At 36.4% G+C, this 115,343-nt stretch carries 107 protein-coding genes and 1 tRNA gene (2 of these 108 running past the window's edge); 48 read left to right on the top strand and 60 right to left on the bottom strand.

The window, feature by feature from the left end; all coding sequences use genetic code 11:
- Nucleotides 1-207, bottom strand: partial view of a class I SAM-dependent methyltransferase gene (locus FW781_RS03530; protein ID WP_149386144.1) — the 5' end (the start) only. The gene continues 423 nt to the left of window position 1, outside the view; the window shows 207 of its 630 coding nt (coding positions 1-207); it begins with the start codon at nt 205-207; its stop codon lies off the left edge, out of view.
- Nucleotides 208-411: 204 nt separating this feature from the next.
- Between FW781_RS03530 and FW781_RS03525 the strand changes: the two genes are divergently transcribed.
- The gene (locus FW781_RS03525; protein ID WP_149387353.1) at nt 412-1,767 is read left to right on the top strand and encodes a deoxyguanosinetriphosphate triphosphohydrolase; all 1,356 of its coding nucleotides are present in this window, start codon (nt 412-414) and stop codon (nt 1,765-1,767) included.
- A gap of 7 nt (nt 1,768-1,774) precedes the next feature.
- On the opposite strand, the gene FW781_RS03520 is transcribed toward FW781_RS03525, so the two are convergent.
- The 6 genes from FW781_RS03520 to FW781_RS03495 form a co-directional block, all read right to left on the bottom strand.
- Nucleotides 1,775-2,848 (bottom strand): NAD(P)H-dependent flavin oxidoreductase, encoded by a 1,074-nt coding sequence (locus FW781_RS03520; RefSeq protein ID WP_149386143.1) that lies wholly within the window; start codon nt 2,846-2,848, stop codon nt 1,775-1,777.
- Nucleotides 2,849-2,884: 36 nt separating this feature from the next.
- A complete protein-coding gene (locus tag FW781_RS03515; protein WP_149386142.1) occupies nt 2,885-3,337 on the bottom strand; it encodes a nuclear transport factor 2 family protein in 453 nt (150 codons plus the stop codon).
- Nucleotides 3,334-4,068 carry an SDR family NAD(P)-dependent oxidoreductase gene (locus FW781_RS03510; RefSeq protein WP_149386141.1) on the bottom strand — a complete coding sequence of 245 codons (735 nt, stop codon included), beginning with the start codon at nt 4,066-4,068 and terminating at the stop codon, nt 3,334-3,336. Before FW781_RS03510 ends, FW781_RS03515 begins: the two co-directional genes overlap by 4 nt.
- Nucleotides 4,069-4,075: 7 nt before the next feature.
- A complete protein-coding gene (locus FW781_RS03505) occupies nt 4,076-4,294 on the bottom strand; it encodes a tautomerase family protein (RefSeq protein WP_149386140.1) in 219 nt (72 codons plus the stop codon).
- Nucleotides 4,295-4,322: 28 nt separating this feature from the next.
- Complete coding sequence (locus tag FW781_RS03500; protein ID WP_149386139.1) at nt 4,323-4,856, bottom strand: YceI family protein; 534 nt, start codon at nt 4,854-4,856, stop codon at nt 4,323-4,325.
- 106 nt (nt 4,857-4,962) lie between these two features.
- Nucleotides 4,963-5,535, bottom strand: a complete 573-nt coding sequence (locus tag FW781_RS03495) for a Crp/Fnr family transcriptional regulator (protein ID WP_228720127.1) — start codon at nt 5,533-5,535, stop codon at nt 4,963-4,965.
- Nucleotides 5,536-5,729: 194 nt separating this feature from the next.
- Between FW781_RS03495 and FW781_RS03490 the strand changes: the two genes are divergently transcribed.
- Nucleotides 5,730-6,668 (top strand): SPFH domain-containing protein, encoded by a 939-nt coding sequence (locus FW781_RS03490; protein WP_149386137.1) that lies wholly within the window; start codon nt 5,730-5,732, stop codon nt 6,666-6,668.
- A 141-nt stretch (nt 6,669-6,809) separates the two neighbouring features.
- Here FW781_RS03490 and FW781_RS03485 read toward each other — a convergent pair whose 3' ends face one another.
- Nucleotides 6,810-7,157 carry a DUF4377 domain-containing protein gene (locus FW781_RS03485; protein ID WP_149386136.1) on the bottom strand — a complete coding sequence of 116 codons (348 nt, stop codon included), beginning with the start codon at nt 7,155-7,157 and terminating at the stop codon, nt 6,810-6,812.
- Between the two features lie 148 nt (nt 7,158-7,305).
- Between FW781_RS03485 and FW781_RS03480 the strand changes: the two genes are divergently transcribed.
- The 3 genes from FW781_RS03480 (at nt 7,306) to FW781_RS03470 (ending at nt 10,384) form a co-directional block, all read left to right on the top strand.
- Nucleotides 7,306-9,327, top strand: coding sequence for a hypothetical protein (locus FW781_RS03480; RefSeq protein WP_149386135.1), 2,022 nt, complete (start codon nt 7,306-7,308; stop codon nt 9,325-9,327).
- A gap of 113 nt (nt 9,328-9,440) precedes the next feature.
- On the top strand, nt 9,441-9,896 hold the full coding sequence (locus tag FW781_RS03475; RefSeq protein WP_149386134.1) for a lipocalin-like domain-containing protein: 456 nt from the start codon (nt 9,441-9,443) through the stop codon (nt 9,894-9,896).
- A 23-nt stretch (nt 9,897-9,919) separates the two neighbouring features.
- Nucleotides 9,920-10,384: a hypothetical protein gene (locus FW781_RS03470; RefSeq protein WP_149386133.1), complete on the top strand. Its 465-nt coding sequence runs from the start codon at nt 9,920-9,922 to the stop codon at nt 10,382-10,384.
- 222 nt (nt 10,385-10,606) lie between these two features.
- Here the strand turns inward: FW781_RS03470 and FW781_RS03465 are convergent, their stop codons facing one another.
- The 3 genes from FW781_RS03465 to FW781_RS03455 form a co-directional block, all read right to left on the bottom strand.
- The gene (locus FW781_RS03465; RefSeq protein WP_149386132.1) at nt 10,607-10,942 is read right to left on the bottom strand and encodes a DUF962 domain-containing protein; all 336 of its coding nucleotides are present in this window, start codon (nt 10,940-10,942) and stop codon (nt 10,607-10,609) included.
- Nucleotides 10,943-11,096: 154 nt separating this feature from the next.
- On the bottom strand, nt 11,097-12,779 hold the full coding sequence (locus FW781_RS03460) for an APC family permease (protein WP_149386131.1): 1,683 nt from the start codon (nt 12,777-12,779) through the stop codon (nt 11,097-11,099).
- A gap of 104 nt (nt 12,780-12,883) precedes the next feature.
- The gene (locus tag FW781_RS03455; RefSeq protein ID WP_149386130.1) at nt 12,884-15,124 is read right to left on the bottom strand and encodes a CocE/NonD family hydrolase; all 2,241 of its coding nucleotides are present in this window, start codon (nt 15,122-15,124) and stop codon (nt 12,884-12,886) included.
- A 257-nt stretch (nt 15,125-15,381) separates the two neighbouring features.
- On the opposite strand from FW781_RS03455, the gene FW781_RS03450 reads away from it, so the two are divergent.
- From FW781_RS03450 to FW781_RS03440, 3 genes are read left to right on the top strand one after another with little or no spacing between them, the layout of a single operon-like run.
- Entirely contained in the window at nt 15,382-18,345 is a 2,964-nt protein-coding gene (locus tag FW781_RS03450; protein ID WP_149386129.1) for a tetratricopeptide repeat protein, read from the top strand.
- A 3-nt stretch (nt 18,346-18,348) separates the two neighbouring features.
- Nucleotides 18,349-18,840, top strand: coding sequence for a hypothetical protein (locus FW781_RS03445; protein ID WP_149386128.1), 492 nt, complete (start codon nt 18,349-18,351; stop codon nt 18,838-18,840).
- Nucleotides 18,841-18,874: 34 nt separating this feature from the next.
- Nucleotides 18,875-20,635, top strand: coding sequence for a TonB-dependent receptor (locus FW781_RS03440; protein WP_149386127.1), 1,761 nt, complete (start codon nt 18,875-18,877; stop codon nt 20,633-20,635).
- Between the two features lie 57 nt (nt 20,636-20,692).
- On the opposite strand, the gene FW781_RS03435 is transcribed toward FW781_RS03440, so the two are convergent.
- On the bottom strand, nt 20,693-21,787 hold the full coding sequence (locus tag FW781_RS03435) for an alpha/beta hydrolase (RefSeq protein WP_149386126.1): 1,095 nt from the start codon (nt 21,785-21,787) through the stop codon (nt 20,693-20,695).
- 275 nt (nt 21,788-22,062) lie between these two features.
- On the opposite strand from FW781_RS03435, the gene FW781_RS03430 reads away from it, so the two are divergent.
- Nucleotides 22,063-22,134: transfer RNA gene (locus FW781_RS03430), tRNA-Arg, on the top strand.
- A 244-nt stretch (nt 22,135-22,378) separates the two neighbouring features.
- On the opposite strand, the gene FW781_RS22310 is transcribed toward FW781_RS03430, so the two are convergent.
- The 8 genes from FW781_RS22310 to FW781_RS22305 all read right to left on the bottom strand — a co-directional run bounded on the left by FW781_RS22310 (nt 22,379) and on the right by FW781_RS22305 (nt 30,058).
- Entirely contained in the window at nt 22,379-22,540 is a 162-nt protein-coding gene (locus tag FW781_RS22310) for a hypothetical protein (RefSeq protein ID WP_156118919.1), read from the bottom strand.
- 127 nt (nt 22,541-22,667) lie between these two features.
- The gene (locus tag FW781_RS03425) at nt 22,668-25,466 is read right to left on the bottom strand and encodes a COG1470 family protein (RefSeq protein WP_149386125.1); all 2,799 of its coding nucleotides are present in this window, start codon (nt 25,464-25,466) and stop codon (nt 22,668-22,670) included.
- Nucleotides 25,467-25,472: 6 nt separating this feature from the next.
- The gene (locus tag FW781_RS03420; protein WP_149386124.1) at nt 25,473-26,498 is read right to left on the bottom strand and encodes a hypothetical protein; all 1,026 of its coding nucleotides are present in this window, start codon (nt 26,496-26,498) and stop codon (nt 25,473-25,475) included.
- On the bottom strand, nt 26,491-27,294 hold the full coding sequence (locus FW781_RS03415; protein ID WP_149386123.1) for a fimbrial biogenesis chaperone: 804 nt from the start codon (nt 27,292-27,294) through the stop codon (nt 26,491-26,493). Before FW781_RS03415 ends, FW781_RS03420 begins: the two co-directional genes overlap by 8 nt.
- An 84-nt stretch (nt 27,295-27,378) precedes the next feature.
- Nucleotides 27,379-27,903 carry a hypothetical protein gene (locus FW781_RS03410; protein WP_149386122.1) on the bottom strand — a complete coding sequence of 175 codons (525 nt, stop codon included), beginning with the start codon at nt 27,901-27,903 and terminating at the stop codon, nt 27,379-27,381.
- Between the two features lie 299 nt (nt 27,904-28,202).
- On the bottom strand, nt 28,203-28,568 hold the full coding sequence (locus FW781_RS03405; RefSeq protein WP_149386121.1) for a hypothetical protein: 366 nt from the start codon (nt 28,566-28,568) through the stop codon (nt 28,203-28,205).
- Nucleotides 28,569-28,623: 55 nt separating this feature from the next.
- A complete protein-coding gene (locus FW781_RS03400) occupies nt 28,624-29,469 on the bottom strand; it encodes a helix-turn-helix domain-containing protein (RefSeq protein ID WP_149386120.1) in 846 nt (281 codons plus the stop codon).
- Nucleotides 29,470-29,881: 412 nt separating this feature from the next.
- Nucleotides 29,882-30,058: a bacteriocin-like protein gene (locus FW781_RS22305; protein WP_172625653.1), complete on the bottom strand. Its 177-nt coding sequence runs from the start codon at nt 30,056-30,058 to the stop codon at nt 29,882-29,884.
- A gap of 480 nt (nt 30,059-30,538) precedes the next feature.
- Here FW781_RS22305 and FW781_RS03395 point away from each other — a divergent pair, with 480 nt between their 5' ends.
- The 7 genes from FW781_RS03395 (at nt 30,539) to FW781_RS03365 (ending at nt 37,741) form a co-directional block, all read left to right on the top strand.
- Nucleotides 30,539-31,015 carry a DUF5675 family protein gene (locus FW781_RS03395; RefSeq protein WP_149386119.1) on the top strand — a complete coding sequence of 159 codons (477 nt, stop codon included), beginning with the start codon at nt 30,539-30,541 and terminating at the stop codon, nt 31,013-31,015.
- A 7-nt stretch (nt 31,016-31,022) separates the two neighbouring features.
- The gene (locus FW781_RS03390; RefSeq protein ID WP_149386118.1) at nt 31,023-32,732 is read left to right on the top strand and encodes a hypothetical protein; all 1,710 of its coding nucleotides are present in this window, start codon (nt 31,023-31,025) and stop codon (nt 32,730-32,732) included.
- A gap of 362 nt (nt 32,733-33,094) precedes the next feature.
- Entirely contained in the window at nt 33,095-34,108 is a 1,014-nt protein-coding gene (locus FW781_RS03385; RefSeq protein ID WP_149386117.1) for a terpene synthase family protein, read from the top strand.
- Nucleotides 34,109-34,208: 100 nt separating this feature from the next.
- Nucleotides 34,209-35,225 carry a terpene synthase family protein gene (locus tag FW781_RS03380; protein WP_149386116.1) on the top strand — a complete coding sequence of 339 codons (1,017 nt, stop codon included), beginning with the start codon at nt 34,209-34,211 and terminating at the stop codon, nt 35,223-35,225.
- 38 nt (nt 35,226-35,263) lie between these two features.
- A complete protein-coding gene (locus FW781_RS03375; RefSeq protein WP_139348523.1) occupies nt 35,264-35,497 on the top strand; it encodes a hypothetical protein in 234 nt (77 codons plus the stop codon).
- A 229-nt stretch (nt 35,498-35,726) separates the two neighbouring features.
- A complete protein-coding gene (locus tag FW781_RS03370; RefSeq protein ID WP_149386115.1) occupies nt 35,727-36,731 on the top strand; it encodes a terpene synthase family protein in 1,005 nt (334 codons plus the stop codon).
- A 32-nt stretch (nt 36,732-36,763) separates the two neighbouring features.
- A complete protein-coding gene (locus tag FW781_RS03365) occupies nt 36,764-37,741 on the top strand; it encodes a terpene synthase family protein (protein ID WP_149386114.1) in 978 nt (325 codons plus the stop codon).
- 249 nt (nt 37,742-37,990) lie between these two features.
- On the opposite strand, the gene FW781_RS03360 is transcribed toward FW781_RS03365, so the two are convergent.
- Together FW781_RS03360 and FW781_RS22300 are read right to left on the bottom strand one after the other, a co-directional pair.
- Nucleotides 37,991-38,476, bottom strand: coding sequence for a hypothetical protein (locus FW781_RS03360; RefSeq protein ID WP_149386113.1), 486 nt, complete (start codon nt 38,474-38,476; stop codon nt 37,991-37,993).
- A gap of 283 nt (nt 38,477-38,759) precedes the next feature.
- Nucleotides 38,760-38,921 carry a hypothetical protein gene (locus FW781_RS22300; protein ID WP_172625652.1) on the bottom strand — a complete coding sequence of 54 codons (162 nt, stop codon included), beginning with the start codon at nt 38,919-38,921 and terminating at the stop codon, nt 38,760-38,762.
- A gap of 299 nt (nt 38,922-39,220) precedes the next feature.
- Between FW781_RS22300 and FW781_RS03355 the strand changes: the two genes are divergently transcribed.
- Together FW781_RS03355 and FW781_RS03350 are read left to right on the top strand one after the other, a co-directional pair.
- Nucleotides 39,221-39,460, top strand: a complete 240-nt coding sequence (locus tag FW781_RS03355; RefSeq protein ID WP_149386112.1) for a hypothetical protein — start codon at nt 39,221-39,223, stop codon at nt 39,458-39,460.
- Nucleotides 39,461-39,680: 220 nt separating this feature from the next.
- Nucleotides 39,681-41,480, top strand: coding sequence for a BamA/TamA family outer membrane protein (locus tag FW781_RS03350; RefSeq protein ID WP_149386111.1), 1,800 nt, complete (start codon nt 39,681-39,683; stop codon nt 41,478-41,480).
- Between the two features lie 12 nt (nt 41,481-41,492).
- On the opposite strand, the gene FW781_RS03345 is transcribed toward FW781_RS03350, so the two are convergent.
- Both FW781_RS03345 and FW781_RS03340 read right to left on the bottom strand, forming a co-directional pair.
- Entirely contained in the window at nt 41,493-42,314 is an 822-nt protein-coding gene (locus tag FW781_RS03345) for an anti-sigma factor (RefSeq protein WP_149386110.1), read from the bottom strand.
- A gap of 1 nt (nt 42,315) precedes the next feature.
- Nucleotides 42,316-42,885 carry an RNA polymerase sigma factor gene (locus FW781_RS03340; RefSeq protein ID WP_228408798.1) on the bottom strand — a complete coding sequence of 190 codons (570 nt, stop codon included), beginning with the start codon at nt 42,883-42,885 and terminating at the stop codon, nt 42,316-42,318.
- 254 nt (nt 42,886-43,139) lie between these two features.
- Here FW781_RS03340 and FW781_RS03335 point away from each other — a divergent pair, with 254 nt between their 5' ends.
- From FW781_RS03335 to FW781_RS03325, 3 genes are all read left to right on the top strand, one after another.
- Nucleotides 43,140-43,709 carry a fasciclin domain-containing protein gene (locus tag FW781_RS03335; RefSeq protein ID WP_149386109.1) on the top strand — a complete coding sequence of 190 codons (570 nt, stop codon included), beginning with the start codon at nt 43,140-43,142 and terminating at the stop codon, nt 43,707-43,709.
- Between the two features lie 75 nt (nt 43,710-43,784).
- Nucleotides 43,785-44,495 (top strand): ferritin-like domain-containing protein, encoded by a 711-nt coding sequence (locus tag FW781_RS03330; RefSeq protein ID WP_149386108.1) that lies wholly within the window; start codon nt 43,785-43,787, stop codon nt 44,493-44,495.
- A 24-nt stretch (nt 44,496-44,519) separates the two neighbouring features.
- Nucleotides 44,520-45,335, top strand: a complete 816-nt coding sequence (locus FW781_RS03325) for a ferritin-like domain-containing protein (protein ID WP_149386107.1) — start codon at nt 44,520-44,522, stop codon at nt 45,333-45,335.
- A 450-nt stretch (nt 45,336-45,785) separates the two neighbouring features.
- Here the strand turns inward: FW781_RS03325 and FW781_RS03320 are convergent, their stop codons facing one another.
- From FW781_RS03320 to FW781_RS03295, 6 genes are all read right to left on the bottom strand, one after another.
- Nucleotides 45,786-46,244, bottom strand: coding sequence for an organic hydroperoxide resistance protein (locus tag FW781_RS03320; RefSeq protein WP_149386106.1), 459 nt, complete (start codon nt 46,242-46,244; stop codon nt 45,786-45,788).
- Between the two features lie 43 nt (nt 46,245-46,287).
- Entirely contained in the window at nt 46,288-47,586 is a 1,299-nt protein-coding gene (locus FW781_RS03315) for an epoxide hydrolase family protein (protein ID WP_149386105.1), read from the bottom strand.
- A 270-nt stretch (nt 47,587-47,856) separates the two neighbouring features.
- Nucleotides 47,857-48,663, bottom strand: a complete 807-nt coding sequence (locus FW781_RS03310; RefSeq protein ID WP_149386104.1) for an SDR family NAD(P)-dependent oxidoreductase — start codon at nt 48,661-48,663, stop codon at nt 47,857-47,859.
- A gap of 99 nt (nt 48,664-48,762) precedes the next feature.
- Entirely contained in the window at nt 48,763-49,350 is a 588-nt protein-coding gene (locus tag FW781_RS03305; protein ID WP_149386103.1) for a TetR/AcrR family transcriptional regulator, read from the bottom strand.
- Between the two features lie 314 nt (nt 49,351-49,664).
- The gene (locus FW781_RS03300) at nt 49,665-50,087 is read right to left on the bottom strand and encodes a transposase (protein ID WP_149386102.1); all 423 of its coding nucleotides are present in this window, start codon (nt 50,085-50,087) and stop codon (nt 49,665-49,667) included.
- Between the two features lie 34 nt (nt 50,088-50,121).
- A complete protein-coding gene (locus FW781_RS03295) occupies nt 50,122-50,898 on the bottom strand; it encodes a hypothetical protein (protein ID WP_149386101.1) in 777 nt (258 codons plus the stop codon).
- Between the two features lie 665 nt (nt 50,899-51,563).
- On the opposite strand from FW781_RS03295, the gene FW781_RS03290 reads away from it, so the two are divergent.
- Both FW781_RS03290 and FW781_RS03285 read left to right on the top strand, forming a co-directional pair.
- On the top strand, nt 51,564-52,991 hold the full coding sequence (locus FW781_RS03290) for a hypothetical protein (RefSeq protein ID WP_149386100.1): 1,428 nt from the start codon (nt 51,564-51,566) through the stop codon (nt 52,989-52,991).
- Nucleotides 52,992-53,256: 265 nt separating this feature from the next.
- A complete protein-coding gene (locus FW781_RS03285) occupies nt 53,257-53,586 on the top strand; it encodes a helix-turn-helix domain-containing protein (protein ID WP_149386099.1) in 330 nt (109 codons plus the stop codon).
- A 236-nt stretch (nt 53,587-53,822) separates the two neighbouring features.
- On the opposite strand, the gene FW781_RS03280 is transcribed toward FW781_RS03285, so the two are convergent.
- The 3 genes from FW781_RS03280 to FW781_RS03270 are packed head-to-tail and all read right to left on the bottom strand — an operon-like array spanning nt 53,823 to nt 61,695.
- Complete coding sequence (locus FW781_RS03280) at nt 53,823-54,260, bottom strand: hypothetical protein (protein WP_149386098.1); 438 nt, start codon at nt 54,258-54,260, stop codon at nt 53,823-53,825.
- A gap of 49 nt (nt 54,261-54,309) precedes the next feature.
- Nucleotides 54,310-57,132 (bottom strand): T9SS type B sorting domain-containing protein, encoded by a 2,823-nt coding sequence (locus FW781_RS03275; protein WP_149386097.1) that lies wholly within the window; start codon nt 57,130-57,132, stop codon nt 54,310-54,312.
- A gap of 51 nt (nt 57,133-57,183) precedes the next feature.
- On the bottom strand, nt 57,184-61,695 hold the full coding sequence (locus FW781_RS03270; RefSeq protein ID WP_149386096.1) for a fibronectin type III domain-containing protein: 4,512 nt from the start codon (nt 61,693-61,695) through the stop codon (nt 57,184-57,186).
- 765 nt (nt 61,696-62,460) lie between these two features.
- Between FW781_RS03270 and FW781_RS03265 the strand changes: the two genes are divergently transcribed.
- Entirely contained in the window at nt 62,461-63,216 is a 756-nt protein-coding gene (locus FW781_RS03265; RefSeq protein WP_149386095.1) for a response regulator transcription factor, read from the top strand.
- Nucleotides 63,217-63,381: 165 nt separating this feature from the next.
- On the opposite strand, the gene FW781_RS03260 is transcribed toward FW781_RS03265, so the two are convergent.
- Nucleotides 63,382-63,741 (bottom strand): prevent-host-death protein, encoded by a 360-nt coding sequence (locus tag FW781_RS03260; RefSeq protein WP_149386094.1) that lies wholly within the window; start codon nt 63,739-63,741, stop codon nt 63,382-63,384.
- A gap of 249 nt (nt 63,742-63,990) precedes the next feature.
- Here FW781_RS03260 and gndA point away from each other — a divergent pair, with 249 nt between their 5' ends.
- The 5 genes from gndA to FW781_RS03235 all read left to right on the top strand — a co-directional run bounded on the left by gndA (nt 63,991) and on the right by FW781_RS03235 (nt 70,320).
- On the top strand, nt 63,991-65,409 hold the full coding sequence (gene gndA, locus FW781_RS03255; protein ID WP_149386093.1) for an NADP-dependent phosphogluconate dehydrogenase: 1,419 nt from the start codon (nt 63,991-63,993) through the stop codon (nt 65,407-65,409).
- A gap of 11 nt (nt 65,410-65,420) precedes the next feature.
- Nucleotides 65,421-66,902 carry a glucose-6-phosphate dehydrogenase gene (gene zwf, locus FW781_RS03250; RefSeq protein WP_149386092.1) on the top strand — a complete coding sequence of 494 codons (1,482 nt, stop codon included), beginning with the start codon at nt 65,421-65,423 and terminating at the stop codon, nt 66,900-66,902.
- Nucleotides 66,903-66,931: 29 nt separating this feature from the next.
- Entirely contained in the window at nt 66,932-67,642 is a 711-nt protein-coding gene (pgl, locus tag FW781_RS03245) for a 6-phosphogluconolactonase (protein WP_149386091.1), read from the top strand.
- Nucleotides 67,643-68,307: 665 nt separating this feature from the next.
- A complete protein-coding gene (locus FW781_RS03240; RefSeq protein ID WP_149386090.1) occupies nt 68,308-68,946 on the top strand; it encodes a TetR/AcrR family transcriptional regulator in 639 nt (212 codons plus the stop codon).
- Between the two features lie 735 nt (nt 68,947-69,681).
- Nucleotides 69,682-70,320 carry a TetR/AcrR family transcriptional regulator gene (locus tag FW781_RS03235; RefSeq protein WP_149386089.1) on the top strand — a complete coding sequence of 213 codons (639 nt, stop codon included), beginning with the start codon at nt 69,682-69,684 and terminating at the stop codon, nt 70,318-70,320.
- Between the two features lie 331 nt (nt 70,321-70,651).
- Here the strand turns inward: FW781_RS03235 and FW781_RS03230 are convergent, their stop codons facing one another.
- The 7 genes from FW781_RS03230 to FW781_RS03200 form a co-directional block, all read right to left on the bottom strand.
- The gene (locus tag FW781_RS03230; protein ID WP_149386088.1) at nt 70,652-71,806 is read right to left on the bottom strand and encodes a helix-turn-helix domain-containing protein; all 1,155 of its coding nucleotides are present in this window, start codon (nt 71,804-71,806) and stop codon (nt 70,652-70,654) included.
- Between the two features lie 297 nt (nt 71,807-72,103).
- Nucleotides 72,104-73,633 (bottom strand): peroxidase, FMP-type, encoded by a 1,530-nt coding sequence (locus FW781_RS03225; RefSeq protein ID WP_149386087.1) that lies wholly within the window; start codon nt 73,631-73,633, stop codon nt 72,104-72,106.
- A gap of 18 nt (nt 73,634-73,651) precedes the next feature.
- A complete protein-coding gene (locus FW781_RS03220) occupies nt 73,652-75,103 on the bottom strand; it encodes a ferritin-like domain-containing protein (RefSeq protein ID WP_149386086.1) in 1,452 nt (483 codons plus the stop codon).
- A 4-nt stretch (nt 75,104-75,107) separates the two neighbouring features.
- Nucleotides 75,108-77,186, bottom strand: a complete 2,079-nt coding sequence (locus FW781_RS03215; protein ID WP_149386085.1) for a GMC oxidoreductase — start codon at nt 77,184-77,186, stop codon at nt 75,108-75,110.
- Complete coding sequence (locus FW781_RS03210) at nt 77,183-77,629, bottom strand: hypothetical protein (protein ID WP_149386084.1); 447 nt, start codon at nt 77,627-77,629, stop codon at nt 77,183-77,185. Before FW781_RS03210 ends, FW781_RS03215 begins: the two co-directional genes overlap by 4 nt.
- Before the next feature lie 405 nt (nt 77,630-78,034).
- Complete coding sequence (locus FW781_RS03205; protein WP_149386083.1) at nt 78,035-78,448, bottom strand: RidA family protein; 414 nt, start codon at nt 78,446-78,448, stop codon at nt 78,035-78,037.
- Between the two features lie 149 nt (nt 78,449-78,597).
- Nucleotides 78,598-79,200, bottom strand: coding sequence for an FMN-dependent NADH-azoreductase (locus FW781_RS03200; RefSeq protein ID WP_149386082.1), 603 nt, complete (start codon nt 79,198-79,200; stop codon nt 78,598-78,600).
- A gap of 116 nt (nt 79,201-79,316) precedes the next feature.
- Here FW781_RS03200 and FW781_RS03195 point away from each other — a divergent pair, with 116 nt between their 5' ends.
- Nucleotides 79,317-79,673 (top strand): winged helix-turn-helix transcriptional regulator, encoded by a 357-nt coding sequence (locus tag FW781_RS03195; protein WP_149386081.1) that lies wholly within the window; start codon nt 79,317-79,319, stop codon nt 79,671-79,673.
- A gap of 109 nt (nt 79,674-79,782) precedes the next feature.
- Nucleotides 79,783-80,379 carry a Crp/Fnr family transcriptional regulator gene (locus tag FW781_RS03190; RefSeq protein ID WP_149386080.1) on the top strand — a complete coding sequence of 199 codons (597 nt, stop codon included), beginning with the start codon at nt 79,783-79,785 and terminating at the stop codon, nt 80,377-80,379.
- A gap of 27 nt (nt 80,380-80,406) precedes the next feature.
- On the opposite strand, the gene FW781_RS03185 is transcribed toward FW781_RS03190, so the two are convergent.
- Nucleotides 80,407-81,249: a universal stress protein gene (locus FW781_RS03185; RefSeq protein ID WP_149386079.1), complete on the bottom strand. Its 843-nt coding sequence runs from the start codon at nt 81,247-81,249 to the stop codon at nt 80,407-80,409.
- On the bottom strand, nt 81,246-81,722 hold the full coding sequence (locus FW781_RS03180) for a MarR family winged helix-turn-helix transcriptional regulator (protein WP_149386078.1): 477 nt from the start codon (nt 81,720-81,722) through the stop codon (nt 81,246-81,248). The genes FW781_RS03185 and FW781_RS03180 overlap by 4 nt, the downstream gene beginning before the upstream one ends.
- Before the next feature lie 204 nt (nt 81,723-81,926).
- On the opposite strand from FW781_RS03180, the gene FW781_RS03175 reads away from it, so the two are divergent.
- Nucleotides 81,927-82,280: a DUF488 domain-containing protein gene (locus tag FW781_RS03175; protein ID WP_149386077.1), complete on the top strand. Its 354-nt coding sequence runs from the start codon at nt 81,927-81,929 to the stop codon at nt 82,278-82,280.
- A gap of 18 nt (nt 82,281-82,298) precedes the next feature.
- Here the strand turns inward: FW781_RS03175 and FW781_RS03170 are convergent, their stop codons facing one another.
- The 3 genes from FW781_RS03170 to FW781_RS03160 all read right to left on the bottom strand — a co-directional run bounded on the left by FW781_RS03170 (nt 82,299) and on the right by FW781_RS03160 (nt 85,198).
- The gene (locus tag FW781_RS03170) at nt 82,299-83,504 is read right to left on the bottom strand and encodes an MFS transporter (RefSeq protein WP_149386076.1); all 1,206 of its coding nucleotides are present in this window, start codon (nt 83,502-83,504) and stop codon (nt 82,299-82,301) included.
- Between the two features lie 88 nt (nt 83,505-83,592).
- On the bottom strand, nt 83,593-84,507 hold the full coding sequence (locus tag FW781_RS03165; protein WP_149386075.1) for a helix-turn-helix domain-containing protein: 915 nt from the start codon (nt 84,505-84,507) through the stop codon (nt 83,593-83,595).
- Between the two features lie 169 nt (nt 84,508-84,676).
- On the bottom strand, nt 84,677-85,198 hold the full coding sequence (locus FW781_RS03160; RefSeq protein ID WP_149386074.1) for a hypothetical protein: 522 nt from the start codon (nt 85,196-85,198) through the stop codon (nt 84,677-84,679).
- A 117-nt stretch (nt 85,199-85,315) separates the two neighbouring features.
- Between FW781_RS03160 and FW781_RS03155 the strand changes: the two genes are divergently transcribed.
- From FW781_RS03155 to FW781_RS03145, 3 genes are all read left to right on the top strand, one after another.
- A complete protein-coding gene (locus FW781_RS03155) occupies nt 85,316-86,722 on the top strand; it encodes an aminotransferase-like domain-containing protein (protein ID WP_149386073.1) in 1,407 nt (468 codons plus the stop codon).
- Between the two features lie 311 nt (nt 86,723-87,033).
- Nucleotides 87,034-87,210 (top strand): histone H1, encoded by a 177-nt coding sequence (locus FW781_RS03150; protein WP_047377485.1) that lies wholly within the window; start codon nt 87,034-87,036, stop codon nt 87,208-87,210.
- A 257-nt stretch (nt 87,211-87,467) separates the two neighbouring features.
- A complete protein-coding gene (locus FW781_RS03145) occupies nt 87,468-89,039 on the top strand; it encodes a M28 family peptidase (RefSeq protein ID WP_149386072.1) in 1,572 nt (523 codons plus the stop codon).
- A 57-nt stretch (nt 89,040-89,096) separates the two neighbouring features.
- Here the strand turns inward: FW781_RS03145 and FW781_RS03140 are convergent, their stop codons facing one another.
- The 4 genes from FW781_RS03140 to FW781_RS03125 all read right to left on the bottom strand — a co-directional run bounded on the left by FW781_RS03140 (nt 89,097) and on the right by FW781_RS03125 (nt 93,230).
- On the bottom strand, nt 89,097-89,648 hold the full coding sequence (locus tag FW781_RS03140) for an RDD family protein (RefSeq protein ID WP_149386071.1): 552 nt from the start codon (nt 89,646-89,648) through the stop codon (nt 89,097-89,099).
- Nucleotides 89,648-90,298, bottom strand: a complete 651-nt coding sequence (locus FW781_RS03135) for an HAD family hydrolase (protein ID WP_172625651.1) — start codon at nt 90,296-90,298, stop codon at nt 89,648-89,650. The genes FW781_RS03140 and FW781_RS03135 overlap by 1 nt, the downstream gene beginning before the upstream one ends.
- A 41-nt stretch (nt 90,299-90,339) precedes the next feature.
- Entirely contained in the window at nt 90,340-92,463 is a 2,124-nt protein-coding gene (locus tag FW781_RS03130) for a Tex family protein (protein ID WP_149386069.1), read from the bottom strand.
- A gap of 101 nt (nt 92,464-92,564) precedes the next feature.
- A complete protein-coding gene (locus tag FW781_RS03125) occupies nt 92,565-93,230 on the bottom strand; it encodes an O-methyltransferase (RefSeq protein WP_149386068.1) in 666 nt (221 codons plus the stop codon).
- A 268-nt stretch (nt 93,231-93,498) separates the two neighbouring features.
- Between FW781_RS03125 and FW781_RS03120 the strand changes: the two genes are divergently transcribed.
- Complete coding sequence (locus FW781_RS03120) at nt 93,499-94,176, top strand: YceI family protein (RefSeq protein WP_149386067.1); 678 nt, start codon at nt 93,499-93,501, stop codon at nt 94,174-94,176.
- A 90-nt stretch (nt 94,177-94,266) separates the two neighbouring features.
- On the opposite strand, the gene FW781_RS03115 is transcribed toward FW781_RS03120, so the two are convergent.
- Entirely contained in the window at nt 94,267-94,623 is a 357-nt protein-coding gene (locus FW781_RS03115) for a hypothetical protein (RefSeq protein ID WP_149386066.1), read from the bottom strand.
- A 128-nt stretch (nt 94,624-94,751) separates the two neighbouring features.
- Here FW781_RS03115 and FW781_RS03110 point away from each other — a divergent pair, with 128 nt between their 5' ends.
- The 5 genes from FW781_RS03110 (at nt 94,752) to ychF (ending at nt 101,047) form a co-directional block, all read left to right on the top strand.
- On the top strand, nt 94,752-95,003 hold the full coding sequence (locus tag FW781_RS03110) for a DUF1294 domain-containing protein (protein ID WP_149386065.1): 252 nt from the start codon (nt 94,752-94,754) through the stop codon (nt 95,001-95,003).
- A gap of 399 nt (nt 95,004-95,402) precedes the next feature.
- The gene (gene typA, locus FW781_RS03105; RefSeq protein ID WP_149386064.1) at nt 95,403-97,208 is read left to right on the top strand and encodes a translational GTPase TypA; all 1,806 of its coding nucleotides are present in this window, start codon (nt 95,403-95,405) and stop codon (nt 97,206-97,208) included.
- Between the two features lie 129 nt (nt 97,209-97,337).
- Nucleotides 97,338-98,954 (top strand): glycoside hydrolase family 10 protein, encoded by a 1,617-nt coding sequence (locus FW781_RS03100; RefSeq protein ID WP_149386063.1) that lies wholly within the window; start codon nt 97,338-97,340, stop codon nt 98,952-98,954.
- Between the two features lie 270 nt (nt 98,955-99,224).
- Complete coding sequence (locus FW781_RS03095; RefSeq protein ID WP_047421761.1) at nt 99,225-99,776, top strand: ferritin; 552 nt, start codon at nt 99,225-99,227, stop codon at nt 99,774-99,776.
- Nucleotides 99,777-99,955: 179 nt separating this feature from the next.
- Complete coding sequence (gene ychF, locus FW781_RS03090; RefSeq protein ID WP_149386062.1) at nt 99,956-101,047, top strand: redox-regulated ATPase YchF; 1,092 nt, start codon at nt 99,956-99,958, stop codon at nt 101,045-101,047.
- Between the two features lie 227 nt (nt 101,048-101,274).
- Here ychF and FW781_RS22295 read toward each other — a convergent pair whose 3' ends face one another.
- From FW781_RS22295 to FW781_RS03080, 3 genes are read right to left on the bottom strand one after another with little or no spacing between them, the layout of a single operon-like run.
- Entirely contained in the window at nt 101,275-101,433 is a 159-nt protein-coding gene (locus tag FW781_RS22295) for a hypothetical protein (protein ID WP_172625650.1), read from the bottom strand.
- 24 nt (nt 101,434-101,457) lie between these two features.
- Nucleotides 101,458-101,673 carry a bacteriocin gene (locus tag FW781_RS03085; protein ID WP_149386061.1) on the bottom strand — a complete coding sequence of 72 codons (216 nt, stop codon included), beginning with the start codon at nt 101,671-101,673 and terminating at the stop codon, nt 101,458-101,460.
- Between the two features lie 29 nt (nt 101,674-101,702).
- Complete coding sequence (locus FW781_RS03080; protein ID WP_149386060.1) at nt 101,703-101,894, bottom strand: hypothetical protein; 192 nt, start codon at nt 101,892-101,894, stop codon at nt 101,703-101,705.
- Between the two features lie 232 nt (nt 101,895-102,126).
- Here FW781_RS03080 and FW781_RS03075 point away from each other — a divergent pair, with 232 nt between their 5' ends.
- The 6 genes from FW781_RS03075 (at nt 102,127) to FW781_RS03050 (ending at nt 107,572) form a co-directional block, all read left to right on the top strand.
- Nucleotides 102,127-103,152, top strand: a complete 1,026-nt coding sequence (locus FW781_RS03075) for an SDR family oxidoreductase (RefSeq protein WP_149386059.1) — start codon at nt 102,127-102,129, stop codon at nt 103,150-103,152.
- A 1-nt stretch (nt 103,153) separates the two neighbouring features.
- Nucleotides 103,154-103,807 carry an NAD-dependent epimerase/dehydratase family protein gene (locus FW781_RS03070; protein WP_149386058.1) on the top strand — a complete coding sequence of 218 codons (654 nt, stop codon included), beginning with the start codon at nt 103,154-103,156 and terminating at the stop codon, nt 103,805-103,807.
- Nucleotides 103,804-104,934 carry an MBL fold metallo-hydrolase gene (locus FW781_RS03065; RefSeq protein WP_149386057.1) on the top strand — a complete coding sequence of 377 codons (1,131 nt, stop codon included), beginning with the start codon at nt 103,804-103,806 and terminating at the stop codon, nt 104,932-104,934. Before FW781_RS03070 ends, FW781_RS03065 begins: the two co-directional genes overlap by 4 nt.
- Nucleotides 104,935-104,940: 6 nt before the next feature.
- Entirely contained in the window at nt 104,941-105,720 is a 780-nt protein-coding gene (locus FW781_RS03060) for a helix-turn-helix domain-containing protein (RefSeq protein WP_149386056.1), read from the top strand.
- A gap of 59 nt (nt 105,721-105,779) precedes the next feature.
- Nucleotides 105,780-106,718, top strand: a complete 939-nt coding sequence (locus FW781_RS03055; protein ID WP_149386055.1) for a helix-turn-helix domain-containing protein — start codon at nt 105,780-105,782, stop codon at nt 106,716-106,718.
- A gap of 89 nt (nt 106,719-106,807) precedes the next feature.
- The gene (locus FW781_RS03050) at nt 106,808-107,572 is read left to right on the top strand and encodes an SDR family NAD(P)-dependent oxidoreductase (RefSeq protein WP_149386054.1); all 765 of its coding nucleotides are present in this window, start codon (nt 106,808-106,810) and stop codon (nt 107,570-107,572) included.
- Between the two features lie 83 nt (nt 107,573-107,655).
- Here FW781_RS03050 and FW781_RS22290 read toward each other — a convergent pair whose 3' ends face one another.
- The 6 genes from FW781_RS22290 to FW781_RS03030 form a co-directional block, all read right to left on the bottom strand.
- A complete protein-coding gene (locus FW781_RS22290; RefSeq protein WP_172625649.1) occupies nt 107,656-107,832 on the bottom strand; it encodes a hypothetical protein in 177 nt (58 codons plus the stop codon).
- A 25-nt stretch (nt 107,833-107,857) separates the two neighbouring features.
- A complete protein-coding gene (locus FW781_RS22285; RefSeq protein ID WP_172625648.1) occupies nt 107,858-108,013 on the bottom strand; it encodes a hypothetical protein in 156 nt (51 codons plus the stop codon).
- Nucleotides 108,014-108,290: 277 nt separating this feature from the next.
- Nucleotides 108,291-109,445, bottom strand: a complete 1,155-nt coding sequence (locus FW781_RS03045; RefSeq protein WP_149386053.1) for a methionine aminotransferase — start codon at nt 109,443-109,445, stop codon at nt 108,291-108,293.
- A gap of 218 nt (nt 109,446-109,663) precedes the next feature.
- Nucleotides 109,664-110,884, bottom strand: coding sequence for a T9SS type A sorting domain-containing protein (locus tag FW781_RS03040; protein WP_149386052.1), 1,221 nt, complete (start codon nt 110,882-110,884; stop codon nt 109,664-109,666).
- Between the two features lie 206 nt (nt 110,885-111,090).
- The gene (locus FW781_RS03035; RefSeq protein ID WP_149386051.1) at nt 111,091-111,816 is read right to left on the bottom strand and encodes a LytR/AlgR family response regulator transcription factor; all 726 of its coding nucleotides are present in this window, start codon (nt 111,814-111,816) and stop codon (nt 111,091-111,093) included.
- Nucleotides 111,785-114,643 carry a sensor histidine kinase gene (locus FW781_RS03030; RefSeq protein WP_149386050.1) on the bottom strand — a complete coding sequence of 953 codons (2,859 nt, stop codon included), beginning with the start codon at nt 114,641-114,643 and terminating at the stop codon, nt 111,785-111,787. Before FW781_RS03030 ends, FW781_RS03035 begins: the two co-directional genes overlap by 32 nt.
- Before the next feature lie 218 nt (nt 114,644-114,861).
- Here FW781_RS03030 and FW781_RS03025 point away from each other — a divergent pair, with 218 nt between their 5' ends.
- A protein-coding gene (locus FW781_RS03025) for a DNA topoisomerase IV subunit B (protein WP_149386049.1) crosses the window boundary here: on the top strand, nt 114,862-115,343 show its start. The gene runs 1,405 nt beyond the window's last position; only the first 482 of its 1,887 coding nucleotides appear in the window; its start codon is at nt 114,862-114,864; its stop codon lies off the right edge, out of view.

Genomic DNA, 115,343 nt, shown 5'->3' with positions numbered 1-115,343 from the left:
GGCACTGATGTCGAAAGCTGAAACCTGCCACCCTGTTGTTGCGGCAAAAACAGCATTTCGGCCTTCACCTTCTGCTGGGAAAAGTATTTTGCCTGGTTTTAATAGAATAAGTTGTTCTCTCAGATAATTGTTGGGTGCTGTGCCATACGCAAATTCTTCGCTGCTATATCTTTCGTCCCATCTTTTGAGCCATGTGTTGTCCGTCATTGTAAAAGAATTTTAAAATTTGGATAAAGAAGAACTGTAAGTATTCTTCGGTTGTATTAGTTGCATCAAATGTAGAATATTTCTTCAAGCTTTCCGATCTCTAAAAAACGTTTACTATTATAGATTTTTTGAATGACAGATCTGTTTAATAAAAATCTAAATACTATTCCATACAATTAAAATTTGGAGTAATTTTGAAAAATGATGAATTTAAACCAGATTTTCACCAATCAACGTACAGGAAACAATCCACAGACCAAGGCTTCACGAACTGATTTTCAAAGGGATTTCGACAGAATTATCTTCTCTTCTGCTTTCAGAAGACTGCAGAATAAAACGCAGGTTTTTCCTCTTCCCGGAAGTGTTTTTGTACACAACAGACTGACGCATTCCTTAGAAGTGTCATCTGTAGGAAGAAGTCTAGGAAGTATTATCGGTGAATTCATTGCTGAAGATTTTAAAGGTGAACTTACTGAAGATTCAAAGAATTTTTATCTCTATAATCTGGGGAATGTAATTGCAGCAGCATGCCTATGTCATGATGTTGGAAACCCCGCTTTCGGACATTCCGGAGAAGATGCCATTGCCAGTTATTTTGAAAGAAATGAAAGAGATCTGAAGTCAAAATTCAACGAAAAGGAATGGGCGGATCTGGTGAATTTTGAAGGAAATGCCAATGCGATCAGAGTGCTGGCACAGCAGCAGCAAGGGAAAGATGCAGGAGGTGTTCAGCTTACTTTCTCCACATTGGCAAGTATTGCAAAATATCCTTGTGAAGCTGTAGCGAAGAAAAAAGGAATCATTCACAGGAAGAAATTCGGTTTTTTCCAGAATGAAAAAGATATATTCCTTGAAATTGCCAAAGGAACCCAGCTTATTTCTGAAAGTGAAGAACCTCATATTTTCAAAAGACATCCTTTTGTATGGCTGGTAGAAGCGGCGGATGATATCTGCTATAACATCATTGATATGGAAGATGCCCACAGATTGGGAATTGTTTCTACTGCAGACTGTAAAAATTTATTTTTTGAACTGGTAAAATCTGAAACAAATGATGTGCAGAGAATTGAAACAAAGCTTGGTTCTATCTCCAACGAAAACGAACAGATTTCTTACTTAAGAGCAAAAGTTATCAATGCCCTGATTAATAAGTCGATTGAAATGTACAAATATAATTTTCAGACAATTCTTGAAGGAAATCTGGGCAATGGTTTACTTGATATCTATAAAAAAGAAAATAAAGCACTGCAGGACATTGCAAGTTTCTCCGTAGAAAAAATCTATAATCATAAAGCGGTTGTAGAAATTGAAAATGCAGGGTATAATGTAATGTATGAATTACTGGATCATTTTATCCCTTCCATTCTGAAACCGGAAGATCATAGAAAATCTTATGATGAAAAAGCTTTGAAATTAATTCCAAAGCAATTTATTTACAATGACGGCACCGATTATCAGAAAGTGCTCGGGGTAATTGATTTTGTTTCAGGAATGACTGATAATTATGCTACCGATTTATATAGAAAAATTAAAGGAATAGATATCGGAATGACCGTGTAGATTCTATTTATCGTAATAATTCAGATGCCTCTTCGATTAATGACTGCATTAATGTGGAGGCTTTTTTATGCTTTAAAAGCGGCGCAATCTGTCCTGCCCAGAAAAACACCAGCTCATGCTTTTGCTGTTCCAAAGCCGCTTTTCTCAATGCCCCCATAAAATGAGTCTGTAAAGGAAATGGTAATGTTTTGCCAGTAGCAGCCAATACATCTCGTGAGATTTTGGTGGTAATTCCGCGTCCTAATCTTCCGGTATAAGCCCTGGTAAGAGTAGTGGATCTTGCAGCATCGGAAAATAAAAACGCTTTATGTATCGGTAAAGCTCCGGATTCTTCAGTGGCCAGAAATGCTGTTCCGATCTGTACTGCTTCTGCACCCAGTTGGAAAGCTCCGGCAATTCCACGGCCATTGGCAATACCTCCCGCTGCAACTACAGGAATTTTTACCTTGTCCTTTATCAGTTGAATCAGAGCAAAAGTTCCCGTTGTAGAAAGTTCAGACTGATCCAGAAACGAAGGTCTGTGGCCGCCGCTCTCAAAACCAGAAGCTACAATAACGTCCACCCCGGTTTTTTCCAGAGCAATAGCCTCATCAAGCGTTGTTGCATTTCCCAAAACAACAGTTCCCTGACGGTGAAGATCTTCGATGAGGTGTTCACTAAGCAACCCAAACATAAAGCTGAAAACTTTAGGCTTGATATCAAAAATAACATTCAGCTGATTCTGAAATCTTGATTGGAAAGAGGGCGGAAGTGAAGGAATATCAGTATCTAAAAGATCAAAGTAAGGTTTGAAAGTTTCAATTGCTTTTTGATACTGTTCTTTTGTATGCGCGTTATCAATAATATCAAGGTCGTTTACCCAGAGATTAAGATTGTAGGGTTTATCCGTTTTCGTCTGTATTTCTTTGTGAATGTCATAGATTTCCTGTGGTGTCAAAGTATAAGCCCCGAATCCGCCTAATCCGCCAAGATTGCTCACTGTCGTGGTAAGTTCAACCGTAGAAAGACCTCCACCGAAAGGACCCTGCAGAACAGGATATTCAATACCCAATAATTCTGTAATTCTATTTTTATTCCACATGATTTTGTTGATTTTTAATTAAAATTAAAATTTGAATTAAGGGTGTATATTGGTCAATGTCTTATTAATGATGAGCCATTTTCCGTCTATGTTATTGAAAGTTATGAAATTATAATAATTAAAATCATACATTCTTACATTTAATTTCGCCGTAGCAATCGAATTAATGACATCGATGGAAAGGATCTCAGCTTTAAATTCCTTTCCTGATCTTTCCGGACTGACACGATTTCCGACTCCCTCAATATATTGTGCTGCAGTTTTGAAATACGGAACTCCATCTACATCTCCGAAAAGCAATGCTCCCTTATAGAATGCTTTTGTAAGAAGTTCAGTATTTCCTTCATAAATCCCTTTTAAATAATAATTTTCAATGACGTTTCTTATTTCAGTTTCTGATGTTGGGTTGGTTTTCATATTCTTTACATTTTGTGCATGGCCGCTCAATGGAAAACTGAGCAGCCATGCTATAATTAATGATAGTTTCATGATAAATGATGTCCGGCACCCATTCCCCCGTCAACATTGATGATGGCTCCGGAAATTAATTTGTTTTTAGCAATCGCATGAATCATCTGAGCTACTTCTTCCGGCTCTCCAATACGGTTGATGAGGTGCATTCCGGCATTGTTATCAAGATCAGCACCATGCATCGGAGTTCTGATCAATCCCGGAGCAATGGTATTAACCCTGATATTATCTTTTCCAAACTCTGCAGCCAGCTGCAATGTCAGGGCATGGATCGCTCCTTTGCTTGAAATAGGTGCTGTTGAGGGAGATTGCGCAATGGCATGATATACCAGTGGCGTTCCTACATTGATCACCACCCCGTCTTTTTGTTTGATCATTTGAGGGATTACAGCCTGTGTTGTAAAGAATGTTCCTTTTAAATTCGTTGTTAAAAAACGGTCCAGATACTCTTCGGTAACATCCAGGAAGGGTTTGTTCTCGTAAATTCCGGCATTGTTGACCAGAACATCAATTGATCCGAACCTTTCAAGTGCTGTCTTTACCAAAGCTTCTCCTGTTGCTTTCTCGGATACATTTCCGGCAACCATCGCCAGATTTTCGCCGGCTCCCAGTTCATTGTAAACTTCCTCTAATTTAGATGCTGTTTGTGAATTGATAATTACATGATCACCTCTGTCTAAGAAATAACGGGCTGTTTCCAATCCTATTCCTGAAGAGGCTCCTGTTACGATTACGGTTTGCTTTTTCATTGTATGCTTATTTTTTTTCTGTTGAAAATCCTTGTTCCTTTAATAGTGAAACCTGTTCTCCGGCATATCCCCAGTTATCATCTTCGATTTCGTTGATCACAATATGGGTTAAATGAGGATCTTTATTCAAAACTGAAGTTACAGCTTCACTTATTTTTCTGATTAATTGTTGTTTTGTTTCGCGGTTAAGATCTTCGCGAAGCACATCTACTTTTATAAATGGCATGATGGTAAATTTTTAAGGTTAATTGATGTTAGTAAGCTTCTGCAACAAGATGAATATTGAGATCAAAATTGTTGTAGATCAGTGTATCACCAAGATTGGTAAAAAAATTGGCGGATCTGAATTTTATATTGAATTTCGTTCTGTCGACTACAACTTTAGCATCTAAAGCAGCCGTATTGTCCGTTGTTGAAACCTGCAGGCTTGTGTTGACAGGATGAGTAATACCTTTTATGGTGAGATCTCCGGTTACGTAATACAGATTATGATCACCAGGTTCAGCATGAGTGATTTCAAAAAAAGCTTCAGGAAACTGATCAGAATTAAAGAAATCATCAGAACTCAGATGGCCTGCAAACTGTGCATTGGTTTCAGCATCCTCGATATCAAGGATTTTGATGGTGCGGGTATCAATGACTAATTTTCCATATACCGGTTTTCCATCTTCAAATCTGAAATTTCCCTCTTTTACACCGATTGTTCCGTTGTGGGCTCCGGTTATTTTTCTTCCGATCCAGTCGATCGTACTCTTTTCATTATTGACTTTGAAATTTTTTGTGTCCATTTTTATTGGGTTTAATTAATGACACAAAGTTCAGCCGATAGAAAGAAAAAGTTACGTGATGTACCTCACAAAATAGAAGAGAGGGTAAACGGATGTAAGATATTGGTTATTGATGAAGCCTGCTCAGAGTTTCTCTGGTTACTCCAAGATAAGAAGCGATGAGATGTTTCGGAACCAGATTGTACAATTGGGGGTACATAGCTAAAAGTTCCTCATACCGGAATTTAGCATCATTATTCATGAAAGAAAGCAGACGTTTCTGCGCGGCAACATAGCCTTTGTTGGTTCTCCATCTGAAAAAATGTTCAACCTCATGAATTTCATTGCAGATTTTTTCTCTGTCTTCGTTGGAAATAGACAGGATCGTCGCGTTGGTGATACAGTCTACATTAATAGTAGCCCTTGTTTTACTGTAAAGCGCATCAAAATCGGTCACCCACCAGGTAGGCATAGCAAACTGAAGGATAAACATTTTCATGCTGTCATTAAGATAGAATGCTTTCAGACAGCCTTCGAGAACAAAATATTCATGATTGACGGGGTCACCTTCCGAGATCAGGCTTTGCCCTTTTTTTAAAGTAATCAGATTAAAATGTTCAAAAACATAGTTAAGTTGTTCTTCAGTAAGAGAAGTGAATTTTGAGATGTGATCCTTTAATATTTCTTTAGAATTGATCATGATGTGCAATGAATATTCAAAAGTAAGTTTTTTCAGGATAATTTTAATTTAAAAAATAATCAATAATTATTGTGCCTGATGATTAGGCTAAAATGTATTAAATCTTATATTTATTTTTCATATATTTAAACAAATACCAATAAAAATGTTTAACAAAACATAATTTATTACGACCTATTAAAAAATTAAAAACTATGGGAATATATTTAGCGCCCGTTATTTTCTTTGGGCTTATCATTTTATTCGCTTCATTCTTTGTAGTTAAGCAGGAAACAGCAGCGATTATTGAACGATTTGGAAAATTCCGGGCTGTAAAGCATTCCGGACTTCATCTTAAACTGCCAATCATAGATCAGATTGCTAAAAGACTGAACCTTAGAATTCAGCAGCTGGATGTAATGATTGATACGAAAACATTAGATAACGTTTTTATCAAAATGAAAATTTCTGTCCAGTACCAGGTGATCAGAAGTCAGGTAGGAGATGCATATTATCGTTTGGAAAATCCTGAAAATCAAATTACTTCATTTGTTTTTGATGTCGTAAGAGCTGAGGTTCCGAAATTGAAACTGGATGATGTTTTTGTAAGAAAAGATGATGTGGCGATTGCAGTGAAAGGCGAGCTTCAGGAGGCTATGAACAGTTATGGATATGATATTATTAAAGCTCTGGTTACCGATATTGATCCGGATGAACAGGTAAAACATGCGATGAACAGAATCAACGCGGCGGAAAGAGAAAAAACAGCTGCAGAATATGAATCTGAAGCACAAAGAATCAGGATTGTAGCTGTTGCCAAAGCAGAAGCAGAATCTAAAAAACTGCAGGGGCAGGGGATTGCCGATCAGAGAAGAGAAATTGCAAAAGGACTTGAAGAGTCTGTAAGAATGCTGAATAATGTAGAAATCAATTCACACGAAGCATCAGCACTTATTGTTGTGACACAGCATTATGATACATTGCATTCCATAGGAGCCAGTAACAGAAGCAATCTGGTTCTTCTTCCCAATTCACCTACAGCAGCCAGCAGCATGCTGAATGATCTTGTAGTAGCTATGACTACTGCAAATACAGTAGGAGAGGCCGCTAAAGGGAAATATCCGGATCCTCCTCAAAAAGAGTCTGGATTTTAGAATAAGGAAAAAGGGCTATGAATACTGAAAGGTGAACCATTGGAGAGTTTTCCTTAATTGTCAAAGATAACTTCGGTCTTCATTCTTTCAACTTCTTGCATACAATAAAAAAAGCTTCTGAAATTTTCAGAAGCTTTTTTATTATTTTTTCGTTTTAGAAACCTGTTTTACCAAAGTGTATTTTATGGATGATCCGTCAGCTGGCGGATTGGCAATTTTTTCTGTTTTTACCTTTAAAACATATTCATAACCCGGCTCATAAGTAAATCCTTCGATATTGCTGTAAAAATTGGTCCAGTCTCCGGAAGCGTTTTCTTTTACCTGCAGACATTTCATAGGAGCTACACCTGTACAGTCTGCTGTCTGTGGCCCTACAATGAGGGTTGCTTCATTACCTGCGGATGTGTTGGCTGTGGTTGTACATTGCGTCATTGCGAATAATGCTAATGCAGGCACTGCCCCTTTTAGAATTGTTGCTATACTTTTCATAAACTTGATTTTCCCCATACTTCGCAATTACCATGCCGAACTTGCCTTTCCGGAATTTGTAGTACTTCTGCTATTGCTTTTTATTTTTTTAATCATTTAATTTGAAGTTCTTAAGCACTAACCACAAAACATAATTCTTATAATAAATATGGAAAATCAAATGCAAGTTGAAAATTACAGGATTCAAAAACCTGAAATGTGGGCAGGAAATATCGGGGATGAGGAAATAAAAAACAGAATCAAGGACTCCGAATTTGCCAGAAAACAAATTGATGAAGGCCGTGACTACTGCTACTTTTTAGACAAAAAATATTATACCAGCAATACGGAAAACAGTGAATATGTCTGTATGGCCTATACCCTGAATGAACCGGGAAATCTGGAGCGGGCGTCCGTGTCCGATGTCATTGTGGAGGAAAATGAAGTTTATCAGATTCACAGGATCAGTGTTTTGAGAGACGGGGTACTGATAGATAAAATCCCGGATACGAATATTAAAGTGCTTGACAGTGAAAATCAAAGCAGCGGGGGAGTTTTGAGTAGTAATAAAAAGATCAATATTACGATTAAAGATCTTAGACTGTATGATGTACTGATTTTAGAAGACTCAAGGATTAAAGCATTTACAGAGCGTGATTTCTTAAGAAAGGAATTCTCAAAATATGTATGGGTAAGTCCGGATAATTACTGGGCATATGGCAGTTTTAAATTTACTTTTATCAACGAACGTGAGCAGATGATTGCCTATAAAAAGACATTTTTCAGAGACGAGCAGGGAAATGTTCTGGAACCGGAAACGAATCATCTGAAAAAAGGAGAAAGGTTTGTGATAGAAGAGCAGAATTATATAAACCCTGTAGATTCCGGAAGAGAAATTTTCCCTTATGTGGACTTTGCTACACAAAGCAGCTGGAAAGATCTTTCCAATTATATTGTTCCTCTTTATGATGAGATTTTCAATAGCTCTTCCCTGAAGGATTTTGCTCCGAGCCTGATTGAAAAGCTGGATGCAATTGCTGATCAGGATGAAAAGCTTCAGTTTGCCATAGAATATGTTCAGAATCATATCTACTATATCTTCAATGCTGATGAAATGAATGGGCATAAGCCGCAGGCACCGTCTGTAACTTATGAAAATAAGCAGGGAGACTGTAAAGCGAAATCAGTTTTATTAAAAGTGATCCTTGATTATATTGGCGTGGATGCTTCTGTTGTACTGGTGAATTTCAATACAGATTATTATATCAAATATTACCTTCCGTCACTGTTAAGCTTCAATCATGTTGTTGTAAAAGTGAATTATAAAGGCGGGGAATATTTCATTGATGCTACTGTCCGTGATGAATTCGGACTCATTGAAAACAGAGGATTCATGTATTTTATGCATTATCTGGAAGTGAAAAAAGACCAGGAACTGCAGGTAAGAAAATCTTACAAGTTCCCTTATTTCTGTATTGATGAAAGAGTAGATCTGAATGCTCAGGGCAATACCGGAAAACTTACACTGTCAACTACCTATAAAGGGAACAGAGCCAATGCCATGAGAAGGTATTTTAAAAGCACCAACAAAAGAGAGATCATAGACAGCTGGAACAGCTTCCTTTTCTATGCACTTAATTATTCAGGGGACAGAAATGGTACAGATGTCAGAAATGTATTCAAAGATGCTGCTATTGATGTGGTAAGTGATGATAAAAGACTGAATGAAGTAAAGATTCAATATACCGCTGTTATTGAGAATCCATATTTTGTAGATCCGCAGAACAACCGTTTTCTGATGTATTTTGACCGGAATGTAGTGAAGGCAGGTGCAAGAGATTTTATGCATAAAGATTTGCCTTTCTGGCATAATTTCGACAGTGAGAAATATGAGATCAATCTGCATACCGACCATAAAATTGATACAGAAGAAAAATATACCATTCAGGAAAGTACCATTGCCAACCCGTATTTTGACTATAAAAGCCGTAAAAAAGTAAGTAAGAACGGAGCAAGTGTATTCATTGAATACAATCCTCTGATCAATCTTGAAATTCCGCAAAGTGAGTTTGAAAAGTTCAGGACAGACCATCATACAATTGCAGACAGCAATTTCGGAATTGGAATTGACATCATAGAACCGGGGCTGATGAACAGGCTTAAATTTAGTTTTAAGAAGAAATTTAAATAAAATCTGAATTCAAAGTTTAGAGTTTCAGCGGGCGGCGGAGCCGCCCGCTGAAACTCTTTATTCTAATTATTGTATATTCGTTTGAAATCATATAAAAACGCACAAATTTAACTATGCAGAAGATATTTTCTCTTGCCTTTCTTATGGCAGCTTCTTGTACTAATGCCCAGAAAGTAAAGAAAGAAAACGTTACCGGATTCTGGAAACTTAAGGAAGCCGGGTTTTATGAAAATAAAAAGAAAGTGGCAAAAGAATTTGATAACTGCCGTCTGATGAGGAATTATGCCATCAGGGAAGACGGATATGCTATTTATAATTATGTAGAAGGGAAAACAGGGGACTGCAGCCCATCTGAACCAAGACTTTCTTTTTGGAGAATCGTAGAAAACAGAATTCAGTTTTATGTAGATGAGCAGAATATTCTCGAAGAAGTGGAAGTAACCCTGAATAAAGATAACACAATGACTTTTTCTAGTTACATTCCCAACCCAATTAAAGTAAAAGGAGATGCTCTCGCTGAAAAATTGGTAAACACGGTACATTATGATATCCTTGAGAAACAATACTAACAGTCATTATTAAACATTGATGTATGAATTATGTAACGATACTCTACCTTCTTAATATTATTCTGTATGCCATATATTTCTTTGGGAGAACCGGCGGAGAAACCGATTTTTCAGGTGTCGATTTTTTTGTTTCAGGAATTTTATCTCTTCTTCTGATCTTTGCCGGATATCTGAATGCCAAAAAAGGAATGATCTACAGAACCGTTCTGTGGGTATTTTTTGTGAATGTTTTACTGTTCCTAATATCAGGATTGTTTGATCAGTTTGGAAGCAACTTGAATATTCTTTCAACAAGTAATAGTGACAGTTTTTTCTTTACCCTGGCACTTCTTGTTTATAATGGATATCTTTTCCCTTTAACACTTGCTCTTGAAGGTTCAGGACTGGCATTGATCATTCCTGTTGTATTGTCATTTATTCTGCCCTCATTGGGATATCTGATAGGGAAGAAACTTCATCCAAATAAACAAAATTCCCCCGGATTATAGTCATTGCGAGCTGAAGGCGAAGCAATCTCAATAAAGAAGCAGAATTTGGAATTGTAAGTATAAGTTTTTTGGAACACGCAAAGACGCTAAGATTTCTACAAACATATGTATGTAAGGTGCAAGGATTTTATCTTCGATAAAATTTCAACAGTACTTTTTGTCATTCCGAGCAAAGCAAGGAATCTCAATGATTAAAATTAGGATTTTAATTTTAAATTTTAATTATGGATTCTGTGGTTTGTTATCAGACATTATAAATTTCTGTTTACCGATCAGCAGTTCAAAAAACAGCCTGAAATCTGAAATTAAAGACCATAATGGATATTTAAAAGTAGCCGGTTTATTTCTCTCAATCACAGCATGACTGAACCAGGCAAATCCATATCCGAAAATTGGAATATACCAGAGAAATCTTTCCTTTCCGGAACTGATCACATATCCTATGACGAAAAATACGAGCAGTGTTCCGATAAAATGAAAAATTCGGGTTCCAGTTTTGCTGTGCTCTGTAAGGTAAAACTGATAAAATTCTCTGTAGGTTTTAATTCTTTCAGCCATGGTAGGTTAGTTTATTGATTCTATTGAAGTTATAGCAATAATTCTGCCGATTTTTACAGCGTGTAAAAAACAAAAAAGGCAAAATCGCAAATCAGTCTGTTTAAACGTTCGACCTTTTTGCCATTTTGCCTTTTCGCAGTTTCGCTATTATTTTTTAGCTATTCTTTAATTCTTTTCCAAGTTTACTGTTTTTGTATCCGTAGCAGAAATAAATAACCATACCGATCAGGAACCACATTCCGAACCAGAACCAGTTTTCATGGCTCATTCCCGTAAGCAGATACAGGCATGAGCTTAATCCAACCAGTGGAATCAATGATAAGTTCTTGATAAAAGCTACTATACATAAGATCAGGTTGATGATAATAAAGAAGAAAATAGATGCTCTGAATTCTCCTTCACTAGGATCAGACCAGTTCATCAGGTTGTCAAAAAATTCCGGCTGCCATTTGTAGAAGGCCAGCAAACCGCCAATGAAAACAACAGGAAAAATGATTTTACCATTTACATACGGAAGGTGAAACCTGCCTTTTATTTTCTCTTTAGCAGGAAGCATCAATACCCCTGCACATACCAATACGAATGCGAAAATAGTCCCGATACTCGTAAAATCAAGGATAAATGTCTTATCTGTGAACAGAATAGGAATCCCCACTACAATTCCGGTAACAATAGTTGCATAAGAAGGCGTTTTATATTTTGGATGTACCTTCTGAAATCTCTGAGGCATCAGTCCGTCACGGCTCATCGCATACCATATTCTCGGCTGTCCCATCTGGAAAACCAATAATACAGTGGTAATGGCAACAATCGCTACGAAGGAAACGATAAGCTCCATCCAGGCTACATTGGCATTTGTTTTTTCAAATATGAATGAAAGAGGATCTCCTACGCCATCAAACTTTTTATAATCTACCATCCCCGTTAGTACAAGCGTTAATGCAATATAAATTACAGTACACAGTACGAGGGAGATAATCATTCCTTTTGGTAAAGTTTTCTGTGGATCTTTGGTTTCTTCAGAAAGTACACTTAAGGCATCGAATCCGATATAAGCAAAGAATACTCCGGATACCGCACTCATTACTCCTGCAAAACCATTGGGCATAAAGGAAGGTGTTCCGGTTGTAGGGCTTATAGGTGTCCAGTTTTCAGTGTTGACGTAAGCGCAGCCTACAAGAATTACCAGTATGATCACTGCCAGTTTTAAGATAACCAAAGAGTTATTGAAGTTCTTACTTTCCTTTACTCCTACATAACAAAGCCATGTAATTAAACCATTGATAACCAAGGCGGGAATGTCTACAATAAATTTCAGGCTTCCGATTAATGGGGCTGTTTTCCAGGCATTTAGCAGCTCTTTGTTTTCTGAACCATATTGAACGGCCTTTCTTGCTTCCGTATAGCTGCAGGTCAGATAATCAGGAATATGCATTCCGAGACGTCCTAAGAAACTGGTAAAATAATCTGACCAGGAAAAGGCTACATAAATATTTCCGAAGGAATATTCCATGATCAGCGCCCAGCCGATTATCCAGGCGATAAGCTCTCCAAAACTCGCATAAGCATACGTATAGGCAGAACCTGCGGTAGGAATTCTGCTGGCAAATTCAGCATAGCATAAAGCGGTAAATCCACAGGCAAAACCGCAAATCAAATATAGAAGAATAACACCAGGACCACCTCTGAAAACGGCTTCTCCCAAACTGCTGAAACTCCCAGCTCCTATAATAGCCGCAATACCAAAAAATACAATGTCCCATACACCCAAGACCCTTAAAAGTCCCGTTGAAGTATCTGTATCTGAATAGATTTTTCTTCTAAAAAGTTGACTCATTCAATAACTATATTTGATTTGAAAAAAAGCAAATGTAATGATTTTTTATTTTGATGTTAACAGTTGTTAAGAACATTTAGGTAAAAATGCTCAAACAAAAGATTTTAGTCTTTATAAACAGGTATTTCTACATAACTGTCATTATACCATTTTATCTCCAAAGGTTCGCCAGCGTCTTTTATTGTTTCGTCACTTACATCCTTGCCTGTTCCATAATTGATCTGCCAGTTAGGATTTTTATTCACTCCCACCAATAACAGCAGTTTACTTCCTTTTTCTATTTTTCTACTCATGAAATACGAATTGTTAATGGGAATCTGCTCCACTTTATTGGGTTCAAGAAGCTGTCTTACCTCATTATTCTTTGCATAGCTGGCTCTCACAATATGAGTTGATAATAAAGAGGATTTTCCGTCCGGCTGAATCTGGTACAGATAGGTATCCGTATCAAAGTCTTTTTTATTGATAGAAACATTGAAGAACCCTGAAAGATTTCCGCTGATGATCATATCCTTATCAAGCACTTCACTTTCAAAAGCAATTGAAGTAGTCGTTTTTATACTGTCTTTTTTGCTGACTTTATAGTAAGTGTCCTTCTGATCTCTGTTGTTAAAATCAACAATTTGTTTTGTGAAAGTTTGGGTATCGGGCTTATTAAATACTGATGAGGTATTTTTTTTGTCCTGAAGATAGAATTTAACGGTGGAAGTATGCATTTTATCAAGATCAGCAACATGTTTCCATGTATTGGTATTCATCACCTGAAAATTGATTCTGTCTTTTAAAATTTCCGGTTTTTTTCCTCCTTTAAGAATATAGTCAAACCATGAAAAAGCGAGGTCATCGATACTTATTCTGGCTGCCGGATCAATAGGATTGCCATTCACGTAAGTAAATCCGAAACTTTGTGCTCCACCATGATTGTAGGGGCCTATTACCAGATAATGGTCTGCATTTTTATTGTATTGATGATGTTGTTTAAAATAATACAATGCGCCGATCTGATCATCATCATAATATCCGGTTGTCGTCAGAATTGGAATATTGATTTTAGAAAAATCCTCTTTGTAAGGAACCATTTTCTGCCAGTACTGGTCATATCCCGGATGATCCAGCCATCGTTGGAAGATTTTGCTGGGTTTCCCGCTTATCGTGTCCAAAGACCTAAATGATTTCCCGCTCTTGTACCATTCTGTATTGATTAAGTTCCATTTTGCGAAATTGCTAAAGTCTACTTCATCCGTAAGTTTATTGTTGGTGACATACTGTATCCACTGCAGCATATAGCTCATAAATATATTATTCTGTGCCGGATAGTCTATCCCGATTCCCACTGCAACCTGTGGTACAATCGTCTTTAACGCCGGATGCAGTTTTTTAACAGCTGCCCACTGGCTGAAACCCAAATAGCTTCCGCCAATCATTCCTACCTTTCCGTTGCACCATGGCTGTCTGCTTATCCAGTCTATTACCTCATAGACATCTTCTGATTCATGCTCAAAAGGATCATTTACATTATTACTGTTTCTCTTGCCGCGGGTATTGACAACGGCTCCCACATAATTATAAGTAGCCGCTCTTTTTCCAAAGAATTCATCAAATGGACCTGCGTAAATATTGTTGGTAAGAATAACAGGAAGTGGGGAAGTGTTTTCTTTTTTTCTGACAATGGTAATCGTTAAGGTATTGCCGTTCTTTATCTTAAGATCTCTGGTTTCAATAATGAATTTATCCTTATCCTTTGAAGCCAGCAGCTGCATCACCTGAGGTTTGATGGCTGAATAGGTTTTATAGTTCAGATAACTTTTGCATAGGGCGAGAGCAGTTTTGTAATCAATACTGTCTTTGTTCTTTTGCTTGTCCAGTATTTCCTTCATTTGTTTTCTGGATTCTTTCACATTGCCGTCAACTGCAAGAGGTAATCTGGGAATCAGCTTCTCCGGAAGGCTTTCATATTTTTGATTAAATGCTTTCTGAAGCGCATCAGGAAAAGTGATATTGCTTTCCTTCTGCACCAGTTTAGCCATGCTGTACAATTCAAAGCCCATCAATCTATAGTCTCCCATATGATGATCGGCAAAGAGATTACGGTTTTCGGATAGGCTGGCAATTGAGGTTTTATAATCCTGGGCTACCATCTGTAAACGGAATAGATTGTCCAGAAGGTCGATCTTGTTTTCCGGTTTATTTTTTGCGGATTGAAGTTCGGGAATCACTTGCAGAGCAAGTCCTGGCATCTGTTTTTCTAATATAAGAGAGTCTGTTACAGCTGTCTTTGGAAACTGAAATTTTTGTGCCTGCAGCAGGTTTACAAAAATTAATGCTAAAAGTATCTTAAATTTCATGTGATAGTGTGTTTATGGTATGTTTTTAGCTGCTGTTGAAAAAGTATCAACTTAAAATATGTTTTTGATAACTTATTATTAAAATTGTTTACTTTTTATCAGACGAAAGTAGTAAATTTTATCATTGAATGGTGAGAAAATTTTCATTGTTGTTAATTTGCTATTTAAAGCTAATAAATCTGTTAAAACTTGCTTAAACAATAAGTTTTTAATATTTTCGTTAACTTATTTAGACTAATTTTCTTAGATCAAGAAGAATGAAATCAAAAAAAATACTCTTAGCGGCCGCGGTCATTTATTTCGGAATCTCCGATGCTCAGCAGTCTCAATATTTTACCCAGAAAGAAAATTACAGGTTTAATCTAGCCGAAAATCTTTATCAGACCAAAATATACAATGCTTCTCAATACGAATATGCAAGACAATATTTCTACAATCAGAATTTGTCCCGTTCAAAAAAGGAAGCTGCGCAGTTTTTTGATAATGTGATTGGCGTGATTCTTCAGAAAAATCATGCTGAAGAAGGATTAACTGCTTTCATGAAAGAATATCCGAATTCTGCTTATTTTGCACAGGCTAATCTTCCGCTGGCAGATTACTATTTAGCAAAAAAAGACTTTGACAAAGCTCTGGAGACTTTAAAAAAAGTAAACCAGTATCAGCTTTCAAAAGAAGAAAATACGCAGTATATTCTGAAGCTTGGATATGCAAAATTCATGACGGGTGATTCTAAGGGAGCAACTGATGCATTGGAAGAAGCTTATAAAACAGCAGATCAGTCTCAAAAAGGTGATATCGCTTATATGCTGGGGCATTTATATTACAGCAACAGACAAAACGATAAAGCTTTCCAGTATTTTGATTCTGTAAAGGATCAGGATAAATTCTCAAAGCTGGTACGTCCTTATTATGTACAGATGTATTACAATGATAAGAACTACGACCAGGCCATTACGGAAGGAAATGCCTTGTTGAACGAAAATATTTCAGATTCTTATAAAGCGGAAGTTCATAAGATCATTGGGGAGAGTTACTTCATGAAGAATGATTATACTTCTGCCTATCCTCATTTGAAAGATTATCTGAGTGTACAGCAGAATCCATCTGAAAACGATTTGTATGAGATGGGATTTGTAGCTGCACAGCTGAAAAAATATGATGAAGCGGTTTCTTATTACAACCAGCTTTTGAACAGCAATTCGGCTTTAGCGCAGAATGCTTACTACCAGTTAGGAAATGCTTATCTGGCAGTTGATAAAAAACAGGAAGCGCTTTCTGCATTCCGTTCTTCTTATCAGATGGATTATGATGCGAAAGTGAAGAAACTGGCTCACGAGCAGTATGCTAAGTTAAGTTATGATATCGGGAACCCGTTTGAAAGCCCTTCTGCGGTAATCCAGAGTTATATCAATGAGAATCAGAATGGCGCCAATGCTACAGAAATGAGATCATTATTGGTGAAATCATATCTGTATTCCGGAAACTATAAAGAAACTCTGAACGCGATTGACAGACTGCAGAGTTCTACTCCTGAGATCAACAAAGTAGATCAGGAGGTTTCTTATTTATTGGGAACAGAAGAATTTAACAAAGGAAACTATGATGAAGCTGAGAAATATTTCTTAAGAAGTCTTGGTTTCAACATCAATAAAGAGTTTAACAGCAGAGCTTTATACTGGCTGGCACAGGTCTATTACCAGAAAGGAAACTATCCGTCTGCCATTGCTCGTTACGAAAAGCTTCTTACCGAAAACTTCCCTGAAAAACAGCAGTTGCCATATGATTTAGGATATGCTTATTTTAAATCCAAGAAATTTGATCAGGCTGCTACTTACTTCAAACAATATCTTACCAATCCGAAGCCGGAATTTAAAAACGATGCAGAACTTCGTCTCGCAGATATTCATTATGCGAATAATGACCTGAATGAAGCGATTGCTATTTATGATAAGAATGAAGATGCAACGGATTATACATTGTACCAAAAAGCAATGGCTTTAGGGTTTAAAGGAGATACACAGGCGAAGATTACCAACCTTAAAAATCTTTTATCGAAATATCCGGATTCTGAATATTATGATGATGCTCAATACGAAATAGGAACAGCCTATGCTGCTCAGGATGATTTTACAAACTCCAATGATTATTTCGGAAAAGTGATTAAAGGATCTGCTGATAAAGATCTGATCGCCAATGCTTCAATTTACAGAGCTCAGAACTATATCGACCAAAACCAGAATGATAAAGCGCTTTCTGAACTGAAATCTCTGGGGGAACAGTATAAAAATACAGCATATGCCCAGAAAGTTGTTCAGGCAGCAAAACCCATTTTCACGAAAAACGGAGATGTTTCAGGATATGAAACTTTTGCAAGAAATGTCGGGGTAAATGTAGATGCTGCAGAAATTGATGAGATTAATCTATCAACAGGTAAGCAGTTGTTTGCGAAGAAAGATTATAAAAATGCAATTTCTTACTACGAAAAGTATCTGACACAGAACCCAACAGGGGAAGGATTGTATCAGGCGAAGTATGAATTGGGAGAGAGTTATTACCAAACCAATAATTCAACTAAAGCTTTACTTGTTCTTCAGGAAGTAGCTGGAATTCAGAATGATTACCAGGATGATGCACAAACTCGTTTAGCTCAAATATTTATTGCACAAGGCAATACTGCGGAAGCTAAAAAGTACCTTGAGGGTATTAAGAACTCTTCCAATATCAGCATTAAAAATTATGCAAATGTTGAGTTGATGAAGCTGTATGCAGAAGAAAACAATTTCTCTGAAGCTGAAAAATTAGCCAATGCAGTCATTGCAAATTCTAAAAACTCAGCAGCTGTAATTGAAACCGCAAAAGTGATCAAAGCAAGAAGTCTGATGAACTCAGGAAAAGATAAGGAGGCACAGTCTGCCTACGTTTCTCTTGAAAAATCATCCAACACTTCTGTAGCTGCAGAAGCTTTATATGCAAAAGCATACTATCAGAACAAAGGGAAAGCGTTCAAGTCTTCTAATGAGACGATCTTTAAGCTTGCCAATAACTATGCATCAGAAGAATTCTGGGGAGCAAAAGCGTTGGTATTGATGGCGAAAAATTATATCGGTCTGAAAGATAACTATCAGGCAAGTTATACATGTGATCAGATCATTGCGAACTATAAGGATTTCCCTGAAATTGTTGCAGAAGCAAAAGAAGTTAAGAAACAGATTAAGAAATAATACATGAAGGTTTTAAAAATTGCTATTTATTCTTTCTTAGTTTCGGCTTCACTCTGGAGCTGCATTCCATCGTATAGTGCATATCCTAAAGAGTATAATCAGGCAAAAGCTGATTTCAAGAAGCAAAAAGCTTTTGTAGTCAATAAAGAGCTTAAGAAAGAATTTGAGATTTTAAAACATTCTGATATTTATGAAATCGTAGAAGACAGCAGCCAAGCAGCTAAAATAACCCTGCATCCGATGCTGACCCGTACTCCTCCATGTGGAAACCCTATGATAGGAAGTATGCTTACCGTCGGGTTATTGCCTTCAGGATTTCCTTATGATATTTCTTACAGTTATGATGTAGCTGAGAACAGTACAACGAAAAATTATCAATACAAATTACAAGTTTATCAAAGCCTTTGGCTGTTTAATATATTCAGACTAGGGAGAACTTTTTCAAAACAGTCAGGGAAAGCTTTATTAGGCAAATATATTGCTTCCAATAAGTAAAACCCGTTATATATTTTTTTCAAATAAAGAAAATATGAACAAGAAGATTCAAATATTATCCATATTATTTTTAGGAATTTCGTCCGTGGCGTTTTCCCAGATCAAGGAGGAAAAACTGGTTCTTAACAAAAAGAGAGAGCCGGAAGTGAAGAAGATCGAGAAGAAGAAGACTTCTGTGGAAACCATTAAAAACTATCCGCCGGAAGAGAAATCGCAGACTCCTGTGAAATATACCATCACGGATGTTCCTGCTGTTTCTGATTTTAAAACTTCAACGATTCAGGGGGAAGATGTTGCTCCGAAATTTGACGGAACGGCTCAAAATAATTACTTCCAGTTCGGAATGGGGAATTACGGTAAAATCTTAGTAGATGGAAACATCTCCAAGACCCTCGAAAATAAATTTGAAGTAGGAGCGGATGTTCATGTGCTTTCTACCAATGGTCTTAAAAAAGAGTATGACTGGAAATCCGGGCAGACTTCGGCTAATATTGGGGCTTTCCTGAATTCTTACGGAGAAAAAGGGAAATTCAATATCAATGCTGAATATGGCTTAGACAATTATAATTATTACGGAATCTATGCGATGCAGCCGACTGGTGAGCTTGATCTGAAGCAAAAGGTAAATCAGTTTAAAGTAAACGGATACTATGATTTTTATTCCAATGAAATCTTAAATGATGTAAGGGTGAAGTCATCATTCCTGAAAGATCATTTTGATGCTCAGGAAAACCAGGTTTCCATTCTTGCCAACTTTTCAAAGCATGCCGTAGAATTAGGAAAATCAGGAATCAATCTGAATGCTGATCTTGGAGTAGGATTGGATGCGGTGAAGACTGATTTTGCCATCAGAGATAAAAACTCTTCCAATTTCTTCAATACCAGCCTGACTCCGAAAGTAACGTTCAGAAAAGGTGATTCCTATTTGATGTTAGGTTCATCATTTTCTTTCCTGAATGCTAAGAATTCTAATGATCAGCTGGAGCAGCAAAAAAATAATAAAACCTATTGGTTCCCGCAGGCAGAGTTTCAGTTTGCCGCAGCCAAAGAATTCAAATTCTATGGTGGGGTAGACGGAGGTCTGAAGCTGAATACCTACGGTGATATGCTGCAGACGAATCCATTCATCCTTTCTGACCAGTTTTTAAAGCCTACAGAGACGAAATATCACTTTTACGTAGGATTGAGAGGGGATATTGATGAAACGTTGAAATACGACTTCTCTGCAGGCTATGGAAAGATGAGAGATATTATGTTCTTTAAGGGCAATGGTCTTTTTGATAATACCTCTGTTGAACGTTCTGCCTATAACTTTGCCAATACATTCTCTGCAGTCTATGATGATGGAAATGTAAGCGATATCAAAGGGAGCGTGCAGTATTTCCCATTGGCTAACCTGATTTTAGATGCAGAATTAAGATTTACCAAGTATGATCTTAAGAATTACGACAATATTTATAACGTTCCATTGTTCAATGCAAGCATCGGAGCAAAATATACAATGCTTGATAAGAAGTTATTGTTAGGATTCAAAGGAATCTTTGCAAGTGACAGAACTACAAACTCTTTTGCCATTGAAGGAATAGGGAATCCAGTAATCTACCAGTCTACGGAGAATACAAACGATAAAGTGGGTGGTTATGCTGATTTAAATCTTTCTGCAGAGTATAAAATTCACAAAAACTTCAGTGTTTTTGCACTCGGAAATAACCTTCTGAGCTCAAAATACCAGACGTACAAAGGCTATAAAGTCCTGGGCGCACAGATTTTGGGAGGAGTGAAAATTACGTTCTAAACTTTAAGATATTTCAATAAAACAAAACCTTACATTTCAGGATGTAAGGTTTTTTTATTACTTGTCTTTAGCCGTTGGTAAGACGTCATTTAATAAGGTAATCAGCACTTTTCCGGGTTCTTCCCAAGGAATTAAATGTGCCGAATTTTCAAACCAGATTCCTTTTTTTACAGGGGCTTTTACATTTTGCAACCATGCATTGGTGGGTTCAGAAGGGGTTGTATAATCGTGACGTCCCATGAACATGAAAACCGGGATAGGAAATTTTTTCACGGGTTTGAAATCAACGTTTAAAAACTCCGGTAAAAGTTTTTTCAATGTAAAAAGACTTCCGCCACCAAGGGCATCAAGATCTTTTTCAGAATATTCTGAGAAGAGCAGAGGGGCCTGGAAATAATACCTTGAATTATTCCTGAAAGCCGTTAAACCACCATAATATTGCGGCCATTTCCTTGCAATAATAATTCTCTCCCGTGTAATCGGCAGATTTCCGGGATAGGGTGCAATGGATTTCAATTCTTTTATGGCAGTTTCATTTTTTAAACGGGTTGCTTCTTTTAAAGCAAATTCCACGCTTAAACGCTCATTGTCTTTGGTATTGATAATCTGACCTATTCCAACATAGGAATAGAAGAGGTCAGGTCTTTTTAAGGCAGCATTCATGGAAACAATAGTTCCCCAACTGTGGCCCATCAGTATCACTTTTTTCTTATTGTATTTTTTCTGAATATATTCCGTCAGCTGAATCACATCTTTTACATATTGGTCAATATGTATGGTTTTTCCCAAATTAACGGTATCATTAATAGCATAGGTTTTTCCTGCAGCTCTCTGATCATAATTAACGACTGTGAAATACTCTTCAATAGGTCTTTGAAACATCCACATAACCGGAGCTACCGGAGAGGCAGGCCCTCCGTGAACAAACAGTATAATTGGATTTTCTTTATTCTGTCCTCTTACATATACCTGCTGTTTTATACTTCCTATGGTAACAGGATAGCTTTCCTGAATCCCATTGGGGGAAACAATGGAGTCGAGATCCTTAATGATTTCTTTAGCTTTGGCATACTCATCATTGGATGGGGTATTCTGTGCAAAAAATACAGCTGTCCAGAAAAACAGAAAGGCTGATAATATTTTAATTCTCATAATTTTTGATCTTTGAAATGTGCTTTATATTTATGATATGAGTCTGAAGTTTATTTTGAATGTTACATATTTTGTTTTTTAAACATCTGAACTTTAAATGTTTGCTCTTTTTCTTTATAATATTCCCCATTGATCCGGTTGCAAAAAGATAATCTACCTTATCAATGATTTTGTAATTAAACTTTTGCAGGCTTTATAAATTGTAAAAAAATCAGTATTTTCGCAGTCGAAATCATAGCAGTGGTATGACTCATTACTTATTGTTTTATGAACACGGCTGCATAGTTTAATGGATAGAACTTCGGATTTCGGCTCCGACAGTGAGGGTTCGAATCCTTCTGCGGTCACAAAGCTCCTTTTTTAGGAGCTTTTTTGTTTACACACACAAATATAGATTTTTAGCAAAAATATAGCCCCGATATCCGGAGCTTTTATGATTAGTTAATGGGGGATGAAAAATATGAGAACATATGGATACTAAACCCTCTCTTTTGAGAAGGTTTTTGTAATATCTGATAAATGTTAAATTAAAATATGAAATCCGTACACTGCGGGAAATTAACATGGCTTCCCTAATGATTTGGTCTTATCTTATTCCTCGTTTTTAGGTTTAAAATTTCTTCCTACGCCTTGTCGCAAAAATGTAATTTTTCCCTGTGTTTTCTTTGCTTTTTCAAGGATTTCTAAGGCTTTGGTTCTCTCGTTAACCTTGCCTGCGTGTGTTATATTGTCCTGAAGATCATTTTTTTTCATATATCAATATAGTGATTTTTTTTTATAAAAACAAATAATCAGGGTAGGTTTTTGAATACTTATTTTATTTTTATTATGTTAAGGTCTCTAATCAATACATTTTATAATGAAAAGAATCTTTATTCATCTAATTTCCAAACTTCTTAACATGTATCCTTTTCTCTGAAACCCTGATGACAAATGGTTCAAGGTTGATTATTTTTCCTGCCTGAACTGTAAAGTCCCGGCTTATTTTCTCAGAATAGGTGTTTGCGGGCAGTGAACTTTCCACAAGCTCTATTCTGTAATTTCCAGATCCCAGGAAAGAGCCGATTTCGCCATTGTCATCGGTAACTACATGCTGGATAAACTTATCTTTATCATAGATGCTGAAAATAATTCCTGCCGTTTTAGGTTCAAATTCCAATGCTTTTTTAGGATCAAATTCATAAGTGATTTTTCCCAGCATGGTTCCGTTTTGATGCAGTGGAACTTGAAGAGAATAGCTGCTTTTTTTCACTTCAAACTCCATTTCATTATAATACCATCCTTGCTGGATTACCTGTTTTAGCCTATACGGGCCATACGGAATAGCTTTGTACACAATTTTGCCATCATGATTTGTTTTGAATGAAACATTGTTGATCATAATGATGTAATTTTCAGCACTTTGGTCACCTTCATCATATACACTGTTATTATTGTTATCATAAAATACAAATGCCGCTATTTCGCCCTTTTTGCTGGCAATAAGTCTGTTAGGCTGAAGGTTCAGTGTGACGCCTGCTTCAATCGTAAAAAAATTATTGCTGAAGTTGTTGGAAGAATAATTAAACCAGGAAGAATTCAGGAATACTCCATATTTTTCTTTTGTATATTTCAGGTTTACAAATCCAGAAGGAGACTTGTCATATAAAATATCATCAGTATAGGATAACCCTGAAGTAATAGTAAGTTTTTCTGCTAAGATGTTTTTGTTAACAAAAGCAGATACTGAAAATTTCTTATATGTGATATCCCCGTTGAAATTTCTGGATGAAGCGAATTCCGAGAGGTAATAGCTTCCATGCTGATATATTCCATTTATATTGAACCATTTGTAACTGTAATTACCAGTAATTTTCATCTGATATTCTGCATTGTGGCCATCAGGATACATGACTGAGCCTGCTTCCAGTGCTAGTAGCGAAGAATGTTTCCTGTTATTGCTGATCCATGTTGTATTCTGGATGATTCTAAGTGCTTTCAGCGTTTGCAGTTCCTGATTTCCTGAAGTATCAAAAAAGTTATTGTAGCTGTTTGAGCTTTCCTCCTGATATTGTGTGCCTACAGAAAATCCGAAATTTTTCCTTTTCGCGAAATTGATTCCCATATCTCCTCTTATCGTATTGGATTTAAAATCATAGTTGTAAGAGTAAAATTTTGGTGAAAAATTAGAGATCATCATATTCGCATACAAATAGTGTTTTTCAAAAATGGGTGTTGAAAAATTCTGTTGTATTTGCAGCATTCCTCTTCTGTTTCCGGGATAATAATCACTGCTGTAGAAATAGTTCCCATTCAGATTCATTTTTTTTATATTTCCTGAATACTGCGTTTCCAAAGCTAAAGAAGGCTTGGTAAGATGTGTATTTTCATAATAACTCAGACCGCTGTATACTTTGGAATTCATTTTCCAGTCTTTATGGAAAGAATACTGAATATCAGTACCTAGTACATGATGATTCGCTTTTTCATAAGGGTCATTTTTAAAAATATAGGTTGCTGAGAAATTTTTAGATGCATTTTGAGCCCCCATCATTCCCCTGGCATAAAAACCGTATCCATATTTCAGAAAAGAATTTCTTTCAATAAGACTGAAACTCTGATCTACAAAACCTACTTCTATTTTCTTGTCTTTATCTGAAGAAGTATAAGCATATTCTGCACCTCTTCCAAATAAGGAGACTTCCATCATTTTACTGATATTCCCCAAAGTGAATTCACTTTGTTCTCTGTGATAAGATACATAGGTATTGCTCACAACAGGATCGCTTTGATTGTTCAGGGTATAAATATTACCGCGGATAAACATATAGCCGGAAGGAAGATTAAAGCCGCCTGAACCCATCAGCTGATACATGTCTGTAGTGTTGCCGACACGTCTGTAGCTGGCAGTAATAGTATTTTTGCTGTAATTTGAAAATATATCGAATTCCATATCCTGATAACGCTGGGTAGAAGAAACGTTTTGTACCAATATGGAAGCATTACCAAAGATTTCCTTATCCGGCTCTCTGAAACCGGCAATATTGACTGTAAACTGAGAACTCTTAAGCAGATTTCCGGAAGGCAGAAACCGAAAAACAAATACGGAATCTTTCTGCACATCAATAGTTCCTTTTTTCTCAATAAAAAGGTTCTTCTGGGCAGCCTCAGGAATTTTAAATACAAGGGTAACATTCTGCCTTTTGTTTCCTAAATTGGAAATCCTTGCCCGGACTTCCAGAGAATCCTTATAAGTTCCCATGTAGACAACAGGATTTTCAGCTGTTATCTTCATATTATTATTCTCCGTCACCACATAGGAAAGACTCTTTTTTACAACCTGTTGATTTCTTTCATCAGTAATGGTAAATGTGAGATCCGCTTTACCGGAAACAATAGTGCTGCTTGTCAGTATTTTGATGGGAACAAACAGCTGCTGGCCTGGATTCAGTTCTATCTCAGAATTGTTGTCAGATATTGTTCTGAAACCTCTGGGAGTCTTAACTTCAATGTGGCCTTTAAAATGTTTATTTTCATTATTTTTCAAAACAAGCAGGATCTCTACAATGTTTGGGTTAGCCCGATTGGTCTCATTACGGATCTCCATGTTTATAGCTGCACCAGTCTGAGCCGGAATCCAAATGGAAAACGGGATCAGAATAAAAAGTATTATTTTCCTGAACAGCCTGTTATAAAGCATTATAAATTATTGAGGCGTAATCTCGAATTGAAGAGTTGTTGTGTAATCCTCTGCTTTGGCATTGATAAATCTTTCATCATTGGGTTGGGTAGAATACTTCATGTCATAATAAACATCTGCGTTCTGTGTAGAACCGCCGGCAGCGATAATTTGTGGCACTGTACTCAGCAAAACGGTATATACAGTTCCCATGTTGCCTGAAATAGGAATCAGATTAAACTGTACCGCATCAAGAGGCAGAGAATTACCGGCAGGTGAACTGAACTGAGTCTGAAGGGATTTTAATTTGATCTGATAATTCGTATTGCTTTTAACAATAAGTGCATTGGAATAAGTTACATGAGCCCCGTTTATATAATCCTGCATATTTTTAAATTCCAGGTTACTATTCATTGCCGCCGCTCCAAACTTCATAGACAGCTCCGGAATATCGGTAGGAGTTCCTGAAAGTGTGCCGATCTGAAATTGAAAATTATGATCCATAGTACCGATAATATTGTTGTACTGATCATACGCCGTAAACTGCAATGGCGCTGTAAAAGTAATCCAGGCAGGATATGCCCCCAGATAGGTTCCTCCTGCCAGATTCATGCTGTATTTAATCTGAAGGCTGTAATAACCATTTGGTTGTGCCGGCTGATTAAATAATGCAGCATTTGACTTGGGGATTAAGAATACTTCTTGCCCTTCTTTTAAAATCACATTAAGCGGCATACCAATTTGTGGAATTGAAGGAACCGGGTTAGGGTAGGCCTTTCCTGATGATGATACCGGCTGAAAAGAAATTTTATTCGCAGGTAAAATATAATTCCCATTATTTGACATTACAGGCTGCTTCAATCGTACCGAAACTCTCCAATTAGGAATGTTGATATTCCCATTACCCGCTAAGGTAAGTGTGTACGCATCCGGATTTGTATTTCCGTTATAAGAATTAATCTGCAGATAACTGTTTACCCACGAGCTGTATGAAATTTGTGAAAAGCAGCTTATGGAGATCAATAACAGGATAAGACACAGTTTTTTATTCATGTGTAAAATTCAGCTCTGCCAACTCTAAATTATTGTTATCTCCATAATCAATCATTACTGATGCAGTATATTTCCCTTTTAAAAGGGTTGCAGGAAGAGGTATATTCACTTCTCTTTTATTTCCGGGCATAGTATAGAAAATAATCTGATCAAGTGATATTTTATTGCCGTTTTCTGTATTGACAAGTTCTGTTAGTATTTTTCCGTCTGTCCATATATTGCCCTGATTTTCAAATAAAATGCTAAGATCTTTTTTTGACTGAGCTAATGTAAGGTTATGGATTTCAATTTTTTTGCTGGCTTTGGCAGTTAGCTTATGAAAGAGCTTGATCCCTGAACGGATACTTACTTTTATATTGGCTCCTTTATTATCTACATCATTCACAGGATTCATCTGGCTCACATACAGTACGGCAGTATGGGCTAACATCTGATCTGATAATGTACCGGGCGGAGTTATAGTTACATCAATATCTTTTCTTTCTCCCGGAGCCAGGGTAAAATAAGTGTCCTCATTTTTTATGGAAATCCAACTTGCGCAGGATGTAGGCAGCGTATTGGCCGGAGACATCTTGTTTTCTCCTGTTTCATTATATTCCCAGTCACCTAAGCTGACAGCCATATCCAGAGAATTTTTTGCACTCACGTTGGTTACAGTTACTTTCTGAGTAGTACTTTTCCCTGCATCAGATTCAAAATAAAGTCTGGGAGGAGATACAGATACTCCTGTCTGAGCTTTGATTTGAGAACAGAAAAAGAGTAAAGAGAATACAATGAAGATATAAGATCGGTTCATTATTATACTTTGCTGTTTAAGTACAGATAAAGTGCTACAATTTGTAACACTTTATCTGCAGTAGTTTATATAATATCTAAATACTTATTGAGAAATAATAGTATACGTTAGCTCCGTTGTATAAACGGTAGGATCCTGACCTGCAATATAATTGTCAAGGTAAGCATTGGCTCCGGCTCCTTTATATTCAATGTTAATTTTTTTGTCTACACCACCATTGGCAGAGGTTACTAATATTGCATCGTTAGCAGAAAGCTGTACATTCTGTGCATACTGAGCTCCGTTAAGAACTTCAGTTCCTGCACTGGCTTTAATTTGAATTGTATTAGCCTGGATATTTTTTGCACCACTTTGCAATGCTGAATTGGCACTTTTTACTTTAACCTGGAAACCTCCTGTACTATAGATGCTTAAATGATCAGCATTTACAGAAGATACTCCGTTGGCATAGTCATCTTTCGTTTTATAGTCTAAGTTGACCACTTTTTGAGCGGGATTAACGATAAGGGTTTGGATAGGTTTTAATCTAACATTTAAAGTTACATTTTGCTGAGCCTTGAATGCAACAAAACCAAATAGCGACATAGAGGCTACAATATATTTCTTCATAAAATAACGGGAGTTTTAATAGTGTATTAATTCTTGTTTTTTTCCAGGTGCAAATGTAGAAAGAGGTACAGGTACTTATTTTGTGAAAAAGTACTAAAGATTTGTAAATTTGGTTTTGGAAATAATCTTGCTGAAAAAAAGTATTTTATAAAGAAATATGAGCTTTTAAGTTAATTAAAAATTAAAAATATTGTTAATGTTGTTAAATCAATATTATTTTATTGTCAATTTACTAAAAACAGGCAGTTGGAAATTTAAAAAAATAATATTTAATGCATAATAAATAAGCTGTAGTAGGCTTATTGAGAGATTAAAATTAACATCATAGAAGTGGACTTATCTTTAAACTGTTTTATAATTTTATCTATTTTCTGATTTATCATGAATTTTTTTTCTATAACTCCATTCTGGCTTTTGATGAGGTTATACTCATCTTTATCATCCTGCTGAATTCCCAGCTGAAAGCCTGACGGACTTGAAATGATCACAGAGTTTATTTCCTGCTGGATACTTTCATCTGTATCATCAGTCATTTCGCTGTCACCCCCCAGCGCCAGCATTTGTGTAGGATAAAGTCTTACATTCACCTGAACATCATCTGTCTGTGCATAGATGCTCATGGAAACAAAAAGGAAAATTACTGAAAAAATATATCTTTTCAACATAAATTAATTTTTCACTGATCTGTTATTTATCCAAAAATACGATATTATTTTTACATTATTTCATTTCTGTGGGATTTTTTCCTGTATGTTTTTTAATAAAATTACTGAAATTTCCTTCATCACTGAATCCCAGATCATAAGCAATTTCAGAAATGTTGTGACCGGAGAAGCTAATAGATTTTTTGCATTCATTGATCAGTTTTTCAATAATAATATGTTTGGCTGTTTTTCCCAGAACATACTCTGTCATTTCAGTTAGCTTTCTTGGAGTGATATTAAGTTCATTAGCATAATGGGAAACTTTTTTAGCCTTTTTATAATCTCTCTGTAAAAGGACTTTAAATCTATTGACGTAGTGGAGGTAATCAAATTTGATGTCTTTTTTCAGTGTTTCTGCCGGGATATGCAGAAATGCATCCAGAATTAATCTTTCAATAGCGTTATGAGCAGCAGAAATATACAGACTTTCATCTTTGTGCTGAAAGTTGTGCATTCTTCCCATAAAAACGACGTTCATTTCCTTAATATTTTCAAAAGGCGCTATAAAAACATCAGAATCATAATTAAAAAAAAGTCTTGAATTGATAAACATGCTGTCTTTTGCAGATCTTTCGTAAAAACTTGATGAAAATGTAATTACATAAACCTCACCCCGCTTAGTTTCGCCAAAGACAATTTGTTTTTGCGGACCTACAAATGCTATATGACCGCCTTTTATGGAATGCGGAATGTTTTCGATCTCTAATGTGATATCTTCTATAATAATATAGATACAGAAATACTCGAGTGTATTAAAACTTCTTTTATTATTATTTCTCTGTATTATATTATTCAGTGTGTTGATGCTAAATCCTAAATTCTTTAATTGGTCTGTAATAACGTACATAGTAATAAGCTGCAATAAAATGTTTATTTGTTCAGTTAGAGGCAGATTATAAAGCTAAAATGAGTTTAAAGATCAAACTATGGGCATAGTTAGGATATTTGGTTACTTATTTTGAAGCTTGATTTGAACTCATATAAAAATAGATAAAAATAATTATGTTTTATCATTAAATTCGGGCTATTATCAGGATTTCTTTCAGATTCTTTACCTTAAAGTTCACCTATAAACTATAATTACATTTAAGTATATTGAATACCTTATCTTAACATTATTAAAACTGATTTATTGTACTGATTATGGAATTTCTGACTTTAATATTAACAGATAAATCCTGCGAAATCATTGATTTGCAGGATTTTTTTATTTGTCTATTATGGTTTGCAAAAATACCCGGAAGATTGTGGCAGATTTTGCCGGATTTTTATCTTTAAATGGGTTGTGGAATCTCAAGTTGGCTACAATCTATTGCTTTTGGGATACATTTTTTTACTTTTTCACACCATTGATGAGTGTATATGCATACTGACGGAAATGGACCGCCAATTGCTCCAGCTCCTGTTACTGTTTTCAATTCATTTCTTGAAAGTTTTTTTAGATTTTTCATAATATAAAATGTTTTTATTTCCTACTCTTTTATATAAAGCTTTTCGGATACCGCTTATTTTATAGTTCAAAAATGAGATATAAGATATTCAATGCAAAGGAGAGGTTAATAAGTGGTGGTGTTTTTTATGTAAGTGAAGCGGTTTAAGGGTTTACTGTATGGCCCGTCGTAGGATGAAAGTCTTATCATCTTATTGTAATGCAATACCTAAGCTTTTAGATTATCATACTTTCTGTTTTCTCAATATCTATTTCCTTACTAGAAAACTCTGAAAAGCTATTCATTACTACTTTAAAAATGATTTTTACTGATGTCAATTGATGATTATAAAAAGATTATCCGGCATCGTATGAAGAAATCAGGGCGCTGAAATATTACACAAAAGTGCTATAGACAGGGAGTTGATTTACATGTAATTTTACTATAAAATCGATCAATATCGCTAATACAGGTTTACCCTTAGTCTTAAAATATAGAATCATGAAAACAACTTTACTTGCAATTGTATTAACCGTCTTTTTTTCAGACAGCCTTTTTGGGCAAACAAATTTTGAAATAGTTATTGAAAGAAAGCTGTCATCACCGACTTGTACCTTAGGATATCTCATTGCAGATAAAAAAGTCATCTGCCATACATTGGAGCTGCCATGGGAAAATAATATAAAAAATATCAGTTGTGTTCCTCCCGGATCTTATAACGGTATTTTGAGATATGATAAAAATGACGGATGGAGAATACAGCTTGAAAATGTACCAGACAGAGATGGAGTACAAATTCATATGGGAAACTATACAAAGCAGATCAAAGGATGTGTTTTGATAGGAATGGAAACCGATATTAAAAACTGTACTGTAGGGAATAGTAAACTGGCATACAGTAAACTGAAAGACGCATTTTACGGTACCTCAAATCCTTACAGTACTCCTGATAAAAACATTATAGTAACCTTTAAATAAACTAATCATGAAAAATTTTTATGTAATCATGGTATTGCTGTTGGCCAATACCGGAGTTATTTGGTCACAAGTGACACCAAATTCAAACAAATTTTCAGTCGAGAATTATGTAGCCATAGATAGCAAAGGGAAATATGCGCTTTACAACACCCACGGCTTTTATGAAAATGTTGCTAATGGTACTGTTGCTAAGGTATTTATATTACCTATTCTTAAGTTTGATATCAATAATATTAAATATATAGACAGTAAAGGAAATGAAACTTACAAGAGTTCTGATCAAATCCGTACATTAATTATTCCGGTGACACAGGAGCTGGTATTACCCAATGAAAGCCAGAAGGCATCAATTTGTGCTGCCATAAGAAGCACGACAATAGCCGCCTTTTATCCTCCGATTTTAAAAAATACAAACGGGCAGCCCGTGTTAACGCCTTACATGATTACCAATCCTGGATTAACCAATCATTTCTTTGCCTTAGCCAAGCAGTACGAAACTACCATGCTGGCTCCTCAGGAACAACTGATTAAAGATTATAATACAAATTTTCAAAGCCAGATCATTTCACCTACCGAGGTAGAATTTATTGTGGAAGCAGGAGGGGAGGTTGTTTACAGCAAGCGCATCTCGGGAACATTGATTGGAAATAAAAGCTTTAAAAATATAAGCATTGAAAATCCTACGGAATATGTTAAGAATCTGCTGGCCAATGGAAATGGTGATATATCGGTCAGTTATAAATTTAAGAATTCTAAAAACAGTTATATTAATGCCCATATAGATGGCAGTACGGTTGTTAACCAGTTTTTAAGTGATGCTCAAAAGAGCAGTGTCAGCCAGAAATCAAGCGGATGGGCGTTTCTCGGATTAGGAAGCAGCCGGAAATCTATGAAGTCTTCATTCAATCAGCAGGTTGACAGCCAGTATAATGCTGAAAAAATTAATAATACGAGAATCGAAATGTATGATGCAGATGACGATATGATTTATCAATTTGAAGAAAAATTCTTTCCTGATATCTCGCAGGAAGAAGCCATTAAAAATCACCTTCAGGCAGCCGAAATAGCAAAAGCGGAAGGAAATGATAAATTACAGAATTTACATTTACAGTTTGCAGAATCATTACAAAAAAATGATCCTAACCTAACTCCTAATATCGAAGCCGCTGTAGCCGCTCTTGGCAAAAAAGATTATATAGGATTTATAGCCAATGGAGTAAGGTGGGGGAATAATGGAGCCCGTGGTAACACCACCTTTAAAAGGGTGCTGAACAGTACTGAAATGACTAAAACGGTGGAAGACTACAGCCATACAAAAACAATATCGGTACAGCATGCAGTTACTCAGCCTGTCATTGCCAAAGAGGATGTAAAGTTTAGAGCTTCTGTAGGGGTTATAGATGTTATTCCATGGGATGTACAGCTCAATATTTTTAATGGATATAATACCGTTTTTCAGAATGTAAAAGGGGTATTAATAGGCCCAACGACTTTAGGAGGAGCTTTACATCTTAATAATATCCTGCCGGGTACTCTGGTTAAAAAAGTAGGGTCTTATTCCGTATATGATGCACAAACATTTACAGATGCTTTAAAAAATTATGAGCCCGGCGAGAGAACTGATTTGACTTTAGTAGTACCCAATGCCATGAATCCCAATATTTATCAGGAAAAAACCGTACAATTTACTCTCGGATCTTTTCCGGTTATTGATTAGAATGGACTATCGGTATATATCAAGAATCATTAAAATGGCTCCTGTAGATTTTTCAGCAGGAGTTATTTTTTGTGGATTGTTCCCGTTGGAATATTTTAAGATCTGGAAATATTCCTCTCTTTTTGAAGTGTTAATGGGTTGATAATCTGATATGTAAATTTGAGTTATTATTGTTGATTGTGTGTAAGTTGCTGTTATTCAGAGCGATAAATATATTGAATAATATAGTAAAATTCCATATCATTTAATAAAATTAATTTGTACATTTAATTCATTCATGAATGTATCTTATTGGTAATTAATGTAGTATGTTTAAAAAACTATTATGCTATAAAAGATAAAAACCATTAAAACATATAATCATGAGTAATGAAAATTTTAATCCCCTTGAACTTCTTCGTACAAAGTTCAGGTATCCGTTCCCAACCTTAAAAAATCCCCATGCGGATCAATTGCAGGAAATCACCGAAAATCAATGGATTGATGGTGAATACATGTGGCTGTATCAAAATAATCCTGATCTGCGTAAGAAGTACAAAAAAACCAAAACGGCCCACATCGCTGCCCAATGGTTTCCTACCGCTTCTGCTGAACGTTTCCGGCCTATCTGCAGACTGATGCTCTGGACACTTTACAATGATGATCTGTATGAAGAAAGTAAGCCTGATGACATTGATGATGTACATGCTCAATCCATTGCTATATTGAATGGTGAAATGTCTGTTTCTCAGTCTACAATACCTTTAGCTTCTATGCTTGCTTCGTTAAGACAGGAATTACTTCAGTTTATTCCAAAAGAATCCATGTATCGTTTCACACAGATGATCAGTAGGTATTTTAGCGGGCTTAAGAAGGAACAGGAATACAAAAAGAATAAGATGTTTCCTACAACGGCAGAATGCATTGTCTTAAGGGAAGATTCCATCTGCCTGTATCCTTTCCTGCAGCTTACTGAAGTTGAAACAGGAATCACCCTGCCGCCGGAAATTCATGATCATCCGGTGATCCGCCGTCTTCAGGCACTTGCCTGTCATCTGGTAACTTTTTTCAATGAAGTTCAATCTGTAGTAAAAGATGAAGCGACAGACAGTATCTATTATAATATTGTGAAGGTAATCCAGAATGAACACAGCATCTCGTTAGAGGAAGCCTGCCTGGAAGACCTGCGCCTCCATAATGAAGATCTTAAGGAATTTATAGCCCTGCAGGCTTCACTTCCAGACTTTGGTATATGGCACGAGGCTGTGGTCAATTGGGTACACTATATGAGTATGGTATTGAGCGGCTGGAAAAATATATCCACTAAGCTTGACCGTTATAATGCTATGGAGTTTCCTCAGACAAATGAATTGAAAGAAAGGCTGAGCCAATTTTAATACCAAAATCGACAAAATTTCCAATTACATATTGCAATTTGAAAAAAACGAGATTATTGAAAATGTAATTTTTATTCTATTAAAATTAAAACAACATATTATGAACAAACAATTTAATGTACCAAAGCCGGTGTATCCTTGGGAAACTCTTCGAAGTCCTTTTGCAGGAACTTTAGACCAAGAAGAAACTATCTGGTATGACCAGGATTATCAGTTTCTTTCAAAAGAATCCATGGCAAGATATAGGAAAATGCGTTTGATAGATGTAGGTCCTTTTATGGTACCCGGTGCTGCTGAAAAAGAAAGAATTCTTCATGCTACACGTTTTGCAATATATATGACAGTAACTGATGATTATGCTGAACTTTTACCCATAAAAGAAATTGCAGGTTTTAGAGACCGGATTTTTGAAGTTATGATGGGGGATGACCCCAAACCTGGCGAAATAGGAATATTCCGCCAGATGCAAGCCAATAGAAAAGAGTGGATAGCACTTGGAATGCCAGATTTCTGGCTTGAACGAATGGCTAAAAAATATAAGTATAATTTTGTTACTGATGGAATTATGGAAGAATCTCCTTATAAAATCAGTAAGGAAATTCCTCCCATTCCTTTATTTCATTTAATTCGTGCCAATTCAATAGGTATGATTCCATTTGTTGATTTGATTTGCCCAACAACGGGATTTGCTTTGCCTGATTTTATTTATAATCATACTGTTATCCAGCGCATAATTATGCTGCAGTCAATTATTGTTGCTTTACAGAACGATTTTGCAACTATCGGAAAAGAACTTGCGATAGAATCAGAAATGTTCAATATTATCAAATTACTCATGTATCATAATAAAATGTCTTTTGATGAAGCCTGTAGAGAAGGAATGAGAATCCATGACGAGCTTGTAGATGAATTTGTAACGCTATCCAACCATTTACCGGATTTCAGCCCATATCAAAGAGAAACAGAAGAATTTATTTATTACATAAAGCAAATGATTAGTGGATTAAATAACTGGTACTATCAAAGTGGGACAAAAAGGTATGAACCGGGAGGATTTGCTGTACCACCCAACGGAAAAGGTGAAACACTGGAAAGGGTGGAAATTAAGCATTTTTAATGTGCAACTCAATAATTAATCTTCTAATTTTAAATGATATGAAACAGCAAGATGTTCCTGTTTTACAATATCCCTGGACCTATGAAATAGGCCCGTTTTTCCAATCATTCTATGAAGAACAGAATCGTTGGATTGATACGGATTATCAGTTTATGTCCGAAGCCACAAGGACTAAATATAAGAAACACGGCCTCGTAGAGGCCGCGTCTTACCTGTTTCCGGCGGCTAGTACCAAAGACAGATTACTTATAGCAAGAGCTGACTCTATTTGATGATTATTATGAGTATGGTATTGAGCGGCTGGAAAAATATATCCACTAAGCTTGACCGCTATAACAAAACAGAATTTCCAAGTGCTTCCGAATTAAAAGAAACATTAGGACATAACCAATTTCAATAAAAACTGAACAATTACCGTCGTATTAAGAACCTGCCGAAAGTTTAGAAAAGAGTGGCGGGTACACTAATATGCTTTGCAATAATTTTAAAATATAAATAAAGATGACACCAGAACAATTTAATAGTACAGATTACCTGCCACGGGGATGCTATCCATGGCCTGACCTTATAAGTCCACATGCTGAACAAATGGGGAAAGATATGGATGGCTGGATTGATAATGACTATACTTTTTTGACAGAAAAACAACGGAAAATTTATAAAAAGATGGAGCTTCATATGTGTACAGCACGTATGTGGCCGCACTTAACCTATGAGCAGGCCATTCCATGCAATAGGTTTATGCTCCAATATGTTGCTCTCGATGATCAGGTGGAACATTCTTCTCTTGAAGAGATCCAGGAGCTGCGGATCCGTTGTACAGATATTCTCAGGGGTGCTCAAGCCAAGCCGGAGGAAAATGCGCTCTATCATCATATGGCAATGATACGGGATGAATTTCGTGCTTTTATGCCAGACCTGTGGTTTGATCGGTTTGTTTACTATTTTTATCAGTCTTTCAGATACGGAATCGAATTGGAGTATCCATACAAAATTGCCCACCGCCCGCCATCGCTGAATCTTTACAAAACCATTAGAGAATATTCTGTTCTCATGCGTCCTTATCTGATCTTTGGTGAGATTGAATCAGGACTTGTCCTGCCGGAACATATCTTTGAGCATATCGTAGTGCAAAAGATGATTTCCCATATGACTCTGGTCGTTGCATGGCAAAATGATCTTCATTCCCTGCCAAAAGAGATGGCGAAAGGAACAGAGGTTTTTAATTTGGTTTTTGTTTTGCAGCAGGAGTATAATCTTTCTTTGGAAGATGCTTGTGCAGAAGCATTACGTATTCATAATGAAGAGCTGGCTAGCCTGAATGACTTACATAAAGAGTATCGGGAGTTTGGTGAATATCAGGAACACGTCGACAAATTTGTTTATTATGCCGGTGTTGGACTGCAGGGAGTTAATACTTTTTACCTGGAAACAAACAGATATAAGCATGGGGGAGTTGGTTTTGCCTGGCCTGAAGATAATCATGCCGCCAATAACAGTCTGTAAATTAAGTTTAATATAACTTTTAAATTTTAAAGATGAAACAACAAGATGTTCCTGTTTTGCAATATCCCTGGACCTATGAAATAGGTCCGTTTTCACAGTCCTTCTATGAAGAACAGAATAATTGGATTGACACGGATTATCAGTTTATGTCCGAAGCTGCAAGAACTAAATATAAGAAACACGGCCTCGTAGAAGCTGCGTCTTATATGTTTCCGGCGGCTAGCACCAGAGAACAGATCAGACCTATAGCAAGATTTATGGTATGGCTGACTCTGTTTGATGACTATTATGAGTTATGCCCGGTTGATAAACTCACAGGGATCAGGGATCATATAATGGATATCATGCTGGGAGAGCAGCCTAAAGCAGATGATATAGGACTCATAAAGCAAGTGGCCCTAAGCAGGCAGGAATTTATTCCTTACGTTAATGATGATTGGTTGATACGCTGGACTAAAAACTTTTATAATTATACTACCTATGGAATAATGGAAGGAACACCCTATAAATTGAAAAAAGAATTTCCCACCCTTAGCAATCTTCTGCTTATCCGTGAGTATTCGGTTTTTATGTACCCCTATGGAGATCCGGTAGAGCCTTCTATTAACTACATTGTTCCGGGACATATCTCTGAACATCCGATTATAAAACGGTTAAAAATGCTAATGTGCAGAATAATGGCGATTCAGAATGATTTTGCTTCAATAGAAAAGGAGCTAAGAACAGAAATTCTGAACATTATATTAGTGATAAAGAATCAGTATCGTGTTTCATTGGAAGAAGCCATTACTGAAGCAATGCATATCCATGATTTATATGTCCGGGAATTTGTTGAACTTCAGAATAATTTACCTGATTTTGGCCTGCATCAAAAGTATATTGTACGGTTTGTACATAATATGGCACTGATGATCTCAGGATTGGGAGCATGGTATCATAAAGGCAATTCCACCAGGTACAAAACTCCCGATGAGTTTCCTAAACCCGAATACGGGATAATTACGCAATAACCTTAATGATAGCACAGGTGTTGTCTATTCTGCTTATCCGTGTTCAATAACGGGCCAGAATTTTACTTCTGTAATCACTTTTAGAGGCTGTCTCTTATATTTACATTGTCAAATATAGAAACAGCCTCTTATTTTTGTTCATATAAACCTTTGTATCCAATCTGTACTAGTAAAGTCTGACGGTTTACAGAGTGGAAAACAAAAATTTTAAGTAATAACTAAAGAAAATAGAATAGGCCGTTGCCAGATCTATTTCTTTGGAGTTAAAGAAAAATTATCCATATAAACAGCCTGATGAACTCCATTCAGTAATACTTTCAGTCCCAGATGGGAATCTTTTTTCAAAGAAATGGTATAGGTCTTTTTCTCTCCTGTTATCTTTGAAGGCTTAGTGATTGAAACATAAGATTTTGCATCAGCAGGGCTGCTTACAGAGAAAAGCTCTAATGTTGTTTCGCCTCCGTTATCCGAAAGGTCAAGTGAAAGGGTATAAGTTCCGGCTTTCATTTCCGGAGTTACCAGATACATATTTTCTCCTGGGCTGCTCATTGAATAAAAAATAATTCTTTTATCACTGGCATACAGCATAGCTTTCCCCGGCTGAGCAGTCCAGCATTTATTGATATCTTTCCAGGTATCAAAATTTTCTGTAAGGGTAGAGACAGCTTTACACTGTGCATTTGCCGCCAGAAATCCTCCCATAACAGCGATTCCAGAGAGTACGATTTTTCTCATGTCTTATTTTTATTTATAATGAGTAAAAATAACTAAAAATGATTGTACTGAAAAGTTTTATTTTGTGATTTAAATTAGCTTTTAATGCCATTCAGAAAATAAGCTTTAGATTATTCTTCAGCTGTTAAGAAAAATGTTTCTGTTTCTGAACAACTTTTCCTGAGTCTCATAAAAAGGAGTTTCGGCAAACTTATGCATAAGAGAATACAAGATATGATACTTGTCTTTGTGATTGTATTAAACAGGTTTTTGAGATTAAAATACTGAATAATAGGTATTTAAATTATTTGTTTTTAGGTTTTTTAAGCCATAAAGGGTTTCCAAATGCATTCACATCTGAATCGATATCTAAATATTCTGATCTGTTACAAAACAAACAATTTCTCTCAGTATCGCTGGTATATTTCCAGGTATGGATATTAAAAAAGCAAAATAATTTTTTCATAATAAAATCTTTTTGCAAACAAAATCATTTTATTAATCAGATAATTACGGGATACCGTAATCTGCAGAATAAAAAGGATTAGAAAAATATCAATGAAGATTGAAGCAGAAAAATTTTGTGAATTAAATTTAATTTAGAAAATTTGAAAAAAGAATTTTAACCTAGACTTAAATAAAAGGACTATTTTTTATCATCTAAATTATTATGATCATGTAAGTATGGAGTATACAAATAAAAATAATATCTATTTATTGTTGAAAGCTACAATTTATACAATTGGCTTTTTAAGTTTAATAGGAATGTCAAGAATTTGGATAGGATCAAAAGAAGGCTGGGACATGATCAGAGAAAATGAATTTATTTCAGCTCTTATTACGAGAACTGTTTTTTTGACAACAGCAGGATTACTATTTTTGGGATTATCTTTCTGGATCAATCATATCTTTAAAAAAGATACCCGTTTTTCGAAAGAACTGATTATTTTAGTATTGTTTTCCTTCATTCTGAATTTAATAGTAATGTCAGGTTTTATCTTCTAAAAAACTGAAAATAATGTAAATTCTAATATCTCAATTATTATTACAATTTGTTTTAGGATGTTACAAAAAAAGCTGTCATTTTTTGAACGTTATAATATCTAAAAAGTAAAAAATATAAAACAGGGAAATTTTAAATGGAAAAATTCCTTATTCTGCTATAGGTTAAGCATTGTTGGCTTGCAAATTGATGCTACAAACTGTATTGAATTTTTGATGACTAATGACTAGAACGATTGCAATTTTAATTTTCTTTTTAGGTGGTTTTTTCTTTTTAAATGCACAGGAGAAGAAAGACTCGCTGTATTACAAAATAGAAGAATTTTCGGATAAGAGAAAAGTTACCAAATTCATCCACCGCTTTATATTTCGTAGAGAGCCGGATTCAACTTCTGTTAAGTCCAGGACAGAAAAACTGTCGCAGGAGGCTTATAACAAAAAATACATTAGAAAAATCAGGATAGAGACTATTGATCCATTTGGATATGGTTCAAAAGACACTAAAGAAAGGTCCAGATGGTATGATTGGGTGGCAGATCATCTTCATGCCAATACAAAAAACTCTACCGTTAATAATTATCTGCTTTTTGACGAAGGTGAAGAATATAACGCCCAGAAGCTCTACGAATCTGAGCGTTTGCTCAGAACAATGCCATTTGTCAACAGGGTGAATATCAGTGTTTCTGACAGTACTTCCAGCAAAGATTCTATTGATGTTGTGGTAAAAGTCCTCGATTCCTGGAGTCTGAAACCTAGGATCAGCTATTCAGGAAGTAAGCTCGGTCTGGGAGCTACTGAAGAAAATTTATTGGGATTAGGCCACACCCTTGATTTCCTTTACAGAAATGATTCCAAAGAAAAGCAGGATTATCTTTTGGGAAGCTATACAGCCTATAACCTTTTTGGGACTTATTTCAATGCCCAGCTTCTTGGCGAACGGGATTTTTTGAGAAATGAAAGAATCAATTTCAGTATAAGAAGAGACTTTTTCTCGCCTTTGACGAAATGGGCGGGTGGTTTTACGTTCGAATATTTTAAGAGGAAAGTTTTACTTCCCACAGAAACCGATACAGCTTTTCCGGAAGTTCAGATCAAAGTGTACAGTCAGGATTTATGGGGTGGTTATCAGATTCCCGTTTCATCAGTTCCCAACGAAAAAGTATCCAGCAATATTGCAATAATAGGACGATTTCAGAATTACCAGTATAAAGACAGTCCGGGAATAGACCAGTATAAATATTTTAGTTCTTACAACAGTTTTCTGATGTCAGTTGGATTTATCCAGAGAAATTTTTCGGTACAGAAGAATATTTTTCAATATGATTTGCCGGAAGATGTTGCTTATGGTAATTCTGTGAACATTATTGCCGGAGGATTATCAAGAAACAAAGAAGTAAATCCTTATGTGGGAATTTCTGCCTCTTATGGCCGTTTTACAAAATTGGGATATTTCACGGTGAAAGGTCAGTTCGGGCGTTTTTTTAATGAAGACAGCCAGAACAGAGAGTCTTTCCGTATAGATGGAACTTATTTTACCAATCTTATGGATTGGAAATTTGCCAAAGCAAGACATTTCTTTTCTCCGACCTTAGCCCTTGGAAATCCACAGCATAATTACTCATATAAGGATAGGATAAACCTTTCTTCTGCAGATGAATTCCCTGTTTACAATTCAGATTATATCGGAACTAAAAAACTGGTTTTAAGATATCAGCTCCAGTTGTTTATTAACAAAACCTGGAAGAATTTCCATTTCAGTCCTTATTTAACAACAGCAGTTGGGTGGCTGGGAATGCCTGATGATAAATTATTTAAGACAAAAGCCAATGCAAAAGTCGGGATAGGTGTTTTAATTAATAATCCTTATCTGGTGTTCAACAGAATTCAGATTTCTTTCATGTATTATCCAAGGGTTCCGTTTGATAATAATTCAGTTTTTGATTTTAACAGCAATAGGAATAATCTTTTACCTATGAATAATTTTGCAACAGATATTCCTCATTTTGTGAACTTTGGCAACTGATAAAGAAGTGTTTTAGATTTCTCCCATTACAAACATATTCTCCATGGTAGGCACTTTACTGCCGCCTTCTTTTTCGAGAGTAATGGCAAAAGCCTGAGCATTGGAAATATTGGCCAGTGCAATGCTGCTGTCTTTATCTTCGGTGTACATCCCTGCGTTGACAGGTTTTCCGTCTTCGATGGCCCAAAGCTGATATTGCATTCCGGCAGGAGCTTTTGGAAGCTGTTCCGCATTCAGATAAACTTCTTTTGTCTTTTTATCCCAGAAAACCATCGCTTTGGAATCTGTATGCTTTTCTACACCCTTCAGCATCACCATCTGCATATCAGGATTGGAGAACATATCAATCTTACGGTTCATTTTTTTCATTGCCTGATCCTGAGCTTGTTTTTCAGAAGACAGCAAAGCGATTTCCTTTTTATTGGATGACTGCGTATTCATCCAGAATAAATTGCCGGCGACACTTATCAGGAACAATGCAGAAGCTGCTATTGCATAGGTTTTCCACCGGGTATTTCCCTGAATATTTATTCTTTCCAGAGTTTCTTTATGATCTTTTGTCTCTGGAATGTCTGTTGAAACAGCAGGGGCTACTTCTTCTACAGTTTGTTCCTGCTGAATTTTATTCCAGATTTTAGATTTCAAATCGCTTGGGGGTGTTACAGCCTGAGCAGTAGCAAGATGTTCCAAAGTTTTTTGTGCTTCTTCAAAAGCAGCTTTTACTTCGGCATTATTCTTCATCACACACTCCAAAATCCCTGCTTCCTCAGGAGAAGCATGGCCAAGAATATAAGATTCTATAATTCCGGATGATATGTATTCTTTTGTGTTCAATTTATTGATAATCTTTTAGCAAATCTTTTAATTTCATCAGTGCATTACGCATTTTCGTCTTCACTGTTCCCAGTGGTATCTTCAGTTTTTCGGATATTTCATGTTGAGTATATCCCTGATAATAAGCAAGATTTATGAGTTCCTGCTTGTCCGTTTCCAGTCCTTCAAGCACATTGTTAAATCCGATATAATCAGATGAATTGTTAACCGTTGAAAGTTCTGTAGTATTATATACGAAATCGGGAAGTGGCTGGTTTTTAAGCTCATTCTGGAATCCTTTAGACTTTAAATAATCAATAGCCGTATTTCTTGCAATATTGATCATCCAGGTGTAAAACCTTCCTTTGGAAGCGTCATACTGATGGATAGAATTCCATATTTTAACAAAAACATCCTGAATCACTTCTTCAGTATATTCTTTAGACTGAACAATTCGGAGAATGATTCCGTACAACGCACCGGAATAGTGGTCATACAGATAATGAAAACCGGTTTCGTTTTTTTCTTTTAATAAAACGATAAGTTCCTCTTCCGAATAGGTTGTTTTAATAGCTTTTATTTTTCTGTTCAAATGTAATAAAATAAAACATATAGTCAATAAAATCCAATTTGTCTTTTATTTCGTACATGGTTTTTTGAAAATTATTGAAAAATATTCAATATGGAAAAACCGTTTTTCTGGATTGTTTTTTTTAAATCTTAAAAATAAATATCTGTAAATCAGTTGCTTGCAAATAATTTCATTTTTTTTCAATCTGAAATGAAACCGACCTCGTAAATGACATTAAACACACAATTAACTATAATTAATTAAAAAATAACGCAATGAACACACAATCGAAAATCACAGTTTTAGCAATGGTCGTTTTATCATTTGCTTTTAGCGGGAAGGTAACGGCACAAACGATGAAAGAAAAAACAGTTATGGTAGGAGGAGCAGCGATGTATCCGTCCAGAAATATTATTGAAAACGCGGTCAATTCCAAAGATCATAAAACCCTTGTTGCTGCAGTGAAAGCTGCCGGTTTGGCAGAAACATTACAGGGAGCGGGACCTTTTACCGTACTGGCTCCCACAGATGCTGCGTTTGCAAAACTTCCGAAAGGAACAGTAGAAAGTCTTGTAAAACCTGAAAATAAAGCAATGCTTACCAGTATATTGACCTATCATGTACTTCCAGGAAAATACAGTGCAAAAGAAATCTGGGCTGCTGTAAAAGCAGGAAACGGAAAAAGCATGATGAAAACGGTGCAGGGAGAAGATCTTACATTCTGGACTAAAGGAAAAGACCTTTACATAAAGGATGCAAAAGGAAACAGTGCCAAAGTGACCATCGCAGATGTGAACCAGTCTAACGGCGTGATTCATGTGATTGATACGGTTTTAATGCCTTAATATTAAGATACAAAACAGCATAATCCGTATGCTGTTTTTCTTTCTTAAATATCCTAACACTAAAAAAATAATAATATGAAAAAAACAATTCAGGTTTCTAATCAGGGAGCTACTCTTGATACAAGCAGAAGAAACTTTTTAAAATTAAGTGGAGTAGGACTTGCCATTGCAGGACTTACTTTCATAGGATGTGATGACAACGATGATTTTCAGATCATAGATGAACCCAAGTATGACCTGGGGACAGGAGATGTGGGCATATTAAACTATGCCTATGCACTCGAACAGCTGGAAGCAGATTTTTATACGAAAGTGGTGAATAATTTTTATACTGGGATTTCAAGTATTGAGAAAGAAGTTTTTACAGACCTCTATCATCATGAAGTAATTCACCGGGATTTCTTTAAAGCAGCCATCAGCGATGCTACAGACCATGTGCTTCCCAAATTGGAATTCCAGTATCCGAATGTGAATTTTAATGATCGCAATTCCGTATTAGCCACGGCAAAAGCTTTGGAAGATACAGGGGTAGCGGCTTATAACGGGGCAGGAAAATATATTTCCAATCCTGCTTATCTGGTGATTGCCGGTAAAATAGTTTCGGTGGAGGCCAGACATGCTTCTGCCATCAGAAATCTGATCAATCCGGGATCTGCTGATTTTTCGGGAGATGATGTGATAGATGCGAACGGACTTGACCTTGCAAAAGAGCCTAAAGATATCGTAATGGCTACCGGAGCGTTTATTAAAACACCTTTTACCTGGAAAGAAAGAGGTATTAACTAATCATTCACCTTTAAAAATTACATTATGAATATTCTTAGATTACTGGATAAGCTTTCTTATGACAAATTTTTCACAACGGAAGCTTCAAGACTGGAAACCATTACGAATATGTCATTATTCGGAAAAAAAGCAGCTGCAGCGGCTGTACCGCTTGGATTGGGAACAATGATGGCTACTTCAGCCAAAGCAGAAACTGCAAAAACGAATTTAACAGGTGCTGTTTTAAAAAGTACCCTGACGGATGCCTTACAGCTGGCATTGGTTCTCGAATATCTTGAAAATGAATATTACAGCATAGGATTATCCACACCAGGACTGATTCCTACTAGTGACAGAACTGTTTTTATGCAGATTTCAAAACATGAATCAGCCCATGTCAGCTTTCTGAAAAGTACACTGACTTCTCTGGGTATAACACCGGGAAATAAACCAACCTTTGACTTTACGGCCAGCGGAAATTTTTCGCCTTTTACAGACTATAATCAGTTTCTTATTCTCGCCCAGGCTTTTGAAGATACCGGAGTAAGAGCTTATAAAGGGCAGGCGGGAAACGTAATGTCCAATAAAGTCGTGCTTCAGGCTGCATTACAGATTCATTCTGTTGAAGCCAGACATGCTTCACAGGTGAGAAGAATGAGGGCCAATAAAGGATGGATTGAGCTTGCTGACGGAGGAAGTATGCCATCCGCAACCAATCCTGTGTATGCCGGAGAAGACAATGTAAATCAGGCGGGCTATAATACAGGAACTTTATTTGGAGCTGCGGCCGGCTCTGCAGCTTATGATGAAATATTAAGTGGCAGCGATGCACAGACTATTGCCTCCCTGTTCATAGTTTAGTTGTGATTGGATGATGATAAAGTGGTGTCCATTTCCGGAATTTTCCGGAAATGGATTTTTTATGTTCTGTCAGATTGTAGAGCGTACGGAATTTGCTTTCTCTTTCTTTCCTTACTAACACTTTTGAAGTGAACATGAAGCAGAGTTGGGCAGGTATTGGTTTAAATAAAAAAATCCCCAGTAATTCCTGGGGATAAAAACTAATAACCATGAAACTCAAATTAATGAGATAATCAAGTCGCAAATGTATTGAAAAAAGTTTCAAAGTCCCATTATTTTGAATTATTTTTTTTGTTTTTTTGAAAAAAAGTGCAGAATGTCTCAATGTTTGCTGCCGAAAGAATCTCATTTGCGTTTTGAATATTTTCCCTTCATTAAAAAAACAAAAACCTCCCTTACCCAAAAGGCAAGGAAGATTTCAATCAAAACGTTATAAGAACATTCTGATAACTACACCACAACCTCTATCTTTACATTGATATTTCCACGGGTCGCTTTTGAATAAGGACATGTCGCATGTGCCGCCTCTACAACTTTTCTGGCTTCATCTATGGGAAGACCCGGTAAAATAACCTGTAAATGAGCCTGTAGAAAAAAACCGTCGTCATTGGATGCCAGATCTATTGAGGTATTGACAGACAAGTCCGAAGGAAGATGAACTCCCATTTTAACGGCACCCAAATGCATCGCTCCGATAAAGCACGCAGACCATCCTGCTGCTAATAACTGTTCCGGATTCGTTCCGTTTCCTTTTGCCCCGGGAGAGGTAAGTTCAATGTCCAGTTTTCCGTCACTGCTTTTAGCTTCCCCATTGCGTCCTCCGGTTACTATAACGTTACCGGAATACAATACTTTACTGATGTTAACTACTGTTGTATTTTCTACTTCCTGAATGGTATTTAATTCCATATTTTTATTATTTAGATTGAACAATATTGTTGATGATCTGTTATTAAAGTTTTTTTCTTAAATCTTTGAAAGCAGCTCTAAGTTCTTCTGTGAAGACCTGTGGTTGTTCCCAGGCAGCAAAATGTCCTCCTTTCGGAGCTTTATGATAATAATATAAAGTAGGGTAGGCACGTTTTGACCAGCTTTCCGGAGCCTGATAAATCTCGTGAGGAAATACTGAAATAGCTACTGGAACTTTAATATCTTTCGTTTTCTGTGCATCAGCGCTGAAATTATTTTTATTGTTCTCCCAATAGAAACGCGAAGAAGATGCTCCTGTATTGGTAAGCCAGTAAAGGGTAATATCATCAAGAATCGCATCACGGCCGATTACATTTTCAGGGTGAAGGTTACTTTCGCTCCATTCAGCAATTTTCTCATAAAGGAATGCGGCTAAAGCACTAGGCGAATCAGAAAGTAAATACCCTGTCGTCTGTGGACGTGTTACCATCATTCCTCCATATGCTGCATTTCTTCCAAAGAAAGTACTCATTGCATTATAAGCCTGTGCTTCTGAAACTGAAAGTCCGGCAGGGGCAGGGTCACCTGCATTGATGGGTTTTACAAGCTCAGCAGGAATAGTGGCCGGCATGGTAAGATGAATACCCAAAAGGCCTGAAGGAGCCTGCTTTGCCAAAGCATCAGATACTACAGAACCGTGGTCACCACCCTCAGAAACATATTTTTTGTACCCAAGTCTTTTCATGAGAACATCCCAGGCACGGGCCACACGATCTGGATTCCAGCCCAGTTCGGTAGGGATTTCTGAAAAGCCATATCCCGGGATAGCTGGGATGATCACATCAAATGCATCACTTGCTTTTCCTCCATATTTCACGGGATCAGTCAAAGGGCCTATGGCATCAATAAATTCCAGTGGAGAACCCGGCCAGCCATGAGTAAGGATCACAGGCATCGCATTAGACTCTTTTGAACGTACATGAATGAACTGAATATCAAGGCCATCAATCTTTGTTACAAATTGTGGAAGCGCATTCAGCTTATTTTCCACTTTTCGCCAGTCATAACCATTCCCCCAATAGGTGATGAGTTCTTTTAACTGAGCGAGCTGAATTCCCTGGGAAGCATCTTGTACTGTTTCTTTATCAGGAAAACGGGTCTCGGAGATCCGTCTTTTAAGCTCATCCAGCTGAGATTGTGGAATATTAATGTGAAAAGGACGGATACTGGTGTCTGATTTTGACAAATCTGCATGGGTTGTATTAGCTTGCGCTTTGAAAAGTGTTTGAGTACTTAGAGTAAAAGTTACCGCTAGCAGGAGGGTTGAAATTGTTGTTTTCATTGCTTTATTGTTTTAGATTTTAATCTGTTTTTCTTTTTTGATGAGACAAAATTATACGCTGAAAAGCAGCTGGTAAATGGATAATTTGCTCAAATAGTCATATTCATAAGTGAAATAGACATTGCAGAGGGTGAACAGTAAAAATGCATGAACAACAAGCAGTTGAAAAGAAAAGACTAAAAAACAATTGTTTAATTCTGAAAAGGATAAAAAATAAGCTCCGTTCTTTTAATGACGGAGCTTATTTTATGACGGTATTCTTTTGAAGAATTATCCGTGAGCTTCTACGGATACTTCATTCCATTCTTCCCAGACTTTTAATCGCTGTTCATAATTTTGTTTTACAAAAGGAAGAGCCACTTTCCCAAGCAATAAGCGCAATGGAGGATTTTCAGTTTCTGCTAATTTTATCAACGCCGGAGCTGTAGCTTCTACACTTCCGAAAGAAGTCTCAGCTTCCGAAAAAGCTTTTTTAAGATCATCATAAACAGGATTGCTTTGGGTATTAATTCCTGTATGCCAGATATTGGAAGCATAGCCGTTAGGTTCTACCAAAGTAACATGAATACCGAATTCTTTCACTTCCGCAGCTAAAGTTTCACTTAGCCCTTCCAGTGCAAATTTAGAAGCATTGTAAAGCCCCATCGTAGGTAAAGTTGCCAATCCCAGAATAGAAGACACCTGAATGATATGACCGCTTTTCTGACCTCTCATGATAGGAAGTACCGCCTGTGTAAGCCATAAAGTTCCAAAGAAGTTGGTTTCAAACTGTGCTCTGGCTTCCTGTTCATTTGTTTCTTCAATAGCACCCGTAAGAGCATATCCCGCATTATTGATCAGGATATCAATGCTGCCAAAGTGCTGCTGTACCTTCTGGGCCACGGCTAATGATTCTTCCCGCTTGTTTACATCTAAGGTTAAAGACAATACAGAATCTCCATATTTTTCCTTTAAATCATTGAGGGTTTCAACGTTTCTGGCGGTTGCAGCTACATTATATCCTTTTGCTAAAAAAGCTTCTGCCCATGCTCTTCCGAAACCTTTTGATGCTCCTGTAATTAAAACTGTTTTTGACATTGTTTTGTTTTTTAATTAATTGTTATGATTATACTTTTTTTATAAAGTTTTGTATTTTGACTTACATGACCGATCGGTCATTTTTTTTGAAAAAAAAAATTATACTGTTTTTTCTTCTATCATTTTTTTCAGGCTATCTCCAATAACCCCCATTCTGTCATTTTTACCAGACATTCTGGACATCAAATGACCTCCTTCAAGCATGGCAAAAAGAACGGTTGCAAAATCAGCCGGATTCCAGTCTGCCTTGAATTCATTATTGGCAATTCCCTTCTCAATAATACCTGAAAGCAATTCTTGCCCCTGTTTAATAGCGCGGTTTACCTTTTCTTTGACTGCAGGGTTGGTGTCATCAGCCTCCATTCCAAAATTTAATAAAGGGCAGCCTCCAACTACGGGCGGATGATTGGGATCACTGAAAAAATCAATGTATGCAAATAATTGTTCTTTTGAAGTTTTGAATCTGCTTAAAGTTCTTTGAATCTGGTCACTCAGCATTTTCATATTATGGTCAACAGCAGCGCAGGCCAGTACGTCTTTATTTTCAAAATGGACATACATACTGCCTTTAGACAATTTAGTGGCCTCCATAATATCACTCATAGAAGTAGCGGCAATCCCTTTTGTGTTAAAAATAGGAGCTGCCTTTTCTATAATAAACTGTCTGGTTTCTTCACCTTTTGCCATGATGCTGCGAAATAATACTGCAAATATATGACCGATTGGTCATAAAATAAAACTTTTTTGTGATTTATTTTGAAAAAATACAAATGTTACTCACAATCACTTGTAATAGTGTGAGTTATGTTTGGGTGTTTTTTTGTATTGGGATGATTTTCGTATCGTACTGCAGGACCGAAATCCTGCAGTGATACACTTCCCATTTGTGTTATAGAATCGTAAGTTTATAAAAAATGAAAAGCAAAGCATATATTCAATGGAGGGATATGATAATATATGCAGCAACTAAAAATCTTAATTTATAGGAGTTCAAAGCTCAATCAGTATTTTTGGATCCATTTGTATAAAGTGGTTTTTGGGATCCTGTACTCTTCTATGATTTGTTGTTTGGTTTTCTCATTTGTTTTTAAAAGATTGAGAATAAAATCAATTATTTCAACAGTATAAATATTTTTCCTGAACTTCGGAAGCTGTGTTTTTTCGTGTTTTAATTTTTGATAATAATCCGAAGATAAAGGAGGTGAATAGAGCACAAGATGCTGAGAATAGAGTCTGAAAAAATCATAAGTTAAGAGCTTACTCCATTTAAGAAGAGTTTCTGTATCCAGAAATTTACTGTTGTACATCTCTGCAAGTTCCTTATGGCTGCATTGCATAAAGTTCAGGATTCTGTCTGAAGAAAAGCCGGTTTCCTGCACCCGTTTTTGTATCAGTTCACCGATGTGGATATTTTTAAAAAGCATAATAATAGCATTGGGATAAAAAGATCTTTTGGGGTTAATTATTGTATATCAATACCTGCATTTTGGTAAGCATGCATTCTTTATCTTGGTTGTATCCGGAGAAAGTGTCCGGATTTACATTGACTTTTGCCGTTCCCGCCCATGCAGAGTATTGAACTTTAAACACATACGTTCCTTCGGTCAGGGTCACAGATTTTAGAAAGGTTACAGGCACAGGCATATTGACCAATCCTCCCAAACTACGCGTTATGGGAAAAATAAAATTATTATTAAAGGAAGGAATATTAACAGTAACAGATAAATTTGATTGAGCATTATTAGGAAAAATACCTGCTTTAGAGACATATGCCGAAGAAACTTTGACTCCATCTTGCACAAGAGAGAAAACTCCTTGAGAAGTTACCCCGGTACTAATATCTAATGCATATCCTAAAATAGTAAACAGAAGAGTTTGAGTTCTTCCGGCAGGAACAACTACGGTAAGAGTAACGCCCGGTACATCAATTGTCTGTCCTACTGTAGCCGTAGCTTCACCCAGTCCCTGAACATACTTTGCACCATTAACACTTCCGCTTACTGTATTCAAAGTCTGCCATGCAGGTGCAGTACCTGGTCCCTGAGAAGTAAGAATTTGCCCTGATGTTCCTGAAGAACCGGCTGTTGTGGCATCTCCGCCTACATTCACTTCATTTACTACCTGCAAAGAACCATTTACGTGTAATGTTTTCTGTGGAGTAGTGGTTTTAATACCAACCTGTGAATACGCATTCAATGAGGCTAGTAGAACAATGGGTAATAATAATTTTTTCATAGATGTAAATATTTTTTATTTTGTTTTTTCACTTAGACGTACAGAGATGGAAGTTACGTGTGCTGTAAATCAAGTGGATACATTTTGTTGCTGCAATATTACATTTGCGACTTAATGTGGTGCAAGATTTCATCTATGACATAGCTATGACATGGTTTTAACTTTCTGATAATCAAGTGTTATTTTTAATCAGGTGCTATTTTCTGTTTTTATGATTTACTTTCTCACCGTATCTAAAATGTGTCTTTTATTTTGGTTTTAAGTAAAAAGGCTCTTGAGTAATTATTAGATGATGGATAGGATGGGGGATGCTTATAATAATTTCTTGTTTTCTTTATTATTTACGGGATTTTAATAATGATATGACAGTTTTCGTTTTCCTAACAATAAAATTATATTCCTGGAAAATAACCTAAAGACAGTAATAATTCTTTATGTCATATCTGTGTCATACCTATGTCGTGTCCATATTGATAACTTTTTTCTTTAAATATTTTATAATTGCTCTTAAAATAGACAGTAGCTCAAGAAGGATGATTAATTAGGTATTGTTTTTTCTTTTTATTGTTGCTTTTTTAATAGTCAAATTGTTTATTTATTTTTAATTTGATTTTGTTTTACTATTATATTTGTTATATGTATAAATTATTACACATATTTGTTACATGATGAAATTTATCTTTTTGTTTTTCCCATTATTACTTTTTGCACAGTCTAAAATTACCATAAGAACTATTGAAAAAAGACTGGAGAAATCTAATGCACTTCTTATTGAAGGGCAGACAGATGAAATGGTCAAATTGAATCTTTCGATACTTGATGACGCTAAGCATATTAATTATGCAGAAGGTAAATTGTCTGCATATTATAATTTAGCCCTTGCTTTTTCTATGCAACACAAATATAATAAGAGCAATTACTTCTTAAAGATGATGGAGCCTGAATTTAAAAATTCGGATGCTGAAGATCAGGAAATTTCCATGAATATATTATACAGTATTAATTATAGAGGAATTAAAATGTATGATGAAGCTCTGAAAAAACTAAAAAAAGATCTTGTGATGGCAAATGGGTTAAAAAATGATTCTACCAGATGTGCTATAAAAGGAATGATCCTCGTGCAGATAGGGAAAAATTATTTTGAGAAAAAGCAATATGACTCTGCTGCTCATTATGGAAAAAGGATCATTGAGGAGTTGAAGAAATCAAAAAAAATGGATGCCGGTTTGAATACAAGCTTGAAAGCGGCAATGTTACTTTTAGCTGAAACAAAGCTCAACGAAAACAAAATTGATTCTGCGGAGATTTATATCAGATCGGCTCAGTCTGTACCCATCAAATGGGGTAATAATGATTTTGTAACATTGAAGCTTTGGGGACAAATTCATGAGGGGAGAAAGCAATATGATTCCGCAATTGTAGATTATGAAAAAGCAATAAAGCTTGCCACAAAAGCAAAGAATTTTAAAAAATTATCAGAGTTATATCATTTAATAGCCAAGTTATATGAAAAAACAGGTCAGATAGATAACGGAAAGAGATATGAGTTTAAGTATAATAGCCTTAACGATAGCTTAAAGCGGATAGATGAAGAGAATCTGGAAGATACTGTAGGTCTTCTTGTAGAAGAAAAAAAGAAACCTTTGGAGCATCAAAACCATCTTTTATTATACATTATATTTATAGGATGTGCAGGTGCAATTATTATCATCTTTTTTGTACACAGCAGGATAAAAAACAAAAATAGAGTATTAAATATAAAAGAAAAGGAAACTGAGGAATTGAATCAAAAATTGAATTTTGCTTTTGAAGAAGTTGTTCAGCTGGCAAAAAAAAATGATCCGCAATTTCTGGCTCGCTTTCAGGAAGTTTACCCTGAGTTTATACCAAAATTATTAAAAATAGAACCTGAACTACAGAGTACAGAATTAAAGTTTTGTGCCTTGTTATTTCTTAATTTTTCTACTAAAGATATCGCAACATATACTTTTGTTCAGCCCCAATCTGTACAGACCAGAAAAAACCGTTTGCGTAAAAGATTAGGAATTCCATCGGATGAGGATATTTATCTGTGGATGAAAAAAATTAAATAGAAGCTTATTATATCACATCGCTATTTTACCTATTTATAATTTGGCATTTCAATGTATTGTAACACCTATGTGATAGGTGTTTTTTTGGAGAAATAATGAAGATTAATCAAATTTGTATTCCAAGAAAAGAAAAATCGTTGTAAATGAAATTTTTTTAAAGATAAATTATTCTTTGTGGCTAAGAGTTTAGTTATTATTGGCCGGAGACCAGCCACACTCCGGTCCCCTTCGGGGATTATTATTTGATTAAAAATATAGAGAATCTATGCAAAAAAGAGAATCACCTGATTATAAAAGAATATATGAAGATATATTACGATTGAAGCATCCCACCAAAAAAGAACAATGTGAATCTATATTATCCAAAAGTAGATTTTCAGTAAAAGATGTTATTACCATCAATGATATTATTTTTTCTAAAGCAAATAAGAAGACTGAGTTTGATAATCAAAGACATCGTTCTTATGATGAATCGACGATTCTTGAAATTCTTGATTATCAGAAAAATAATAAGCTGAGCAACTCTGAATTGGCAAGATATTTTAAATTGAGCCGGAATACTGTTGCCAAATGGAAGAAGCATTTTTTGCTGTAATATCTGTGTATTAAAAAAATGATACACCTGTTTATTTAGAAAGATATCATAACTGCTTAAAGTTTCTCCTTTAAAAATATCAGAAATAAGATTCTATGCTTACATATACCTGAGTTTTTTACCAAAGAAATCCAAATTTTTGAAATAAAATTAAAAGTTTCAATGAAAAAACAGAGACTATCTCATTCATGAAATAGCCTCTGTTTTTTTAATCAATATCCCGTCAATGCCGGTCATTAATTTCTTATGGTGGAAATATGGATGCATTTCTGTCCGTTAAAATCTGCAATTTCAATGTTACTTATCATTTCATTGTAGACCCGGGTAGTGGCATCATTGAACTGATATCCTTCAATAAACACAGGGCTGTCCTTTGGAAGATTGCTCTGTTCATTGAGCATTTCCAGCGATAAACTATCAGGATAACCTTCATTTTTTTTAAACTTGATCTCTATTAAGCCATTATCAGCAAGATAATCGAATTTCTTTAAATGAGAAGGCAGGCCGGCCTTGGTTTTATAAACGTTTACTTTCTCAATACTGTTTTTGTAAAGATCAAACATGCTGACTGTTCCAATGGCATCATTGTAAACAGCAAATTGTATGTTGCTGTTTTTCTGAGCCCAAAGCAGGCCTGAAGAAATAATGAGGAATATATATAATAATTTTTTCATAATAAATAAATGCTTAAATGTCCAATGATTTACTGTGGGAAGATTGGGATTAATTTCTGTTTTTTACTGTAATCCATCCTGTATATTTTATGGGAGTCTGTTTTTTGTTGGTCTCATTCCAGCCTATATCAAACCAATAGGTTCCGGTAGATACTTTTTTGCCGTCCATGGATCCGTCCCACTTGAATCCGTTCAATTTAGTTCCTTCATGTATTTTACTTCCATATCTGTCATAGATACTGAATGTAAGATTAGGTTTATTGGCTAATGCAGAATAATCAAGGACATCATTGATTCCGTCACCATTCGGAGTGATGATGTTGATCAGGTTAGGAACTGTAATTTCTACCTGTACAGGAATACAATTGTATGAATCCTTTACATAGAAAGTTTTGCTTCCGCGGGGTATATTGGTAAATATATTTTCATTCTGCCAGTTGATATTATCCATAGAATATTGATAAGGCGCTGTTCCTGCAATCACAGTTAATGTAACCGAATTATTGTTAATAGTAATATCCGAAATGACAGGGTTTTCAGAAGCATACACCTTCACCGTTTGTCTGGTGGTACATTCTCTGGTTTTCAGATCTACCCAATAGGTTCCAACTCCTACATTTTTGATGGACGGTGTTGTCGCTCCCGTACTCCATTCATAAGAAGTAAAACCTGGCCCTGCATCTAATGTGGTCGTATTTTCCATACAGATAATTTTATCCTTTAATACTTCTGAGTACATAGGAGGAATAACGGTAAGAGTTACTTCTGCAATTCTATAACATCCGTTGGCATTACTTACTTTTACGTAAACCACACCAGTAGGAGCAATGTAATTGGCTGGATTCAGAATTTGGTTTGTTCCATTGTGTGCATCAGTAGGGGATGGATAATACTGTTTAATAGTTCCTGGTTGCACATTAACTCCTGCTGATGTTAAATTAAATACCCCAAGCGCGTGATTAGAAGGCTCGAAACAAGATCGTAGGGCAGCATCTTTAACGATTGGGCTTTCAGAAATCGTTAATGTTAAAGTTACCTGTTCGCAATCTGTAAATTCAGGATTGTTTCCACAAAATTTATAAACAATAGTATCGGTACCCAGATAACCGAAGTTGGGAACATAATTAATCACTCCTGCTGCATCAATGGTAGCTGTACCGTTTGTTGGAGGTGTAATAATTGTTACCGTACTTGGAACATAAGTTTGGGTAGAATTGGTAAACTCAGGTACTATAGTCTGGTAACCTTCACAAACCGTTATCGCTTTAGTGGATTCTTCAAGACAGGTATACACTTTATAAACCGGAGTAGTTGCCGGATTACAATTACCTACTGCAATTTTCACTGTATAATTCCCCGCAAGCAGTGGAGTATAAGTATTAGCATTGGCTCCGGTAATAGGGGTTCCGTTCAGAAACCATTGATAGGTATCATAGCTGTCACTCACTTCCAGTACAATGCCCGGAATACAGTCTCCTGTCTTTTTGGAAATCAAAGGAATAGAAGAGAAACCTGCGAAGTATCCACCATATCCGGATGTACTGTATCCACCGTTAATACCTGCTGTTACAGCCTTATTAGAAACAACTGTGACATTTCCGGTAATAGATGGGATGGCATAGGTCACCCAGCCGCTATTCCCCGTCACTGCGAAAGGTCCCTCTGCAGCTGTGGGAGTATTTCCATTTACCGTTACATTGGCTCCAACTTCCGTTAAAATATTCAGTTTTACAACAGTTCCGGTTGGGACAGTACTTGTTACTCCCGGTCCTGTTGGCATTTCATTGATCTTCCCGATTTCTTCAATTTTTCTGGGTAGAAAACAGTTTAATGGCGGAATGTAGTTGAAACCACAGGTTGCACTGCTGTTATTCACAGAAACCATCTGATATAAATAGACATTTTTTGAGGTTGTAATAAACATATTAAAGTGCCCGGAATTTCCCTGCTGAACATAGTTGCTTCCTGAAATTCTGTAAAATTCCCCACTGTTGATGGTCGCAATAGGAGTGTTGGAACCATTGATGAATATTTGGGTGTTGTTTTCTGTTCCTATAACGATACCACCTTCCAGATCAGCATTAGTAGACCTGGTTCTTACCATGGCAAAAGTGCTTCCAAGTCTATCCGTAGGTACAGACTGATCAAGAATCGCATCAGATCCCGAACTGGTGTTGCTTCCAAAATTTCCATTGACATTCCCGTTGGTAAGGGTAATGGGTTTATCAGAAACAATTTTAGCTCCGATAAAAGCCGATAGGTTTTGACCATTTGCTCCCGGACCTCCGGCAAAAATAAAAGATTGTCCTTTATTAAGGGTAATTGTCTGCGAATGAGTTGCTGGTGTTCCTCCAAAAAATGTTACATTTCCGTTCCATGTAGCGGTTACAACTGTATTGTTTTCTGTTGCCAGTATACCTGCTGTGAAGTTATACAAGGTAAGTGATGCGGTAGTAGGAGTTCCGGCTACATAAAATTCCTTGCCGATCCCGGCTTTTCCTTTACTCGTTATAATTTCAGCGTGTGTAGTATTACTTACCATTCTTAATGAACAGTAGAATGGCTTGTCCCCCTGTACATATAAACCTTTATTGATGGTAGTAAAAGCATCTGTTGTAACATTGGCAGCAATATTACCAATCGGAACTACAAAAGTCTGGGGAGAGCCTTTACTGATGGTTACATTACCAATCGGAACATTGTTGCTGTTAATCGTAACAACAAAAGGGGTTACAGAATCGGTAGAAAGATATAATGCCTGCGTATAGCTTACTGAGGCGTAATAAGGTGCAAACCAGTGATCTGTATCTCTTTGAGCAGAAATAGGAATGCCTAATATCAGGAATAATAAACTAAATATAAAGCTTTTCATGCATTGCTGAATTTTGAATTTAAAAATTACGAATTCTTTTTTAAAAACCAATTATGATTCTTTTATTAATTTTTTATGAACGATTATGTTTCCATCTTCTATCTCAATACTATATATTCCGTTGATAAGATTGCTAACATCAATAGTATTGTTGAGAATTATCCCGGTAGATATAAGTCTTCCAACGGCACTGTAGATTTTATATTTAGCTTTTGTACTTATGTTTTTTACATATAATACCGAACTTACCGGATTAGGATAAATGTGAATGTCTGCTTGGTTAAGAGAATTAGGAACCGCCAGTTTTGAGATTCTGACAGTGTAATCTTCCACTTCACCATCGCTGAAGCTCGTACAGTTTACAGGAATTCCGTCTTTCTGTAATGCAACTCTCATAACCACATATTTATGATCTGTCAGGCTTATGAAAGCATCATGAGGAACAGAAAAGCTAGTACTTGCTGTTGAATTTCCATTAGGGCCGTCTGCGAGAATTCTTTCATTGATATCAAATTCTCCGTTCCTGTTGAAATCAATCCAAATGGCAGCACCTGCATTGATACCGGAACTTAAAGTCTTATCAATTGTAATATAATTACCTGTTGATCCCTGAATCAAGTCAATAAACTTTAAAGGATTTCCTGTAAAATCTGAATAGGTGGATGCAAGGGATTCATTGATCATTTCCTTATTACCATTAGGCTTTACCGTAACTTTTGAAATGAATTCCGTTGTAGAATTAGCAGCTGCCATCGGGCAGTAGATTACTGTAGGCGTGGTGAAAAAATACAGTTTTGTGAAATTTCCCGGTATTCCGTTGCAGATATTGGAAACCTGCATTTCATATTTTGTAAGTTCCAGTAACCCCGTGATTGTATAAGAATTGGTAGATACTGTAACATCGGTCCAGCTTGGGATTCCTACTTTTCTGTATTTTAATAGATAAGTGGCCCCCGGAAAAGCATCCCACAGAACCTCTGCGGTCGTAGGTGTAATTTGAGTAATGGTAAGCCCTGGAGGAGGTATTTCACAAATTCTTTCCGTGGTAAATGTTTTTGGATTAGACCATGGGTTGGCAGTTGTTTCTCCGTTACAGATATTAGCAACCTGTACTTCATAAGTTTTGTATGAATCAAGGTTTTGAATCATGTATGAATTGGCTGGCGGCTGAGGAACCGTTGGGGTATTCCATGGAATACTGCCTATCTCTCTCCATCTTAAAATATAGGATGCACTCGGTACAGCAGGATTCCAGGTAATCACTGCTGAATTGGATGTTGCATTGCTTATAGTCACAAATGGCGGAGTAGGATCACATCTTGTCGTAAATGTTTTTATAGGGGTGTAAGTTCCTATTCCTGTACCTCCACAAACTGCGGCAATTCTTACCTCATAAACCGTAGCAGGCGTTAAAGTATTGATCGCTACAGGTGGATTTCCCCCTAAAACAGACAGGTTTAAAGTTGTCCAACCAGAAGCAGGTGTTGTAACAGGTCTGTATTCCAGAATAAAAGCATTGTTGTTCGTCGCTGAAGTCCAGTTTATATTTACTGAATTATGCGTAATATTGGTGAACATAGGATTACCGGGGGTTGCATTACTGCAAGGTCTTAATTTTACAGCATAATCTTCCACTTCTCCATTGGCGGCATCAGCACACATGACCGGAGCGCTGGTTCTTTTCATAACAACTCTCATGGTCGTCGTTAGCGGACCTGTGTAGACTCCTGTTGAAGGAACATCAAAAGTAGCTGTTATAGGAGTAGTTGTACTTGCAGCAGAGGTCATTACTTTTTCAGCATCAGAGAAAACTCCGTCTCTGTCCCAGTCGATCCACGCATTTATGGCATCAGCGTACTGAGTGCCAGCCCATCCCTTGGAAACTGATAATTGATTTCCCTGAGAGCCAATTTCAAGATTAATAAGCGTTGCCGGTGTAATGTAACTGATGTAGTTTGTTTGAACCGAAGTATTATCCACTACCGGAAAGTTGGCAGGAGTAACCTTTACATTAGAAATATAATCGTTTGTTCCTGTTCCGGTCATGTTACAATACGTCAGCGGTGGAGTTGTAAAACTTATACTGGAAGAGAAAGCTCCCTGGTTTCCATTACAGATTGTTGCAATTTGTACCTGATAAGCAGTCTGTTCCGTAAGTCCGGTAATCGTATAAAAACTTTGTCCTGCCGGAAGTGTCTGGCCTGCCGTATTTGGAAGCCATGCTCCTGTGGTTCCCTGTCTCCATCTGATAACATATGTTGCATTAGAAGCAGGAATCCACGATATATATGCAGAATTATGGGTAAGATTATTGACTGCAATATTGGTAGGAGGTGCGGTGGTGCAGGGCTGAAGATCGATAAATTTCACATAATAATCTTCAACTTCTCCGTTACTCGTCAGAGGTGCACAGGCATTAGCCGGAGTTAAAGAATACACAATAACACGCATTTTTACTTTGCTTGTACCTGTATAAGCATTAGCAGGGACTGAAAAAGCCGCAGTAACAGGAGTAGTGCTGGAATACCCGAGATTCATAACTCTTTCTCCGCCAGGAGTTGTAGACGGATTGTTATCAAAAATACCGTCTCCGTTAAAATCTATCCATGCATTGGTAGAATAGCTTCCTGATATAACAGATCTTCCTACAGATAATGTATTATTGGCTGAGTTTCTAACAAGAGTAACTGTTTTTGTAGGGTCAAGGGAATAATCCGTATACGTTGTTGGTCCTGAATTATTACTTGTTAAAGGAACATTGGTGCCAATCATGGTCACGTTGTTGATGTAACCATTTGTAACCGTTGCTGTTCCTGAATTACAATAAGTCAATGCAGGGGTTGTAAAATTAACTGGTGAAGAAAACGCTCCCTGTGTTCCACAAATGGTTGCAATTTCTACTTCGTATGGAGTCAGTTCAGTAAGAGAAGTAAGAGTTACACTATTGGTAAAAGGAGTTGTAATATTGATGGTTTGCCAGGTGAGCGAAGGAGGTATTCTATATCTTACGACATAAGTAGCATTCGCTGTTGCTGTCCAGGTAATATTGGCCGAGGTTGCCGTAATATTGTTCACGGTAATATTGGCTGGCGGTGTATTGGTGCAGCTTGGTAATGTTGTTCCTGTCAGCTGTACTCTCGGAAGGACTGCATACCGGCTTATAGCAGTAGGAGGATTTGCAGGATCCGGATTGGTGGTGCTATTGTAATAAATCATACCGCGGTTGTTTCCGGCAGAATAGCTTCCCCAGTTTGCGGTACATGATGTTCCTGTAGAATTTTCGTCAACACCTATCACTATATTGCTTACTCCATCCCATAAGAAAGGAGTGCTTAAAGGAATTTCTATCCACGCACCTGCTGTCATTGCCGGTAAAGTACCGGAATATACCTGTGTTAAAGAGGTAGAAGGTATCCAGCTTGTTGTAGTTGCAAAATCGGTCTGTGCAGTATTTCCCATATACACTACCCATTGATTATAATTAGCCTGGGCAGCTGCTGTTGTGGAAACAAAGAACCTGATAGCTGTTATATAATTATTCGTTCCGACAGCTGCTCCAACTTCTGAAGCCATATAAATCTGCTGAGAATAACTAAATCCTGAACACGAATAGACGGGTAAAAAGGCATGAGTGGCTGTACCTCCTCCAATCTGTCCGGGGGTAAAAGAATTTCCTTCCACCCATGGCGATTTGTCTGTAGCTGAACAAACAGATCTTACCCACCAATAGTAAGTAGCTCCGGAAGTAAGTGAGCTGATGTCAGCACTTGTTCCCGGATTAGGAGTGCCGATAGTTGCTGCTGTAGGCGGAGTATTGCTTGTGCTGTAATAATATTCATATCCATTGGCTGGAGCCGGGGCCGGAGAAAGCGGAGCAGTCCAGTTAAGTGTAGCTGAGGTAGGTGCAATATTGGTTGCAGGGGAAGTAGTAGGCTCAAAACATGTCGGAGCCTGCATTACCTGAACTTCATCCAATAAGACATCATCATAAAAATTCGCATTTCCCGCTACATCTTTATCAACCGTAAATCTAAGTTGGATGGTAGCTCCTGCATAGCTTGCTGCCAGAGCTACGCCTACTGTTCTCCATTCAGGGGAGTTGGTATCGCTGGACCAGATCTGCACCCATCCGGAACCATTATTAACGGCAAGTTTCAGCTCATTGTTGTCGGCGTTGGGTACTGTACCGTTAAGTGCTGTTAAATGATCTTTAAACCATTCAAATTTAACATAAGGATTCGTTAATCCCGCCAGGTTTATTTGTGGGCTTATAAGTTCCACGGTATGTTCACCGGTATAGGGTGTAGATGCGTCAACCCAGGCAAAAGTTCCTGCAGGTTTTCCTCCGTTTCCGGTAGCTCCGTATCCGGCTGATCCTGAAAATTTCCACTTAACATTAGCGTTCGTAGAGGTTGAAGTGGGATTCTGGCTGGTCCAGCATGCGGGAAGTGCCCCGGTACTGAATGACTGTAAAAATGGTACGGGAACGGGACCACAGGTCTGCCCCTGGACATGCCATGTAAAAGTCAATAAAAATAAGACAATGGGTAGAATTTTTCTCATATAGTTTCATTTTAGTTAGAGTCAGGTCTGTTATTTAATTAAAGGCTCTTTTGGAATATACACGAAGTCCTCCTATAGAATTTGTTTCAGAAATCCATAGAAAAAGATTGTGTTTTCAATCCACAGAGACGATAAATTGGTTAAAATGTATCACTGTATTTCCGCATCACCTTTTTTATAAAAGTGATCATTGGATAAACAGAAAAAATAGTAGGATACTAAGTAAGTGGGAGTAGTTTCAGAGGCGGATCAGTGTCAGTTTGATATTTTCAGATACAAAATCGTTCACTTGAGTGCCTATTGGTTGAGTAGTTTTTAATAGGTTTGAGTTTCTTTCATTCTTATAGATTTCTTGTGGTAATTTTTATTTTATGGTTAGGGTAAAAATAGATTAATAAAAGTATAAAAAGACTATACTTTCGTATAGTTTTAAATCAAAGTTTAATGAATTAAGTGGATAAGGACTTTTACTAAAGTACTTTCAGGAAAGAGAATACTTAGATTTTATTTCTAAGAATAAAGATTTTTTCAATTCATCCGGTTTTCAATATGTATGTAATACGGAAAAAAAACATCTGATAATATGAAAAACGTAATAAAATAGTATATTTTAGATTTTTTTATTGTTAAAATAAATGTTTTATGGATTTAGATTTAATTATAATTAAGTTTTGATAGATTTTTTATTTAATTTAATTATGTTATGTTTGCAAAAAGTAATCTAATAAAAAGATAGTTTTTCACCCCTATTATTATATCAAAAATATGAGTGATAAAATAAATGTATTATATCCCGGGAAGGCATCTGGTGTATCAGGTTTCGAAGAAAAAAGTGCAAATAAATACTTTAACGTGCTCAAAGCAGTATCAGGCAACAGTTTGGGCTGCGTTTATATTGCAGATCTTAAAACCAGAAAATTAGAGTTTATTTCAGAAAATCCCCTCCTTTTTTCGGGCTTACGCTCGGCTGAAATTGAAAAAATGGGTTATAATTTTTTCCGTAAACACACCAAGAAGGAAGATCTTGAGATATTAAAGAAAGTGAGCACTTATGGCCTTAAATTCTTTGAATGCCTTTCACCGGAAGAGAAAACAGCACACACCATTACCTATGATTTCCATCTTAAATATACCAATAGTGTAGATGTGCTTGTTAATCATAGAATCACACCTGTAGAGCTTGATGATGACGGAGAAATCTCTAAAATAGCCTGTGTAGTGTCCTATTCCCTTAACCGGACTGCGGGAAATATCCGGATCATATCCAATACCTCAGAAAGTTACTGGAAATATAATCTCTTTACGGGAAAATGGACGGAAGAATGTAAAGTTGCCTTAAAAATAAGGGAAATTGAAATTATAAGATTCTATCTTCAGGGATTAAAAATAGAAGAAATTGCAGAGCAATTATTTGTCTCACCCAGTACCATAAAGTTTCACAGAAGCAAATTGTTTGAAAGAATTGGTGTAAAAAATATTATTGAAGCAATATCCTACGTAATTACAAATAATTTGATTTAAAACTTTATTTTTTCTAAATATTTTTCAGACCGAAAGTGCTGAAAAACAAATATCTTTCTCGGGTAATTTACAGTTTTTAAATACTAAGAACTGTCTGTTTCTTATACATGTGTTTTTGAAAATTGCCCCTCTACAAAAATGTTGAGGGACAATTCCCGAAACAGCTTAATTAAGCTGATAATTTGTGATAACTAAACTCAGGATGAAATGAACATAATTTTCTTCAACCTCTTTTCTGTTGATCAATCTGTTTTTATACTCATAAGAATTCAGGTCTCTGGATAATTTTTGATACGTTTCAAAATCATCACCTTTAATCTTTACTCTTATATTACCATCTCTTCTGTTGATTAATACATCATCCAAAGTTCTTACTTTAAATAAAACTTCACATAATGTAGGACGGGCCTTCATTGACCCGATATATCTTTCAACTATATTAATCTTGAACGAATCAAATTTGATGGTATTAAAAACAATTTTAGAATTAGGTTCCTGAGTGTTGAGTTCAAGTTTATAGTTCATTACTTTATAAATTTTGGCAAATATAAGTTTAATTATGCCAAAAAACAGACTGTTTTAATAGATCATTACCATAATAATGATTGAATTTTATTCTGTAAAAACAAAAACCTGTGAAAATGTGAATATTAGTAGCTTATAAATGAGGGGAAAACGGAAGTCTTGCGATTTTTTTTCTTCCTTTATTTTTTTCCTTATAGGCATTTACGTAATTTTATTCTCTGTAATTAAATTCATATTAATACCAATATAATGGAAAGATATAGTTATGGAATAATTGGCCTTGGAGTGATGGGGCGGAATCTTCTTTATAATATCGCTGACAACGGATTTTCAACCGCAGGATTTGACCTTGATCAGGAGAAAATAAAAGAACTAGAGAATGGTGCTGCTTCAGAAATGAAAGTAAAAGGTACAGGCTCTTTAGAAGATTTTGTATCCGCATTAGAAGTCCCAAGGAAAATTATTCTTATGGTTCCTGCAGGAAAACCTGTAGATGCAGTACTGGAAAACATTACCCCGCTTTTGAATGAAGGTGATATCGTAATTGATGCAGGGAATTCTTATTTTGAAGATACCAACAGACGTGTTGCTGATTTGGCATCTAAAAAACTGCATTTTATGGGAATGGGAGTGTCAGGTGGAGAAAAAGGAGCCAGAAGAGGCCCAAGTATAATGCCCGGAGGTGATCTGGAAGCATTTAAACTCCTTAAGCCAATGCTTGAAGCTATTGCTGCAAAAGTAGACAACGAAGCGTGTACAGCGTATATGGGGAAAGGATCTGCCGGTAACTATGTAAAAATGGTACACAACGGTATTGAATATGCCATTATGCAGCTTATCAGTGAAGCATATGATCTGCTTAAAAGAGGGGCCGGGTTGAATAACGAACAGCTGTACGAAGTATTCAGAGACTGGAATAATGGCGAAATGAATTCATTCCTTATTGAGATTACCAGAGATATCTTTACTCAGAAAGATTCCTTCACAGAAAACTATCTTGTTGATCAGATTTTAGATAAAGCAGGAGCAAAAGGAACCGGAAAATGGACTTCTGAGCAGGCCATGGAAATCGGTGTTTCTATCCCTACCATTGATATTGCGGTAACTTCAAGAATTTTATCTGCCTATAAAGATGAGAGAGTTCAGGCTTCCAAAATATATGCTGAAAAAGAAATTACAAAGCCGGAAAATACAGAATTGTTTATCAAGGAAGTAGGTGATGCTCTTTTTCTTTCAACATTAATCAGCTATGCACAAGGCTTGTCTTTACTGGTAAAAGCATCTGCCGAATACGATTTTGAAATTCCACTGAAAGACGTTGTGAAAATCTGGAGAGGAGGGTGTATCATTCGCTCTGTATTGCTGGAAAAATTCTATTCTGCCTATACTCAAAACCCTGATCTTTCTAATATTCTTTTGGATCACGATATTTCTGAATTGGTAAAATCAAAAATAAAAGCGCTGAGAAAAACTGCCGGATATGCTGCTGCAAACGGTATTTCAAGTTTGGGAATTCAGACAGCTTTGGGATATTTTGATGCCTATACTACAGAATCTCTTCCTGTAAATCTGATCCAGGCTCAACGTGATTATTTCGGAGCTCATACCTATCAGCGTACTGACAGGGAAGGAGTATTCCATACTTCTTGGCAAACTGCAAACAACTAAAACTCGGAAAAATGAATCAAAATAGAATCTTGCAGCCAACAACAATCGTTATTTTTGGTGCTACAGGAGATCTGGCAAAAAGAAAACTTTTTCCGGCATTTTATAACTTATATATCGACGGCAGAATGCCCAAAGGCTTCAATATTGTGGCACTGGGAAGAGCCGAAAATACAGATGAACTCTTTAGAAATTATATTAAAGAGAATCTGGAGAGTTTCTCCAGAAAAAAAGTGACTTCTGAAGACTGGGCAGGTTTTCAGGCTCATATTACTTACTTTCAGCATCAGTTGGATGAAGAAAGTTCTTATCAGAATCTACAGCAGAAATTGCAGGACTTTGATGCTGTTTACGGAATAAGAGCCAACAGGTTATTTTACCTGTCAATAGGGCCTAATTTTATTTCTACCATTTCCAATCATATCAAAACGACAGCACTGGCTTCCGATCCGAAAAAAGATCGTATTATTATTGAAAAGCCTTTTGGTCATAATAAGCAGTCGGCGATTGAGCTGAATAGTCTTCTGGCAAAAACATTTGAAGAAGAACAGATCTATCGTATTGATCATTATCTGGGAAAAGAAACAGTACAGAATATATTGGCATTCAGGTTTGGAAATTCAATTTTTGAACCTTTATGGAAGCATAAATATATAGAATCCGTGCAGATTACAGTAGCTGAAGAAGTAGGTGTTGAAACCAGAGGAGCTTTCTATGAACAGACAGGTGCATTGAGAGACATGATCCAGAACCACCTTTTGCAGATTCTTTGTATGGTAGCTATGGAACCTCCTGCATCATTGCAGTCTGGCGAAATAAGAGACCGAAAAGTTGACGTTCTGAAATCAATTCGCAGAATTTCTCCGGATCAGGTTGATCATTATGCTGTAAGAGGCCAATACGGAAAAAGTACAATAAACGGAGTGGATGTTAAAGGCTACCGTCAGGAGAATGGTATTGCAGGAGATTCCAATACGGAAACTTTTGCTGCGATAAAATTTTATCTGGATAACGAAAGATGGAAAGACGTACCTTTCTATGTTCGTACAGGAAAGAAAATGAAAGAAAAACACTCTTACATTACCATCCAGTTTAAGCCGCTTCCTCATTCCACATTCTCAGACAGCCCACATCTTTTGTCGGCCAACAGGTTGATTATTAATATTCAGCCGATGATGGATATCAGATTGCAGTTTATGACGAAAAAACCGGGACTTACCCTGGATTTGAAACCTGCAGAAATGATTTTTGATAATTTTGCCTGTCAGGAAGATACCCCGGAAGCCTATGAAACCCTGTTACAGGATGCTCTTTTAGGAGATCTTACTTTATTTATGCGTTCCGATCAGGTGGAAGAAGCCTGGGATGTTGTTACAACAATACAGGAAGCCTGGGAAAATAACAAAGATTTATCTTTTCCGAATTACAAAGCTGGAAGCTGGGGGCCGGAAGATGTTAATGCTTTGGTAGAGAGACAAGGACACAACTGGGTATAAAAAAATATATAAAATTTAAACAGAAAAAAATGAATATTACAGTATTTGACGATCTGGAAAAACTGTACACAAAGGCTGCAGATGTATTTGTTGACCTTTCAAAAAAATCTATTCAGAAGCATGACCGCTTTGTGGTTGCGTTGAGCGGAGGATCTTCTCCCAAGGCTATTTTTAAATTATTGGCGACCCAGAAATATGCAGAACAGATTGAATGGAATAAAGTTTACTTCTTTTGGGTAGATGAAAGATGGGTTCCTTTACATGATGATAAAAGCAACTTCAGAATGACGGATGAGGCTCTTCTCAGCCAGGTTCCTGTTGATAAAAACCATATTTTTCCTATGTATGCTGAAGGAAGAACTGCTGAAGATTATGCAAAGACTTATGAAGAGCAGATCAGAAGTGTTATTGGTAATGAAGGTGTTTTTGATTTTATCCTTTTAGGAATGGGAGATGATGGCCATACTGCTTCTTTATTTCCTGGCGAGGAGGTTTTAAATGAAAAAGAAAGGTGGGTTTCTGCCTATTATCTGAAGCCTCAGGAAATGTTTAGAATTACTTTAACTGCACCTGTAATCAATAACGCTGAAAATATTTTGGTTATCGCATTTGGCGAATCGAAAAAGCATGCATTGAATGAAGTGCTGAACGGCGAGTATAATCCATCATTATATCCATTGCAGCTTATTGAAAAAAAGGATGGATATCATTTTTTTACAGACGAAAAAGCAAAAGGGTAACCAATTATTTTGACCTTTAAAAATAAGAGACTGTCCTAGGACAGTCTCTCTTCATATCAACTACTCTATACCGAAGCCGGTATATACAATTTTCTGTATTTCAACATCAAGAATCTAAAAATTTAAAAACAGCATCATTAAAGAGCTAATGATACTGTTGCATTTAGTGTTTTTACCTTAGTTGCTTGTGTTCGAAACTTTTTAATTTTTCTCAACTCAATAGTGCTTCTATATAAAATGGTTATTAGTTTGAAGCAAATATACAAATTAAGACACTTACAAGTGTCTAAAAATGAAAAAAAATGAAATTATTTTAATTATCTTGGTAAAACGCTGGTATACAGTGTGTTTAATGAGGGGTTTGAAATTAATAAATTAGCAGAATAAGTATTTATGACGGCTAATTGAAAAAAAATACTTCTGCTAAATAAAAACAGCACCATGAAAATGGTGCTGTGAGTAATGTTTTACCTCAGTCATAGAATGTTAAAAAAACATTTAAACTGAGGGAACTAACGGTACAATCTGATCTCACTCAATCTCACAACTTTGATCGTTCGTTTATATAAAATGGTTATTAGTTTGTACAAATATACATATTTAGACACTAAAAAGTGTCTAAAATAAAAAAAAATTCATAAACTTGTATGATTGAAAAGTTTACCATGGAAAGAAAGTCAGTAGCAGGGAGTATCCGGAATAAGGAACGCAGTAAAAAAAAGTTTTTGGACGCAGTGGGAAAAATACTGAGAACAAAAGGACATGCTGCTTTGAAAGTGAATGGTATAGCTGCTACAGCAGGAGTAGACAAAAAGATGATCTATACTTATTTTGGTGGGATAGACGGGCTTATAGATGAATATATCCGGTCTCAGGACTACTGGAGCAAAGTAACTGTTGATGAAATAGAAAGGATAAAACCAAAATTGGATGACGGAGGGCGGTCTTTCATAGAAGAAATGCTTCTGTCCCAATTTGATTATGTTTACAAAAGCAGAGAAGCGCAGAAATTACTTCTATGGCGCATTTCGGAATCCAGAAAATCACTAAGAAAACTCACCGATGCTCAGGAAGAAAACGGAGAATATATTTTTAAACTGCTGATGGATCCTCATTTCAAGGAAAATAGTGAAGAAGTACGTTCGATAATGGCTATTCTGGTTTCCGGACTTTATTATCTGAATATGTACGCTGCTATGAATGGCAGTATTTTCTGTGGAATAGACGTGGACACTTCTAAAGGCCGGGAAAAAATAAAAAAAGCAATCTCTTTTTTAGTGAACCAAACCTACGAGAAACTGTAATATTAAGTTTGTTATATTTTCAGAAATTATTTTGGTAAAAAGCAAAAACCATTAGAAATCTCTAATGGCCAGTTGTGTTGTTGTGTTTCTACCTTAGCTGTTTCGTTTTCGAAATTGTCTTAAAGTAAGGGAACCTAAATAAAACAGTCTGAATTGTCTTATTTTTCAACCTAAAGTGTTTTAAAATATATAGATGGTTTTAGTTTGTACAAATATATAAAATAAGACACTGTAAAGTGTTTAAAATAGTGAAATTTTTCTTTATTTTATTTAATGTTCTGAATTTCAAGTGATTAATTTTACAGTAAATAGAAATTACTCTTTGAATGATGCTGATATTACAATTTAAATTATAAAACAAAAGGCACAAACCCTTTTTCGAAATAAAGATATGTATTTCAGCAATTGAAAAGAACAAGTCAATAAAAAATATCTATTGAAAAGTATTTTATTTAATCTCATACCTGCTTTTTTTTGAGAATAAAAACAGCACCATTATAAAAAATGATGCTGCTTGGTTGTGTTTTTACCTCAGTCGTTTATGTTCGAAATATTTTAAACTGAGGGAACTAACGATACAATCTGAATAGTTTTTAATTTTTCAATCTCGATAGTGCTTTTATATAATAGATGGTTTTAGTTTGTGCAAATATATACAAATAGTTGAAATTAGACACTAATGAGTGTCTAAAATGATAAAAAATTTTCTTAAACTTGTATATTGAATGTTTAGTCATGGAAAGAAAGTCAGCATCAGGGAGTATTAGGAACAAAGAACGCAGTAAGAAAAAGTTTTTAGATGCAGTTGGGAAAATTCTGAAAACGAAAGGATATGCAGGATTGAAGATCAATGATATCGCTGCAACTGCCGGAGTAGATAAGAAAATGATCTATACCTATTTTGGAGGTATGGATGGTCTGATGGACGAATATGTTCGTACACAGGATTTTTGGGTGAAAGTTACCAGTGAGGAAGTAGAAAAGATGAAACCGAACCTTGAAGATGGAGGAAGAGAATTTATCGAGCACATGCTGCTTTCACAATTTGATCACGTATACACCAACAAAGAGGCTCAAAAACTCTTGTTATGGACCATTTCTGAACCTAGAAAATCATTAAAAAAACTAATTGATACCCAGGAAGAAAACGGAGAATATATCTTCAAATTATTGATGGAATCCCGTTTCAAAGATAAAATGGATACCTATCGCTCTATCATGGCGATCATGGTTTCAGGGCTTTATTACCTGAATATGTTTGCTTCTCTGAATGGCAGTATTTTCTGCGGAATAGATACCAACACTCCTGAAGGACGCGAGAAAATCAAAAAAGCAATATCCTTTATGGTAGATCAGACGTATGAAAATCTTTAATTTATTTTTTTTAAATAAAAAAAGAGGCAGATTACTGCCTCTTGAATTGTATAATTGACGGATAGAATCCACCTGTTATTTTCCTTTATTAAGAGGTACTTCAGCATGCAGATGACCTCTTATTAAGGTGACTGAACTTGTTTTTCCATTGGTAAAATCAAATTTCAGCAAATTAGGATAATCAACAATTTTAAACAGCCCTTTTTCAAATACACCAGTTCATTATCATTTTTACCTTTAAAAATTTCTAAAATTGTGCTACCGAATAAAAGTAATTAAACAGATTTGATTAAAAATAAGTGCGAATACTTTAGATCTGAAATATGAGTGACTACAATTTGTTGTCTTGCAGTAGTTTACGGTATTCTGTTGGGGTGTTTCCTGTATGCTTTTTAAACGCAGTATTGAAAGAAGATTTTGAATTAAAACCCACTTCATATAAGATTTCAAGAATAGTTACCTTCGTTTTTGTAACATCTTTTAAAATATCCATAGCATATTCTATCCGATATGTATTGACGAAATCATAAAAATGCTGTCCTAGCTGATGATTGATTAAAACAGATAGTTCACGGGTAGGAATTCCAATATGATTAGAAATATCCTGTATTGTTATAGAAGGATTCAGGAATGGTTTTTCTTCTGTCATAAAATGTTTTAATTTCAGAAGTTCCTCGTTGTGTGCGTTTTCGTGTACATTTTCAGGCTCATTCTTCTTTTCCTCTGAAACAATATCCGAAACAAGCTTTAATTTTGAATCAATGTTTCTAAATAAACCGGGATTGTTGAGGGCTTTAAATAAGTACCAGCAAACAATAAACAGTTGGGAAATCAGGATTCCGATTTTTATCCACTCGGAGATATATGGGTAATCTGAAAATTTAAAAATATTTTTTAAAAGTGCAGTTAAATACACAACAGCAAGCACACTGGTAAACTGGAACAGCCAGTGATAAGAATTGATGTTGGTACCGGAATAATTCTCGAGATATAATTTTTTTGCTTTTCTCAATAATATAAAAACAGCAGTAAAATAGATAAATGTCTGAATATGAAAAAGAATATGATTGAACTGGAGCTCTATCATATTCTGACGGTTCATAATGAATTCTATCTTAGAAGCTGTATCTACCGAATAAAAGCGAGGGATCAAAGTGATATTTGCTGCTAAGAAAGGAAGCAGGTGTATGAGATATTTAGGTTTAAATTTAAAATCAGAATAGCAAACCGATAATACATACAGGTAAAAGGTGGGAATCTGTAGAAAGGCAAGAGAATTCCTGAACATTCCTAAATCTGAAGGAACATTAGTTATCAGGCTCAATAAGGGTTCGCTGACGTCTATTGCAGTAATGATAAGAAAAAAAGCAAAAAGAGAATTGCTTGTTTTATGTTTTGTTTTAACGGTAATGAGAAAAAATGCAAGAAAAAATGAAATGAACAAAGAGATTATTGTCACAATAATTAATAAATTACTCTTATCCATTTTTTGTTTTTTTGTTCATAGCTGATAGTCTTTCTGGTTGGCAACTGAATTTCGTGAGGCTTGAAATTCAAAATGAAACTTTGCAAATATAGACATTAGATTAAAATAATATATTTTTTTAAAAAGATGTTCTAAATGGTATGCTGATCCATCAATCAGGGTTTTAAAACTGTTTTTTTGATATAGAAAATAGGTTGTGAAAGAAGCTGATATTTTACATAAATAGGAGACCCATACAGATCTCCTACTTTATTTGGGGGATTTATGTAATTAAATACCATCCATTTTTCAGCAATATTATCCTTTATGATAAGGGCATCCTGATGCTGAATCAGAACTTCCCGTAGTATTGAAAAACTGCTCTTCAATCACTTTTCTCTGATCCTCAGGGATATCTTGAATCTTACGAAGTGTATTGACCTGAATATGAGGCCAGCTTGTGGTACCGCCATCATTTCCGAAATCAAATTCAAAGAATACAATCTGCTCATATTGCAGCTGAAGAATTTCTTTCCCGTCTTCAATAATGGTTTCAATCCACATATCCATATCCACTTCAACAGTCGGAACAAAACGGTTTACAAAAGGAACATTTAAAATACCTCCCTGTGCGCCGGTTTTCATTTTGGAAGACATTCTCACATGTACATAATTGCTAACCTTCTGACCTCTTAGTGTATCCCTGAGCCTCAGATCAGGCCGTACAGAATAAGGATATAAATCATCTGCGAGTATTCTCTGGGTGTAGATTTTATTTGAACCCGGATCATTATCATCATTAAGGGTTTCATGAACCCAATCCGGTGCAGGTTTGTCAAGATCAATAATATTGTCAGGTGTTACCCCTGCGTTTCCCATAGTTCGTGAAATGGAAAGATGATTAGTATCCCATGCTTCTTTTCCATAAGGAAATTTAGGTGAACCTTCAATTAAATAGAAGGTATTATCAGCCGTATTCTGGGGAATAATATCGCCAAGTAAAGTAATGGTACTTCCGTGAGGAATAACGCCGCTTCGGGAAATAGAGTAGTCCGGAATAAAGTAAGGGCCGTCAACTCCTGCTCCTGCCTTGAGTTCCTGTGCCGGAATAATCTCGTAATAAGGCTGTCCCGGCTGGAGCTGGCTTAGAAGAATATATTGTTTTCTTTCCTCTCCGTCCGGTGTTATTCTTACCAAAGGCTCATCTCTGTATTCTCCGGTGTACCCATACTTTTCTGCATCTTCCTTTGAAAAAGCATGAATGCCGCGGTCTCTTTCAATAGATTCCTTAGTTGCCGCATGGTTGTAGACATCACTCAACCAGAGATACATGCCGTTTTCTTCATGAATAGGGGTGTATTTCAAAGCATCTTGTCCCTGTACAGTATTAACACTCTTGATGCTTTGCTCATATTTAACAGCCCCACAGAAGAGTTCACTGGCACCACCGCGGTTACGAACGCCGCCCGGGACAATAGAAAATGTTAGTTTCTCAATATATTCTTCACTATCAAAAGCGAATTTTCCGGGTATCGTTCCTGAATTGGTTCCGGGGGAAGGCATAATGGTAGTATGCACTCCGCTTGCTAATGAGGGTTTGGCAATATCTTTATTGTAATTAACATTATAACTTACCCATGTACCAGACAGTGCCGCCAGAATTCCGTAATCTACATTATTCTCTATCGCCTGAAGGTTGTCTTCTCTGAATGGTCTTACCGGATCATCAATAAGAAGTTTTGAATATCCATCCATTAGCTCAGCCAGATTAACTTCATTTTGGCCTGGCATTTTACGGAGCAGCTGTTCTCCTCCCGCTTGGGGACTTTCTTTTTTTCTTTTAAGCATGATATATCGTTTTTATGGTTATAATTCGGTGTATTCGAAAGTAGGACCTGCATTATTTTGTGAATCCAATGGCTGTTTCATCAGGTTAACGGCCTGTTCTTTCAACGCATACATGTACATAATGGATTTCTCCAGTTCTCTTTGGTTTCCTTCCACCGCACTTTGTATGGCGTCTAATAGCCGTCTGTAGGTTTTATTAAACTCAACGCCCTGTGTATGTAATTCTTTGTTTTTGATATAATCTGCCACTTTTGGGTTAGGCTTCATAGGGTAGGCTTCATTCCAGTCTACAGGTAAATCTTTTCCCGTTGGTGGTGTAGTAACGGGCATCATTCCGTTTTCATCCATAAAAGGTTCGTAGTTTCCACCGAGATAGAAATGCTCATGGAATACTTCTTTAAATCTGAAATAATGAGCCAGTTCCATCCCTTCTTCAAACTGGGACGGATCAACATCGAAAATAGAGTCATCAGCGCCTTCTCCCTGTCCTTTAATTTCCTGGAAAACAGCAATTACGCCATCCAGAGCTTCTACGAAATGTAATTTCCCACCACTTCCGTAATACTGTTCAGGACGGATCTGTTTGGATGGCTTTCCTGTGAAAATTCCACCCCTATTCAGTTCTTCGAAATTCTTCGGAAGAGTTCCATGCTCTTTGTAATAAGCTATGATTTGGAAAATAACAATATAGAAGAATAAAACATCATAATATTCACCAATAGTATAGACGTTTTCCATGATGAAGCCTTTCATATTTTCAAGGGTCCATAAATTGGTATCCTGTACGGCAGCTCGTTGAGAATATAATTCCGAAGAATCTGGTATGTGGTCATATTTCGGAGCCTTTACCAAAGGTTTGGTTGGGCTTTCAATGGCAATAAAAGTGGCAATACTGTTACTCGAGAATGTTTCCAGACCTATATAAAAATCAACATTCATCGGTAATTTCATCGGATAAGTAGGGTAATTTTCTTGTTTGTTAACAGAAGGCTGGATATCAATTGCATTCAATACATTACAAACCATGATCAGGTGAAGCATTTCTTCCACAGCAACACTTCGGATGATTTGGGAAGCAAGAGCATTGGTTCCATCTTTAATCGAATACAAAGCAGTAAGATAAGGCGGAATGGTAGAATGCTCAATGAGAATGGCTGTCTGTAAAAGATCCTGTAAAATGGGTTTATAATCAATTTCGGTTAATCCTTTTTTTGATTCAGGTAGTTCTGTACCGAACTGAGATTCTAAATAAGCATTGAAATCATCAATCTGATCATTCAGTAAAAGATTTGTTAATGTTTTGCTGTGATGTTTTAATCCTTCAATCCAGTCTTCTTTGCTAAGTGTTGAATCAAATAATAATGAAGGTAATGAAACCGCTTCTGTAACGACCGCACTTCTTACTGCCATTCTCCCTGCTGTTAATGTTTCCTGTGGTTGTGCTGTTTTATTGATAAGTCTTTGTCTCATGTTGTTATTTTTTAAGTTGAGTTTCAAGATCAGCAAGGATAGATTCCACTGAACGGATGGTGAATGCTGATAATGTTAAAGTAGGATTTGAAGTTCCCAAAGTGGTCATGTTTCCTGCTCCTACAATGTATAAATTCGGATGATCCCAGGCTTTACAGTAACTGTTGGTGACAGAATCCTCTGGTGTAGAACCCATTCTGTGAGTTCCTACGATGTGGCCCGCTCCGTTGTAGGAATATCTTACACCATTGTAGATCACAGAATTCTTGTCTTCGTCAGTATATTTTGTGAAATCATCAATATGCAATCTTTTGAACATCTGATCCGAAGCATGTTTTGCCTGTTCCATAGCTTTCATTTCGTACTCTGTCAGCTCATAATGAATAACAGGACGCGGAATTCCAAGAACATCCAGATACTGATCATTAATGGTTACTCTGTTATTCGGATTCGGCAGCTGCTCAATCTCGAAGTGGAATAAAACCTGTTTTGACAGCCTGTTCGTAAGTGCTTCTCTTAATTCTGCTCCGAAAAGCTTCTCCTGGCTGATAAAATAGGCAACATCAGATCCCGGGGAAAATGCCGGCCAGCCCCATCCCCAGTTGTCAAGAGGAGAGATCCATGCAGAAAATTCACTTCTGAATTTTCCGTCACGGAAAGACGAAATATTAGTAGTAGAACCAGGACCTCTGTATGGATATACCGGTTCAGGGAAAAGCCCCCAGGTAAGCATTACCATATGATCCATCAGGTTTCTTCCTACCTGATCACTGCTGTTGGCAGCTGTTTTCACAACATTATTAACTGTGTATTTGGAATTCAGTAGTATTTTTGGATTTTCAAAAGCATTGGCCGCCAGAATTACGATCGCATCTGAAGTGTCAATTGACTCTTCAACGAAATCTGTTTTCTCCTTTGAAGTATACCTTCTCAGATGAACTTTGGAAATTTTATCTTTATCATTCTGGTCAACACTTAATCTGTACACGACACTCTGAGCCTGAATCTGCATGTACGGATTACGCTTAAGGTTTTCATTATCATTAATTTTATACAGTGCCTTTTTCAATGTTTTTAAAGCATTGTATTTCGCCTGAACCGGACAGATCGGAACACAAGACGCATTTCCTTCACAACGCTCTCCCATATAAGGATTCCAGACAGAACCGAGAGCCTTGTATTCTTCTTTTTCAGAACTGTCTAAAACCAGTTTGTATCCCGATTCTTTTGGTTCGGCTTTGATGATCTTTGTTTTTCCGTATTTTGGATTCGGAATAGAGTTTCTACCTTGTGGAGAAGGTACCATCATTAAAGGAATCTCTCCGGAGCTTAGCTTTACGCTTGTACCTTTAAGCCCATCAATGATTTTATGATCCATATAACTTTGAGGAATTTCTTCCATCGGAAATACATAATCTCCATAATATTCCTCCATATTTTCAACAATTGGATATTCCTGTCTTGAAACATCTCCTGAAACTCCAATTTCAAATTCTGCCATTTCATAATAAGGCCTTAACTCTTCATAATTTATCGGCCAATCGACAGGACTTGGTTTATCAGAATTCGGCTGAGGAATGGTAATCCCATATTTTTCTGTAAGTTTGAAATCATTCGGAAGCATTCTTGGGGTAGTTCCCAGCCAGTGAAGGGTAGTTCCGCCTCCCACTCTGATGGCATCACTTGCAAATGGCATCGGCCCAAACTGAACCAGATATCCTTTTTTATCAGGAAACGGCTGTACAATATGTTCCATATCCAGAACATTTGGAGAAGGTGCCTGCTTCAAGTTCGGGTAAGGAGAGTTGGGAACTTTGGCTTCTTCTCTGTAAAAAGTACGGATATACTCATTATAAGTGGTCATAGAGGATACGGAATCCAGTTCAGTACCAGCTTCCAGCCCCGCCTCATACATAAGGATTGATATTTCCTTAATATTATCCGATTTTCCTGCATCTGCACGGTGAATCATCTTGCCTTTTGTTATATCAAACACATGATCAGACAGTAGCTTTGCAATCAATGATCCTGCAATCCCCGTTCCTACGATGATCACATCTTTTTTATTGTTGGTCTGATTCATGAGTAGCTGTTTACAGGTTTAATGTTCCACGATTTGTAGCCAGGTTGTTTTGCTCCGGGCGGATGAGAATGCATCAGGTTCCAGACAAGACCTTCTTTGTATGAAAGATCATTGATGTAAGCGCCTTCCCACGTTCCCAAATACCACATCGTGATCACTTTTCCGGCAATGTCATTCATTCCGGGATTGGCGATGATTTCAGTTTGAATAGCTTTTTTCAACTGATCTTCATCAGAAGATTTTTCAAGAATATTTTTAGAGACTGTAAGGAATTCTACGAAAGTAGCCGCTTCTAAGCTTTTCATAACGTAGGTGTAGTAGGCTTCTGCCAGGCCCGTAGACTGTAATTCGTTTACCGTAAACCCGGCAAGCGCTTCCGAGATAGACATAAACACGTCGAAATAATAATCGTCGACGTTGAGGATTTTGTTAATAATATTCATTTCGTTAAAAATTTGGGTTAGATATCTTCAACTCCTTTTAACAGGAAGTTGTCGTACCGATTGATCTATAGCTGCCGGATTTTCAGATACCATTTCCTTTTCAGAAATGAATGCATGCTTTTCAAGCTATCCATAGTTGTCAGTTTTTGTTTACCCGAAATTAATCAGATCCCGTCATATAAGATTCAGTATTTCTACGTAATTTCCAGTTGTATGATTTTAATTTTTTGTAACAAACCCTTTGTATGAGGTGGTTTTAAGAGGTTTTGTTTTCACCTAGTTTAGAATTATTTTAAATAATGTGAAAAAAAATACCTGAATTGAATATTCAGGCTTAAATGGCATGTGAATTCATAAAGTTAAGTTGAATTCAGAAATAAAGGAAAGCTTATGTGTTTTTGCAGGTTATTTCACCGCAATAGCATCAATCTCAAATAACATTCCCGGTAAAGCCAACTGACTCACAGGAATAAGGGTACTTGTAGGTAAGAATGTCCCTTTCCAAACTTTCTTAGCTTCTGCAACCCATATCTCAAGTTTTTCCTGATTGTGATCAACAATAAGAAGAGTGATCTTAACAATATTCTCAAACGTCATAGAATGGCTCTGTAAAACAATTTTTAAATTTTTCAAAGCATTCTGTACCTGCATTTTAAAATCATCTGTCAGCACATGGTTTTCTCCTTCACCGCCACTCTGACCGGATATAAAACACATCTGGAAAGGAGATTTCACAGAAATACTGTGAGAGAAACCGTAAGGCTCCGGATTAAACAGTTCTGCGGGATTGATCAGCTGAGGTTGTTTATTATTTTCCATATTTTTATTTTAATCCGATAAAAATGAGAAATAAAAACAAAGAAAGTCTTTACATATGTTGAGAAAAGTATTCTTTTAATTAAGTAACGTTTTTTAATGATGAGATTCAATAAAAAAATGCTGTTCTTAACGGACAGCATTTTAATTTTTTACTCTACAACAATACTTTCAATCCCTTTTTGTAAGGCCGTATCCTGAATAACCGGAACAGAAAGACCTTCTGCACGGACAACAGAAATATCCGTCATTCCCATAAATCCAAGAGTTTGTTTTAAGTAAGGAACTACAAAATCGTAAGCTTGTCTTTCTCCTTCAGAATATACGCCGCCACTTGAAAAAGCAAGGTATACTTTCTTATTCTTCACCAGGCCTTCAGGACCGTTTTCGCTGTAGCTGAATGTCTTTCCTGCTCTCGCAATGTGGTCAAGCCATGATTTAAGGGTAGAAGTGATACTGAAATTATACAGTGGAGCTTCAATAATGATAATATCAGCTTCATGCAGTTCATCAATTACTGTATCAGAAAGCTTTACAGTTTCCAACTGTTCAGAAGTACGGTTTTCAGCCGGAGTGAAAAATGCATTGATATGGGCTTCTTCTAAATGAGGAAACAGTGGGTTGGCAAGATCACGTTTTTTAAAAACACTGTCAGGATATTTCGCTGTGATTTTTTCTACAACAGCATTTCCCAGTTTTTTACTGATTGATGATTCGCTTCTTGGGCTGGAGATGATATGAAGTACTCGTTTCATTTTTATTTTTTTTTAAATTGATGTTTCAAAATTATCTATATTTACTAATAAAAAGATAGTAGTTACCAAAAGGTTAGTAATAACATTTAGGTTAGTAACCACATAAAACAGAGACAATGGAAGAAGAAAAAATAGTGTATTCAAGGCCGCAATGCAGCACGCATCTGGCTGCTACTGAGGATGCTTTATATGTTCTTGGAGGCAGGTGGACCATTAGAGTAATGATTGCTATTTTAGGCGGTCATACACGCTTCAATGAATTACAGCGAACCATCAAAGGAATCTCAGCAAGAGTCCTGTCCAGCGAATTGAAAAAGCTTGAAGTGAATCATTTAGTTGAAAGAACCGTTCTTACAGATCAGAAACCGGTTTTGGTAGAATATGTTCCTACAGAATACAGTGAGTCTCTGAAAGATGTGATTGCTGCTCTGGCAGATTGGGGTAAAAAACATAAAAAGAAAATCACAGCATAATAAAAAAGAGTAATACTGATATCAAAAAACATTTTTTCTATGGTATTCGATAAGTTGCAATATTGCTTATACTTTAAGTATTTTTACTCAAATTAATAATAATGGCAAGATGATCATATGTGAAGACTTATTATTTTCCCGGGGAGCCATTCTGGAAAAATATAATGCGGCGGATATTATTTTTAAAGAAGGAACTGCAGCTAAATATTATTTCCAGATCAGGTATGGTACTGTGAAACTGAATACTTTTTTAGAAGACGGAAAAGAGTTTGTTCACGGGCTCCCTTTTGATGGGCACTGCATTGGTGAAAGCTATTTGTTTACGGATCATCATTATGCGATTAATGCCATTGCCGTTACAGACTGTGAGATTATTAAGATTTCCAAAACAAAATTTCTACAGATACTGTTGGAAAAACCGGATTTAATGCTGGAAATTAATAAATATATTGCTGACAGAATGCATTTCAGATTTATGATTTCCAGCTTTCTTGCTATTTCTGATCCTATTGTGAAGCTCATGAAGCTTTTTGATCATATTAAAAGCTATTTCGGATTTGAAGAAGCCTATTCCTTTCTGATTCCCTATACAAGACAGCAAATAGCAACTTTAACCGGTCTTCGGGTAGAAACGGTGATCAGGTATGTCAAGAAAATGCAGGAACAGAAACTTGTTAAAATTGAAAGTACTAAAATTTATTATTAGCGCTTTCATTCATTTTTAAACCCTTTATTATTTTAAAATAAGCACGGGCTGATGGGTATTCTGATAGATTCCCTCAGAAATACTTCTGCTTGCCAGATAATACAGAAAGCTATGCTGACCTGGCAAAGCAATAATCAGATCCGCTTCATTATTGGCTGCAAAGGTGAGAATACCCTTAATAACATTTTCATCATAAGAATAATGAATACTGCTTGGAATATCTGTTAAACGCTCACGAATATACTCTTCCAGCTCTCTTTTTTTCTCCTCATCCTCTTTTTCACTGGTATTGATATTCAAAAACATCAGACGCACATCCTGTTTGTGAATAACGGATTTGTGATGAAACAGTCTTTCTAATCTTTTAATTCCCTTTATATCACAAGGAATAAATATGTTTTTTATAGGAGTGTAGTGATAGCTGTTAGGAATAATTAGGGTCTTCACAGGACTCGTTCTTGCAATGCGGATAATATTGTCGGAAACAAAACTCTCAGTAGAAGAAGTCTGGTCGTCACTTCCCAGGATAATCAGCTCTGCAGAAGGCTGGTTTTTTAAAAGTTCATTGATGCTTCTGGTAATAGTCCAGTCACTTAATATCCTGGACACTTTGACTTCAGGAGACTTTTCTGTAATAATACTGCTTAGCTGATCAAATAATGATTCTGTCCTTTGCAGTAGATTATTGACACTTTCTTCATTCACAAACGAATGCCCTTCTGCAATATGCAGATAATCAAATTCAGATTCTCCTGCTGTTTTGAGTAAGATGATGTTTTGATATTCGTAGGTTTTTGCCCAATCTGCGGCAACTCTTACTGCATTTTCCGTAGTTGATGTAAAATCAACGGGTACAAGGATTGTTCTCATATTGTATTATGTTTTGGTCCTGATTCTTCCAGGTTTGCTGTCATTTTTTTTACAAGAAGCAGAGCTTTGTAAATCTCTTCCGTATCAATATCACCAGCTGCTTTTTTATAAAGATCCAATGCCCACGGATAAACGGTTTCTATAATCTGTTTACCTTTCGCAGTCAAAAAGACCTGTTTATTTCTTCTGTCACTTTTATCAGTAATCCGCTCAACCAGATCACGTTTTACAAGGCTGTTGATGAGATAGGTAATGCTTGATTTATCTTTGCTTACTTTATTTCCTATTTCCTGCTGGTTGATACCATTATTACGCGAAAGAAGGCCCAGAACTTCAATCAGTTCAAAAGAAAGATCAGGATCATATTCATTAATCGTGGTCTGAATCTTCTGTCGAAGACGGCTTTTCATTTCACTCATTGCCAGGCCAAGCTCCAAAGCCAGTTCTGATATATTGTTCTGTTTTTCAAGCATATTGTGTAATAATGATAGGGGATAAGGTAAATGTTCAAAAATTATTTTTAGCATGACTCATCCTAACAAATATACAAAAAATTAGTTTTAATTAAAACTAATTGAAGATAAAGTATTCTATAACAAGAAATAAGAAATAGAAAATAAGAATACAGGAACAAATTTTGCAGCGTGATACCTTAGCAGTTTTTAAAAACAAGAAGAATGTCTGTAATTGTGTTAAAAAGAGTGTATGATATTTCGTCTCCGAATGACGGCTGCCGTGTATTGGTTGATCGTTTGTGGCCGAGAGGGCTTTCTAAAGAAAATGCCGGTCTCAATGAGTGGGAGAAAGATCTGGCACCATCAACCGAGTTAAGGCTATGGTTTCATCATTCATTTGAATTATGGACAGAATTTTCAGAAAAGTACAGAAAAGAACTCCATGAAGCAGACCTTGGAAGAGACTTTCTGAAACGTCATAAAGATCAGGAAAAAATTACACTTCTGTATGCGGCCAAAGATGAAGAACATTGTCATGCCATTATATTGAAAGAATATCTGGAAACTATAAAATAGAGGTAAAAAAAGCAGAGATTAAATCCCTGCTTTTTCTTTTTTTACGGCTTGATGCATGATAAGGATGATTCCGAAAAGGAAGCATGCGATGATCAGATAACGCCAGGACAGGTCTTTTTGTTCGCTGACGGTTCCGCTTACCGAAATAATAAAGCTCGTTATCGAAGTAATTACATATACCAATCCACCCATTAATCCACCAGCTGTTCCTGCATTTTTAGGAAAGTAAAGCATACTTGTCGTAAAAAAGGAGGTAAATAAAATCCCGGAACAGATGTGAATAAAAAAGGCAAAAGGTACCATGATGAAGAGACTTTCTGCAAAATAACTCGTGATGATCAGCCCGGCAATCAGAATAAGCTGAAGCAGGACAGGCTGTAGTATTCTTGGTTTGAAATCAAGGGTCAGTCTACGCTTTCCGATAAAACCTCCGATCATCCATGAGAATCCTAATATTAATGTACAATATCCGATAACTACCGGTGTAAAATGAAAGGTATTTTCAATAATAAACGGTCCGGTAATATTAAATACCATAACAATAGAGTAGCTCAGTCCTAATATGAAAATTCCCAGCATGAAAATCCTGTTCTTAAGCATCATTTTGTAAAGGCTGATATTCTCTGAGAGGTCCAGTTTCTTTTTCTGGGGAAGACTCTCTCCACTAAAAAACCACTCGAAAAGGAATAAAAATCCGGCATAAGCTGCCAGAAAATAAAAGTTAGCATGCCAGTTAAAGATTTTCTCAAGATATCCCCCCAGGAATGGAGCCAGAATAGGACCGCACGACCATACAATCGTAAAGTAGCTCAAATAATGCTTTACCCTCTCTGCATCATAAATATCTACAAAAATAGCACGCGTGGCCACAACAAGAACCGAAACAGCAGCTCCCTGTAGAATACGAAGCAGGCAAATCAGTAAAATGCTGTTGGTCATTGTAATTAAAATACTGGTCAGAATCAATAAGAATAATGCAATCAGTTTCGGACGGTAACGGCCAATACTGTCCAGGATTCCTCCCACAAATAACTGGGAAATTCCGTAGCTCAGGAGATATGAAGTCAGAGTAATCTGGATGTCTTTTTCTGAAACCATCATTTCCTTGGCCATAGAAGGGAACGATGGTAAATAAATGTCTGTAACAAACCCTGACAGCGGGATCGATACGAAAGCCATAATGGTAATTAATCTGATTCTTTTTTCAGATGCTTCTCTCAACATATTCATTCATTTTTAACTATGCAAAAATAAGTCAAGAAATATGAAAGTAAACTTTAAAAGACAAAGTAAAAATTACAAAAATCAAATATTAAGATAAATTCTTAAATTTTAATGGTGAAGTCCGGGCATGTTTTTTAAAGAAATTATTAAAATGAGCAGGCTGATCAAATCCTAATGTATAACCGATCTGTGCGATGTCCCAATTGGTATACTTCAGAAGATTTTTAGACTCTTCAAACATCTTTTCTTTAATAAGCTGTGTTGTGGTAAGCTGTGTTACAGATTTTACCGAAGAGTTCAAATGATTCACATGCACATTAAGACGATCCGCGAAGTCCGAAGGAGTTTTTAATGCAAGTGGATAAGCAGGGGAGTCTAAAGGAAACTGTTTGTTGAGAAGCTCATCAAATAATCTGTATAAACGCACATTTGCAGGAAGTTCATTAGGGTTGATGTCTTCCACACGGTTTTCCATTGCCAAGTGCATAACAGAGGCCAGATTGCTTTTGATACTGCTGCATCGGAAAGGATAGGCAGAATTATTCATTTTGTAAATCTGATCAAAATAAAGGGTGGCCAGCTGAGTCTGTTCTTCGGTCAGAAAGACTACAGGTTTGCTCCATTCTTTGAACATTGAAGTTTTTTTAAACAGATTAAATTCTGAATTTTCGTTAAAAAATTCCTGGTTGAACAGACAAAAATAACCTTCCTGAAGATCACTGTCACACTCCCAGGAATAGGGAATGCTCGGGGAAGGAAAGAATAATGCCGGACGGTCAATATATAGCTGGTGTGTGCCATAATGAATGGTTCCTTTTCCAATGATAAAACTGATTTTATAATAATCTCGGCGGTTGTAAGGACTCTTAAAACTGCAGTATTTCCGCATCGAAATATTGAAATGTGACTTGCCTATTTCAAAATCCTCAGAATCAAACATTTTGATCTGGTTCTTCCGGATACGTTTGTAGTAATCTTCTATGGTTTCCAGCTGATCGCTCATAAGTATAAATTATAAAAATCAAAGATAATAAAACCATTCTTCATTCAAAATAATTTTAAATGAAATAAAGAAATGAGAAGGATAGCTCCTCTCAATAATAGCAATATTAAAAACTGTCTATCTGTTGTAAAATATCATAACTATATATGCAAATCTGAGTAATCTGTGATTAAACATTATTTTTATTAATCTCCAATTCTAAAATATGTGATGGGAGCTGGAATGGGCCAGCTTTTGAAGTGGCAACAGATACAAAACCAGAGTCTTTTAAAAACTCTGAAAGTGGATCATGATCCAGCATATTGGCCCATATGATATCCGTAAAGCTCACTGCTGATCTGCATTTTTTCCAAAGTGATTGCCTTGTTTCAGGAAGATTAAACTCTGGAATAATCACAAAACTGATTTCTGTAGCTCTTTTTCCGTCCGGTATGCCAGGATGCAGAGAACCACTTTTGATGATGCTGTATCCGGCAGGTTTTTGATCTGCATACGTCATAATTAGCTGGTTGGAAAGATCATTCAGGTCATTGATGATTTTTCTCGGATCTATTTCACTATGAATATATTTTTTAATGTTTTCCTCACTTATAAAGTCTTTATGTAGTGTATAAACGGAAGAATCAATAATGGTTATAAGATCAGAAATTCCCTCTTCAGAACCTACTGTAAATTTTGAAATAATATCCATGGGATCTTTTTTTATTCAAAATTATAAGATTAATCCATTCAAAAGGGATACAGTTTGCTAAAATATCATCGGTACAGAATAGTGTTTTTTGTAAATTTGTTCAGTACAGTTGATGTTATGGCAAAATCTTATAAGTATGAAGTTTTTACAGCGGTAATAGAAAAACAGATCCGTACCGGGGTTTTACAGGAAAAGGACAGACTTCCGTCCGTTCGTGAAGTTAAAGAAAAATATAAGCTCAGTACAAGTTCTGTACAAAGTGGGTTTGAATATCTTATGATTAAAGGGCTGATCAGAAGCTATCCGAGGTCAGGATATTTTGTTGCAAAAACTGAGGAAGAGAATATTCCGGAAGCCAGAGCAAAACCGCCTGTTGTAATAAGAGATGCTGAGTTTCTGAAAAATATGATGCTGACATCCAAAAGGACCTCAGAGTCCAGTTCTTTCAATGCAGCTGTGCCGGGAGATTTACTGATTCCGCAGAAACTCATCCTCAGAACGATGCAGGAAGTGATTCGTGAGAAAGGAGCATCGCTGCTCAGATATTACCCGTCAAATGGTCTGCAAGCATTAAAGAAAGAGATTGCAAAACAAATGGGAACTTACGGCTGTACTTTAAATCCTGATGAAATAATCATTACAGACGGTGCACTACAGGCACTCACAATAGCTTTGAAATCAGTCACAAAAGCCGGAGATCTGGTTGCTGTTGACAGTCCGTGTGTGTTTTCCGTGCTGGAAGTGATTGCACATCTGGAACTGAAAGTGATAGAGATTCCCATACACCATAGAAGTGGTTTTGATACGGAATATTTCAGAAGAGTCTGTCAGGAGAATAACATTTGCGCTCTTGTTATAACTCCTAATTTTCATAATCCCACAGGAGTGGTAATGGATGATGAAACGAAGAAAGAAGTCCTTACTATTGCAGAAGCCCATCACTTGTGTATTATTGAAAATGATATGTATTCCGATCTTTATTTTGAGGAACAAAGACCTCAACCTATAAAAAGCTTCGATAAAAATGGAAACGTGATGATCTATTCATCATTTTCAAAAACATTGGCACCGGGAATACGTTTAGGCTGGCTTTATGCCGGAAATTTTTATGCAAAATCCGAAAGAATCAGGTTTGCATTAGGACGGACTGTTTCACCTGTTTATCAGGAACTGGTTTTGAAACTACTGCAGGGAAGCAGTTATGAAAGACATCTTCGGGCATTCAGGAAGAAACTCAGCCAGCAGGCAGCACAGGTGTTGGACGCTTTAAGAACTTACTTTCCTGAAGGTTCTTATTTTTACAGGCCTCAGGGTGGTTACAGCATTTGGGGACAGCTTCCGGAACATACGGACATGAAAAGATTTTATGAATACTGTGAAAAGCATCAGATTCTATTTACTCCGGGAGATACATTTTCATTCACGAATAAATATTATTATCATTTCCGGATCGTTTTTGCAGAGCGTATTACCTCCGAAAGTATTATTTTATTACAGAAAGCAGGAAAAAAGCTCAGGAATTAATGTTTTAAATTGTTAAGGATAATAAAATTATTGGAAAAGGTTTGAGATTGGACGGGTATTAAATAAAAGCTTTTAGAGCCTTCATTTTTTCTATTCGCATTGATTCTTAAGGGTTTATTGGTAACTTAATTTATTACGTATTTTAGATTCAAACAGATGGCTGATTTCCAGTAATAATTCGATTTTATTTTAAAAATTAAATTGAATTGTAGAAAGACTCAAAAAAAATAATTAAATCCACCATTTTTTTTCAACACAATTAGGCTGGAATCGCCATAAAACCTATATTTGCAGCCTAAATTTTTAAATAAATGAAAGAACTAATTGAAAAAATCAACGCAGAATTTGAAGCGTTCACAACTGAGGCAAACCAACAAGCAGAAAAAGGTAACAAAGCAGCTGGTACAAGAGCTCGTAAAGCGGCTTTAGAACTAAGCAAACTGTTCAAAGACTTCAGAAAAGTTTCTGTAGAAGAAGCTAAAAAATAATTCACTTTTAGCCGGCTTTTGAAGCCGGCTTTTTTATGCCATAATTTGGATTTCCAATGTTGAAGTTTTCTGCCTTTAGAGAACTTCTGAAACACGGTCAACAACATGTTTTTTTAATTTACATGTAGTCATCGGTTAGTGTTTTTTCCTTTACTGTTCTGAAAAAATTGATAATATCTTTTAAAAAGAGCTTTTTTAAGTTCAATTTTTCATCATCTCCTTAATTTCCTTTATCTTTAAACCAATCAATATATATTATGAGGATAAATAGATTTTTTGCAGTGCCTGCAGTAGTGCTGGCTGCCCAGTTTTCATGGGCTCAGGTAAAGGTTGACCCAAAAGAAAGGCTAAACCCTATCGTAAAAAGTTTTGTAGATGAAGTAAATAATAATTCTCAGCTGGAGAATCTTGCGTATGAGCTGTTGGACGGTATCGGGCCGCGTCTTGTAGGAACTCCCGAAATGCTTGCAGCCAACGAATGGAGTGCTGGTAAGCTTCGTTCATGGGGAGTAGATGCCAGTCTTCAGCAGTTTGGAACATGGAAAGGATGGCAGAGAGGTACTACCCATGTGGATATGACGTATCCGCGTGTAAAATCTCTGGCTGCCACACAGCTTGCATGGAGCCCCGCTACTAAAAAAGCGGTTGAGGCAGAAGTCATTACGCTTCCTAAAGTGTCTTCTAAGGCCGAGTTTGATCAATGGCTTCCTTCTGCAAAAGGAAAAATAGTGCTGATGGCACAGTATCAGAAGATCGGACGTTCTGATGAACAGATCAAAGAATTTGCCACTCCTGAGCTGTATGAAAAGCTTAAAGCAGAAAAAGAACAGGCTGCTAAAGATTTCACTGCTTATGTGAAGAATATCGGATATGACAACAACAGCCTTCCGGAGGCCTTGGAAAAAGCCGGAGCGGCAGGAATTGCTATTTCAAACTGGACTGGAATTATGGGAGCTAACAGAATATTCGGAGCAAAAACAACCAAAATTCCTATGATTGATATTGATGTGGAAGATTATGGAATGCTCTACAGAATGGCAGAAAAAGGAACTCTTCCTAAAATAAAAATTGATGCCCAGTCTAAAATACTTCCTGAAGCCAAAAGTTTTAACACAATTGGTATGATCAAAGGAAAAGAAAAACCGGATGAATATGTAATTCTTTCGGCTCACCTTGATTCATGGGACGGAGCTCAGGGCGCTACAGATAACGGAACAGGAACGATTACGATGCTGGAAACAATGAGAATCCTGAAAAAATATTATCCTAATAATAAAAGAACTATCGTAATAGGACTTTGGGGAAGTGAAGAGCAGGGATTAAACGGGTCCAGAGGTTTTGTGATGGATAACCCTCAGATTATAAAAGGAATTCAGGCTGCTTTTAACCAAGATAACGGAACAGGGCGTGTTGTGAATATCAGTGGCCAGGGATTTGTAAAAGCTTATGATTATATCGGAAAATGGCTTGACGGAGTTCCAAAGGCAGTGAAAAGCCATATTAAAACCGATTTTCCCGGAATGCCAGGCGGTGGCGGCTCGGATCATGCTTCATTTGTAGCAGCCGGAGCACCAGGATTTTCTTTAGGTTCTCTGAACTGGGGGTATTTCGGATATACATGGCATACCACAAAAGATACCTATGACAAAATTGTTTTTGATGAGGTAAAAAACAATGTGATTTTAACGGCGGCATTAGCTTATATGGCTTCTGAAGACCCGGAATTCACCAACAGAGAAAAAAGAGCAATGCCTCAGGATGAGAAAGGCGATACGGTAAAATGGCCGGAAGTAAAAGAACCCAGAAGAAGTTCAAAGGATTATAAATAAAATTGTATTCTAACAGTAGAATTAAAAAATAAAAAGGCAGCCGATTAGGCTGCCTTTTTATTTTTTTTGCAGAAGCATATCTCGTACTTCTTTTACTTTGTTTTCTTTTACGATATGCGTTTTACAGATATTGTTATTCAAATGCATACTGAAGTTCATTTGAGTGCCTTGTGTTTCCCAGGTATGGCTAGGCGGTGGAGTGTAATCCGTGAAAATCGGGCAAAAGTTGGCCAGACACAATATATTTCTTACCAATGATTTTATAAAACCCGGCTGATTTCCATAGTCATCAAGGATTGTAAGCTTAAAAATTTTCTTGCCTAAGGTCGTCCCGAAATACCATTCACAAAGTGTTCCTGATATAATTACACAGGGAATTGAAAGAATAATACCAAGGATAACAGGTAAATGGAATATGAAGACGAATATCATGAAAAAAGGAATCATGTCTATCACCTTGGCAAAAAAACGTTCTGTTTCATTTCCTTTATGAGTAGGAGTATAAGGAAAGTCATACTCGAATTCATTATAGATTCTGTTTCCCGATTCATCAAAGGATCGGGTTGGTCTGCGAATAATTCTCTTCTCTTTAAGCTCAGAAATCTTCATTATTTTGTACTATCGGAAATATGGGTTCTCAAGTCCGAAAACGTAAGAATCGATGGTTCATAAAGTTGATCAGCCAGCTTTCCAAATCCATATTTGCAGAAAATAAACGGCAGATTATTAGATGTTGCAGAATTATAGTCGGTCTGCGTATCACCAATATAGACTGAATCTTCAATGCTTAGCTGATTTCTTTCCATGAGGAGCTGTATATTTTCAGATTTTGGTTTTCGGGTTCGTCCATGAGATTCAAAATCGACAAAAAGGTCATTGAACTGATAATAGTCTAGAAATGATTCAATATAACCATCCTGGCAGTTACTTACAATGAAAAGAGAGTGATCGCTGGCCAGGCTCTTTAAAGTTTCTTCTACACCCTCATATAAAATCCCGCCTTGTATGTGCAGTATTTTATTTTCTTCTGCTACAATTTCAGAAAGGAGTTCCTGGGCCTGCAGATCAGAAATACCTGGAATAATATCTTTTATAATATCATGAGCCAGTAATCCCATATATTGATCCATATCTTCAGGCTTAAGTTCTCTTTGGGTCAATTGATGTCTGCCTAAAACTTCATTCCATATTTTAATGATTGTTGCTCTGGAATCCCATAATGTTCCGTCAAGATCGAAAATTAAATTCTTTGTGTTCAAAATAAATATTTTGTGGTTTATGCTTAATTTACAACTGATAATTACAAAATCATACTTAGTTGCACTCTTTTTCTGGCTTCATCTACTTCTGTTACTTTTACACGGACATGCTGGTGAAGTTTTACCACTTCATTTACATCCGATACAAACCCGTCTTTTAACTGGGAGATATGAACCAATCCGCTTTCTTTGATTCCAAGATCTACAAAACATCCAAAAGCAGTAATGTTGTTCACAATTCCTGGAAGAATCATGCCTGCTTTTAAGTCTTTAATGCTTTTGACAGTAGGGTCAAATTCAAATACCTTGGCCGCTTTTCTTGGATCCAGACCTGGTTTTTCAAGCTCTTTTAAAATATCTTTGATGCCTAAGATTCCGATTTCACCTGTGATATAGCTTTCCGGTTTTACCAGAGCTATTTTTTCTTTATTAGCGATCAGCTCATGGGTTTTAATACCTAAGTCTTTGGCTATTTTTTCCACTATTCCATAAGCTTCAGGGTGTACAGCAGAATTATCCAACGGATTTTTTGCATTTGTAATTCTTACAAAAGCGGCTGCCTGCTGGAAGGCTTTTTCTCCAAGCCTCGGAACTTTTTTAAGCTGTTTTCTGTCTTCAAACGCTCCGTTTTCAGCGCGGTAATTGACAATGTTTTCAGCCATTTTCTCTCCGATTCCTGAAACATAGCTTAAAAGTGATTTACTTGCTGTATTTAAATTAATTCCCACAGAATTTACACATTTCATCACAGTAGAATCTAACTCATTTTTCAGTTGAGTCTGATCTACATCATGCTGGTACTGCCCAACTCCAATAGACTTGGCATCAATTTTTACCAATTCAGCTAACGGATCAGAAAGTCTCCTTCCGATAGAAACAGCCCCACGCACCGTTACATCATAGGTTGGAAATTCTTCCCTTGCAATTTTACTGGCCGAATAAACTGATGCTCCGGCCTCTGAAACTACAAAAACCTGCAGCGGTTTATCGAAAGCAATCTTTTTGATAAAAAATTCTGTTTCACGGCTTGCCGTTCCGTTTCCGATAGAGATCGCTTCAATATTATAAGCATTCACCATTGAACGGATCTTTTTCATTGCCATTCCGCTTTCATTCTGCGGAGCGTGAGGGTAAAGAGTTTCATTGTGCAGTAAATCTCCTTTTTCATCCAGGCACACTACTTTGCACCCGCTTCTGTATCCCGGATCTATTGCCAGAATTCTTTTCTCTCCCAAAGGAGGAGCAAGCAGAAGCTGGCTTAAATTCTCAGAGAAGATTTCAATTGCTTTTTTATCTGCTTTTTCCTTGGCTTCCTGTAATGCTTCATTGGAGATAGCAGGTTCTAAAAGTCTTTTATAACTGTCTTTTATCGCTATTGCAATTTGGTCCGAACTTTCATTATTGGATTTGATAATAGCTTTTTCAATGAAGTCAATAGCTTCTTCTTTGTCTATTCCTACGTTTGTTTTTACAAAACCTTCTGTTTCGGCTCTTAACATGGCGAGAAGTCGGTGAGATGGTGTTCTGCTGAGACTTTCTTCCCATTCAAAATATTGAGAGAATTTTTGAGCATCTTCCTCATCTTTTTTAGCTTTCACCACTTTGGAGGTAACAACTGCCTTACGCTGAAAGAGCCTGCGGAGATTCTTACGGACATACATATTTTCGTTGATCCATTCTGCCATGATGTCTCTCGCACCCTGAAGCGCTTCTTCTTCGGAGGCAACTTCATTGTTCAGGTATTTTGAAGCCAGAAACTGAATGTCATTATTTTTCTGACTCATAATGATCCTGGCTAAAGGTTCCAGTCCTTTTTCCTTGGCAGTATCAGCTTTGGTTTTCTTACGTTTTTTGAAAGGCAGATATAAATCTTCCAGCTCCTGAATATCAAAGCTGTCTTCAATTCTCTGTTGAAGTTCAGGACTTAAAGCATTCTGTTCTTCTATAGATTTTAAGATAGATTCTTTTCTCTTGACAATGTCTTCAAACTGTTTGCTGATCTTTGAGATCTGTTCGATCTGTATTTCATCAAGATTTCCGGTTTTGTCTTTTCGGTAACGGGAAATAAAAGGAATAGTGCAGTCTTCTGCTAATAATTGTAAAGTATTGTTGATGCTCTTTTCAGAAATATTGAGCTGCTTCTGTATAAATTCTACGGTCGTCATTGTTCTGTTTTCGGATAGCTAAAATAAGGTTTTTATAAAGAAAAAAGGCGAGTTGCCTCACCTTTACAATATTTTTTATTAACCAGAATTAAGGTTTCAAATCAATTGACAACGGCAATTGACATTCCGTCATATTCTTTTGCACCTACTGTTTGCATAATAGTAGCGGTAACTTTTGGATTGCTGGCCAGCATTTTATTAAAACGCTGTACACCCATCACTCTTTCATCATTGGTGTTTTCATCCAATACCTTGCCCTCCCTAATTATATTATCACATACAATCACTGTTCCGGGATGCGAAAGCTTAAGGGCTAATTCAAAATATTCTGTGTAAGGTGGTTTGTCGGCATCGATAAAAATAAAATCAAAAGGATCTTCGTTTGCAGCAATAAGCTCTTTTAACAGATCCATAGCCTTGCCAACCCGAAGATCAATCTGATCAGAAAGTCCGGCTTTTGCAATATTCCTGCTGGCAATATCAGCATGATGAGGATCGTACTCTATGGTTATTACTTTACCATCTGAAGGAATTGCCCTTGCCATCCAAATAGTGCTGTAGGCACCTAAAGTACCCAATTCTAATACACGTTTAGCCTTACACATAAGCATCATAACCTGCAAAAACTTGCCTTGCGTGGGAGTTATACTGATTTGAGGCATGGAAGCATCATCTAAAGACTGAATTGTTTCTTGGAGAAAACTGTCTTCAGGAGCTACCAGATTACTAATGTACTGATCTACTTTTTCGAAGAGTTGCTGATTCATTTTTTTTGAATTTGGTAATTGAAGTTTTATTGTCTATTTTTAGAATAATCTGTGAGATGTAGGCAAAAACAAAATCAGTAGATTATAGAATTCTAAGGTACAAATGTTTTTTATACATTTTAACCGAGATAACTAAGAATTTTAAATTTTCACCAACAATAAAAAAATAAAAAATCATTTCTTGATGTATGATAAGGCGTCTCCAAATAGGTTTTTCTATTTTTGTACCCGAAAACAACAAAATTCAAACTTTTTTAAACAGTTCAATATGAAAAAAATTAGCGTAATTGCATTAGTAGGAGTAGGATTGCTTTTAGCATCATGTAATAAAGGAAAATCTGCAGATACTGCAGCTACCGGACAGGAGCAAACAGTAGCAGAAAGCAAAGGTGAAACACTTGCAGTAGACACAGTAGGTTCAGTAGTAAACTGGAAAGCTTTCCACAAAGGAGGGATGGCACCTCGTTGGGGAACACTTACTGTAAAGTCTGGAGATATCAGTGTTGAGGGAGGTCAGGTTTCCGCAGGAAACTTCGTAATCGATATGAACTCTATCAAAGTAGATCCGGCTTCAGTTACAGAAAAGGATAAAAAACCTGCAGAGCTTGAAGCTCACTTGAAAACTCCTGATTTCTTTGATGTAGCGAAAAATCCTACCTCAGATTTCAAGATTACAAGTGTTACAGATTTGAAAGAAGCACCCAAAGATGCAGTAGCAGGAGCTAATAAGACCGTAAGTGGAAACCTTACTTTATCAGGAAAGACATTGAATGTAACTTTCCCTGCTAAAGTAGAAGTAGTAGAAAATTCAGCTGCTATTCAGGCTAAATTTACAGTAAATAGAGCAGATTGGGGACTTAAATTTGGTACTTCAGAAGCAGATCCGGCAGAATGGATGATCAGCAAAGATATCGAGATTGCTATTGATGTAAAAGCTAAAAAATAAGTTATTTTAAACTTTAATAACTAATGAGAGCTGCCTTGATCAAGGCAGCCCTTTTTATTGGTGGCAATGTTTTTACTATTAGAGATGAAATCAGTTCAAAATTTTTGAATGTTGAATTCTCACACAATATTCACTTCCAAGATACAAAGGATTGCCATGTTTTTCAGACCAGAAACCATCCAATATATCCTTACTTAGACAACGATATACAGCAACTCCTTTATAAATTGTATGATCGTCTCCTTTGTAATTGAAGTTGATGACTAAAATATGGTCTTTATAAAATCCTGTACCATTTTGCAGATGATCACCAATAACCCATTGGGCAATTATGCGGTTGTTTTCATCTATGGATAAAGTTAATATACCATGATAAGTAGCCTGCGAAGACTCTTCCTGGTTACTCCCTTCAAGAGTATAGCTTCCTGCCAGATCATGTACTGTCATTGGGTTGTTTTTTACGGAGGCAAATTTATAAAATCTTATTTTGACGGTAATGCAAATGCTTTGGTTCAGATTCAGGGATTTTCCTATCTATAAATTAAACTTTATTTTTGTTTTAAATTAATTTTAAAATGGCTCTTTTTCTATTCATAGCTAATCTGATTACATTTGGTGTCTTCGGTTTTGATAAATGGCAAGCCAAAAAACACCAATGGAGAATTTCAGAAAATATGCTTTTAGGAATATCTCTTATAGGTGTTGTAGGAGCAGCCTCTGGAATGATTATTTTCAATCATAAAGTTTCTAAAAAATCCTTTTTGATGAAATTTATCCTGGTTGTTCTCATTGATCTGGTAGTGTTTTATAGGCTTATAAGATATTGATATTAAAAATGTTAAATATTTTGATAGGTGATTTTTGTGATATGTTTTTTTATAAATTTACCATGCTAATATTAAATAAGACAGAACAAGATCAGAAATCTTAAAAAAATTTCTAGAATGGAATGGTAGAATGTAAGGTTGCCGATACATGCATTGTAAGATGGGTTGAGGCACCGGATTTCCAGTAATTGTGCAGAATTTGATATCCTATGCGGAGAACCACCTGCAGTAGATATATGGAAGATACAAGCTTGCGTGTAAATAGATTAATGAGTACTTTTTTTAACACTCTTTTTTTATTGCCTTGTAAATAAGTATTTTAAACATAATATTAAATATTTGTATAAGTAAATATTTTTTCATTAAAAATCACTACTTTTGCACCCGTAAAAATCTTTTATGCAAAACATTAGAAATATTGCGATTATCGCACACGTTGACCACGGAAAGACGACTTTGGTTGACAAGATCATTCACGCTACCAACATTTTCAGAGAAAATCAGGAGAGTGGGGAGTTAATTATGGATAACAACGATCTTGAAAGAGAAAGAGGGATCACAATCTTATCCAAGAATATTTCTGTTACTTATAAAGACACAAAAATTAACGTAATTGATACTCCTGGTCACGCCGATTTTGGTGGAGAAGTAGAAAGAGTATTGAAAATGGCTGATGGAGTTATTTTGTTGGTAGATGCGTTCGAAGGACCAATGCCACAAACAAGATTTGTACTACAGAAAGCATTGGAACTAGGATTGAGACCATTAGTGGTAATCAATAAAGTAGATAAACCAAACTGCCGTCCTGACGAAGTTCACGATAAGGTATTTGACTTGTTCTTCAACCTTGAGGCTACAGAAGAGCAATTGGACTTCCCTACATTCTACGGATCTTCAAAACAAGGTTGGTTCAACACTTCATTAGAGCAAACTGAAGATATTATGCCATTATTAGATGGTATTTTACAATATGTTCCTGAACCGAAAGTAACAGAAGGAAATCTTCAGATGCAGATTACTTCTCTTGATTTCTCTTCTTTCTTAGGAAGAATTGCAATCGGAAAAGTGACAAGAGGTGAGATCAAAGAATCTCAGTGGATCGGTCTTGCTCAGGCAGAAGGTAAAATTGTAAAAGGAAAAGTAAAGGAACTTTACGTTTTCGAAGGATTAGGAAAGAAAAAAGTAACTGAAGTAAAAGCAGGAGATATCTGTGCTGTAGTAGGTTTTGATGCTTTCCAAATTGGTGATTCTTTCGTTGATCTTGAAAATCCTGAGCCATTGGAAAGAACAGCAATTGACGAGCCTACATTGAACATGACATTCTCTATCAATAACTCACCTTTCTTCGGTAAAGATGGTAAATATGTTACTTCTAACCACCTGAAAGAAAGATTAACTAAAGAATTAGAGAAAAACTTAGCATTAAGAGTTCAGCAGACTGATGATGCAAACACTTTCTTAGTGTTCGGTAGAGGTATTCTTCACTTATCCGTTTTGATCGAAACTATGAGAAGAGAAGGGTATGAAATGACAATTGGGCAGCCACAGGTTATCTTCAAAGAAATTGATGGTGAGAAATGTGAGCCTTATGAATCTTTGGTTGTTGACGTTCCTGAAGAGTTTGCTTCAAGAGTAATCGACTTGGCAACTCAGAGAAAAGGTGACCTTCACATCATGGAAACTAAAGGTGAAATGCAGCACATGGAGTTTGAAATTCCTTCAAGAGGTTTGATCGGACTACGTTCTCAGATGTTGACCGCTACTGCAGGGGAAGCTATTATGGCACACCGTTTCACAGAATATAAGCCTTTCAAAGGAACTATTCCTGGAAGAAACAATGGAGTTCTGATCAGCAAAACTACAGGTCCTGCTACAGAATATTCTATTGCTAAATTACAAGATAGAGGTAAGTTCTTCGTTGATCCGGGTGAGGAAATCTACACAGGAATGATCATCGGTGAGCAAAACAAGCCGGGAGATTTGGTAGTAAACATCGTAGAAGCAAAACAGTTGAACAACATGAGAGCTTCTGGAAAAGATAAAGATACTGGTGTTGCTCCGAAAATCTTATTCTCTCTTGAAGAATGTATGGAATATATCCAGGGTGATGAAGCTATCGAGGTAACTCCAAACTTCATCAGAATGAGAAAGAAAATCCTTTCAGAAGAAGAAAGAAAAAGAGTAGAAAGAGGAGCGAAAGCATAATCTGAAATTCTTAAAATATAATAAAGCCTCGATGTTCGGGGCTTTTTTTCTGTGTCAACCCATTAAAATGCGTATTTTGGCATAATAATCTCTGAAAGTAAAAATAAATTTTAAAGTAGTTTTGTGACTATGAGAATGAATAAATTAAAACTTATCGTTTTATTGGGCGTTTTTGCATCTTACACTACCTCATGTTCCGTTCAGAACAATGTTGTAAAAACACCTTCAACGAAGAATCCGACAAAACCCACCAACAATACAACCCCGCCAAAAGTACCTGTTGTCACAACAAAACCTGCTACAGGAAATACAGCTTCAACTGAAGAAAACTTCAGAACCAATCTTCCGGAAATCAAAAGAGAATTCCGTGGAGCATGGATCGCGAGTGTAGCCAATATCAACTGGCCTTCAAGAAATGATCTTACGGTAGAACAGCAGAAAGCAGAAGCAATCAGTATGCTTGATATGTTGAGAGATAACAATTTCAATGCTGCTATTTTTCAGATCAGACCTTCCGCGGATGCCCTCTATACAAGTAATATCGAACCATGGTCTTACTTTCTGACTGGCGAAACAGGAAAGGCTCCTTCTCCGAACTATGATCCACTTCAGTTTTGGATAGAAGAAGCTCATAAAAGAGGTTTGGAACTGCATGTCTGGCTGAATCCTTACCGTGCACATCATACCAATGGTGGTGCCGTGAATACGCTGTCAATGGCTAATAAATTGTCCGATATTGTTTTAAGATTAAAAAACGGAATGTACTGGTTTGATCCCGCCAATCCAAAAACACAGGGGCACGTATCCAATGTGGTGAAAGATATTGTGAAAAGATATGATATTGATGCAGTACACTTTGATGATTATTTCTATCCTTACGCAACCTATAACAGAGGAGCAGATTTTCCCGATAATGCAACCTGGAATGCTTATGTAAGCAGTGGCGGTACCCTGTCCAGAGCAGACTGGAGAAGAGATAACGTTAACAAGTTTGTAGAACGTATCTATAAAGAAATCCATGCTGAAAAAAATAATGTACGATTCGGGATCAGCCCGTTCGGAATATGGAAGCCCGGATATCCTGCAGGAATTGTTGGATCTTCACAATATGACGAGCTTTATGCAGATGCCAAATTATGGTTAAATAAAGGCTGGGTAGATTACTTTTCACCCCAGCTTTACTGGCCAATTGATTCCAAAGGACAAAGCTTTGAAGCGCTGTTAAGCTGGTGGCAGTCTGAAAATACAATGAACCGTCACTTATGGCCAGGTTTAAACACCGTTGAGGTTAAAGTATCAGACCGTCCTACAGAAATCAAAAATCAGATTGCAATTTCCAGAAATATCCTGAAAAATGATGCCGGAGAAATTCACTGGAGTATTGCCGGACTGACCAAAAATCCCAATATGCTGCCCGCTTTGAAAAGCGGACCATACAGTGAAAAAGCATTAGTACCAAAGTCTCCATGGATAAAGGCGGTTCCATTGCAGACTCCTACATTGTTTATTGCAGACAACGGAAGCTTTGCACAGACAAGCTGGAGTACAAAAAATGCTGCTGATGTTTTCCAGTGGGTTCTTTTTACTCAATACAATGGAGTATGGCAAACAGAAATTTTAACACTGGATACCCTTTCAAAGGACATTCCTAAATTTAAAGACGGTAAAAAGCTGAGTGCAGTTGCTATAAAAGCCATCGACAGATTAGGAAATGAAAGTGATTATACCGCCAGAAAAATTAAATAATATTTTTTGATAAAAGGGCCCAAGGTTTAATTGCCAACTTCTATATATTATAAGTCATTACAAACCATAAAATGAAGCAATCCCAATGATAAGCTAGAAACCAGTTCTACAATAGAACTGGTTTTTATTTTAGAATAACTATAAATTATTAGCTTAAAATAATGATTTTCAATTCAATAAAAAATGTAAATAAATGATTATGTTTAAAATATAAATTGTATCGGAATCATTTTTGCATGATTCATTCTATAATCACCAAAATATAACATTATGAATACTAACAGACTTTCCACCAACATGGAAAAAGCACTTAGTGACCAGATGAATAAGGAGATTCATGCATCACACGTTTTTTTATCTTATGGAATTTGGGCCGATGATAAAGGCTATCAGGGGATTGCTAACTTTCTTTACCGCCATGCCCAGGAAGAACGGAATCACTCAATCAAATTCATGGAATACATTTTAAACAGAGGCGGAAAACCAAAAGTGGATGCTATTCCCGCTCCTCCGGCAGATCCGGACAGTCTTACAGCTTGTTTTGATGGTGTTTTTAAGCATGAAGTTGACAATACAACCGCTATTTACAGAATTGTAGATCTTTCTATGGAAGAAAAAGATTGGGCAACGTGGAATTTTATGCAGTGGTTTGTACAGGAACAGATTGAAGAAGAAACATTAGCTCAAAACTTAATTGATAAATTAAAAATCGCTGGTGGTGACAGGGCTACCGATGAATCTTTATTTACTTTAGATAAAACTTTACAGGAAGCACCGAATGATGTCCCGCTGGCTCAGAATGCCACGGGAGATAATCCATAAAATAGCCGGTGAATCCGAACCTTTTGAAAATCTGTCAGAATATTGACAGATTTTTTTATTATGAAACTCTGTCAAAAATCACTATCTTTGCACACTCGTAATTCAAGGTTCTGAGTTCAATGTTTAAAGTTGGAGAAACCTTGGGTTACCCCTAAACCTTAAACTTTGAATTTTACAATATGAAATGTGGAATCGTAGGCCTGCCGAATGTAGGTAAATCAACTCTTTTTAACTGTTTGAGTAATGCAAAAGCTCAATCAGCAAACTATCCTTTCTGTACTATTGAACCGAACCTAGGAACGGTTTCTGTACCGGACCAGAGATTGTTTGAACTGGAGAAAATCGTAAAACCTGAGAGAGTTTTACCAGCTGTAGTTGAGATTGTTGATATTGCAGGTCTTGTAAAAGGAGCCAGCAAAGGAGAAGGATTGGGAAACCAGTTCTTGGCTAATATCCGTGAGTGTGAAGCAATTATTCACGTTTTAAGATGTTTTGACAACGGAAATATCATCCACGTTGAAGGTTCTGTAGATCCTTTAAGAGATAAAGAAATTATTGATATAGAGCTGCAATTGAAAGACCTTGAAACAGTAGGAAAAGCAGTTGAGAAAGCTAAGAAATTTATCAAGTCAGGAAAGAAAGAAGATATTCTTACCTATGAAACCCTTCAGAACTTACAGAAATTTCTTGAAGATGGGAAAAACGCAAGAGAATTTGCGACTGATGATTTTGCAAAATCAATTATCGGAGAAGTTCAGCTGTTAACCAATAAACCTGTACTGTACGTTTGTAATGTAGATGAAAACTCTATCAAAAACGGAAATGATTGGATTGGTAAAATTGAAGAAATGGCTAAAGGCGAGGGGGCTGAAGTAGTAGTACTAGCTGCACAGATTGAAGCTGATATCAATGAGCTTGAAACTTTTGAAGAAAGAGAAATTTTCCTTGAAGAACTGGGTCTTACTGAGCCGGGAGTTAACCGTTTGATCAGAAAAGCTTATGACCTTTTAAAACTTCAGACGTATTTTACTGCCGGAGTAAAAGAAGTAAGAGCCTGGACTATCGGACAGGGATGGACAGCTCCACAGGCCGCAGGAGTAATTCACACAGACTTTGAGAAAGGTTTTATCCGTGCAGAAGTAATCAAATATCAAGATTATATGACTTACGGTTCTGAAGTGAAGATCAAGGAAGCCGGAAAACTTTCTGTAGAAGGTAAAGAATATATAGTACAGGATGGAGACATCATGCACTTTAGATTCAATGTATAAGAAAAATATTAAAGTTCGTTTATAATAAAAAACGCTTCCATGTATTTGGGGGCGTTTTTTGCGTTCATGAGATAAACTTTGATTATCTTGAAATTATAAATCTTAAAAAATACAGGAGTTCTAAAGACACTACAGTAAAATTAAAAAAGTCACTTCCCGGTAAGAAAAGCGACTTTTTTATAATGAAATAAAAGCTTTTTATTCAGCTTTTTCGCGTTGTTGGATTCTTAAATTTCAATTCCAGGCTGGCATTGTAATTCAGCACAGGCAAAAGAAATTCTCTTACAGGTAAGATCCGGAAGCAGACACATTTCTTTTCCGCCAGTAATTACTCTTAATTGTTTTTTGTTCAGTTTTTTTCCGTTAGTTAAATTTTGATTTTTCATAATGTATGGTTTTAAATGATCAAATTACAGCTCAATAGGTCCGGGGTCTTGAGGTCTGCATATTTTCTGGGCACAGCTAACAGAAATGGTGGTACAGTTTCTGATGTCTCCTGGTGGATAAGTCTCACAAGGAAACTCAGTACATAGGATAGGCTCCATACAATTCAGCATACCTCCTTGAATTGTTTTTAATTCTTTTTTATTAAGTCTTTTACCTTTGTTTAGATCGAGTTTTTTCATAGTATTTTATTTATGATTTGATTTCGATATTATAACTGCGGTCTGCACTCCTTTTGTGCACACTTTGGAGAAATAATAGTACACCCATTCGGGTCTGAAGAAGGCTCACATGGAAGGTCAGGGCACAGAACGGGTTCAATACAGTTGATCAGACCTCCTTTGATCGTTCTTAATTCTCTTTTGTTCAGTTTTTTTCCGATTTGAGTAATGTGATTTTTCATTGGTTTGATTTTTAGTAGGTTAGTTTTGACGAATGTAAGAAAAATAAATGAAGTATATCACTGTGTCTAGAAAAAAATAAACAAATATTTGAATAATATATAATGATATTGATTGCTAAGTTTAAATTGAATTAATAAGTATGTTGAACTTTTCAACATAATAAGAATGGACTTTTCAACACAATAATATGATTTTATATTTTGGAAATTTGTCCTATTAATACTTCAGAAAATGAGAAATAAAGAAACCGTTTTGGTTACAGGAGGATCAGGTTTCATAGCCTGCTATTGTATGATTGCCCTGCTTAACAATGGATATAAAGTAAAAGCTACACTTCGATCATTGAACAAGTCAGGATTAGTAAAACAAATGCTGAAGGAGGGAGGAATCAGTTCCTTTGAAGATTTGTCTTTTGCAGAAGCTGATTTAGAAAACGAGAAAAGTTGGGAAAAAGCTGTTGAAGGCTGCCAATACGTTATTCACACCGCTTCGCCCACTCCCCATACCGATGCAAAGACAGAAGACGATTTTGTGATACCTGCTAAAAACGGGGTATTGTTTGTGCTGAGAGCAGCCCAAAAGGCAGGAGTAAAAAGAGTTGTACTTACTTCAGCTTTTGGTGCGGTAAGCTATGGTACATCGAAGAAAACTCCGTATACCGAAGAAGACTGGACGGTAATAGATGATACTGTAGCACCTTATCAGCGCTCAAAAACCATTTCAGAAAGAGCAGCATGGGATTTTATTCAAAATGAAAGAAATGGTATGGAACTCGCCGTAGTGAATCCAACCACTGTGATGGGGCCTGTTTTATCAAGCGATTATGCGCATTCTATACAGATTATAAAGCAAATGCTCAACGGAGAAATGAAGGGATGTCCAAAACTGATTACGGGCTTTGTAGATGTACGGGATGTTGCTGACCTTCATCTTAAAGCATTAAGCATGCCTGAAGCAAATGGTCAACGTTTTATTGCTGTAGCAGGTGAAGCTCTTTCTATGCAGGAAGTGGCAGATGTTCTCAGAAAGAATTTAGGTGAAGTTGCAGGTAAAGCCCCTACCAAAGAATTGCCTAATTGGATAATCAGAGTGTTGGCTGTTTTTAATCCGAAATTAAAAATGATTGTTCCTCACTTAGGACTGGTAAAAAGAGCAAGCAGTGAAAAGGCAAAAAGCATGTTAGGGTGGAAGCCAAGAAAAGCTGAAGAAGCAATATTAGCGGCAGCGGAAAGTTTAATCAAATTTAATCAGATTTAAAATGAAAGTTATTATTACAGGAGCAACCGGGTTGGTAGGTGAGGGTGTTCTGTTGGTTTGTCTTGAAAACCCGGAAATTACAGAAGTTTTAATCATCAATAGAAAATCATTAAACCGTCAGCATAATAAGCTGAAAGAATTGATTGTGAAAGACTTTTCAGAAATAGGGAACTATGTAGCTGAACTTAACGGCTATGATGCCTGTTTTTTTTGTGCAGGGGTAAGTTCAGTTGGAGAAACTGAAGAAAGTTTCACCATGAAAACCTATGGTTTTGTTGTTCCGTTTGCTGAAACTTTATCCCGAATCACCTCAGGTATGACATTTATTTATGTCTCCGGAAACCGTACCGACAGTACAGAACAGGGTAAAGTAATGTGGGCAAGGGTAAAAGGAAGAACCGAAAATGCCTTACTTAAGCTCCCTTTTAAGACCGTTTATAATTTTCGTCCCGGATTGATGAGACCCGTAAAAGGTCAGAAAAATGTTCGTTTTATTTATCGTATTTTTGATGCATTATCACCATTGTGGTATCTGATTTTTCCCCAATGGATCTGCAGAATGGAAGAAGTAGGACAGGCTATGATTAACTGTGTTTCTAAAGGATATCCTCTATCTGTTCTGGAAGTAAAAGATATTAAGATATCGGCACAATGAAAACATTTTTAAAACTGCTTAAAAGAACATTAATTGCCTTGCTAGGCGCCATGCTGATCCTGATTTTTATGGTCTGGTTTTATATGGGTAAACCACAATTTGGAGCTTTGCCTGAAGGCGAAAGATTAGAACAGGTCAAAAAATCAATCCATTATAAAAATGGAAAATTCAGAAATCTGGAAGAAAAACCAACGATTACTGAAGGCTACAGCATGTTAGGTGAAATATGGGGATCTCTTACCAAAGAATACCCTCATACAGAACCTGAAGACATTTTACCATCAGTTAAAACAAATCTGAAATCAATCCCTGCAGACGAAAATATCATTGTATGGTTTGGACACTCATCTTTCTTTTTACAGCTGGATGGAGTAAAGATTTTAGTAGATCCGGTTTTCAGTGGTAAAGCATCTCCATTGCCCTGGGGAGTAAAGGCATATAAAGGAAGTGATATCTATACAGCAGATGATATACCGGAGATTGATTATATGCTGCTTTCACACGACCATTATGACCATCTGGATTATGAGACTGCAAAAGCATTACAGCCTAAAACAAAATACGTTGTTTGCGGGCTGGGAGCAGGAGCTCATTATCAAAGATGGGGCTATACAAAACAGCAGATTATTGAAAAAGATTGGGACGAAAAAGTACAGGTAAAGTCAGGTTTTACCATCTTTACTGAAAGTACCCATCATGATGGCGGGAGAGGCTTTAAAAGTTCACAATCTCTTTGGTTATCTTTTTTCATTCAGTCACCTGACATGACCGTGTACTATAGTGGAGATGGCGGCTACAGTGGCCGTTTTAAAAAGATTGCTGAGAAACATCCTGCTATCGACTGGGCGGTCATGGAATGCGGACAGTACAATAAAGCCTGGCAGTCGGTGCATGAACTGCCTGAAGAAGTGGCATTGGCAGTCACAGAGTTAAAAGCTAAAAATCTTCTGCCTGTTCATCATTCCAAGTTTACTCTGGCTAAACATCCCTGGAACGAACCGTTGGAACGGATCTCAGCCCTGTCCCAGACAAAACCTTACCGCCTTGCCACACCTATGATTGGTGAAAAGGTAAAACTGAATGACAATACTCAACAGTTTAAACAATGGTGGAAAAATATAAAATAATGTACAATGAAAATAACTGAGATAAAGTCCTGTTTTGTTGGACCTGCCGTGTCTCCGGAACAATTTATAGCGGAACATTTTTTTTTATTTCTGGCAAAAGGAACCATAAACGGTTATGATGGTAACAGGCATTACGTTCTTAAATCTGGTGACAGCTGTATTGTACGTAAAAACCGCCTTGCACGCTATAATAAACAGAAAGATAATAATGAATTTGAAAAAGTGATTTTTATTTTTGATGAATCATTTTTAACGAGTTTCCATAAAAAACACAGCCTCTTTTTTCAGAATCATCAGTCAAAAAATGCTTTTATTCCGATAAAAAAAGATCCGCTGATCAGTAGCTTCCTTCTTTCATTGGAACCTTATTACACAGAATCCGGGCAGATAAATAATGCGTTCTCAGACTTAAAAAGAGAAGAACTGTTACTTATTCTCTTGCAGCTGCATCCTGAATTGTCAGATATACTCTTTGATTTTGGTATTCCGGGACGGGTGGACCTTGAAGAATTTATGCAGAAAAATTATAAATTTAATGTTAATTTAGAACGTTTTGCATTCCTTACAGGACGTAGTTTGTCTGCTTTTAAAAGAGATTTTAAAAAGATATTTAATGAAACACCAAATCGCTGGTTAATTAAAAGAAGATTGCAGGAAGCACGATTTTTGATAGAAGAAAAAAAAGAAAGACCATCAGATATCTACATTGATCTTGGATTTGAGGATTTATCACATTTTTCATTTGCTTTTAAAAAAGAATTCGGAATTCTGGCAAGCAATCTGTAATATATTCAGGCGGAACTATTTCATAAGTTCGTATATTTGAATTTTACAAATCATCTGCCATGGAAAAAGTAGCACATACCTCACTGGAGGATTTTTACAAAGAGATGGCTGCCAAATTAGGTAAAGACCTCGAAAGTATTTTTCCGAAAGGACTTCATAAAGATATCGGACACTTTAATGTTTTTGATATCGCACAGACACTTGAAAGGGCAAGGACAACTTCCGAAATGCCTTATAACAGGAGGAAATACTATAAGATAAGTTTTATACGAGGGCGAAACAGGGCAGAATATGCTGATAAAGTAATATCAATACAACAGAACGCCTTATTATTTGCTACTCCAAAAGTTCCGTATCATTGGGTGCCTGAGGATCCTGATCAGTCAGGAAGTTTTTGTGTATTCACAGAAGATTTTTTTATTAAAGATAAATCCTATTACAATCTTGAAGATCTTCCCATTTTTCAGCCAGGCGGAGTACCTGTTTTTGAAATTGATGACGAGCTTGCGAAAGAACTGGAAAGCCTTTTTAAAAAAATAAAAAAAGAAATAGATTCAGATTATATTTTTAAATATGATCTGATCAGAAATTATGTGTTGGAATTGATCCATTACGGTCAAAAATTACAGCCGGCATCCAAAATATCTGCATCTAATGATGCTTCTATGAGAGTGGTTTCTCTGTTTATAGAACTGTTGGAAAGACAATTTCCTATTGAATCCTGGGACCAGAGACTGCAGCTGAAGACCGCAAAAGATTATGCAGAACGATTGGCGGTTCATGTCAATTATTTAAACAAAAGGTTAAAAGAAAGCACCGGAAAAACGACTACGGAATTTATTTCTGACCGTATCATTCAGGAAGCGAAAATACTCTTAAAGCAGACCAGATGGAATGTTTCAGAGATATCCTATGCCCTGGGTTTCGAGGAAATTGCTCATTTTTCTAATTTCTTTAAAAGGAAAACTTCCTTTACTCCCTTAGAATTTCGTTCCTGATTTGAATTTTGCAAATTTCAGATTGATTCAAGCAAACATTTCAGTCTGAAAATATCCCAACTTTGTACCATCAAAATAATCAAAATACAATGAACACAAAAACAAATATCGCATTGGTAACCGGAGGTAGCCGTGGATTGGGAAAGAACTCAGCATTAAAGATTGCTCAAAAGGGATTAGATGTCATTATTACCTATAGAAGCAACAAGGAAGAAGCAGAAGCTGTTGTGAATGAAATAAAATCAATAGGACGTAATGCTGTTGCTTTTCAGCTGGATACAAAAGACATTAAAAGTTTTGATGCCTTCGTAAAGCAGGTTACGGATCACCTGCAGGAAAATACAGGAAGTACTCATATTGATTATCTGATCAATAATGCAGGAACAGCTTTATATTCACCTATTACCGAAGTAACAGAAGAACAGCTGGATGATGTGGTAGACATTCATTTTAAAGGAGTATTTTTTCTGACTCAAAAATTTTTGCCATTTATGAATGATGGGGGAGGAATTATCAATGTGTCTTCAGGATTGGCAAGATTTGCAACTCCGGGATCTTCTATTTACGGATCTATAAAAGCTGGGGTGGAAATGCTCACAAAATATATGGCCAAAGAATTGGGACCAAGAAAAATCAAGGCCAACGTTGTGGCTCCCGGAGCTATTGAAACCGATTTCGGAGGAGGAAGAGTAAGAGATAATGAAGAGATCAACGCTGTAGTAGCGGGTGCCACAGCCTTAGGAAGAGTAGGACTTCCAGATGATATTGGTGGTGTAGTGGCATTTCTGTGTACGGAAGATGCAAGGTGGATCAATGGACAAAGAATTGAAGTTTCCGGAGGAATGTTTTTATAACATTTGATGGAGCATCTTTAAAATACTTCGGCCGGCTCATTTTGAGCCGGCCGAAGTATTTTTTGCTGTTTTTTGGAGCTTTATTATTCAACAGCTTCAATAGGTTCAGGTAGCTGGCATTTAAGTTCGCTGCACCCAGGCCCGATGTATACACAATGTCCTGAAGAATTGGTACATCTTACATTGCCTAAACCTCCATTGATTGTATGTAGTTCTTTTCGGGTTATTTTTTTTCCTTTTTTTACACTTTTGTTTTTCATGGGAGAGTTTTATTAATTATTGATATTAGTTGATAGGCACCTGGCATTGAGGTTCTCCACAATATCTTGCATATTCGGAGCATTCTGTAGTTCCCGGCAGAATACAGATCTTCAGACCTCCTTTGATCATATTTAATTCTTTTTTGTTTAATTTTTTTCCTAAGATGATTGTCTTTTTCATGATTTTTATATTTAATGGATTAGTTATTTTATAAATATATGAAAATCAATGGTAATAAAGAAAAATATAAATTCGTCGTCTGAAATGACCTTGAAATAACTACATCATTTTAAAACAGTACAATTTTGTTAGAGATAAAATCATTGCACCTAAAACTTTTATTTATAAAGTTACTTTGCGTCATAAATTCACAACTTCTGATGAGATTGCTTCGCTTTGCTTGCAATGACAGTGGAAATAAGGAGCTTTGTCTCTAAGCTCTACAAAAGCACAATAATTATGATGATACTCTAGATAAATTCTCAATAGCTCTTTCCAATGTTTCCTGCTTCTTGGCAAAACACAACCTGATTACATTCTCATTCAGCTTATTTTTATAAAATGAAGAAAAAGGGACACTTGCCACTTTATGTTTGATGGTAAGCTCAGACGCAAAATCGAAATCGTTTTTATCCGAAATCTTATCATACTTTACTGCCTGAAAATAAGTCCCCTCGCAATCCAGCAGTTCAAAAGATGTTCCTGCAATACCTTTTCTCAGAAAATCTCTTTTTTCCTGAAAAAACTGATTCAGATGGGTATAATGCTCATCATTTTTCATGTATTCGGCCAGTGCAAGCTGGATAGGAGTATTCACACAGAAAACGTTGAACTGGTGTACTTTTCTGAATTCATCCGTTAAGATTTTGGGTGCAGCGCAGTAGCCTACTTTCCATCCGGTAACGTGAAAAAGTTTCCCGAAAGAAGCAACAAGAAGACTTCTTTCTTTCAATTCGGGATATTTACAAATGCTTAAATGCTGTTTTCCGTCAAAAACAATGTTTTCATACACTTCATCGCTTAAAATAAGAATGGAAGTTCCTTTTACCAGCTGAATAAGTTCTTGTATATCATTTTCTGTCAGGATTTTTCCGGATGGGTTGTTGGGATTATTCAGAATAATCATTCTTGTTTTGTCACTGACAAGATTTTTTACGGCAGTCCAGTCGATTTTATAATCCGGAGCTTTCATTTCAAAACGTTTTACAATACCTCCGAAAAGTTCTACGGTAGGCTCATAACAATCATAGGCCGGCTCAAAAATAATCACTTCATCATCCTTTTTGATAAAAGAGGCAATAGCTGTGAAAATAGCCTGAGTCCCGCCTGCTGTAACAGTTATTTCGGAGTCAGGATGATAAATCGTATGATGGCTGCTCTCAATTTTTCTGGCAATTTCTTCCTTCAGACCTATCATTCCTCCCAGCGGGGCATACTGGTTAAAGCCTTTTTTAATAAAATGATCTACATGATTCAATAATTCAGGATCAGGCATGAAATCCGGAAATCCCTGAGAAAGATTGATTGCTTCATTCTCGTTGGCAAGCTGAGTCATTTGACTAAAAATAGTAGTTCCTACATTGGAAAGTTTTGATAAGGGAAGTTGTATCATAAAAACAGTTTTGTTAATCGAATTTAATGAATATTTAAACAGATCAACTTATAAAAATAAAAATTAAATAGAGATAGTTGAATGCTGATGTTGAAAAATATGATTGTACAATTAGAAAAAAATAAATATTTGCTCTTGATTGAATATAAAAAATGCAGCTTCAAAGCTAAATTTTTAGACTTTTGAAACTGCATTTTGGGTATTGGTTTTTTGATTATTTATTTAGAGATCATTAGTTTTTGAGAGCTGGTTTTTCCTTCAGATGTGAGTTCAACGATATAAGTTCCCTGGATCAGATTCTCGGTATTCAATCTGATATTTTGGCGTCCACTATTGAGATTTTCAGACTTTTCTAATACCGTTTTTCCTGAGCTGTCAATAATTCTTACCGTTGCTTTTTCCTTCTTTGAAAGAGATGTTTGTACATCCACATAGTTTTTGGCAGGATTCGGAACCAAAGAAATATCCTTTTTTCTGGCCATCTGAAGCTCTTCTTTTGAAATAGCTTCCAGATCAGGATGTTTACTGCGGAGACCTGTGTTGTCAGTTTCTTTTAAAATGACCTTCCTTGAATAACAAAATGTAATGCATGTACTGCATTTTTTTTGACCTTTGCTGTCAGATTGAATGACACATACCGTATATGAACCGGGAGTATTATAGGTGTGTGGAGTCATATGATCGGTAAGCGGTGTTCCGTCTCCCCAGTTTACAGAATAGTTGTTCGGAGGATTATAACTGTCTAGAAATACCTTGGCTGTGGCAGTATTGCTAGTAGAACTGAATGAGGTTTCAAGTTTGAAATTCGGGTCACAGTCAGCACATGGCTTTACACAGATGTTGTCATACCATACTATTTCAGATGGGTTTGCTGTATAATCAGGAGTAATCATTACAGCCGTTGAATTGTTGATGATGTTGTTGAAGTCTGTACAGGTGGTACCGCTGCTGGGATCCATTGTCCAGGTTCCTTCAGAATTGGAGGGAAGAACAGAGCCGCTGCAGTTGGCAATAGGAGCACGTACCCGAACCCATCCGCTTCCTTCAGTTACAGTGATATTGGCGACAAATGTGATTATTTTGCTGCCGGACATGATGTGAATGGCCGGATGTATGGCTGGAGATCCATTAAAAGTTCCGTCATTTTCAATATAGAAATCAAAAAATAGACATTGTCCCGGAAACCGTTGTCCCAGATTTTTAAAATCTATGGTATTGACAAGCCATGAACCTCCGGAATCATCAATGAGTTTTAGAAACTGAGAACCATCCAGAGCGGGAGTTCCGCTTGAAACGGTTACATTACCATTAGGATAAGGAGCATGAACCCAGTTTCCGGCCGGAAAAGTAGGTGAATCAAAATCCGAGCAGGGTGCCTGTGCTTTGAAAAGCAGACCGCCCAGAAAGATGCAGATGGTAAAAATGTATGCTTTTATCATAATACAGTATTGATTTTATAAATCAAAAATCAATAAAAACTTTAGTATTAAATTTTGTGTATTGATGTCTTGTAAAGGTATTATGATATCAAAACGTTTGGTATTACCGGTTGATAAGTGTATTGGTTATCCTAATAAGTGTCAGTAAGTTGCTTTTAATTGTAGTGGGATGATGGTTTGGTTTCCGATTGCGCAGGCATAGGTTTTTAATCCAGATATCCTATCCTGTGGAGGAAATCATTTTTTTTGCGGACAGAAACATCCAGTACAGAATGATCTGCCATTACGACCTGACCGCCTTTTCCTTTGATGTATTCTTTAAGATGAGAGAGATTGATCAGGTGCTTATGATGAATCCTGAAAAAATTATATTTTGAAAGCTGCTCCTCAAACTCGTGGAGTGTCTTGGAAACAATAATCTTGGTCTTATCTGTGAAATAAAATGTGGTATAGCTGGAATCTGCTTCACAGCGGATAATCTCACTGATATCTGTGAGTTTAAATCCCTGCAGTGTTGGAAGGCTGATCTTATTACTTTGAGGACTTACCGTATTTTTATTTTTTCTGATGCTTTCCAGAACTTTATTTACGGCGATGATGAACTCCATTTTTTTAATAGGTTTCAAAAGGTAATCAGCAGCTCCGTTTTTAATGGCCTGAATTGCAAAACTTTCAAAAGCTGTAATGAAAATAATCTTTGAATCAACTTCTCTGAACTTTGAAAGAAGATCAAATGCGGTTCCGTCTTTCAGCTGAATATCCAGAAAAAGAATGTCAGGTGAGTTTTTGGAAAGATAAATATAGGCTTCCTCTACACTGGCTGCCTGGTGGGTGTTCTCTATTTCCGGAAATTCATTCTCCAGCAGCAGGGAAATATAATCTCTTCCATCCTGTTCGTCATCAATGATGCATGCCTGTATTTTGGTTTTCATAAGGTATAATATAAAGTTTGATTTGAGTTCCCGGTCTTTTTTCCTTCTCCTGAAGATCGGCTATTTCTAATATGATATTAGTATCAAAAAGCTGTCGGAATGTTTCAATTCTTTTTTCAGATAATTTTACTCCAAAAGAATTTGCATTAGAATGGAGCTTCTTTCCAATACCTGTACCGTTGTCTTCAATAACCACACAGAGAGCTGTTCCCGTATGTTGAAACAGCACTTCAATGTTTCCTTTTCTGTCCTGAAGATTCGCTACACCATGTTTTATAGCATTCTCTACAAAAGGCTGAATGAGGAGGGAAGGAACAGTCCAGCTTTCATTTACATTTTCAGAAATGGTAATTTTATAATCAAAAAGATCTTTCAGACGCAGTTTTTCCATATTCAGGTATAAAGACAGGTATTCTGCTTCTTCTTTTATAGGCATAAAGGTTTTTTCGGAATAATGAAGCGTTTTCCGGATCATTACAGAAAAAGTGTTAAGATAGTTTTCTGCTTCATCATAATCTTTTTTATACAGCAAAAAGTGAATGGAATTGAGACAATTATATATAAAATGGGGATTGATCTGTGCTTTTATAGCCTGAAGCTCCAGTTCTGCAATTTTCTTTTCATAATATAAAGTTTCCAGTTTTTTATTTCTCTTTTTCTGAAAATAAAATGTGATCAGTATGGATAATGCAGCAGCTCCAATGAAGACAAGGAGCAGTTTAAACCACCACGTCTGCCAGAAGGCAGGTTTGATCTCAAAATGCAGATCTGTAGAGATATATGACTTTTTCCCGTTGTAGCCCAATCCAAAGATTTTAAAAGTATAATTCCCCGGAGGAATAGAGTTGAAAGTAATATTGGGAGAACTGCCGGTTTGCCAGTCTTCGCTTAGTCCTTCAACTTTATATTGATAACTGATTTTCCCCTGTGAAGCGAAATCCGGAAAACTTACATTAAAGGTCAGACTGTTATCGGGAGTTTTACCTTCCAGTGGTTTGTTAAGATCATAAAAGTGCGTGTTCCCGATCTTTACCGAATTAATGATGACTTTTTTATGAACGTGTTCCTGCTGGTTCAGCAGGCTTTTAATGGAAAGGATTCCCAGGCCCTTTGATGTACCCGCATAAACGGTATCTCCGGAAATGATGCATCCTGCAACAACATTGGAAGGAAGCCCGTCTATATGGGTGAAATTATTGATTTTTAATTTTTTATCTTTAAACTCAATTCTGCTGAGACCGTAATTGGTACTCGCCCAGAAAACTTTTTCATTCTCTATTTCTATTTTTTTGATCTGTCTTGTAGGAAGACCTTTGCTTTCTGTAATTTTTTTGATCACTCCGGAATTATTAAACAAAATAATTCCATTAAGATTAGTTGCACCCGCATACAGATTATCACTGAGCTTTTTAATGTCTGTAAAATAGTACCCCTCCAGAAACAGTCTTTTCTTTTTTGTAGCAGTATTCAGCTTATAGAGGTCTTTAAATGTTCCGGCAAAGATGCTGTCCCGGGTATAAGGTAATGCGGTATAAATCCGGCTGCCCATCATCAGCTTTTTATAAGATCCTTTATGATGATTATAGGCAATAAGACCTTCCAGGGTACAAAAGAGTGCCGATCCTGAAGTATAGGGAACCACATTTTTAATAACATTTTCCTTCAGGACATATTTTTCTCCTGTCGTCGTATTATACCGGACCGGATTTTTGGAAAGTCCGAAGATGATAGTATTTCCATCAGACAAAATGGCTTTGTTTTCCATTTGTGAATTTCCTTCCAAATGAATATCAGTAATAATTCCGTTATGATAAATACCACCTTTGGCTTCATTATAGCCGAGATAGATTCTGTTTCCGTTTTTAGCAATAGCCGTGATATGGGATGAGTTGTTCTTCACAGGAAAATGAATATAATTTCTGAAAAACAGCTCCGAAATAAAGAAAAGGCCATTGTTTCTGGTAGAAAACCAAAGATTGTCATCCTTATCCACCAGTACATCATTGATAATGTAGCGGTTCATCAATTCGATAGGGTCTGATAAGCCCTCTGCTTTCATGAAAGCATTTCTAAAATACAGAAGTCCACCATTTTCAAGACACGCCCAGATCCGGGAGTTTTTATCTATTACCAGCCGATGTATATTCTCATGAGCTGTATAGGAAGCAATTTTTTTGAAATGAAACTCATGGTACAGCTTATATACTTCAATCTTTTTTTCGTTTTTTAAAATGAAAAAATCTCCTTTCCTGGTTATCATGGTATTTCTTTTAATCGAAATATTGCTGATTGTTTTTTTTCGGGTGAAAACATTATATACTTCAATATTCTTCTTTTTATATCTGTCAGAAATATAAAGGTTCCCGTTTGTCATATTCAATCCGAAAGTAAAATAATCATCAGAAGCATCTTGGTGGATAAAAATAGGTATTGTTGTGATTTTTTCGTTTTTGTAAACTAATATGTTTTTGGGATTGTCTCCCTCATACAGGTAGACCGTATCTCCGTTGATGTGACTGAGTGTAGTATAAGTGAATTTTATTTTTTTCAGTTCCGGATTGCGGTCTGAATTGATGATTCTGCCTTTTTTGAGATAGGCAAAATCATTCAGGAAAGAAATAATAAACATTTCGTTGTTCGGAATTGGAAAACAGTTGAGAATCTCAATGTTCTTTAATCCGTTTTTGCTTCCAAACTGCTTAAATTCTGCTCCGTCAAACCTGAAAAAGCCATTGTCACTTCCCAAATATATGAATCCATTTTCATCCTGATTCAGCCCATAGGTATATGAGCTGTTGAGCCCGTCTGCTTCATTATAATGTACCATTCCGGGAATTTGAGCATTACACAATGAAACAACCAGTAAAATGAAGAGAAACAGGCAAGATGTTATAATTTTTTTCACATTTAGTAGAATAGTTTTGAAAATTATATAATTTGATTGATAATACTGCAATATTTTTGGGGAAATCTTTAAAAAACAATCTGAAAAATTCGGATAATTTTATACAATTTTGTACTTTTGTATGTTTGCTGAAATCATATATGTCACAAGAAATAAATCCAACCTATTCAGAAGATAATATCAGAACCCTCGATTGGCAGGAACATATCCGCCTGCGTCCCGGCATGTACATCGGGAAGCTTGGTGACGGATCTTCCGCTGATGACGGTATTTATATTCTGCTTAAAGAAATCCTGGATAACTCCATTGATGAGTTCAGGATGAGATCAGGTAAAAGAATCGAAATAAAAGTGGATGACGGCAAAGTTACAATTCGTGACTTTGGACGTGGAATCCCGTTGGGAAAAGTAGTAGATGCTGTTTCCAAAATGAATACCGGAGGTAAATACGACAGTAAGGCGTTCAAAAAATCTGTAGGATTGAACGGGGTTGGTACCAAAGCGGTAAACGCGCTCTCCGAATATTTCAGGGTACGTTCTTTCCGTGACGGGAAGATGAAAGCCGCAGAATTCTCCCAGGGACTTATCAAAGAAGACTTTGAAGAAAAAGAGACTTCTGACAG

This window comes from Chryseobacterium panacisoli (assembly GCF_008274625.1).
Classification (GTDB): Bacteria; Bacteroidota; Bacteroidia; order Flavobacteriales; family Weeksellaceae; genus Chryseobacterium; species Chryseobacterium panacisoli.
The sequence above is the reverse complement of the archived record's forward strand: the minus strand, read 5'-3'. Positions and strand labels throughout refer to the sequence as shown.

Bases quoted from the DNA above. Each gene is read 5' to 3' on its own strand.
- FW781_RS03075 (WP_149386059.1), top strand. From the start codon at position 102,127: ATGAGAAATAAAGAAACCGTTTTGGTTACAGGAGGATCAGGTTTCATA.
- FW781_RS03415 (WP_149386123.1), bottom strand. From the start codon at position 27,294: ATGAACCGATCTTATATCTTCATTGTATTCTCTTTACTCTTTTTCTGT.
- FW781_RS03470 (WP_149386133.1), top strand. From the start codon at position 9,920: ATGAATTATGTAACGATACTCTACCTTCTTAATATTATTCTGTATGCC.
- FW781_RS03360 (WP_149386113.1), bottom strand. From the start codon at position 38,476: ATGAGAAAAATCGTACTCTCTGGAATCGCTGTTATGGGAGGATTTCTG.
- ychF (WP_149386062.1), top strand. From the start codon at position 99,956: ATGAAATGTGGAATCGTAGGCCTGCCGAATGTAGGTAAATCAACTCTT.
- FW781_RS03420 (WP_149386124.1), bottom strand. From the start codon at position 26,498: ATGAATAAAAAACTGTGTCTTATCCTGTTATTGATCTCCATAAGCTGC.
- FW781_RS22285 (WP_172625648.1), bottom strand. From the start codon at position 108,013: ATGAAAAAGACAATCATCTTAGGAAAAAAATTAAACAAAAAAGAATTA.
- FW781_RS03235 (WP_149386089.1), top strand. From the start codon at position 69,682: ATGGAAAGAAAGTCAGCATCAGGGAGTATTAGGAACAAAGAACGCAGT.
- FW781_RS03060 (WP_149386056.1), top strand. From the start codon at position 104,941: ATGAAAATAACTGAGATAAAGTCCTGTTTTGTTGGACCTGCCGTGTCT.
- FW781_RS03120 (WP_149386067.1), top strand. From the start codon at position 93,499: ATGAAAAAAATTAGCGTAATTGCATTAGTAGGAGTAGGATTGCTTTTA.
- FW781_RS03440 (WP_149386127.1), top strand. From the start codon at position 18,875: ATGAACAAGAAGATTCAAATATTATCCATATTATTTTTAGGAATTTCG.
- FW781_RS03215 (WP_149386085.1), bottom strand. From the start codon at position 77,186: ATGAATCAGACCAACAATAAAAAAGATGTGATCATCGTAGGAACGGGG.
- FW781_RS22310 (WP_156118919.1), bottom strand. From the start codon at position 22,540: ATGAAAAAAAATGATCTTCAGGACAATATAACACACGCAGGCAAGGTT.
- FW781_RS03095 (WP_047421761.1), top strand. From the start codon at position 99,225: ATGAATACTAACAGACTTTCCACCAACATGGAAAAAGCACTTAGTGAC.
- FW781_RS03280 (WP_149386098.1), bottom strand. From the start codon at position 54,260: ATGAAAAAATTATTATATATATTCCTCATTATTTCTTCAGGCCTGCTT.
- FW781_RS03405 (WP_149386121.1), bottom strand. From the start codon at position 28,568: ATGTTGAAAAGATATATTTTTTCAGTAATTTTCCTTTTTGTTTCCATG.
- FW781_RS03485 (WP_149386136.1), bottom strand. From the start codon at position 7,157: ATGAAAAGTATAGCAACAATTCTAAAAGGGGCAGTGCCTGCATTAGCA.
- FW781_RS03375 (WP_139348523.1), top strand. From the start codon at position 35,264: ATGAAACAGCAAGATGTTCCTGTTTTACAATATCCCTGGACCTATGAA.
- FW781_RS03045 (WP_149386053.1), bottom strand. From the start codon at position 109,445: ATGATACAACTTCCCTTATCAAAACTTTCCAATGTAGGAACTACTATT.
- FW781_RS03300 (WP_149386102.1), bottom strand. From the start codon at position 50,087: ATGCTTTTTAAAAATATCCACATCGGTGAACTGATACAAAAACGGGTG.
- FW781_RS03395 (WP_149386119.1), top strand. From the start codon at position 30,539: ATGAAAACAACTTTACTTGCAATTGTATTAACCGTCTTTTTTTCAGAC.
- FW781_RS03275 (WP_149386097.1), bottom strand. From the start codon at position 57,132: ATGAAAAGCTTTATATTTAGTTTATTATTCCTGATATTAGGCATTCCT.
- FW781_RS03515 (WP_149386142.1), bottom strand. From the start codon at position 3,337: ATGAAACTATCATTAATTATAGCATGGCTGCTCAGTTTTCCATTGAGC.
- zwf (WP_149386092.1), top strand. From the start codon at position 65,421: ATGAATCAAAATAGAATCTTGCAGCCAACAACAATCGTTATTTTTGGT.
- FW781_RS03175 (WP_149386077.1), top strand. From the start codon at position 81,927: ATGTCTGTAATTGTGTTAAAAAGAGTGTATGATATTTCGTCTCCGAAT.
- FW781_RS03495 (WP_228720127.1), bottom strand. From the start codon at position 5,535: ATGATCAATTCTAAAGAAATATTAAAGGATCACATCTCAAAATTCACT.
- FW781_RS22290 (WP_172625649.1), bottom strand. From the start codon at position 107,832: ATGAAAAACAAAAGTGTAAAAAAAGGAAAAAAAATAACCCGAAAAGAA.
- FW781_RS03125 (WP_149386068.1), bottom strand. From the start codon at position 93,230: ATGAATCAGCAACTCTTCGAAAAAGTAGATCAGTACATTAGTAATCTG.
- FW781_RS03180 (WP_149386078.1), bottom strand. From the start codon at position 81,722: ATGCTTGAAAAACAGAACAATATATCAGAACTGGCTTTGGAGCTTGGC.
- FW781_RS03370 (WP_149386115.1), top strand. From the start codon at position 35,727: ATGACACCAGAACAATTTAATAGTACAGATTACCTGCCACGGGGATGC.
- gndA (WP_149386093.1), top strand. From the start codon at position 63,991: ATGGAAAGATATAGTTATGGAATAATTGGCCTTGGAGTGATGGGGCGG.
- FW781_RS03510 (WP_149386141.1), bottom strand. From the start codon at position 4,068: ATGAAAAAGCAAACCGTAATCGTAACAGGAGCCTCTTCAGGAATAGGA.
- FW781_RS03410 (WP_149386122.1), bottom strand. From the start codon at position 27,903: ATGAAGAAATATATTGTAGCCTCTATGTCGCTATTTGGTTTTGTTGCA.
- FW781_RS03270 (WP_149386096.1), bottom strand. From the start codon at position 61,695: ATGAGAAAAATTCTACCCATTGTCTTATTTTTATTGACTTTTACATGG.
- FW781_RS03465 (WP_149386132.1), bottom strand. From the start codon at position 10,942: ATGGCTGAAAGAATTAAAACCTACAGAGAATTTTATCAGTTTTACCTT.
- FW781_RS03350 (WP_149386111.1), top strand. From the start codon at position 39,681: ATGACTAGAACGATTGCAATTTTAATTTTCTTTTTAGGTGGTTTTTTC.
- FW781_RS22300 (WP_172625652.1), bottom strand. From the start codon at position 38,921: ATGAAAAAATTATTTTGCTTTTTTAATATCCATACCTGGAAATATACC.
- FW781_RS03055 (WP_149386055.1), top strand. From the start codon at position 105,780: ATGGAAAAAGTAGCACATACCTCACTGGAGGATTTTTACAAAGAGATG.
- FW781_RS03365 (WP_149386114.1), top strand. From the start codon at position 36,764: ATGAAACAACAAGATGTTCCTGTTTTGCAATATCCCTGGACCTATGAA.
- FW781_RS03080 (WP_149386060.1), bottom strand. From the start codon at position 101,894: ATGAAAAATCACATTACTCAAATCGGAAAAAAACTGAACAAAAGAGAA.
- FW781_RS03285 (WP_149386099.1), top strand. From the start codon at position 53,257: ATGCAAAAAAGAGAATCACCTGATTATAAAAGAATATATGAAGATATA.
- FW781_RS03450 (WP_149386129.1), top strand. From the start codon at position 15,382: ATGAAATCAAAAAAAATACTCTTAGCGGCCGCGGTCATTTATTTCGGA.
- FW781_RS03030 (WP_149386050.1), bottom strand. From the start codon at position 114,643: ATGGTACATTATAATGAAGCAGACGGGCTCAACAGCTCATATACCTAT.
- FW781_RS03260 (WP_149386094.1), bottom strand. From the start codon at position 63,741: ATGAACTATAAACTTGAACTCAACACTCAGGAACCTAATTCTAAAATT.
- FW781_RS03220 (WP_149386086.1), bottom strand. From the start codon at position 75,103: ATGAGACAAAGACTTATCAATAAAACAGCACAACCACAGGAAACATTA.
- FW781_RS03310 (WP_149386104.1), bottom strand. From the start codon at position 48,663: ATGTCAAAAACAGTTTTAATTACAGGAGCATCAAAAGGTTTCGGAAGA.
- FW781_RS03230 (WP_149386088.1), bottom strand. From the start codon at position 71,806: ATGGATAAGAGTAATTTATTAATTATTGTGACAATAATCTCTTTGTTC.
- FW781_RS03390 (WP_149386118.1), top strand. From the start codon at position 31,023: ATGAAAAATTTTTATGTAATCATGGTATTGCTGTTGGCCAATACCGGA.
- FW781_RS03195 (WP_149386081.1), top strand. From the start codon at position 79,317: ATGGAAGAAGAAAAAATAGTGTATTCAAGGCCGCAATGCAGCACGCAT.
- FW781_RS03035 (WP_149386051.1), bottom strand. From the start codon at position 111,816: ATGAAAACCAAAATACAGGCATGCATCATTGATGACGAACAGGATGGA.
- FW781_RS03115 (WP_149386066.1), bottom strand. From the start codon at position 94,623: ATGACAGTACATGATCTGGCAGGAAGCTATACTCTTGAAGGGAGTAAC.
- FW781_RS03140 (WP_149386071.1), bottom strand. From the start codon at position 89,648: ATGAAGATTTCTGAGCTTAAAGAGAAGAGAATTATTCGCAGACCAACC.
- FW781_RS03455 (WP_149386130.1), bottom strand. From the start codon at position 15,124: ATGAAATTTAAGATACTTTTAGCATTAATTTTTGTAAACCTGCTGCAG.
- FW781_RS03240 (WP_149386090.1), top strand. From the start codon at position 68,308: ATGGAAAGAAAGTCAGTAGCAGGGAGTATCCGGAATAAGGAACGCAGT.
- FW781_RS03225 (WP_149386087.1), bottom strand. From the start codon at position 73,633: ATGCTTAAAAGAAAAAAAGAAAGTCCCCAAGCGGGAGGAGAACAGCTG.
- FW781_RS03385 (WP_149386117.1), top strand. From the start codon at position 33,095: ATGAGTAATGAAAATTTTAATCCCCTTGAACTTCTTCGTACAAAGTTC.
- FW781_RS03265 (WP_149386095.1), top strand. From the start codon at position 62,461: ATGAGTGATAAAATAAATGTATTATATCCCGGGAAGGCATCTGGTGTA.
- FW781_RS03290 (WP_149386100.1), top strand. From the start codon at position 51,564: ATGATGAAATTTATCTTTTTGTTTTTCCCATTATTACTTTTTGCACAG.
- FW781_RS03065 (WP_149386057.1), top strand. From the start codon at position 103,804: ATGAAAACATTTTTAAAACTGCTTAAAAGAACATTAATTGCCTTGCTA.
- FW781_RS03185 (WP_149386079.1), bottom strand. From the start codon at position 81,249: ATGAGAACAATCCTTGTACCCGTTGATTTTACATCAACTACGGAAAAT.
- FW781_RS03325 (WP_149386107.1), top strand. From the start codon at position 44,520: ATGAATATTCTTAGATTACTGGATAAGCTTTCTTATGACAAATTTTTC.
- FW781_RS03355 (WP_149386112.1), top strand. From the start codon at position 39,221: ATGTCAAGAATTTGGATAGGATCAAAAGAAGGCTGGGACATGATCAGA.
- FW781_RS03425 (WP_149386125.1), bottom strand. From the start codon at position 25,466: ATGCTTTATAACAGGCTGTTCAGGAAAATAATACTTTTTATTCTGATC.
- FW781_RS03100 (WP_149386063.1), top strand. From the start codon at position 97,338: ATGAGAATGAATAAATTAAAACTTATCGTTTTATTGGGCGTTTTTGCA.
- FW781_RS03505 (WP_149386140.1), bottom strand. From the start codon at position 4,294: ATGCCATTTATAAAAGTAGATGTGCTTCGCGAAGATCTTAACCGCGAA.
- FW781_RS03050 (WP_149386054.1), top strand. From the start codon at position 106,808: ATGAACACAAAAACAAATATCGCATTGGTAACCGGAGGTAGCCGTGGA.
- FW781_RS03155 (WP_149386073.1), top strand. From the start codon at position 85,316: ATGGCAAAATCTTATAAGTATGAAGTTTTTACAGCGGTAATAGAAAAA.
- FW781_RS03490 (WP_149386137.1), top strand. From the start codon at position 5,730: ATGGGAATATATTTAGCGCCCGTTATTTTCTTTGGGCTTATCATTTTA.
- FW781_RS03445 (WP_149386128.1), top strand. From the start codon at position 18,349: ATGAAGGTTTTAAAAATTGCTATTTATTCTTTCTTAGTTTCGGCTTCA.
- FW781_RS03170 (WP_149386076.1), bottom strand. From the start codon at position 83,504: ATGTTGAGAGAAGCATCTGAAAAAAGAATCAGATTAATTACCATTATG.
- FW781_RS03330 (WP_149386108.1), top strand. From the start codon at position 43,785: ATGAAAAAAACAATTCAGGTTTCTAATCAGGGAGCTACTCTTGATACA.
- FW781_RS03130 (WP_149386069.1), bottom strand. From the start codon at position 92,463: ATGACGACCGTAGAATTTATACAGAAGCAGCTCAATATTTCTGAAAAG.
- FW781_RS03070 (WP_149386058.1), top strand. From the start codon at position 103,154: ATGAAAGTTATTATTACAGGAGCAACCGGGTTGGTAGGTGAGGGTGTT.
- FW781_RS03480 (WP_149386135.1), top strand. From the start codon at position 7,306: ATGGAAAATCAAATGCAAGTTGAAAATTACAGGATTCAAAAACCTGAA.
- FW781_RS03295 (WP_149386101.1), bottom strand. From the start codon at position 50,898: ATGAAAAAATTATTATTACCCATTGTTCTACTAGCCTCATTGAATGCG.
- FW781_RS03160 (WP_149386074.1), bottom strand. From the start codon at position 85,198: ATGGATATTATTTCAAAATTTACAGTAGGTTCTGAAGAGGGAATTTCT.
- FW781_RS03210 (WP_149386084.1), bottom strand. From the start codon at position 77,629: ATGAATATTATTAACAAAATCCTCAACGTCGACGATTATTATTTCGAC.
- FW781_RS22295 (WP_172625650.1), bottom strand. From the start codon at position 101,433: ATGAAAAATCAAAATTTAACTAACGGAAAAAAACTGAACAAAAAACAA.
- FW781_RS03435 (WP_149386126.1), bottom strand. From the start codon at position 21,787: ATGAGAATTAAAATATTATCAGCCTTTCTGTTTTTCTGGACAGCTGTA.
- FW781_RS03460 (WP_149386131.1), bottom strand. From the start codon at position 12,779: ATGAGTCAACTTTTTAGAAGAAAAATCTATTCAGATACAGATACTTCA.
- typA (WP_149386064.1), top strand. From the start codon at position 95,403: ATGCAAAACATTAGAAATATTGCGATTATCGCACACGTTGACCACGGA.
- FW781_RS03040 (WP_149386052.1), bottom strand. From the start codon at position 110,884: ATGATAAAAGCATACATTTTTACCATCTGCATCTTTCTGGGCGGTCTG.
- FW781_RS03380 (WP_149386116.1), top strand. From the start codon at position 34,209: ATGAACAAACAATTTAATGTACCAAAGCCGGTGTATCCTTGGGAAACT.
- FW781_RS03520 (WP_149386143.1), bottom strand. From the start codon at position 2,848: ATGTGGAATAAAAATAGAATTACAGAATTATTGGGTATTGAATATCCT.
- FW781_RS03165 (WP_149386075.1), bottom strand. From the start codon at position 84,507: ATGAGCGATCAGCTGGAAACCATAGAAGATTACTACAAACGTATCCGG.
- FW781_RS03315 (WP_149386105.1), bottom strand. From the start codon at position 47,586: ATGAAAACAACAATTTCAACCCTCCTGCTAGCGGTAACTTTTACTCTA.
- pgl (WP_149386091.1), top strand. From the start codon at position 66,932: ATGAATATTACAGTATTTGACGATCTGGAAAAACTGTACACAAAGGCT.
- FW781_RS03200 (WP_149386082.1), bottom strand. From the start codon at position 79,200: ATGAAACGAGTACTTCATATCATCTCCAGCCCAAGAAGCGAATCATCA.
- FW781_RS03475 (WP_149386134.1), top strand. From the start codon at position 9,441: ATGCAGAAGATATTTTCTCTTGCCTTTCTTATGGCAGCTTCTTGTACT.
- FW781_RS03145 (WP_149386072.1), top strand. From the start codon at position 87,468: ATGAGGATAAATAGATTTTTTGCAGTGCCTGCAGTAGTGCTGGCTGCC.
- FW781_RS03305 (WP_149386103.1), bottom strand. From the start codon at position 49,350: ATGGCAAAAGGTGAAGAAACCAGACAGTTTATTATAGAAAAGGCAGCT.
- FW781_RS03150 (WP_047377485.1), top strand. From the start codon at position 87,034: ATGAAAGAACTAATTGAAAAAATCAACGCAGAATTTGAAGCGTTCACA.
- FW781_RS03085 (WP_149386061.1), bottom strand. From the start codon at position 101,673: ATGAAAAAACTCGATCTAAACAAAGGTAAAAGACTTAATAAAAAAGAA.
- FW781_RS03335 (WP_149386109.1), top strand. From the start codon at position 43,140: ATGAACACACAATCGAAAATCACAGTTTTAGCAATGGTCGTTTTATCA.
- FW781_RS22305 (WP_172625653.1), bottom strand. From the start codon at position 30,058: ATGAAAAATCTAAAAAAACTTTCAAGAAATGAATTGAAAACAGTAACA.
- FW781_RS03110 (WP_149386065.1), top strand. From the start codon at position 94,752: ATGGCTCTTTTTCTATTCATAGCTAATCTGATTACATTTGGTGTCTTC.
- FW781_RS03205 (WP_149386083.1), bottom strand. From the start codon at position 78,448: ATGGAAAATAATAAACAACCTCAGCTGATCAATCCCGCAGAACTGTTT.
- FW781_RS03320 (WP_149386106.1), bottom strand. From the start codon at position 46,244: ATGGAATTAAATACCATTCAGGAAGTAGAAAATACAACAGTAGTTAAC.
- FW781_RS03525 (WP_149387353.1), top strand. From the start codon at position 412: ATGAATTTAAACCAGATTTTCACCAATCAACGTACAGGAAACAATCCA.
- FW781_RS03190 (WP_149386080.1), top strand. From the start codon at position 79,783: ATGATCATATGTGAAGACTTATTATTTTCCCGGGGAGCCATTCTGGAA.
- FW781_RS03500 (WP_149386139.1), bottom strand. From the start codon at position 4,856: ATGGACACAAAAAATTTCAAAGTCAATAATGAAAAGAGTACGATCGAC.